Annotated in this window: 108 protein-coding genes and 1 tRNA gene (1 of these 109 cut by a window edge); 47 read left to right on the forward strand and 62 right to left on the reverse strand. The window is 69.2% G+C overall.

Annotation, left to right across the window (positions count from 1 at the left end; genetic code table 11):
* Window positions 1-43: 43 nt before the first annotated feature.
* The 7 genes from gloA2 to gstA form a co-directional block, all read right to left on the reverse strand.
* Window positions 44-805 carry an SMU1112c/YaeR family gloxylase I-like metalloprotein gene (gene gloA2, locus AC0IYU_RS03990; protein WP_472113289.1) on the reverse strand — a complete coding sequence of 254 codons (762 nt, stop codon included), beginning with the start codon at window positions 803-805 and terminating at the stop codon, window positions 44-46.
* On the reverse strand, window positions 802-1296 hold the full coding sequence (locus AC0IYU_RS03995) for a GNAT family N-acetyltransferase (RefSeq protein WP_472113291.1): 495 nt from the start codon (window positions 1294-1296) through the stop codon (window positions 802-804). The genes gloA2 and AC0IYU_RS03995 overlap by 4 nt, the downstream gene beginning before the upstream one ends.
* Entirely contained in the window at window positions 1293-1775 is a 483-nt protein-coding gene (locus AC0IYU_RS04000; RefSeq protein ID WP_472113293.1) for a RidA family protein, read from the reverse strand. The genes AC0IYU_RS03995 and AC0IYU_RS04000 overlap by 4 nt, the downstream gene beginning before the upstream one ends.
* 69 nt (window positions 1776-1844) lie before the next feature.
* A complete protein-coding gene (locus AC0IYU_RS04005; protein ID WP_435486593.1) occupies window positions 1845-2948 on the reverse strand; it encodes an alkene reductase in 1104 nt (367 codons plus the stop codon).
* A gap of 87 nt (window positions 2949-3035) precedes the next feature.
* Window positions 3036-4907, reverse strand: a complete 1872-nt coding sequence (locus AC0IYU_RS04010; RefSeq protein ID WP_472113295.1) for an acyclic terpene utilization AtuA family protein — start codon at window positions 4905-4907, stop codon at window positions 3036-3038.
* Window positions 4904-5632, reverse strand: coding sequence for an enoyl-CoA hydratase-related protein (locus AC0IYU_RS04015; protein WP_472113630.1), 729 nt, complete (start codon window positions 5630-5632; stop codon window positions 4904-4906). Before AC0IYU_RS04015 ends, AC0IYU_RS04010 begins: the two co-directional genes overlap by 4 nt.
* 170 nt (window positions 5633-5802) lie before the next feature.
* Complete coding sequence (gene gstA / locus AC0IYU_RS04020; protein ID WP_472113296.1) at window positions 5803-6411, reverse strand: glutathione transferase GstA; 609 nt, start codon at window positions 6409-6411, stop codon at window positions 5803-5805.
* Window positions 6412-6591: 180 nt separating this feature from the next.
* Here gstA and AC0IYU_RS04025 point away from each other — a divergent pair, with 180 nt between their 5' ends.
* The 9 genes from AC0IYU_RS04025 to AC0IYU_RS04065 all read left to right on the forward strand — a co-directional run bounded on the left by AC0IYU_RS04025 (window position 6592) and on the right by AC0IYU_RS04065 (window position 14771).
* On the forward strand, window positions 6592-6777 hold the full coding sequence (locus tag AC0IYU_RS04025; RefSeq protein ID WP_354353021.1) for a DUF1328 family protein: 186 nt from the start codon (window positions 6592-6594) through the stop codon (window positions 6775-6777).
* A 14-nt stretch (window positions 6778-6791) separates the two neighbouring features.
* Entirely contained in the window at window positions 6792-7679 is an 888-nt protein-coding gene (locus AC0IYU_RS04030) for a transglutaminase-like domain-containing protein (protein WP_472113299.1), read from the forward strand.
* A 174-nt stretch (window positions 7680-7853) separates the two neighbouring features.
* Window positions 7854-9827 carry a tRNA uridine-5-carboxymethylaminomethyl(34) synthesis enzyme MnmG gene (gene mnmG, locus AC0IYU_RS04035; RefSeq protein ID WP_472113301.1) on the forward strand — a complete coding sequence of 658 codons (1974 nt, stop codon included), beginning with the start codon at window positions 7854-7856 and terminating at the stop codon, window positions 9825-9827.
* Window positions 9824-10465 carry a 16S rRNA (guanine(527)-N(7))-methyltransferase RsmG gene (rsmG, locus tag AC0IYU_RS04040; RefSeq protein ID WP_472113303.1) on the forward strand — a complete coding sequence of 214 codons (642 nt, stop codon included), beginning with the start codon at window positions 9824-9826 and terminating at the stop codon, window positions 10463-10465. The genes mnmG and rsmG overlap by 4 nt, the downstream gene beginning before the upstream one ends.
* A 167-nt stretch (window positions 10466-10632) precedes the next feature.
* Complete coding sequence (locus AC0IYU_RS04045; protein WP_435439855.1) at window positions 10633-11247, forward strand: LysE family transporter; 615 nt, start codon at window positions 10633-10635, stop codon at window positions 11245-11247.
* Between the two features lie 18 nt (window positions 11248-11265).
* Window positions 11266-12180, forward strand: coding sequence for a ParA family protein (locus AC0IYU_RS04050; RefSeq protein WP_435486586.1), 915 nt, complete (start codon window positions 11266-11268; stop codon window positions 12178-12180).
* A gap of 42 nt (window positions 12181-12222) precedes the next feature.
* Window positions 12223-12768, forward strand: coding sequence for an RBBP9/YdeN family alpha/beta hydrolase (locus AC0IYU_RS04055; protein ID WP_472113306.1), 546 nt, complete (start codon window positions 12223-12225; stop codon window positions 12766-12768).
* Entirely contained in the window at window positions 12768-13724 is a 957-nt protein-coding gene (locus AC0IYU_RS04060; protein WP_472113308.1) for a ParB/RepB/Spo0J family partition protein, read from the forward strand. The genes AC0IYU_RS04055 and AC0IYU_RS04060 overlap by 1 nt, the downstream gene beginning before the upstream one ends.
* A 141-nt stretch (window positions 13725-13865) precedes the next feature.
* Entirely contained in the window at window positions 13866-14771 is a 906-nt protein-coding gene (locus AC0IYU_RS04065) for a CsgG/HfaB family protein (RefSeq protein ID WP_435486584.1), read from the forward strand.
* Window positions 14772-14875: 104 nt separating this feature from the next.
* Here the strand turns inward: AC0IYU_RS04065 and AC0IYU_RS04070 are convergent, their stop codons facing one another.
* The gene (locus AC0IYU_RS04070; protein ID WP_472113310.1) at window positions 14876-16300 is read right to left on the reverse strand and encodes an FAD-binding oxidoreductase; all 1425 of its coding nucleotides are present in this window, start codon (window positions 16298-16300) and stop codon (window positions 14876-14878) included.
* 91 nt (window positions 16301-16391) lie between these two features.
* Here AC0IYU_RS04070 and AC0IYU_RS04075 point away from each other — a divergent pair, with 91 nt between their 5' ends.
* The 4 genes from AC0IYU_RS04075 (at window position 16392) to AC0IYU_RS04090 (ending at window position 18729) form a co-directional block, all read left to right on the forward strand.
* On the forward strand, window positions 16392-16892 hold the full coding sequence (locus tag AC0IYU_RS04075) for a DinB family protein (RefSeq protein ID WP_472113313.1): 501 nt from the start codon (window positions 16392-16394) through the stop codon (window positions 16890-16892).
* An 18-nt stretch (window positions 16893-16910) separates the two neighbouring features.
* Window positions 16911-17519 (forward strand): cob(I)yrinic acid a,c-diamide adenosyltransferase, encoded by a 609-nt coding sequence (locus AC0IYU_RS04080; protein WP_472113315.1) that lies wholly within the window; start codon window positions 16911-16913, stop codon window positions 17517-17519.
* Window positions 17516-17875, forward strand: coding sequence for a hypothetical protein (locus AC0IYU_RS04085; RefSeq protein ID WP_472113317.1), 360 nt, complete (start codon window positions 17516-17518; stop codon window positions 17873-17875). Before AC0IYU_RS04080 ends, AC0IYU_RS04085 begins: the two co-directional genes overlap by 4 nt.
* Before the next feature lie 323 nt (window positions 17876-18198).
* Window positions 18199-18729 (forward strand): class IV adenylate cyclase, encoded by a 531-nt coding sequence (locus AC0IYU_RS04090; protein ID WP_472113319.1) that lies wholly within the window; start codon window positions 18199-18201, stop codon window positions 18727-18729.
* A gap of 4 nt (window positions 18730-18733) precedes the next feature.
* Here AC0IYU_RS04090 and AC0IYU_RS04095 read toward each other — a convergent pair whose 3' ends face one another.
* Window positions 18734-19372, reverse strand: a complete 639-nt coding sequence (locus tag AC0IYU_RS04095) for a GDSL-type esterase/lipase family protein (protein WP_472113322.1) — start codon at window positions 19370-19372, stop codon at window positions 18734-18736.
* A gap of 155 nt (window positions 19373-19527) precedes the next feature.
* Between AC0IYU_RS04095 and AC0IYU_RS04100 the strand changes: the two genes are divergently transcribed.
* The 7 genes from AC0IYU_RS04100 to AC0IYU_RS04130 all read left to right on the forward strand — a co-directional run bounded on the left by AC0IYU_RS04100 (window position 19528) and on the right by AC0IYU_RS04130 (window position 26480).
* Complete coding sequence (locus tag AC0IYU_RS04100) at window positions 19528-20721, forward strand: ABC transporter substrate-binding protein (protein WP_472113325.1); 1194 nt, start codon at window positions 19528-19530, stop codon at window positions 20719-20721.
* A 145-nt stretch (window positions 20722-20866) separates the two neighbouring features.
* Complete coding sequence (locus tag AC0IYU_RS04105; protein ID WP_472113328.1) at window positions 20867-22696, forward strand: ABC transporter permease; 1830 nt, start codon at window positions 20867-20869, stop codon at window positions 22694-22696.
* Between the two features lie 12 nt (window positions 22697-22708).
* The gene (locus AC0IYU_RS04110) at window positions 22709-23278 is read left to right on the forward strand and encodes an OsmC family protein (RefSeq protein WP_472113330.1); all 570 of its coding nucleotides are present in this window, start codon (window positions 22709-22711) and stop codon (window positions 23276-23278) included.
* Complete coding sequence (locus AC0IYU_RS04115) at window positions 23262-24140, forward strand: ABC transporter ATP-binding protein (RefSeq protein ID WP_472113333.1); 879 nt, start codon at window positions 23262-23264, stop codon at window positions 24138-24140. The genes AC0IYU_RS04110 and AC0IYU_RS04115 overlap by 17 nt, the downstream gene beginning before the upstream one ends.
* Window positions 24137-24982 (forward strand): ABC transporter ATP-binding protein, encoded by an 846-nt coding sequence (locus AC0IYU_RS04120; protein WP_472113335.1) that lies wholly within the window; start codon window positions 24137-24139, stop codon window positions 24980-24982. The genes AC0IYU_RS04115 and AC0IYU_RS04120 overlap by 4 nt, the downstream gene beginning before the upstream one ends.
* Window positions 24983-25009: 27 nt before the next feature.
* Entirely contained in the window at window positions 25010-25900 is an 891-nt protein-coding gene (locus tag AC0IYU_RS04125; RefSeq protein ID WP_472113338.1) for a VOC family protein, read from the forward strand.
* 154 nt (window positions 25901-26054) lie between these two features.
* Window positions 26055-26480, forward strand: a complete 426-nt coding sequence (locus tag AC0IYU_RS04130; protein ID WP_435486571.1) for an RcnB family protein — start codon at window positions 26055-26057, stop codon at window positions 26478-26480.
* 69 nt (window positions 26481-26549) lie between these two features.
* Here the strand turns inward: AC0IYU_RS04130 and AC0IYU_RS04135 are convergent, their stop codons facing one another.
* Both AC0IYU_RS04135 and AC0IYU_RS04140 read right to left on the reverse strand, forming a co-directional pair.
* Complete coding sequence (locus AC0IYU_RS04135; RefSeq protein WP_435439868.1) at window positions 26550-26813, reverse strand: hypothetical protein; 264 nt, start codon at window positions 26811-26813, stop codon at window positions 26550-26552.
* Between the two features lie 127 nt (window positions 26814-26940).
* Window positions 26941-27885, reverse strand: coding sequence for a CysB family HTH-type transcriptional regulator (locus tag AC0IYU_RS04140; protein ID WP_435439869.1), 945 nt, complete (start codon window positions 27883-27885; stop codon window positions 26941-26943).
* 250 nt (window positions 27886-28135) lie between these two features.
* On the opposite strand from AC0IYU_RS04140, the gene AC0IYU_RS04145 reads away from it, so the two are divergent.
* The gene (locus AC0IYU_RS04145) at window positions 28136-31060 is read left to right on the forward strand and encodes an SEL1-like repeat protein (protein ID WP_472113340.1); all 2925 of its coding nucleotides are present in this window, start codon (window positions 28136-28138) and stop codon (window positions 31058-31060) included.
* Here AC0IYU_RS04145 and AC0IYU_RS04150 read toward each other — a convergent pair.
* A complete protein-coding gene (locus AC0IYU_RS04150) occupies window positions 31035-31970 on the reverse strand; it encodes a fatty acid desaturase (protein ID WP_472113342.1) in 936 nt (311 codons plus the stop codon). The genes AC0IYU_RS04145 and AC0IYU_RS04150 overlap by 26 nt on opposite strands.
* A gap of 134 nt (window positions 31971-32104) precedes the next feature.
* On the opposite strand from AC0IYU_RS04150, the gene AC0IYU_RS04155 reads away from it, so the two are divergent.
* The gene (locus tag AC0IYU_RS04155; RefSeq protein WP_472113345.1) at window positions 32105-33085 is read left to right on the forward strand and encodes a Bug family tripartite tricarboxylate transporter substrate binding protein; all 981 of its coding nucleotides are present in this window, start codon (window positions 32105-32107) and stop codon (window positions 33083-33085) included.
* 43 nt (window positions 33086-33128) lie between these two features.
* Window positions 33129-34778 carry a rhodanese-like domain-containing protein gene (locus AC0IYU_RS04160; RefSeq protein WP_472113347.1) on the forward strand — a complete coding sequence of 550 codons (1650 nt, stop codon included), beginning with the start codon at window positions 33129-33131 and terminating at the stop codon, window positions 34776-34778.
* Here the strand turns inward: AC0IYU_RS04160 and minE are convergent.
* From minE to AC0IYU_RS04185, 5 genes are all read right to left on the reverse strand, one after another.
* Complete coding sequence (minE, locus tag AC0IYU_RS04165; RefSeq protein WP_472113350.1) at window positions 34756-35040, reverse strand: cell division topological specificity factor MinE; 285 nt, start codon at window positions 35038-35040, stop codon at window positions 34756-34758. The two genes, AC0IYU_RS04160 and minE, sit on opposite strands and share 23 nt — an antisense overlap.
* A gap of 3 nt (window positions 35041-35043) precedes the next feature.
* Window positions 35044-35859: a septum site-determining protein MinD gene (gene minD, locus AC0IYU_RS04170; protein WP_472113353.1), complete on the reverse strand. Its 816-nt coding sequence runs from the start codon at window positions 35857-35859 to the stop codon at window positions 35044-35046.
* 64 nt (window positions 35860-35923) lie between these two features.
* On the reverse strand, window positions 35924-36694 hold the full coding sequence (minC, locus tag AC0IYU_RS04175) for a septum site-determining protein MinC (protein WP_435486568.1): 771 nt from the start codon (window positions 36692-36694) through the stop codon (window positions 35924-35926).
* 129 nt (window positions 36695-36823) lie between these two features.
* Window positions 36824-38107: a solute carrier family 23 protein gene (locus tag AC0IYU_RS04180; protein WP_435486567.1), complete on the reverse strand. Its 1284-nt coding sequence runs from the start codon at window positions 38105-38107 to the stop codon at window positions 36824-36826.
* A 167-nt stretch (window positions 38108-38274) separates the two neighbouring features.
* Window positions 38275-38697 (reverse strand): hotdog fold thioesterase, encoded by a 423-nt coding sequence (locus AC0IYU_RS04185; RefSeq protein WP_472113356.1) that lies wholly within the window; start codon window positions 38695-38697, stop codon window positions 38275-38277.
* Between the two features lie 93 nt (window positions 38698-38790).
* Here AC0IYU_RS04185 and AC0IYU_RS04190 point away from each other — a divergent pair, with 93 nt between their 5' ends.
* Window positions 38791-40134, forward strand: a complete 1344-nt coding sequence (locus AC0IYU_RS04190; RefSeq protein WP_472113359.1) for an AsmA family protein — start codon at window positions 38791-38793, stop codon at window positions 40132-40134.
* Here AC0IYU_RS04190 and AC0IYU_RS04195 read toward each other — a convergent pair.
* The 3 genes from AC0IYU_RS04195 to AC0IYU_RS04205 form a co-directional block, all read right to left on the reverse strand.
* Window positions 40131-41519 (reverse strand): tripartite tricarboxylate transporter permease, encoded by a 1389-nt coding sequence (locus tag AC0IYU_RS04195; protein ID WP_472113362.1) that lies wholly within the window; start codon window positions 41517-41519, stop codon window positions 40131-40133. The genes AC0IYU_RS04190 and AC0IYU_RS04195 overlap by 4 nt on opposite strands.
* The gene (locus AC0IYU_RS04200) at window positions 41516-41968 is read right to left on the reverse strand and encodes a hypothetical protein (protein WP_472113365.1); all 453 of its coding nucleotides are present in this window, start codon (window positions 41966-41968) and stop codon (window positions 41516-41518) included. The genes AC0IYU_RS04195 and AC0IYU_RS04200 overlap by 4 nt, the downstream gene beginning before the upstream one ends.
* 96 nt (window positions 41969-42064) lie before the next feature.
* Window positions 42065-43393, reverse strand: a complete 1329-nt coding sequence (locus AC0IYU_RS04205; protein ID WP_472113633.1) for a hydroxymethylglutaryl-CoA reductase, degradative — start codon at window positions 43391-43393, stop codon at window positions 42065-42067.
* A gap of 95 nt (window positions 43394-43488) precedes the next feature.
* Between AC0IYU_RS04205 and AC0IYU_RS04210 the strand changes: the two genes are divergently transcribed.
* A complete protein-coding gene (locus AC0IYU_RS04210; RefSeq protein WP_472113368.1) occupies window positions 43489-44877 on the forward strand; it encodes an aminotransferase-like domain-containing protein in 1389 nt (462 codons plus the stop codon).
* On the opposite strand, the gene AC0IYU_RS04215 is transcribed toward AC0IYU_RS04210, so the two are convergent.
* The 4 genes from AC0IYU_RS04215 to AC0IYU_RS04230 form a co-directional block, all read right to left on the reverse strand.
* Entirely contained in the window at window positions 44867-45664 is a 798-nt protein-coding gene (locus AC0IYU_RS04215; RefSeq protein WP_472113371.1) for a crotonase/enoyl-CoA hydratase family protein, read from the reverse strand. The two genes, AC0IYU_RS04210 and AC0IYU_RS04215, sit on opposite strands and share 11 nt — an antisense overlap.
* Before the next feature lie 73 nt (window positions 45665-45737).
* On the reverse strand, window positions 45738-46985 hold the full coding sequence (locus AC0IYU_RS04220) for a metal-dependent hydrolase family protein (RefSeq protein WP_472113374.1): 1248 nt from the start codon (window positions 46983-46985) through the stop codon (window positions 45738-45740).
* Complete coding sequence (locus AC0IYU_RS04225; RefSeq protein ID WP_472113377.1) at window positions 46982-47491, reverse strand: GAF domain-containing protein; 510 nt, start codon at window positions 47489-47491, stop codon at window positions 46982-46984. The genes AC0IYU_RS04220 and AC0IYU_RS04225 overlap by 4 nt, the downstream gene beginning before the upstream one ends.
* A gap of 15 nt (window positions 47492-47506) precedes the next feature.
* Window positions 47507-48874, reverse strand: coding sequence for an MFS transporter (locus AC0IYU_RS04230; RefSeq protein WP_472113379.1), 1368 nt, complete (start codon window positions 48872-48874; stop codon window positions 47507-47509).
* Between the two features lie 113 nt (window positions 48875-48987).
* On the opposite strand from AC0IYU_RS04230, the gene AC0IYU_RS04235 reads away from it, so the two are divergent.
* Window positions 48988-49902 carry a LysR family transcriptional regulator gene (locus tag AC0IYU_RS04235; RefSeq protein WP_435486558.1) on the forward strand — a complete coding sequence of 305 codons (915 nt, stop codon included), beginning with the start codon at window positions 48988-48990 and terminating at the stop codon, window positions 49900-49902.
* 13 nt (window positions 49903-49915) lie between these two features.
* Here the strand turns inward: AC0IYU_RS04235 and AC0IYU_RS04240 are convergent, their stop codons facing one another.
* From AC0IYU_RS04240 to AC0IYU_RS04255, 4 genes are read right to left on the reverse strand one after another with little or no spacing between them, the layout of a single operon-like run.
* Complete coding sequence (locus tag AC0IYU_RS04240) at window positions 49916-51727, reverse strand: feruloyl-CoA synthase (protein ID WP_472113382.1); 1812 nt, start codon at window positions 51725-51727, stop codon at window positions 49916-49918.
* A gap of 1 nt (window position 51728) precedes the next feature.
* Window positions 51729-52676 carry a 3-hydroxyacyl-CoA dehydrogenase NAD-binding domain-containing protein gene (locus AC0IYU_RS04245; RefSeq protein WP_472113385.1) on the reverse strand — a complete coding sequence of 316 codons (948 nt, stop codon included), beginning with the start codon at window positions 52674-52676 and terminating at the stop codon, window positions 51729-51731.
* Window positions 52673-53896 carry an ABC transporter substrate-binding protein gene (locus AC0IYU_RS04250; RefSeq protein WP_472113388.1) on the reverse strand — a complete coding sequence of 408 codons (1224 nt, stop codon included), beginning with the start codon at window positions 53894-53896 and terminating at the stop codon, window positions 52673-52675. The genes AC0IYU_RS04245 and AC0IYU_RS04250 overlap by 4 nt, the downstream gene beginning before the upstream one ends.
* Before the next feature lie 45 nt (window positions 53897-53941).
* Window positions 53942-54862, reverse strand: a complete 921-nt coding sequence (locus tag AC0IYU_RS04255) for a beta-keto acid cleavage family enzyme (protein WP_435439888.1) — start codon at window positions 54860-54862, stop codon at window positions 53942-53944.
* Window positions 54863-54984: 122 nt separating this feature from the next.
* Between AC0IYU_RS04255 and AC0IYU_RS04260 the strand changes: the two genes are divergently transcribed.
* Entirely contained in the window at window positions 54985-55695 is a 711-nt protein-coding gene (locus tag AC0IYU_RS04260; RefSeq protein WP_472113391.1) for a Crp/Fnr family transcriptional regulator, read from the forward strand.
* Between the two features lie 6 nt (window positions 55696-55701).
* Here the strand turns inward: AC0IYU_RS04260 and AC0IYU_RS04265 are convergent, their stop codons facing one another.
* From AC0IYU_RS04265 to AC0IYU_RS04305, 9 genes are all read right to left on the reverse strand, one after another.
* Window positions 55702-56403 carry an ABC transporter ATP-binding protein gene (locus AC0IYU_RS04265; RefSeq protein ID WP_472113394.1) on the reverse strand — a complete coding sequence of 234 codons (702 nt, stop codon included), beginning with the start codon at window positions 56401-56403 and terminating at the stop codon, window positions 55702-55704.
* A 1-nt stretch (window position 56404) separates the two neighbouring features.
* Window positions 56405-57154, reverse strand: a complete 750-nt coding sequence (locus tag AC0IYU_RS04270; protein WP_472113397.1) for an ABC transporter ATP-binding protein — start codon at window positions 57152-57154, stop codon at window positions 56405-56407.
* Between the two features lie 287 nt (window positions 57155-57441).
* Window positions 57442-58401, reverse strand: coding sequence for a branched-chain amino acid ABC transporter permease (locus AC0IYU_RS04275; protein ID WP_435439894.1), 960 nt, complete (start codon window positions 58399-58401; stop codon window positions 57442-57444).
* Entirely contained in the window at window positions 58398-59270 is an 873-nt protein-coding gene (locus AC0IYU_RS04280; RefSeq protein WP_472113400.1) for a branched-chain amino acid ABC transporter permease, read from the reverse strand. The genes AC0IYU_RS04275 and AC0IYU_RS04280 overlap by 4 nt, the downstream gene beginning before the upstream one ends.
* A gap of 150 nt (window positions 59271-59420) precedes the next feature.
* A complete protein-coding gene (locus AC0IYU_RS04285; protein ID WP_472113403.1) occupies window positions 59421-60593 on the reverse strand; it encodes an ABC transporter substrate-binding protein in 1173 nt (390 codons plus the stop codon).
* Window positions 60590-61393, reverse strand: coding sequence for an alpha/beta fold hydrolase (locus tag AC0IYU_RS04290; RefSeq protein ID WP_472113405.1), 804 nt, complete (start codon window positions 61391-61393; stop codon window positions 60590-60592). Before AC0IYU_RS04290 ends, AC0IYU_RS04285 begins: the two co-directional genes overlap by 4 nt.
* 142 nt (window positions 61394-61535) lie before the next feature.
* A complete protein-coding gene (locus AC0IYU_RS04295) occupies window positions 61536-63083 on the reverse strand; it encodes a benzoate-CoA ligase family protein (protein WP_472113408.1) in 1548 nt (515 codons plus the stop codon).
* 35 nt (window positions 63084-63118) lie between these two features.
* Window positions 63119-64669 carry a 3,4-dehydroadipyl-CoA semialdehyde dehydrogenase gene (locus tag AC0IYU_RS04300; RefSeq protein ID WP_472113410.1) on the reverse strand — a complete coding sequence of 517 codons (1551 nt, stop codon included), beginning with the start codon at window positions 64667-64669 and terminating at the stop codon, window positions 63119-63121.
* Window positions 64666-65157, reverse strand: a complete 492-nt coding sequence (locus tag AC0IYU_RS04305; RefSeq protein ID WP_472113413.1) for a 4-hydroxylaminobenzoate lyase — start codon at window positions 65155-65157, stop codon at window positions 64666-64668. The genes AC0IYU_RS04300 and AC0IYU_RS04305 overlap by 4 nt, the downstream gene beginning before the upstream one ends.
* A 163-nt stretch (window positions 65158-65320) precedes the next feature.
* Here AC0IYU_RS04305 and AC0IYU_RS04310 point away from each other — a divergent pair, with 163 nt between their 5' ends.
* The 5 genes from AC0IYU_RS04310 (at window position 65321) to AC0IYU_RS04330 (ending at window position 71410) form a co-directional block, all read left to right on the forward strand.
* The gene (locus AC0IYU_RS04310) at window positions 65321-66268 is read left to right on the forward strand and encodes a helix-turn-helix transcriptional regulator (protein ID WP_472113416.1); all 948 of its coding nucleotides are present in this window, start codon (window positions 65321-65323) and stop codon (window positions 66266-66268) included.
* A gap of 135 nt (window positions 66269-66403) precedes the next feature.
* Entirely contained in the window at window positions 66404-68080 is a 1677-nt protein-coding gene (gene boxC, locus AC0IYU_RS04315; protein ID WP_435486534.1) for a 2,3-epoxybenzoyl-CoA dihydrolase, read from the forward strand.
* 34 nt (window positions 68081-68114) lie between these two features.
* Window positions 68115-69542 carry a benzoyl-CoA 2,3-epoxidase subunit BoxB gene (boxB, locus tag AC0IYU_RS04320; protein ID WP_435439903.1) on the forward strand — a complete coding sequence of 476 codons (1428 nt, stop codon included), beginning with the start codon at window positions 68115-68117 and terminating at the stop codon, window positions 69540-69542.
* A 133-nt stretch (window positions 69543-69675) separates the two neighbouring features.
* Window positions 69676-70956, forward strand: a complete 1281-nt coding sequence (gene boxA, locus AC0IYU_RS04325; protein ID WP_472113419.1) for a benzoyl-CoA 2,3-epoxidase subunit BoxA — start codon at window positions 69676-69678, stop codon at window positions 70954-70956.
* Between the two features lie 10 nt (window positions 70957-70966).
* Window positions 70967-71410, forward strand: a complete 444-nt coding sequence (locus tag AC0IYU_RS04330; protein ID WP_472113422.1) for a MaoC family dehydratase — start codon at window positions 70967-70969, stop codon at window positions 71408-71410.
* Window positions 71411-71474: 64 nt separating this feature from the next.
* On the opposite strand, the gene AC0IYU_RS04335 is transcribed toward AC0IYU_RS04330, so the two are convergent.
* Window positions 71475-71951, reverse strand: a complete 477-nt coding sequence (locus AC0IYU_RS04335) for an adhesin (protein WP_472113425.1) — start codon at window positions 71949-71951, stop codon at window positions 71475-71477.
* A gap of 247 nt (window positions 71952-72198) precedes the next feature.
* Here AC0IYU_RS04335 and AC0IYU_RS04340 point away from each other — a divergent pair, with 247 nt between their 5' ends.
* The 3 genes from AC0IYU_RS04340 (at window position 72199) to AC0IYU_RS04350 (ending at window position 73691) form a co-directional block, all read left to right on the forward strand.
* Window positions 72199-72660: an RrF2 family transcriptional regulator gene (locus AC0IYU_RS04340; RefSeq protein ID WP_472113428.1), complete on the forward strand. Its 462-nt coding sequence runs from the start codon at window positions 72199-72201 to the stop codon at window positions 72658-72660.
* Window positions 72650-73552 carry an NAD(P)/FAD-dependent oxidoreductase gene (locus tag AC0IYU_RS04345; protein WP_472113431.1) on the forward strand — a complete coding sequence of 301 codons (903 nt, stop codon included), beginning with the start codon at window positions 72650-72652 and terminating at the stop codon, window positions 73550-73552. The genes AC0IYU_RS04340 and AC0IYU_RS04345 overlap by 11 nt, the downstream gene beginning before the upstream one ends.
* A gap of 63 nt (window positions 73553-73615) precedes the next feature.
* Window positions 73616-73691: transfer RNA gene (locus AC0IYU_RS04350), tRNA-Gly, on the forward strand.
* Window positions 73692-73745: 54 nt separating this feature from the next.
* Here the strand turns inward: AC0IYU_RS04350 and fahA are convergent.
* From fahA to AC0IYU_RS04385, 7 genes are read right to left on the reverse strand one after another with little or no spacing between them, the layout of a single operon-like run.
* Window positions 73746-75068, reverse strand: coding sequence for a fumarylacetoacetase (fahA, locus tag AC0IYU_RS04355; RefSeq protein ID WP_472113434.1), 1323 nt, complete (start codon window positions 75066-75068; stop codon window positions 73746-73748).
* 10 nt (window positions 75069-75078) lie between these two features.
* Window positions 75079-75885, reverse strand: a complete 807-nt coding sequence (locus AC0IYU_RS04360; RefSeq protein WP_435486525.1) for a cyclase family protein — start codon at window positions 75883-75885, stop codon at window positions 75079-75081.
* 37 nt (window positions 75886-75922) lie between these two features.
* Window positions 75923-76717 (reverse strand): ABC transporter permease, encoded by a 795-nt coding sequence (locus tag AC0IYU_RS04365; RefSeq protein WP_472113437.1) that lies wholly within the window; start codon window positions 76715-76717, stop codon window positions 75923-75925.
* Entirely contained in the window at window positions 76714-77484 is a 771-nt protein-coding gene (locus AC0IYU_RS04370; protein WP_472113439.1) for an ABC transporter permease, read from the reverse strand. The genes AC0IYU_RS04365 and AC0IYU_RS04370 overlap by 4 nt, the downstream gene beginning before the upstream one ends.
* Window positions 77477-78334, reverse strand: a complete 858-nt coding sequence (locus tag AC0IYU_RS04375) for an ABC transporter ATP-binding protein (RefSeq protein ID WP_472113442.1) — start codon at window positions 78332-78334, stop codon at window positions 77477-77479. The genes AC0IYU_RS04370 and AC0IYU_RS04375 overlap by 8 nt, the downstream gene beginning before the upstream one ends.
* Window positions 78331-79290, reverse strand: coding sequence for an ABC transporter substrate-binding protein (locus AC0IYU_RS04380; RefSeq protein WP_472113445.1), 960 nt, complete (start codon window positions 79288-79290; stop codon window positions 78331-78333). The genes AC0IYU_RS04375 and AC0IYU_RS04380 overlap by 4 nt, the downstream gene beginning before the upstream one ends.
* Window positions 79287-80039 carry a TetR/AcrR family transcriptional regulator gene (locus AC0IYU_RS04385; RefSeq protein ID WP_472113448.1) on the reverse strand — a complete coding sequence of 251 codons (753 nt, stop codon included), beginning with the start codon at window positions 80037-80039 and terminating at the stop codon, window positions 79287-79289. The genes AC0IYU_RS04380 and AC0IYU_RS04385 overlap by 4 nt, the downstream gene beginning before the upstream one ends.
* A 100-nt stretch (window positions 80040-80139) precedes the next feature.
* Between AC0IYU_RS04385 and AC0IYU_RS04390 the strand changes: the two genes are divergently transcribed.
* Entirely contained in the window at window positions 80140-82155 is a 2016-nt protein-coding gene (locus AC0IYU_RS04390) for an acetoacetate--CoA ligase (protein WP_472113451.1), read from the forward strand.
* Here the strand turns inward: AC0IYU_RS04390 and AC0IYU_RS04395 are convergent.
* The 5 genes from AC0IYU_RS04395 to AC0IYU_RS04415 form a co-directional block, all read right to left on the reverse strand.
* On the reverse strand, window positions 82152-84095 hold the full coding sequence (locus tag AC0IYU_RS04395) for an adenylate/guanylate cyclase domain-containing protein (RefSeq protein WP_472113454.1): 1944 nt from the start codon (window positions 84093-84095) through the stop codon (window positions 82152-82154). The genes AC0IYU_RS04390 and AC0IYU_RS04395 overlap by 4 nt on opposite strands.
* A gap of 202 nt (window positions 84096-84297) precedes the next feature.
* Window positions 84298-85017, reverse strand: a complete 720-nt coding sequence (locus AC0IYU_RS04400) for a 2OG-Fe(II) oxygenase (protein ID WP_472113457.1) — start codon at window positions 85015-85017, stop codon at window positions 84298-84300.
* Window positions 85018-85093: 76 nt separating this feature from the next.
* Window positions 85094-85825, reverse strand: coding sequence for a nucleotidyl transferase AbiEii/AbiGii toxin family protein (locus tag AC0IYU_RS04405; RefSeq protein WP_472113460.1), 732 nt, complete (start codon window positions 85823-85825; stop codon window positions 85094-85096).
* Window positions 85818-86246: a helix-turn-helix domain-containing protein gene (locus tag AC0IYU_RS04410; RefSeq protein ID WP_472113636.1), complete on the reverse strand. Its 429-nt coding sequence runs from the start codon at window positions 86244-86246 to the stop codon at window positions 85818-85820. The genes AC0IYU_RS04405 and AC0IYU_RS04410 overlap by 8 nt, the downstream gene beginning before the upstream one ends.
* Before the next feature lie 75 nt (window positions 86247-86321).
* On the reverse strand, window positions 86322-87233 hold the full coding sequence (locus AC0IYU_RS04415) for a LysR substrate-binding domain-containing protein (protein WP_472113463.1): 912 nt from the start codon (window positions 87231-87233) through the stop codon (window positions 86322-86324).
* A 177-nt stretch (window positions 87234-87410) separates the two neighbouring features.
* On the opposite strand from AC0IYU_RS04415, the gene AC0IYU_RS04420 reads away from it, so the two are divergent.
* From AC0IYU_RS04420 to AC0IYU_RS04435, 4 genes are all read left to right on the forward strand, one after another.
* Window positions 87411-88610: an acyl-CoA dehydrogenase gene (locus AC0IYU_RS04420; protein WP_435445906.1), complete on the forward strand. Its 1200-nt coding sequence runs from the start codon at window positions 87411-87413 to the stop codon at window positions 88608-88610.
* Between the two features lie 8 nt (window positions 88611-88618).
* Window positions 88619-89857: a CaiB/BaiF CoA transferase family protein gene (locus tag AC0IYU_RS04425; RefSeq protein WP_472113465.1), complete on the forward strand. Its 1239-nt coding sequence runs from the start codon at window positions 88619-88621 to the stop codon at window positions 89855-89857.
* 246 nt (window positions 89858-90103) lie between these two features.
* Window positions 90104-90484 carry a helicase SNF2 gene (locus tag AC0IYU_RS04430; protein WP_472113468.1) on the forward strand — a complete coding sequence of 127 codons (381 nt, stop codon included), beginning with the start codon at window positions 90104-90106 and terminating at the stop codon, window positions 90482-90484.
* Between the two features lie 41 nt (window positions 90485-90525).
* Window positions 90526-90939, forward strand: a complete 414-nt coding sequence (locus AC0IYU_RS04435) for an organic hydroperoxide resistance protein (protein ID WP_472113471.1) — start codon at window positions 90526-90528, stop codon at window positions 90937-90939.
* A 60-nt stretch (window positions 90940-90999) separates the two neighbouring features.
* Here AC0IYU_RS04435 and AC0IYU_RS04440 read toward each other — a convergent pair whose 3' ends face one another.
* Together AC0IYU_RS04440 and AC0IYU_RS04445 are read right to left on the reverse strand one after the other, a co-directional pair.
* Window positions 91000-91458 carry a CopD family protein gene (locus AC0IYU_RS04440; RefSeq protein WP_472113474.1) on the reverse strand — a complete coding sequence of 153 codons (459 nt, stop codon included), beginning with the start codon at window positions 91456-91458 and terminating at the stop codon, window positions 91000-91002.
* A 47-nt stretch (window positions 91459-91505) separates the two neighbouring features.
* Window positions 91506-92498: a LysR family transcriptional regulator gene (locus AC0IYU_RS04445; RefSeq protein ID WP_472113478.1), complete on the reverse strand. Its 993-nt coding sequence runs from the start codon at window positions 92496-92498 to the stop codon at window positions 91506-91508.
* Between the two features lie 130 nt (window positions 92499-92628).
* Between AC0IYU_RS04445 and AC0IYU_RS04450 the strand changes: the two genes are divergently transcribed.
* From AC0IYU_RS04450 to AC0IYU_RS04470, 5 genes are read left to right on the forward strand one after another with little or no spacing between them, the layout of a single operon-like run.
* Window positions 92629-93981, forward strand: coding sequence for a DUF3100 domain-containing protein (locus tag AC0IYU_RS04450; protein WP_472113481.1), 1353 nt, complete (start codon window positions 92629-92631; stop codon window positions 93979-93981).
* A gap of 28 nt (window positions 93982-94009) precedes the next feature.
* Window positions 94010-95179, forward strand: a complete 1170-nt coding sequence (locus tag AC0IYU_RS04455; protein ID WP_472113483.1) for a M20 aminoacylase family protein — start codon at window positions 94010-94012, stop codon at window positions 95177-95179.
* A gap of 7 nt (window positions 95180-95186) precedes the next feature.
* Window positions 95187-96569: an L-serine ammonia-lyase gene (locus AC0IYU_RS04460; protein ID WP_472113638.1), complete on the forward strand. Its 1383-nt coding sequence runs from the start codon at window positions 95187-95189 to the stop codon at window positions 96567-96569.
* A 56-nt stretch (window positions 96570-96625) separates the two neighbouring features.
* Window positions 96626-97456, forward strand: coding sequence for an isocitrate lyase/PEP mutase family protein (locus AC0IYU_RS04465; RefSeq protein WP_472113486.1), 831 nt, complete (start codon window positions 96626-96628; stop codon window positions 97454-97456).
* Window positions 97457-97487: 31 nt separating this feature from the next.
* Complete coding sequence (locus AC0IYU_RS04470) at window positions 97488-98084, forward strand: uracil-DNA glycosylase family protein (protein WP_472113488.1); 597 nt, start codon at window positions 97488-97490, stop codon at window positions 98082-98084.
* Here the strand turns inward: AC0IYU_RS04470 and AC0IYU_RS04475 are convergent.
* From AC0IYU_RS04475 to AC0IYU_RS04505, 7 genes are all read right to left on the reverse strand, one after another.
* On the reverse strand, window positions 98081-99760 hold the full coding sequence (locus AC0IYU_RS04475; protein ID WP_472113490.1) for an amidohydrolase: 1680 nt from the start codon (window positions 99758-99760) through the stop codon (window positions 98081-98083). The two genes, AC0IYU_RS04470 and AC0IYU_RS04475, sit on opposite strands and share 4 nt — an antisense overlap.
* 1 nt (window position 99761) lies before the next feature.
* Complete coding sequence (locus AC0IYU_RS04480) at window positions 99762-100754, reverse strand: tripartite tricarboxylate transporter substrate binding protein (RefSeq protein WP_472113493.1); 993 nt, start codon at window positions 100752-100754, stop codon at window positions 99762-99764.
* Window positions 100755-100811: 57 nt separating this feature from the next.
* Entirely contained in the window at window positions 100812-101168 is a 357-nt protein-coding gene (locus AC0IYU_RS04485; protein ID WP_435439935.1) for a cupin domain-containing protein, read from the reverse strand.
* Window positions 101169-101192: 24 nt separating this feature from the next.
* Entirely contained in the window at window positions 101193-102209 is a 1017-nt protein-coding gene (locus AC0IYU_RS04490) for a quinone oxidoreductase family protein (protein WP_472113496.1), read from the reverse strand.
* On the reverse strand, window positions 102206-103114 hold the full coding sequence (locus AC0IYU_RS04495; protein WP_472113498.1) for a beta-keto acid cleavage family enzyme: 909 nt from the start codon (window positions 103112-103114) through the stop codon (window positions 102206-102208). Before AC0IYU_RS04495 ends, AC0IYU_RS04490 begins: the two co-directional genes overlap by 4 nt.
* On the reverse strand, window positions 103111-103875 hold the full coding sequence (locus tag AC0IYU_RS04500) for an SDR family NAD(P)-dependent oxidoreductase (protein ID WP_472113501.1): 765 nt from the start codon (window positions 103873-103875) through the stop codon (window positions 103111-103113). The genes AC0IYU_RS04495 and AC0IYU_RS04500 overlap by 4 nt, the downstream gene beginning before the upstream one ends.
* Before the next feature lie 136 nt (window positions 103876-104011).
* Entirely contained in the window at window positions 104012-104878 is an 867-nt protein-coding gene (locus tag AC0IYU_RS04505) for a dioxygenase family protein (RefSeq protein ID WP_472113504.1), read from the reverse strand.
* Window positions 104879-105008: 130 nt separating this feature from the next.
* On the opposite strand from AC0IYU_RS04505, the gene AC0IYU_RS04510 reads away from it, so the two are divergent.
* Window positions 105009-106064: a LacI family DNA-binding transcriptional regulator gene (locus AC0IYU_RS04510; RefSeq protein WP_472113507.1), complete on the forward strand. Its 1056-nt coding sequence runs from the start codon at window positions 105009-105011 to the stop codon at window positions 106062-106064.
* Between the two features lie 24 nt (window positions 106065-106088).
* Here the strand turns inward: AC0IYU_RS04510 and AC0IYU_RS04515 are convergent, their stop codons facing one another.
* The 3 genes from AC0IYU_RS04515 to AC0IYU_RS04525 are packed head-to-tail and all read right to left on the reverse strand — an operon-like array spanning window position 106089 to window position 108435.
* Window positions 106089-106493, reverse strand: a complete 405-nt coding sequence (locus tag AC0IYU_RS04515; protein ID WP_472113510.1) for a hypothetical protein — start codon at window positions 106491-106493, stop codon at window positions 106089-106091.
* Between the two features lie 16 nt (window positions 106494-106509).
* The gene (locus tag AC0IYU_RS04520) at window positions 106510-108186 is read right to left on the reverse strand and encodes a hypothetical protein (protein ID WP_472113513.1); all 1677 of its coding nucleotides are present in this window, start codon (window positions 108184-108186) and stop codon (window positions 106510-106512) included.
* Between the two features lie 54 nt (window positions 108187-108240).
* On the reverse strand, window positions 108241-108435 hold the full coding sequence (locus AC0IYU_RS04525; RefSeq protein WP_472113516.1) for a YjiS-like domain-containing protein: 195 nt from the start codon (window positions 108433-108435) through the stop codon (window positions 108241-108243).
* Between the two features lie 111 nt (window positions 108436-108546).
* Here AC0IYU_RS04525 and AC0IYU_RS04530 point away from each other — a divergent pair, with 111 nt between their 5' ends.
* A protein-coding gene (locus AC0IYU_RS04530) for a LysR family transcriptional regulator (RefSeq protein ID WP_472113520.1) crosses the window boundary here: on the forward strand, window positions 108547-109200 show its 5' portion. 246 nt of this gene lie beyond the right edge of the window; 654 of the gene's 900 nt are visible here — the first part of the coding sequence; its start codon is at window positions 108547-108549; the stop codon falls past the right edge of the window.

Genomic DNA, 109200 nt, shown 5'->3' on the forward strand with positions numbered 1-109200 from the left:
CACCCCGGCCCTCCCCCGTGAGGGGAGGGAGAAAGACAGCGCGCTACAGCGCCGTGCCCTGGTGAAACACCATCCGCCACCGGCCCTGCCTGCGCTTCCACAGCGAGCTGCGCAGCGAGTCCGCCGCAGGCCTTTCAGCGATGGCTTCGCGGTGCACGCGGTACGCGACCAGCGCCACGTCGCCCGCCATGCGCAGCACGCGAAAGTCCGACATCGTGCGCCTTGAAAACGCCTCGTCGCGCAGTGCATCGACGATGGCCGCGCGTGTCCACACGGCGCCCGACACGCCGAGTTCATGGAAGTCGTCGTCGAGCAGTTCCATGAGTTGCTCCGCACTCGCGCGCACCTCGCGCAGGTGCAATGCGCCTTCGAGTTTCAGCAGCAGGGCATCGAGTTCCTCGGCCGGCGCGGCCTCGTAGAGCTCCAGCGGAAGACCGTCGGGATCGGCGAAGAACGTGAAGCGCCGCCCGGTGAATTCGTCGATGCGCAGCGGCTCCACCGCAATGCCTTGCGCCGCGAGTTCGTCGGCGGCGGCCTGCACGTCGTGCACCTCGAAGGACAGGTGACGCAGCCCTTGCGCTTCAGGCCGCGTGGGCCGCGCGGGCGCACCGGGAAAGGAGAAGAGTTCGATCTGCGAGCCGTCGGGCAGGGCCAGGTCGAGCTTGTACGAATCGCGCGCGGCGCGGTGGTTCTCGGCGATCACGCGCAGGCCGAGCACCTCGGTGTAGAAGCGTTTCGACACCGCGTAGTCGGCGCAGATGATGGCCACGTGGTGGATGCGGGCCAGCTGCATCGCGGTGCTCACTGCAAGGGCTTTCGCAGGTAGACGCGGGTGCGGCCGTCGAGCGTTTCGCGCTTGTATTCGACATAGCCGATGCGCTGGTAGAGCGCGAGGTTCTCGGTCATCTTCTCGTTGGTGTAGAGGTAGATCGACGCATGGCCTTGCCGCACGGCCTCGCGCTCGGCGAGCTCGAGCAAGGCACGCCCGAGGCCCGTGCCCTGGTGCGCCGGAAGCACCGCGATCACGTCGATCAGGAAGCCCTCGCCGGTCACGTCGAGCAGCAGCGCGGCGACGGTCTCCTGCCGCAGCGTGGCGACCCACACCTGCGCATGGGCGATGGCCTCGGCGTAGTCGCGCGTCATCGGCCTGGGCTCGACGCCCAGGCGCGGAATGTAGACGCGGAAGGCGTCGGCGGCGCAGGCGGCAACGGCGGCCGTGTCGGCCGCGGTGGCACGCCGCAACGTCCAGGGCAAGGTGGCGGGCGAGGGGATCGTGGGGTGCGTGGGGTGCGTCACTCGAACTCCACCTCGCCCTCGATCTCCACCGGAATGTTGAACGGCAGCTCCGCCATGCCCACGGCACTGCGCGCATGCGCGCCGATGTCGGGGCCGAAGAGTTCGAGGACGAGGTCGGAGAAACCGTTGATCACGGCCGGCTGCCTGTCGAAGCCGGGTGCGCACGCGACCATGCCGAACACGCGCGTCCACGCGGTGATACGGTCGAGGTCGCCGAGCGCGCGCTGCAGGCTGCCGAGCATGGCGAGCGCGGTGAGGCGCGCGGCCACGTAGCCCTGTTCGACGGTGACTTCACGCCCCAGCTTGCCCAGCGGTTCGGCGATGGTGCCGTCGGCATTGAGCGGACCGTGGCCCGAGACGAGCGCGCGCCTGCCGATGACGCGCACGAACTGGAAGGGCAGCACGACGCCGGGCGGCGGCGTCACGGGAGGGGGCAGCACGAGGCCTGAAGCGGCCAGTCGTTGTGCAATGCGGGCCATGGCGGTTGTCTCCTGTCGGCGGACGAATGGGTCCGCCGCATCTTGCCATGGCCCCCTGCGGCAGCAGGATCAGGCCAGCGCCGGATAGTCCGTGTAGCCCTTGGCGCCGCCGCCGTACATGGTGGCCTTGTCGATCTCGTTGAGCGGTGCGTTCTCGCGCAGGCGGCGCACGAGGTCGGGGTTGGAGATGAAGGGCTTGCCGAAGGCCACGAGGTCGTCGCCTTCCTTCACGGCTTCCTCGGCCAGCGGGCGGTCGTAGCCGTTGTTCACCATCCATGCGCCCTTGCCGCCGGCTTCGCGGTAGGCGGCCTTCAGCGCTTCGTAGTCGAAGGGACGGTCGGCAATTTCGCGCGGGCCGCCGGTGGCGCCTTCGATGATGTGGATGTAGGCCAGGTTGAGCTGCGCGAGCTGCTTCACCACGTAGGTGAACAGCGGCTGCGGGTTGCTGTCGTGCGCGTCGTTGGCGGGCGTGACGGGCGACAGGCGGATGCCGGTCTTGCCGCCGCCGACCGCGTCGACCACGGCGCGCGTGGCTTCGAGCAGCAGGCGTGCGCGGTTCTCGATGGAGCCGCCGTAGTCGTCGGTGCGCTTGTTGCTGCCGTCCTTCAGGAACTGGTCGAGCAGGTAGCCGTTGGCGCCGTGCAGTTCCACGCCGTCGAAGCCGGCGGTTTCCACCGCGCTGCGAGCGGCCACCGCGAAGGCGTGCACGATGCCCGGGATTTCACCAGCGTCGAGCGCGCGCGGCTCGGAGGTGTCGACGAAGCCCGGCACGCCGTTCTTGATGAGCACGGTCTTGGTCTTGGCGGTGATGGCCGAGGGTGCCACCGGCTTGCCGCCGTCGGGCTGCAGTTCGGTGTGCGAGACGCGGCCCACGTGCCACAGCTGCACGACGATCTTGCCGCCTTCGGCATGCACGGCGTCGGTCACGCGCTTCCAGGCGTCGAGCTGTTCGCTGCCGTAGAGGCCGGGCACGTCCGAGTAGCCCTGGCCCTGGTGGCTGATGGCGGTGGCTTCGGTGATGAGCAGGCCGGCGCTGGCGCGCTGGGCGTAGTAGGTGGTGGCGATGTCGGGCGGAATCGCATTGGGCGAGCGGTTGCGCGTCAGCGGCGCCATCACGATGCGGTTGGCGAGCTGCAGGTCGCCGGCCTGGACGGGGTCGAAGAGGGTGGACATCGGAGTTGCGGGTGGGCAGAGTTGAAACAGGCGCAAGGCTAAGCGCGCGGCCTCAACCCTGCTGTCGTACGGTTGTCCTGTTTGGTGCTAGGACAAGGGCGACAGCAAGGACAACAGCGCGGGGCTCACCCGCACCGGCACGGCCAGCAGGATCTGCCCCATGCCCTTGCCCAGCGGGTCGTTGCGCAGCGACGCCATGCCGCCGCCGCCCAGCGCCTGCTCGCAGACGAAGTTGAAGGCGCCGATGCCCGGCACCTCGAAGCGCGTGACGCGGCCCTTGACGAGGTGGGCCAGCCAGCCGGCCACGCGCGCCTCGGTGAGCTGTTCGCGCAGCAGCGGCAGCAGGGCGGGGTGGCGCGCGATGACGCCGATGTTCGAGGTGTCGCCCTTGTCCCCGCTGCGGGCCCAGGCGAGTCGCACCAGGGGCACTTCGACGGTGTCCGATGCCTGGGGTGCGGGTGCGGGTGCGGGTGCGGGTGCGGTCTCCCGGGCCTTGTCGGGCTGCGCGACCGGTGCGGCGGCATCGGTCGCCACCGGTGCGTCGAGGCGCGGCAGCGCGATGGGTTCGCCGCCGATATGCAAGCCGGCCTGCACCTGCGACTTGTCGAGCAGGAAGGCGTACTGCCGGATCGACGGCGACACCGAGGCCCGCCCGCCGCCCGCGCCCGTGGTGCCCGGCGCCCACGAGGTGCCGGCCGGCGCCACCTCGCGCGCGAACAGCGCCAGCGCCTCCTTGCGCGGATGCGTCACGGCGAGCCGCAGCACCGCTTCGCGCGTCTGCAGGGCCTGCGCATTCGCATGCGGGCCGTAGCAGGACTCGGCCCCCAGCACCTCGAGCTGCGTGCCGCTGTAGGTGCCGAAGCCGTGCTGCGCGAACAGCGCCTGCGTGCGCGCCAGGATCGCCTCGCCCGTGCGCCTGGCCTTGGCCGCCGCGTCGAAGCCCACGAGGGTGAGCTGCGCCGCGGTCTTGAAGCCGTCGACGTAGGTGGCGCTCACCTTGTAGCTCGCGGTCGGTGCGCGGCCGCGCGCGCCGTGCACGCGCACGCGGTGCTCGCCGGCCTGCGCGATGTGCACCTGCGTGAAGTCGGCCGTCACGTCGGGCAGCAGGTAGGCGGCAGGGTCGCCGATTTCGTAGAGCATCTGCTCGCCCACCACGGCGGGCGTGAGCTTGCCGCCCGTGCCCGCGGGCTTGGTGACGACGAAGCTGCCGTCGGCGCCGCACTCTACGATCGGGTAGCCGATGTTGGGCCAGTCGGGCACGGTGTCCCAGTCGGTGTGCAGGCCGCCGGTGGCCTGGCAGCCGCACTCGATGATGTGGCCCGCGAGGCTGCCGGCGGCGAGCAGGTCGAAGTCGCCCGGCTGCCACCTGAATTCGTGCATGAGCACGCCCAGCGTCACGGCCGAGTCGACGCAGCGCCCGGTGATGACCACCTGCGCACCGGCGTCGAGCGCGGCCTGGATCGGGCGCGCGCCCAGGTACGCGTTGGCCGTGAGCACGCGTTCCGGCAATGCCGCACCGCTCTGCAGTTCGCGCACCGGCGGCTGCGACTGGCGCAGCTGCGGCAGCAGCGCGGACACGTCGTCGCCGCTCACCACGGCGATCTTCAGTTCGATGCCCTGCTCGGCAGCAAGGGCCGCGAGCGCGTCGGCGCAGCCCTGCGGATTGACGCCGCCCGCGTTGCTCACCACGCGAATGCCTTGTGTGACCACGTCCTTCAGCACGGCCTTCATGGCCACGGTCACGAAGTCGGTGGCATAGCCCAGCTCGGGTTTCTTCAGCCGCGCGCCCGCCAGGATCGACATGGTGAGTTCGGCCAGGTAGTCGAACACCAGGTAGTCGATCTGCCCGCTGCCCACGAGCTGCGGCGCGCCCACGCTGCTGTCGCCCCAGAAGCCCGAGGCGCCGCCGATGCGCACGACGCGGTTGGCGTGGTGCCCTTTGCTGCTGCTGCTGTTCATCGCCCACTCCATTGCGGCTTGCGTTTCTCGCGGAAGGCGAGCTGCCCTTCGGCGGCGTCCTCGGTCAATGCGAAGAGGCCGATCTGGCTTTCGGTGAAGGCCATCGATTCCTCGAAGGCCATCGCCTCGATCTTCTTCATGGTGTACAGCCCGCGGCGGATGGCGGCGGGCGACTTGTCGAGCAGGCGCGCCAGCAGCCCCTCGACGGCCTCGTCGACTTCGTCGCTCACGCGGTTGACCAGGTGGAGTTCCAACGCCTGCGCGGCGGTGATGGGCTCGCCGGTGATGCACATCTCGGCCAGCACGCGGCGCGGCAGCAGGCCGCCCAGCACGCTGAGCACCTGCGCGGGAAAGACGCCGACCTTGACCTCGGGCAGGCCGAACACGGCGTGGCGGGCGGCCACTGCCATGTCGCACATGGCCATGAGGCCCATGCCGCCCGCCATGCAGGCGCCGTTGACGCGCGCGATCAGCGGCACGGTCGACTGGCGCGCCTGGCGAAAGAGGTTGGCCATGCCCTGGTAGGGCGCGGCGTAGTCGAACTTGAAGGAGGTGCCGCTCTGCAGGTCGGCGCCCGAACAGAAGGCGCGCGTGCCGGCGCCGGTGATCACCACGGCGCGCACGGCGGTGTCGGCGTTGGCGCGTGCGAGGGCATCGCCCAGGCCGGCGATGACGGCGGCGTTGACGGCGTTGCGGCGCTCTTCGCGTTCGATGGTGAGCCACATGACGGGCCCGCGCAGCTCTTCGCGCAGTTCGGTGCAGGAGGGGGACGGAGGCAATGAGGGCGAATGGGGCATGTGCCTAGCGTCGCCCGAAAAAAAAGCCGCTTCATGCGGCTTGTGGCTGAAGCGGGCCGGGTTTTCCCTGAGGGAAATCCGGCCGCGCCGTTGCCGGCTTACTTCAGCAGGCCTTCGGCCTTCAAGGCTTCCTGCACCGCGGGGCGTGCGCCCACGCGTGCATGCCACGCCTGCAGGTTGGGGAAGCCGGAGATGTCCACGCCCGTGGGCTTGGTCCAGTTGGTCACGGTGAACAGGTAGCCGTCGGCCACGCTGAAGGTGTCGCCCATCAGGTATTGCTTGTTGGCCAGTTCGCTGTCGAGCCACTTGAAGCGCGAGGCGAGCTTGTCCTTGAAGATGGTCTTGGCTTCTTCGGGCATGTTCGGGTTGAACAGCGGGCTGAAGCCCTTGTGCACCTCGGTGCCGATGAAGGTCAGCCACTCCTGCAGGCGGTAGCGCTGCAGGGTGCCGGCGGCCGGTGCCAGGTTCTTGGTGGGCGCCAGGTCGGCGATGTATTGCAGGATGGCCGGGCCTTCGCGCAGGCGGGTGCCGTCGTCGAGCTCGAGCATCGGCACGTAGCCCAGCGGGTTGATGCCGTAGTAGTCGGTGCCGTCTTGCAGCTTGTGGCTCTTGGTGCTGGCCAGCACGGCCTCGACGGCGATGCCTGCTTCATGCAGCGCAATGTGGGGCGAGAGCGAGCATGCGCCCGGCGAGTAATACAGCTTCATTCGAATAACTCCAAAGGATGACGAGGTGATTGTTGTGGGAGACCGCGCAGGATGCTAGCGGGTTTGGCTGCGTCGCGTTTTTGTCCTACGGCGCCTTGAGGAGGGCGACTATCGGGCGCGGGGCGGGCATTTTCTAAGCTGCGTCGCACGGTGGGCAGGGCCCCGCTGAAGGAGTTTCAAATGTTGAAGTACGCGATCATTTTTGCGGTCATCTCGCTGCTGGCGGGTGTGTTGGGCTTCGGTGGCGTGGCCGCCGGTGCCGCCGGCATCGCCAAGCTGCTGTTCGGCCTGTTCCTGGTGCTGGCCGTGCTGTTCGTCGTGCTGGCCGCGCTGGGCGTGGGCGCGGTGAAGAAAGCGCTCGACTGAGCTGCGGGGAACCCATGCATCTCTCCCACATCGACGCGCACCTCGACTACGAGGTGGTTGCGCCCGCCCACATGCTGCTCAACATCGAGGCGGCCAGGTGCGGCGTGCAGGCCGTGGTCAACGAGCAGCTGACCATCGAGCCGCCGACCGAGATGCAGCTGTTTTGCGACGAGGCGAACGGCAACCGCTTCATCCGCTTCGATGCCAACCCCGGGCCGCTGAAGATCAGCTACAAGGCCAGCGTGCAACGCGCCCATGTGCTGGTGCCGCCCGACCTGCGCGAGGTGTCGGTCAGCCAGGTGCCCGACGCGGTGCTGCACTACATGATGCCCACGCGCTACTGCGAGTCGGACCTGATGTCGCGTTGCGCGCAGCAACTCTTCGGCGACCTGCCGCCGGGCATCGGCCGGGTGCAGGCCATCGTCGACTGGATCCACGACAGCATTGCCTACGAGCCGGGCAGCAGCGTCTCGACCACCACCGCCAGCGAGGTGTTCGTGGAACGGGCGGGCGTGTGCCGCGACTTTGCGCACCTGGGCATCACCTTCTGCCGCGCGCTGAACATTCCGGCGCGGCTGGTGGTGGGCTATGTGTGGTTCGACGAACCGCCGCAGGACTTTCATGCGGTGTTCGAAGCGTGGATCGGCGGGCAGTGGGTGCTGTTCGATCCGACGCGCATGGCGCCGGTCGACCGCCTCGTGCGCGTGGGCACCGGGCGCGACGCCAAGGACGTGGCCTTCTGCACGATTTTCGGCAACGTGCGCATGACGGACAAGCGCTTGTCGATTCGCGAGCTGCAGGACGAGAGCCTGCAACCCTCGAAGGCACCGCCGCCCACCGGCGCGCTGGTGGGCATCGAGAAGCCCGTGCCTGTGGTGCAAGTGGCTGAAGTGACCGGCTGACGCGGGTTGGTTGCTATTAAATATATAGCAAACTATTCAGCGGGCATGCGCGCAAAGGGCCATTTGGCAGGGCCCTCTAGCTTGTCCACACAACAGGCGCAGGCGGGCACCGGCGATTAAAATTGGCGCCCCCTTTTGCGCCGCGCACGCGTCAGTTGTGCGCCCCCCATTCAAATGCTGTACCCCGAAGAATTCGACGTGATCGTCGTCGGCGGTGGCCATGCCGGCACCGAAGCCGCGCTCGCTGCCGCGCGCATGGGCGCCAAGACGCTGCTGCTCTCCCACAACATCGAGACGCTGGGCCAGATGAGCTGCAACCCTTCAATCGGCGGCATCGGCAAGGGCCACCTGGTGAAGGAGGTCGATGCGCTGGGCGGCGCGATGGCCATTGCCACCGACGAGGCCGGCATCCAGTTCCGCATTCTCAATTCGAGCAAGGGCCCGGCGGTGCGCGCCACCCGCGCGCAGGCGGACCGCGTGCTGTACAAGGCGGCCATTCGCCACCGCCTGGAAAACCAGCCGAACCTGAGCCTGTTCCAGCAAGCCGTCGACGACCTGATGGTGGAGGGCGACCGCGTGGTCGGCGCCATCACGCAGGTGGGCATTGCCTTTCGTGCGCGCACCGTGGTGCTGACCGCGGGCACCTTCCTCGACGGCCGCATTCATGTGGGCCTGGACAACTACCAGGCCGGCCGCGCGGGCGATCCGCCGGCCATCAGCCTGTCGGCGCGGCTGAAGGAACTGAAGCTGCCCCAAGGCCGGCTGAAGACCGGCACACCGCCGCGCCTGGACGGGCGCAGCATCGACTTTTCCAAACTGGCCGAGCAGCCGGGCGACGGCATGCCGGGCGGGGCAGGGCCGATGCCGGTGTTCAGCTTCATGGGCCGTGCGGACATGCATCCGCGACAGATGGCGTGCTGGGTCACCCACACCAACGCGCGCACACACGACATCATTCGCTCCGGATTCGACCGCAGCCCGATGTTCACCGGGAAGATCGACGGTGTCGGCCCGCGTTATTGCCCGAGCGTGGAAGACAAGATCAACCGCTTCGCCGACAAGGAAAGCCATCAGATCTTCCTGGAGCCCGAAGGCCTGACGACCAATGAGTACTACCCGAACGGGATCTCGACCAGCCTGCCGTTCGACATCCAGCTGCAGCTGGTTCGCTCCATGGCGGGCCTGGAGAACGCCCACATCCTGCGCCCGGGCTACGCCATCGAGTACGACTACTTCGATCCGCGCGAACTCAAGAGCAGCTTCGAGACCCGTTCAGTGAAGGGCTTGTTCTTTGCCGGGCAGATCAACGGCACCACCGGCTACGAAGAGGCGGCGGCCCAGGGCCTGTTCGCCGGCATCAATGCCGCGCTGCAATGCCGCGATGAAGACGCCTGGCTGCCGCGCCGCGACGAGGCCTACCTGGGTGTGCTGGTCGACGACCTGATCACCAAGGGTGTGACCGAGCCTTACCGCATGTTCACCAGCCGCGCCGAGTTCCGCCTGCAACTGCGCGAGGACAACGCCGACATGCGGCTGACCGAAGCAGGGCGCAAGCTGGGTTTGGTGGACGACGCGCGCTGGGACGCTTTCAGCCGAAAGCGCGACGTTGTTTCACGTGAAACAGAGCGGCTCAAGTCGATCTGGGTGAACCCGCGCAACCTGCCGGCTGCCGAGTCGGAGCGGGTGCTGGGCAAGGCCATCGACCACGAATACAACTTGGCGGACTTGCTGCGCCGGCCCGACGTGAACTACGAAACGCTCATGTCCCTGGACGGCGGCAAGTACGCCGCCCCGGCAGCACTCAACGGCACCGAGGTCGAGCAGATCGAGATTTCGGCCAAGTACTCGGGCTACATCGAGCGTCAGCACGGCGAGGTGGAGCGTGCGTCGCACTTCGAAAGCCTGAAGCTGCCGGCCGATTTCGACTACGGACAGGTCAAGGCGCTGAGCTTCGAGGTCCGCCAGAAGCTGGACAAGCACCGTCCGGAAACGCTGGGCCTGGCCTCGCGCATCTCCGGCGTGACGCCGGCTGCCATCTCGCTGTTGATGATTCACCTGCGCAAGGGCGGCCACAAGGCCTTCGCCCGTGGGGCCGAACCGACCGAAACCGCCACGGAAGCAGCCGCCGCGCCGCAGTCCGCGGAATGACGGCGCCCATCGATACGCTGCGCGCGGGCGCAGCCGCCATGGGCGTTGCCTTGTCTGACGGGCAGGGCGAGCAACTGCTGGCCTACGGCACGTTGATGCTCAAGTGGAACAAGGTCTATAACCTGACAGCGCTGCGCGACCCCGCCAGCGTGCTGACGCACCATCTGCTCGACAGCCTGGCAGCGGTCGCGCCGTTGCAGCGCGAGTGGCCAGGGGAGGGCAAGCTGCTCGACGTGGGCTCCGGCGGCGGGCTGCCCGGCGTGGTGATCGCCATCATGCGGCCCGACCTGCATGTGAGTTGCCTCGACGCCGTGGCCAAGAAGGCTGCCTTCGTGCAGCAGGTGTCGGCCGAGCTGGAACTGCCCAACTTGCGCGGACTTCACGCACGGGTCGAGTCGCTGACCGGCAGCTACGAGGTGATCAGCTCGCGCGCCTTCGCCTCGTTGCCGGACTTCTTCAACGGCTCGATGAACCTGCTCGCCCCGGGCGGCGTGTGGCTGGCCATGAAGGGCAAGGTCCCCAGCGACGAACTCGCTGTCTTGCCCGAGGGCGTGGCAGTGTTTCACGTGGAACAACTGACGGTTCCAGGCCTCGATGCCGAGCGCTGCATCGTCTGGGCACGCAAAGAAGCCGTCTGAAAGCCGACCAAGGTTGGCCGGAATCACGTTCGATTCCGTAAAAGAAGCAGAGGCACCGGCAAAACCCGGTGCCTCGACCGCCCTCCCGGCATCGTGCTCGCTTAGACTCGTTGCCTCCCTCGCGTTTCTCTCCCGTCTGTTCCCGGCGCTCTTTTTGAGGCAATCCCATGTTCGGCATCGCTGACTACGGCGCATTCGTCGCCGCCATCGTCCTGTTTCTCCTGATTCCCGGCCCGGGCAACCTGGCGCTGATCACGTCGACCAGCAAGGGCGGGATTCGTGGCGGGTTGGCCGCGACGGCCGGGCTGATCCTCGGTGACCAGTGCCTGATGTGGGCCGCGGTGGCGGGCGTTTCGGCCGTGCTGGCGGCGTACCCTGCCGCCTTCAAGGCGGTGCAATGGCTGGGTGCCGGCTACCTGGCGTGGCTGGGCCTCAAGATGCTGCTGGCCAAGCCCGGCTCGGCGCCCATCCTCAACATCAAGCCCAGCCATTTCCTGCGCCAGGCCTTCACCATCACCTTGCTGAACCCGAAGGCGATCGTGTTCTACATGGCCTTCTTCCCGCTGTTCGTGGACCCGGCCCGCCATCAGGGGCTGATCAGCTTCGGCGCCATGGCCGTCACCATTGCGGCGCTGACCTTCCTGTACGGCCTGACCTCGACCCTGCTCACGCACTTCCTGGCCGAGCGCATCCGCGCCAATCCCCGCATTTCCACCACGCTCGAGAAGCTGGCCGGTACCTTCCTGATCGCCTTCGGCATCAAGCTCGCGATTTCCCGCTGATCGACCTCCCGCACTGACATGGCCAAGATTTTCTGCATTGCCAACCAAAAGGGCGGCGTCGGCAAGACCACCACCACCGTCAACCTCGCGGCCGGCCTGGCCAAGGCCGGCCAGCGCGTGCTGATGATCGACCTCGACCCCCAGGGCAATGCCACCATGGGTTCGGGCATCGACAAGCGCCAGCTGGAGCTGACGGTGTACGACGTGCTGCTGGAGTCGGCCTCGGTGGCCGAGGCCCGCGTCAAGGCCGACAAGCTGGTGGAGGGCGGTTGCGGCTACGACGTGCTGGGCGCCAACCGCGAGCTGGCCGGCGCCGAGGTCGAAATGGTGGCCATCGACCGCCGCGAGAAGCGCCTGCGCACCGCGCTGGCCGCGGTCGGTGCCGAATACGACTTCGTGCTGATCGACTGCCCGCCCAGCCTGAGCCTGCTCACGCTCAATGGCCTGTGCGCCGCGCACGGCGTCATCGTGCCGATGCAGTGCGAGTACTTTGCGCTCGAAGGGCTGACCGACCTGGTCAACACCATCAAGCAGGTGCACGCCAACCTCAACAAGAACCTGCAGATCATCGGCCTGCTGCGCGTGATGTTCGATCCGCGCATCACCCTGCAGCAGCAGGTGAGCGAGCAGCTCAAGTCCCACTTCGGCGACAAGGTGTTCGACACCGTGATCCCGCGCAACGTACGCCTGGCCGAGGCGCCGAGCTACGGCCTGCCGGGCGTGGTGTTCGATCCGGCGGCGCGCGGCAGCCAGGCTTTCATTGCCTTCGCGCAGGAGCTGATCGAGAAGATGCCGCCCGCGAGCGCCTTCGCCTCGGGTGCGGTGGCGCCGCCCATTGCCGCGGTCGGCCGCGCCGCGCCTGACCTGGCCATTCCAGACGACGTGCTGGCACCGGCTTCCTCGCCGAACTCCACCAGCGAAAACAATGCCTGACCCACGTCCTGCCTCCGTGTGTTGCTATCAAAGTAATAGCAAATGACGGCGCCCCGCATCCTGCTCTTGCCCGGTTGGCAGAACAGCGGCCCCGGGCATTGGCAAACCCGCTGGGAGTCGGTGTACGGCGACCAGCGCGTCGAGCAGCACGAGTGGATGCGCCCGTTGCGCGGCGACTGGTCGATCCAGCTCGAGGAGGCCGTGCTGGCCGCACCGGGCCCGGTGGTCTTCGCGGCACACAGCCTGGGCTGCATCCTGGTCGCGTCCTGGGCCGCGCATTCGCGCCACACGCACAAGGTGCGCGGCGCCTTGCTGGTCGCGCCCGGGGACCTGGAGCGCGACGACCTGCGCCAGCTGATTCCCGGCTGGGCGCCCATCGTGCGCCAGGCGCTGCCGTTTCCCGCGGTGCTGGTCGCCGCCAACGACGACCCGTACTGCGACGCCGCGCGCTCCCGGCAGCTCGCCCATGACTGGGGTGCCCGCTTCGTCGACGCCGGCCCGGGCGGCCACCTGAATGCCGAATCCGGCCTGGGCGACTGGCCCGAAGGCCGGCACCTATTGAACGAAATCTCGAAAGACACCGACTGATGGCGACCAAGAAACCCAAGGGCCTGGGCCGCGGCCTCGAAGCCTTGCTCGGCCCCACCGCCGCGCCGGCGGCCGACCACGGCAACGGCGACGGCACCCCGGGCTCGCAAGACGGTGGCGCGCAGCGTAATCCGAACACGCTGATGCTCGACCAGATGGTTGCGGGCGTCTACCAGCCGCGCACGCGCATGGACGAGGGCGCGCTGTACGAGCTGGCCGAGAGCATCAAGGTGCAGGGCATCATGCAGCCGATCCTGGTGCGCCGGCTCGACGCCGAATCGGCCGCCGCCAAGAACGCCGAGTACGAAATCATCGCGGGCGAGCGGCGCTTCCGGGCCGCCAAGCTCGCGGGCCTGGACAGCGTGCCGGTGCTGGTGCGCGACGTGCCCAACGAGGCCGCGGCGGCGATGTCGCTGATCGAGAACATCCAGCGCGAAGACCTCAACCCGCTGGAAGAGGCGCAAGGCCTGCAGCGCCTGGTGAACGAGTTCGGCCTCACGCACGAGCAGGCGGCGCAGGCCGTGGGCCGTTCGCGCAGCGCGGCCAGCAACCTGCTGCGCCTGCTGAACCTGGCCGAGCCCGCGCAGCAGATGCTGATGGCCGGCGACATCGACATGGGCCACGCGCGCGCGCTGCTGTCGCTGGACCGCGGCACGCAGATCACCGCGGCCAACCAGATCGCGGCTAAGAAGATGTCGGTGCGCGAGGCCGAGGCGCTGGTGAAGAAGCTCGCGGCCGAGTTCACGCTCACGCCTTCGCGGCGCAGCAACGACGGCGAGAAGTCGCGCGACCTGCAGCGCGTGGAAGAAGAACTCGCCGACCTGCTGACCGCCGAGGTCGAGGTGCGCATCAAGAAGCGCACCAAGCGCGGCGAAAGCGGCGAGCTGGTCATTCACTTCGGCTCCATCGATGCGCTCAACGGACTGATCGAGCGCATCCGCCGAACGGCGGCCTGAAACGGGCCGGCATCTTCCGAATGGCCTGTGGTGTGAACGCGGTGTCGTGCATTCGTTTGGTTGATCAGTGCAATCCTTTGCGCGTATCCTTCGCGACTGAATTTGTTAACTAATATCTCTGAACACAGAGGGAGTCCACCCATGCAGCTCACCAAGTTCCCGCTTGCGGCCATTGCCGCGGGCGCCTTCTTTCTCACCGGTTGTGCGGCCACCGACATGCAGATGGGCAGCCAGTCGGCCAAGACCATGGCCACCGGCAGCGCGGCCGGCGGTGCGACCTCCGGCGAAAGCAGCCAGCTCGAGCGTTGCGAATCGCCGCTCGGCACGGTCTCGCTGATCGAGAACCAGAGCGCCGGTTGGTACACCGTGCTCACCGGCGAATACAAGCTGCCGCCCACCGCCAACCTGCTGCGCCTGCTGGTGCAACAGTCGAACTGCTTCGTCGTCGTGGAACGCGGCGCGGCCGGCATGAACGCCATGACGCGCGAGCGCGCGCTGCAGCAGTCGGGCGAAATGCGCGGCGGCAGCAACTTCGGCCGCGGCCAGATGGTGGCATCCGACTACGGACTGTCGCCGGAAATCGTCTTCAGCAACAGCGATGCCGGCGGCATCGGCGGGGCGCTTGGCGGCCTGGTGGGTGGCGGCCGCGGCCGTGCGCTGGCCCAGCTCGGCGGCAGCATGCAGACCAAGGAAGCCAGCGCGCTGCTGACCCTCATCGACAACCGCTCGGGCGTGCAGGTGGCGGCCGCCGAAGGCAGCGCCTCCAAGACCGACTTCGGCGCCTTCGGTGCGCTGGCCGGCCGCGGCGGCGCTGGCGGCGTCGGCGGCTACACCAACACGGCGCAGGGCAAGGTGATTGCCGCGGCGTTCATGGACGCCTTCAACCAGATGGTCCGTTCGCTGCGCAACTACAAGGCACAGACCGTTCGCGGCCAGGGCCTCGGTGGCGGCGGGCGACTCGGTGTGGACGGCGGCGCGGCACCGTCGCAAACCTACGTGCCCGCAGAGAAGGCACCGGCGCGTCGGCGCAGCAACAGCAACCAATAAACAAAAGCAACCAGCAAGCACGGCAACTGCAAAGCAGAAAGCCCGGTGGCTCTCACGAGCCACCGGGCTTTTTTTATCGTGGCGCCTGAGCGGGCCGAGCCGGCTCAGAGCGCGAAGATCTTGCCCGGGTTCATGATGTTCTTCGGGTCCAGCGCGCGCTTGATGGTGCGCATCATGTCGATGGCGCCGGCACCGGCCTCGGTCACCAGGAAGTCCATCTTGTGCAGGCCCACGCCGTGCTCGCCGGTGCAGGTGCCTTCGAGCGCCAGCGCGCGGCTCACCAGCGCATGGTTGAGTTGCTCGGCCTTCACGCGCTCTTCGGGCACGTTCGGGTCGAGCAGGTAGCCGAAGTGGAAGTTGCCGTCGCCCACGTGGCCGACGAGGAAGTAGGGAATGCCGCTGGCATCGGCCTCGGCCACCGAGTCGAGCAGGCAGTCGGCCAGGCGCGAGATGGGCACGCAGGTGTCGGTGGAGATCACGCGGCAGCCCGGGCGCGACTGCACGGCCGCGAAGTAGCTGTTGTGCCGCGCGGTCCAAAGCCGCGTGCGTTCTTCGGGCGTGCTGGCCCATTCGAAGGCATTGCCGCCGTGGCCGCTGGCGAGCTCCTGCACCGTCTCGGCCTGTTCCTTCACGCCGGCGGGCGAGCCGTGGAATTCCATCAGCAGCATCGGCTCTTCGCGCAGGTCGAGCTTGGCGTACGCGTTCACCATGCGCACCGTGTTCACGTCGATGAGTTCCACGCGCGCGATCGGCACGCCCAGCTGGATGGTCTCGATGGTGGTGCGCACGGCGGCCTCGATGCTCGGGAACGAGCAGATGGCGGCCGACACCGCCTCGGGCAGCGGGTAGATGCGCAGCGTGATCTCGGTGACCACGCCCAGCGTGCCTTCGCTGCCCACCATGAGGCGCGTGAGGTCGTAGCCGGCGGACGACTTCTTCGCGCGCGTGCCGGTGCGGATGACCTCGCCGCTGGCGGTGACCACTTCGAGCGCCAGCACGTTCTCGCGCATCGTGCCGTAGCGCACCGCGTTCGTGCCGCTGGCGCGCGTGGCCGTCATGCCGCCGATGGAGGCGTCCGCGCCCGGGTCGATGGGGAAGAACAGGCCCGTGCTCTTGATCTCTTCGTTGAGCTGCTTGCGCGTGACGCCCGGCTGCACCGTCACCGTGAGGTCGTCGGCATTGATCGACAGCACCTTGTTCATGCGCGACACATCGATGCTGATGCCGCCTTGCACCGCCAGCAGGTGCCCTTCGAGCGACGAACCCGCGCCGTAGGGAATGACCGGCACGCTGTGCTCGCTGGCGAGCTTCACGGCATCGGCCACGTCCTGCGTGCTTTCCGCGAACACCACGGCCGAGGGCGGCGGTGCGTCGAACGACGATTCGTCGCGCCCGTGCTGCGTGCGCACCGCCATCGCCGTGGAACAGTTGGCGCCGAAGCGCGTCTTCAGGCCGTCGATGAGTGCGGCAGGAACGTCGCGCAGATGAAGCTCCGGCATCAGGTGCGAGGTTTGGGTCGGGGCGTTCATCGGGCGTCTCCTGGCAGGGTGAGAGGGTTCGGGATCAAGCGGGGAGGGGCCATTTTACGGAGCGCGCACCATAATGCGCTTCGGAAAAAACATGAACCCTACGACCCTCAGCGCTCTCGCGGCCTTCCCGTCGCAACTGGAGGCCCACTACGCGGCCATTCCCGCCGCCTACAGGCACTGGACGCCGCCCTCGTGGGAGGGCGTGCCCAGCGAGGCCTTTACCGCCATCGAGCAGCTCTGCCATGTGCGCGACATCGAGATCGAGGGCTACCACGTGCGCTTTCGCCGCACGCTGGCCGAAGCCCATCCGACACTGGCCTCCATCGACAGCGAGCCGCTGGCCGTCGAGCGCGGCTACGGCACGGCCGACGCGCAGAAGGTGCTGGCCGACTTCCGCATGGCGCGCATCCAGACGATGGAAATCGTCTCGAGCCTGAGCGACGCCCAACTGCAGCGCACGGCCGTGTTCGAGGGCTACGGCCCGCTCACGATGCGCAGCCTCATTCACTACCTTTGCAGCCACGACCAGCAGCATCTTGCAGGCCTGCAGTGGCTGGCCGGCAAGATCGACGCTTCCACCGTCGGCGCCTAACCCCTTCAGGAGCCTCCAATGGGCAACCGACTCTCACAGATCGCCACCCGCACGGGCGACGACGGCACCACCGGCCTCGGCGACAACACGCGCGTGCCCAAGGACCATCTGCGCGTGCACGCGATGGGCGACGTGGACGAGCTCAACTCCAACATCGGCGTGTTGCTGTGCGAGCCCCTGCCAGAGCCCGTGCGCGAGCTGCTGGTCGACGTGCAGCACCAGCTCTTCAACCTGGGCGGCGAGCTGTCGATGCCGGGCTTCACGCTGCTGAAGGCCGAGGCGCTGCTGCAGCTGGACAACGCGCTGGCCGAGCACAACGCCGCCTTGCCGCGCCTGGCCGAGTTCATCCTGCCGGCGGGCACGCGCGCCGCGTCGCTCGCGCATGTGTGCCGCACGGTGGCGCGCCGGGCCGAGCGTGCGGTGGTCGCGCTGGGTGCGAACGAACAGCTCAACGATGCGCTGCGGCAATACCTCAACCGGCTCAGCGACCTGCTCTTCGTGCTGGCGCGCGTGCTCAACCGCATGGACGGCGGCGACGACGTGTACTGGAAGAGCGAGCGCATGGCGCGCGCGGCCGAGGCAGAGGCAGAGGCAGAGGCAGAAGCTGACACCCAGGAGGCCCCATGAAATTCCCGAACACCTTTCACGCGTCGCTCACCGCAGCGATGGTCGCAACGCTGTGGTTGCCCGTTGGCGCGCAGGCGCAAAGTGCCGACAACCCACCCCAGGCCCAGCGGGCGCACACCCTCAACTCGCCCTCGCGCAGCGGCAAGGTCGTGGGCAGCGTGCAGCGCGGCACCAACGCCGCGGGCCGTGGCGTCAACCGTGCGGACGCCGCCGCGCGACGCGGTGTGAACAACGTGTCGGAGAAGGCGAGCCGGCCCGTGCGCAACGTGGGCGAAGCCTTCGGTCGCAAGCTGTCGCCAGGGTCCGGCGGGCGGGCGCGCCCACCGGCCGTGGGGCCGCAGGGCAACGCGCCCTGATCTCGGTGCCTCGGGGGGCAGTTCGGGGTGCGCTCACGCCGACGGGGTACCTTGCTCCGCGAATGTCCCCCGGCCTGCGGCCTCCTCCTTTATTTCGCTGCGCAAGGCACCCCATCGGCGTGAGCGTTTTCACCGCCGTGGTTGATCGGCCGTTCACCGACAGCGTGCCCAAGTGAACAGGGCGTCGGGTGCTTCCCGCAGCGAAATGAAGGAGGAGGGGCGCAGCCCCGGGGGACGTTCGCGGAGGGAAGTACCCGGCTGCCTGTTCACACGCCCTGCACAGGAGACCGCCGAACATCGGTAACTCATGAAGAGAAACAGGCATGCCAAGAAACATCGAGATCAAGGCCCGCATCGACAGCGTGGACCGCGTTGCAACCATCGCAGCAACGCTGGCCGACCAGGGCCCCATCGAGATCGCGCAGGACGACACCTTCTTCCGCTGCAACGACAGCGCCGACCGCCTCAAGCTGCGCACCTTCGCGCACGACCGCGCCGAGCTGATCTTCTACCGCCGCGCCAACAGCAGCGGGCCGAAGGAATCGTTCTACCTGATCACGCCCTGCACCACGCCCGACGTGCTGCGCGAATCGCTCACGCTCGCGTGGGGCCAGGCCGGGCGCGTGCGCAAGCAGCGACGGTTGTTCATCGCTGGCCGCACGCGTGTGCACCTCGACCGCGTCGAAGGCCTGGGCGAGTTCCTCGAGCTCGAAGTGGTGCTGGAAGAGGGCGAGTCCGCAGAGGCCGGCACGGCCGAAGCGCACGCGCTCATGGCACGGCTGGGCGTGGGCGCCGACCAGCTGGTGCAGGGCGCCTACGTCGACCTGCTGAACGCCTCGATCAGCAGCGCCTGATCAATCAGCGCCAGCCCGCGGCCTTGAGCTGGTCCGCCAGCAGCTGCGCGACCTTTTCATAGCCTCGTGCATTGGCATGGATGCGGTCGGAGCGCAGCGACGCGTCCGACAGCACGCTCGAATACACATTGGGCACCAGCAGCGCCTGCTGCGACTTGGCCACCTCTTCGTAGAACGGCGCGTCGCTGAGCGAACCGACCGCCGCGCGCATCGCATCGGGCGCCGGCGTGGCCAGCACGGCGACGTAAGGCGTGTGCGCACGTGCCTGCGTGATCAGCGCCGCGAGGTTGTCGCGCGTGGCCGTGGCCGACACGCCGCGCAGCATGTCGTTGCCGCCGATGCCGATCAGGATGGCGTCGTAGGCGCCCGCGTTCAGCAGCGCGGGCAACCGCTGCAGTGCGCCATCGGAGGTGTCGCCGTTGACGCCCTCGTTGTCGACCTGCCAGCCCGTGAGCTCGCCGAGTTTCACGGGCCACGCTGCCTCGGGCGGTGCGCCGTAGCCATGGGTCAGGCTGTCGCCGATGGCCAGCACGCGGGCATCGGACTTCAGTGCGGCGATGGTGGGCTTGCGCTTGCCGCAGGCCGACAAGAGGGCCAGGGCGGGCACGAAGGCCCCCAGGTGGAGGAGGTGTCGTCGCTTCATGTGGCGCGCAGCATAAACGCAGCCACAGGGCTCGCCGGCGCTTGCCCCTTTGCGCGGAAAGCGCATAAGCCTCCCCGTTTTTGTTCGTTCCCCGGCGCAGGGCGCAGGCGAAGAATCGCGGCCCTGCACGTTCATTCATCACGGGGTTCGACACCATGCCCACGCCTGCGACGCTTCTCAATCGCCACCGCTTCCTGCGCCACGTGGCCGCGCTTTCCACCGCCTTGCTGGTGGCACCCCTTGCCGCCTGGGCCGCACCCGCCACCGGCGAGCCCGTGTGGTTCGGCGTGAGCGGGCCGCTCACCGGGCAGAACGCGCAGTACGGCGCGCAGTGGAAGGCGGGCTTCGACCTGGCGCTGGACCACATCAACGCGCAGGGCGGCATCCTGGGCCGTCCGCTGGCCTACAACTTCGAGGACAGCCAGAGCGATCCGCGCCAGTCGGTGGCCATTGCGCAGAAACTGGTGAACGACAAGCGCGTGCTCATCGAGCTGGGCGACTTCTCCAGCCCCGCATCGATGGCCGCCTCGCCCATCTACCAGCGCGCGGGCCTGGTGCAGCTGGGCTTCACCAACTCGCACCCCGACTTCACCAAGGGCGGCGACTACATCTGGAGCCCCTCCATCAGCCAGGCCGACGCGCAGCCGCTGCTGGCCGAGCTCGCGGTGAAGACGCTGGGCTTCAAGCGCATCGCGGTGCTCTACCTCAACACCGACTGGGGCCGCACCAGCAAGGACGTGCTGGTGAAGGCCGCGCAGGAGCGCGGCGCGCAGCTCGCCATTGCCGAGGGCTACCAGCCCGACGAGAAGGACTTCCGCTCGACGCTGGTGCGCGTGCGCGACGCCAACCCCGACGGGCTGGTGCTCATCTCCTACTACCCCGACGGCGCGCTCATCGCGGGCCAGGTGCGCAGCGTGGGCCTGAAGCAGCCGATCGCTGCAGTGGGTTCGGTGTATTCGCCCAAGTTCATCGAGCTCGGCGGCGCGGCGGTCAACGGCATCCACACCAACACGGCCTTCTATCCCGAGGAGCCGCGCACCGAGGTGCAGGACTTCGTGATGAGCTTCCGCGCCAAGTACAACAAGGAGCCCGATGCGTTCAACGCCTACGCGTACGACGCGGTGGTGTACGCCGCGGCGGCGCTGCGCCAGGCCGGCCCCAAGGCCGACCGCAAGGCGGTGCGCGACGCGTTCTACAAGATCAAGGACGTGCCGAGCGTGATCTTCGGCAAGGCCAACTTCGATGCGCAGACGCGCCGCGTGGTCGGGGTGAAGAGCGTGAACCTGGTGGTGAAGGACGGCAAGTGGGCGCAGCTGGACGAGAAGGCGGCCGTGGCCTCCACGAAATGACCGGGTCTTGGCGTTGTTCCCTCTCCCTCTGGGAGAGGGCTAGGGTGAGGGCAGTCGGCCTCGCAACATCGCGCGGCGTTGATGGCCGCGTGCCCTCACCCCAACCCTCTCCCAGAGGGAGAGGGAGCAAGGCAGGCAGCACCGCATGAGCTTCACCTCCTTCTTCGACTACACCGTCAACGGCCTGATCATCGGCAACATCTACGCGCTGCTCGCGGTGGGCCTCGCGCTGATCTTCGGCGTGTCGCACCTCATCAACTTCGCGCACGGCTCGGTGTACACGGTGGGTGCGTACATCGGCTGGGCCAGCATCACCTACCTGCACACGCCGCTGCCCGTGACCATCCTGCTCGTGGTGCTGGGCTCCGGCGCGCTGGGCATGCTGATCGAGCGCGTGGGCCTGCGGCCGCTGCAGGGCGCGGCACGCATCGCGCCGCTGCTGGCCACCATCGGCATCAGCTTCGTGCTCGACATCCTGGTGCAGCTGGTGTTCAGCCCCGACCCGCGCTCGCTGCCCACGCAGCTGCCCGACTGGCGCCTGCAGATCGGCACCGGCACCATCGGCGCGCTCGACATCCTCATCGCGGGCATCGGCATCACGAGCGCGGCGGTGCTGTTCGGCTTCTTGCGTTTCACCAGGCTCGGCTGGGCCGTGCGCGCCACCGCGCAGGACCGCGACGCGGCGCAGCAGATGGGCGTGGACGTCGACCGCGTGAACCAGACCGTGTTCGCCATCGCCGCCGCGCTGGGCGGGCTCTCGGGCCTGCTGGTGGGCATGTACTACAACAACATCAGCCCGGCGATGAGCTTCCAGGCCACGCTCAAGGGCGTGGTGGCCACGGTGGTCGGCGGCGTGGGCAACGTGCCGGGCGCCATCGTCGGCAGCCTGCTGCTGGGGCTCATCGAGAGCTACGGCGTGGCGATTCTCGGCACGCCGTACCGCAACCTGTTCGCCTTCGCGCTGCTGCTGGTGATCCTGGTGTGGAAGCCCAACGGCCTGTTCGGCCGCAAGCGCGCGTTGCCGCCCGAGCCGCTCACGGGCACCTTCATCGCGCCGAGCAAGCCGTGGCACATACCGCCGCGTGTGCTGCTCGCGCTGTTCGCCGCGGCGGCGGCCTTGCCGCTGTTCGATCCGTCGCCGTACCTGCTGCAGACGCTCACCAACGCATGGCTCTACGGTGCGCTCGCGCTCAGCCTCACGCTGGTGGCCGGCACCATCGGGCAGATCTCGCTGGGCCATGCGGGGCTGCTGGCCATCGGCGCGTATGCCTCGTCGCTGCTGGTGCTCGACCTGCACCTGCCGGTCGGCACGGGCATCGTGGCGGCGGGCCTTCTCACGTCGTTGATCGGCACCGCGCTGATCTTCCCGGCCTTCCGGCTGCGCGGCCACTACGTGTCGATCGCCACGCTCGGCATCGGCGAGATCGTGGCGCTCACGATCCTGAATTGGGAAAGCCTCACGCACGGGCCCATCGGCGTGTCGGGCATTCCGCCGCTGTCGCTGTTCGGGCGCGACGCCTCGTCGAACGAGGCCATCTACTGGGCCTCGTTCGGTGCGATGGTGCTGCTGGCCCTGCTGCAGTGGCGCCTGCTGCGCTCGCACCTGGGCCGCACCTTCCGCGCGGTGCGCGAGGACGAGGTGGCCGCGCGCGCCTACGGCGTGAGCCCCGACCGCTACAAGGCGATGGCCTTCGGCTTCGGCGGCTTCGCGGCCGGCGTGAGCGGCGCCTTCACCGCGCACATGTACTCGTACATCAACCATGAGACCTTCGGCTCGCAGATCTCGATCCTCGCGCTGACCATGGTGATCCTGGGCGGCCTGGGGAACATCAGCGGCGCGCTGCTCGGCGCGGTCGCGCTCGTGAGCCTGCCGGAGCTGTTCCGCGTGACGGCCGAGTACCGCATGCTGATCTACGGCGTCGCGCTGCTCCTGTTGATTCGCTTCCGCCCGCAAGGTCTGCTGGGCACTGTCTGAAAGAACCACACCATGAGCCACCTGAACGACTACCTCGCCGAGAAACGCGCTGCCGTGCTGGCACGCCATGCCGCTGTCGAAGCGGGCACCGCCAAGCCCGCGCAATTGAAGGCCAGCGTCAAGGCCGAGGGCCGCAGCGGCGTGCGCCGCCTGCGCATCCGCGAGCACCAGGTCATCAGCGACAGCCCGCCCGATTTCGCGGGCTACAACCTCGGGCCCAGTTCCCCCGAGCTGCAGCTGGGCGTGCTGGGCACCTGCGTGACGCACATCTTCCTGATCCATGCGGCCGAGCGCCAGGTGCCGCTCGAGAGCCTGGAGGTGGAAGTGACCGGCGTCATCGATCCGCGCGGCGGCAAGCCGGGCCACGAGCAGACGCCGATCTGGCCGCACGAGATCGGCTACACGGTGCACATCGATTCGACCGCGAGCCGAGAGGAGATCGACGCGCTGTTCGAGGCGGTGGAGCGCAACTGCCCCATCCTCAACCTGCTGCGCAACCCGCAGACCATTCGCGCCGAGGTGAAGCTCGTCAACTCGAAGGCCCGCACCGTGGATCAAACCGCCGATGCCCTCGCTGCTTGAAATCCGCGGCCTCGTGCGCCGCTTCGGCGGGCTCACGGCCGTCAATGCCGTGGACCTGCACGTGCGCGAGGGCGAACTGCTCAGCGTGATCGGGCCGAACGGCGCGGGCAAGACCACGCTGTTCAACCTGGTCACAGGCCTCGACCGGCCCGACGAAGGGCAGGTGCTGTTCGACGGGCAGGACATCACCGGCCTGCCGGCGCAGCAGCTCGCGCAGCGCGGCCTGGCGCGCACCTTCCAGCATGGGCGCGTGTTCGCGAACCTCTCGGTGCTCGACAACGTGCTGGTGGGCGCGCACACGCGGCTGCGCGCCGTGAAACCGCGCGTGGGCGGCATCCCGGGCCTGGGCGCGTTGGCCGAGCTCGCGCTGGCGCTGCTGCAGCCCGGCGCCGTGCGCCGCGAGGAACAGGCCCTGCGCGAAGAAGCGCGCGAGATCATCGCGCTGTTCGGCGAGCGTCTGGCACCGCGCGTGGACCACCCGGCCTACAGCCTGTCGTACGCCAACCGACGCCGTGTGGAGATCGCACGGGCATTGGCGCTCAAGCCCCGCCTGCTGCTGCTCGACGAACCCACCGCGGGCATGAACGAGAGCGAGACGGCCGAGATGCTGGAGATCATTCGCGGCCTGAAGGCGCGCGGCCAGACCATCCTGCTGATCGAGCACAAGCTCGACCTGGTGATGCAGCTGTCCGACCGCGTGGCCGTGCTCGACGACGGCCGCAAGATCGCCGAAGGCCTGCCCGACGAAGTGCGCAACGACCCAGCGGTGATCGAAGCGTACCTGGGGCATCGCCATGTGGGCACGGCACGGACGCAGACGCAGACGCAGACGCATGCAGAGGCAGAGGCGGTCTCCGCATGATCGCCACCGTCGCCCGCTCCGGTCTTGCTCCCTCTCCCCAGCGGGGAGAGGGTTGGGGTGAGGGTCTGCCTGAACGCACCACCGCGCCCGCATCCAGCGGCTCGAAACATCCCCTGCTCCAGCTCAAGAAGATCAACAGCTTCTACGGCCCCGTGCAGGCCCACTTCGACCTCGACATCGAGGTGCGCAAGGGCCAGATCGTGAGCCTGCTCGGCGGCAACGCCAGCGGGAAGTCGACCACCATGAAGATCGTGCTCGGGCTGCTCAAGCCGCGCTCGGGCGAAGTGAACTTCAACGGTGCCTCGACGCTGGGCCTGAGCACGCCGCAGATCATCCGCCAAGGCATCGGCTCCGTGCCCGAGGCCCGCCGCCTGTTTCCCGCGATGACCGTGCGCGAGAACCTGCTGATGGGCGCCTATGCGCGCAGCGACCGCAAGGCCGTGGCCGAAGACCTCGAGCGCATGCTCGAGCTCTTTCCGCGCGTGGCCGAGCGCATCGAGTTCCAGGCCGGCACGCTGTCGGGCGGCGAGCAGCAGATGGTGGCCATGGCGCGCGCGCTCATGGGCCGCCCGCAGCTCATCTGCATGGACGAGCCGACCATGGGCCTGTCGCCGCTGTACGTCGACAAGGTGCTGGAGCTCATCGCGCGCATCAACGCGCAGGGCGTGTCGGTGTTCATGGTCGAGCAGAACGCCAGCCTGGCGCTGCAGATCGCGCACCACGGCTACGTGCTGCAGACCGGGCGCATCGTGCTGTCGGGCCCGGCGCGCGAGCTGCTGGCCGACGCGCGCATCCGCGATGCGTACCTGGGCGGCAGCGACGCCGCGCGCACCGCTTCCTGATCCAGACCACCCACGGAGAAACACACAATGTCCTTGAAGCTCGACCACATCGTCATCGCGGTCCACGACCTGGAACGCACCATCGCCGACTACGGCGCGCTCGGCTTCCACGTGGTGCGCGGCGGCGACCATCCGGGCCGCGCCACGCACAACGCGTTGGTGGTGTTCGGCGACGGCAGCTACTTCGAGCTGATCGCATGGCGCGAACCGTCGCCCACCGAACGCTGGTGGCAGCTGCTGCAGCGCCACGGCGAGGGCGTCGTCGACTTTGCGCTGCTGCCCGCCAGCACCGCGGCCACCGTGGCCGATGCGAAGGCGCGCGGCCTGCTGCTCGAAGGCCCGCTCGACGGCGGGCGCGTGCGCCCCGACGGCGAACGCCTGCGCTGGCAGACGGCGCGCTCGCCGTCGGCCGACCTGCCGTTCCTGTGCGGCGACCTCACGCCGCGCGCTCTGCGCGTGCCCGAAGGCGAGGTGCGCGTGCATGCCAACGGCGCACTCGGCGTGGCGAGCCTGGCCATTGCCGTGCGCGACCTCGATGCCACGCTGGCGCGCTACCGTGCCTTGCTTGGCACTGGACACGACAACACGGACACGCACATCGGCGAGCCCGTGGCGGTGCCGGCCAGCAATGTGCGCGTGGCGGTCATCGCGCTGGGCGGCAGCGTGCTGGTGCTGTCGTCGCCGCGCGAGAACGCGACGAATGCAGGGGAGGGCAGCGGCACGCTCGCGCAGCGCATCGCCGCGCGCGGCGAGGGCCCGTACGCGCTCGTGCTGCACACCGGCAAGCCGCAGTCGACCGGCACGCTCGACCTGGCGCGCACGCATGGCGCGTCGATCGAGCTCGACCTGCCGCCGGTGGGGCGCGAAACGAAGCCCGGCCATCACACATACACGGCCGACGGCGTCGTGGGCGGATGAGCTGAACTGCGTGGCGCCGACGGGCCGTGCAGGACAAGGCCCCGCCCCGATACCAGCGCTTACCTGATTTCACCTGACCGCGACCTGAAGTGTCCGAAGCCGACACAAGCGGGGCACACAATGGACTCGTCAACAACGCATGAAGGAGTTCCAGATGATCCGCAATTCAAAGAGCATGGCCGTTGCCGCCGCGGCGCTTGCAATGTGCATGGCCGCGGGGAGCGCCTTTGCGCAAGACCGCCGCTTCGACGGTCGCCCGGGTCCCGGCGGCGATGGCCGCTTCGAACAGCGTGGCCCCAATGGCGACCACCGTGGCGGCCCTCCGGGCTACCGCGGCAACCAGGACTTCCGCGACGGGCGCCAGTTCGATCGCCGCGGCTTCCCGCAGCCGCACGCCGAATGGCGCCGTGGTGGCCGCGTGCCGCCCGAGTACCGTGGCCGCAACTATGTGGTGCAGGACTGGCGTTCCTACCGCCTGCAGCAGCCGCCCCGTGGTTACCAGTGGGTGGGCGTGGGCGGCGACTTCGTCCTCGCGGCGATTGCCACCGGTGTGATCGCCAACATCATCGCAGGCCAGTAAACAGACGCTGTTTCGGCTTCAGCACGCAACAGACGAACGCCGCAGGCCTGAAGGCTTGCGGCGTTTTTTTCAGACCAATGCGGTGGGTGCGGACTGGGCGCAGACGTTGCGCCCGGTGATGGTCAGGCGCAAGCCGCCGCCGTGCCATTCGAGCCAGTTGAGGCCCACGTACGCGTCGATGTCGGCGTCGTCGATGCGGTCGGCCTGTCGGCTCTGCAGCAGCTCCACCGTGGCGGGCAGGGCCCGTCTCAACCGCTCGCGGCGCTCTGCTGCATCGGCCGCCTTGAGGGCGGCCCTGGTTTGCTGTTGCTGCTGCTGCGGGGTCGATGCCATTGCTGATCCGTTTCCAGGAAGCCAGGGAATTAACCCGAATGTACGCCCCCTGTGTGAAGCCGCATTCTTCTTTTTTAACCTTTCTGTCGTCCGCAGTACACACCCTGCAACTGCCGCTGGACAGGCTCTAGATTTCGTAGTGCGAGGCCTTGGCCTCGTCGCCCAGCGCCTTTTCCACGACGGCACGTGTCAGCGTCGGCGCGAACGACTCGATGAATGCGTAGACATACTTGCGCAGGTAGGTGCCCCGGCGCACCGCCAGCTTGGTGAGGTTGATGCCGAACAGGCGCCCCGCGTCGAGCGCACGCAGCTGCGTGTCGCGCTCGGCCTCGTAGGCCACGCCGGCAACGATGCCCACGCCCAGGCCCAGTTGCACGTAGGTCTTGATCACGTCGGCGTCCATCGCGGCCAGCACGATGTTGGGCTGCAGCCCGCGCTGCTCGAAGGCCTCGTCGATGCGCGAGCGGCCCGTGAAGCCGGTGTCGTAGGTGATGAGCGGGTAGCGCGTGAGCGCGTCGAGCGTGAGCGGCGCGTCCAGCAGCGGATGGCCCGGCGGCACGATCACCGAATGCGTCCAGCGGTAGCAGGGCAGGGCGACCAGCTGCGGGTAGTCGCCCAGCGCCTCGGTGGCGATGCCCACGTCGGCCTCGCCGTCGAGCAGCATCTGCGCGATCTGCTTGGGCGAACCCTGGTGCAGGTGCAGTTTCACGTTCGGGAACTGGGTGCGGAATTCCTGCACCGCCACCGGCATGGCGTAGCGCGCCTGCGAATGCGTGGCCGCCACCGAGAGCAGGCCGCTTTGCTGCGCCACGAACTCCTGGCCCGCGTGCTTGAGGTTGCTGCTCTCCATGAGCATGCGTTCGATGATCGGCAGCACGTGGCCGCCGGGCTCGGTGAGCCCGGTGAGCCGCTTGCCGGCGCGCACGAAGAGCTCGATGCCGAGCTCCTCCTCGAGTTCGCGGATCTGCCGGCTCACGCCGGGCTGCGAGGTGTGAAGGGTGTGGGCGACTTCGGTCAGGTTGAAGCCGCAACGAACGGCCTCGCGTACCGAGCGCAGTTGTTGGAAGTTCATCTGCCGCGGAGGTGAGTCAGGAAAGTCAGGGCCCCGGACGAGGCCGAGGGGCGATTCTCGGCAGAAGTGCTTATTCGGGGAACGATGCGTTTGTTGGTTCCACATGAACAAAACATCTTTAAGGCGTTTGCTGCCGATTCGAGGAGGGCGTGGGGGTTGAGTGCGCCGGCCGCTCGGCGCCTCGTGCCGCGCCCCTAAACTGCCCGCCAACCCTGGCCTTCGCCAGGCACCACACACGCACCGACCGCACATGGGTAATCGCTCCTGGCTCTATCTCGAACACCGCACCGCAGCCGATGACGAAGAGGCCGCCTCCACCGAATTCGGCGCGGCCAACAACAACTTTCCCGTGCTCTGGCAGATCCTGCTGGCCGACGGCGCGGCGGGCGCGGCCATCGACCACCAGCGCGTCTTCGGCGATGCCGGCACCCGCAACCTCGCCAGCGACGCGCACGCCGCGCTGGGCCGCGTGCGGCGCATGCAGGCCTTCGTGGGGCAGCATCCGATGCTGCACACGCTGCCGCAGGTCGCGCTGCAGTTCGAGGCGCTGGCGCTGCACCTGGCCGCGCTGATCGACGAGGCGCCCGAAGGCACCCGGGCGTGCCTGTCCGCCGACCTGGACGAGCTGTCGTGGATGGACGGCGATGCGCAGCAGGACGGCTTCATCGAGCGCAGCCGCAACGAATGCAATGCGCGGTGGGCGCGCGTGCAGCGTTGCATCGACGGCGGCAACCACCCGGGCTTCGACGCCGAACTCGGCATCAAGCGCTTCTCGGACTGGGAGGGCTGGGCCTGGCAGTTCGGCCTGGGCGGTGTGTCGCATCCGTACTTCAACGGCTACGAGCCGCCGCGCGACGAGCGCTTCGAAGACTTCATGGCGAATGAAGGCGACGAGCAAGACGGGGAAGCCGGAGAAGACCGCGACTGGGACAACCACCTGGACGGCCCGCTCTGGCGCTTCGAGGCCAACGGCCTGTGGGGCGTGCGCTTCTCGCAAGACGGCGAGCGGCGCACCGTGGCCGAGCCCGCATGGGACGACATCCGCGCCAGCGGCGCGAGCGACGCGCGCCTGCTGTGGGTGTCGCGCGGCGAGCACACCGGCCTGCTGCTTGCGCACACCGATGCGCCGCGCGTGCTGCTCGAACCGCAGCTCGACGAGGCGTGGGACTTCGAGGACGACATCGCCACCGTGCTGGTGGGCGACCACATCGGCCTGCTGCGCCCGGACGGCAGCTGGCTCATGGCGCCCTCGGTCGACGAGATCTGGAGCTTCGCCGGCGGCATGGCGCGCGCCCGCGTGGGCGAGCGCCAGGGCTATGTCGATGCGCAGGGCCGGTGGGCCGTCGCGCCGCAATTCGACGAGGCCGAGGACTTCGCGCCCTGCGGCCTCGCACCCGCGCACACCGACGCCGGCTGGGGCCTGGTGCGCACCGACGGCGCATGGGCCGTGCCGCCGGGTTTCGACACCCTCGAGTGGCACCACGACTGGGACGCCTTCGAGGCCACGCGCGGCGGCAAGACCGGGCTCATCGATGCGCAGGGCCGCGTGGCGGTCGAGCCGGTGTACGAGGTGCTGGAGCTGCTCGAGGAATATCCCGTCGAGATGCTGCAGGCCGCCGACGCGGCGCCGGGCCATGCGCCTGTGGCCCGGCCGAAGCGCTTCGCCGTGCAGCGCGAAGCCGGCCGGTGCGGGCTGATCGACGCGCAGGGCCAGGTGCTGGTGCCCTTCGACTACGGCCTGTTCGAATCGCTGGAGCCGCTGACCGGCGAGGAGCGCGCCCACGCGATGGTGCAGCGCGACCTGGTGCGCGTGGCGTCCAAGGGCGGCCGCACGGCGAAGAACGCGCCGTGGCTGCGCGGCATCTACGACATCGGCGCCGGCCGCGAGCTGGTGCCCTGCAGGCACCGCACGGTGCAGCCGCTGACGTGGGGCACGCAGGACATCGGCTGGCTGGTGGCCGACCCGCTGCCGCGCGCCGAGAAGACCGACAAGACCGCCAAGGGACAGCTGGCCGTGGGCGTGCTGCGCGCCGACGGTTCCACGCTGCATCCGCAGGCCTACCCCTGGATCGCGTCGCCGGTCTCCGTGAGCGAGGGCTGGTACGCCGTGCTGGTCCGCTCCGAACTGCGCAAGCGCTGGAGCGCCGGCGAGCCGGTGAAGGCCGCGCGCAACGACCGCGACGTGTACGTCTGGCTGCATGCCGACGGCCGCGAGCAGGAGCACGCCGCGCACATGGCCGCGCGCCATGCGGCGGGCGACCTGCGGGCGGCCTACGAGCTGGCCTGCCATCTGCGCGACGGCGAGGGCGTTCCGGCCGACGCAGCGCAGGCCCTGAAATGGATGGCGCGCGCCGCCGGCGTGCGTGCGCCCGGCGATGCGCCTGCCAGCGCGTCACCGGGCGGCTTGCCCGAAGCCATGCGCGAGTTCGCGCTGATGCTGCGCACGGACGCGGCGGGCACGGGCGCCGATCTGGCCGGCGCGCGCGCATGGCTCGTCCACGCCGTTGCGCACGGCGGCGCCGACGACGCGGAAACCCTGGCCCAGCTGGGCTACATGCTCTTTGAAGGGCAGGGCGGCGAACGCGACCCCGAGGCCGGCGTGCGGCACTACGAGGCGGCCGCCGAACGCGACAACCTCATGGCGCTGTTCAACCTGGGGCTGGCGTTGCGGGCCGGCGAGCAGGTAGCGCCCGACCTGGCGCGCGCCGCGGGCTACTTCCGCCGCAGCGACGAAGCCGGCGACCACGACGGCACGCTGCAGCTCGGCGTCACGCTGTGCAGGCAGGCCGCGGCAGCGGGCGGGAAGGATGGCGACGGTGCCGTCGATGCGGCGCAGGCGAAGGTGTTCTACGCCGAGGCGGCCTACGCGTTCCAGAAGCTGGCCGAAGACGACGACAGCCGCCTGCAGGGCTGGGGTTGCTACGAGCTGGGCATGCTGCGCCTTCACGGGCATGGCGCGCCGCCGGAGGCCGTCGAGGCCGAACGCTGGCTGCTGGCCGGCGCCGCGCTCGACGACTGCGAGCAGAACCTGGAAAGCCAGCGCGCCTGTGTCGAAGACCTGGCGCAGGTGCTCTACGGCGACCGCGAGAGCCCGCTGTTCGACGCGCGCAAGGCGGCCGAATGGGCGCAGCGCCTGCGGGCGCTGCCCGCTACCACGTCGGATGAACCGGGGTGAACACCGGCCGGAAAAGGTGCCGCCGCACGATCTCGCCGTACCCCCGGTAGTAGAAATTGCCGTTCGCCGCCAGCACCGCCGCGCGGTGCCTGCGGAAGTACACCGGAATCTCGTACCAGGGCATGGTCGGCGCGCGGTGGTGCACGTGGTGCAGGTTGTTGAACAGGTACAGCAGCCCGAACACGACGTTCGACTCGACGATGGCCACGCGCTCGTGCGGCGTGTCGGCCCAGCGGTGCTCGGTGAAGGTGCGCAGCGAGCCCAGCATCATCCCGGGGTACACGACGTACAGCAGGTACTCGCCCAGGCCCATGCCGCAGACGGCCGTCACGTAGTACAGCACCGGCGCCACGCTCAGCGCATGCCAGCCCCATGTCGGCAGGCGCGAGAAGTTGCCCGAGAGCACCTGGCCGGCTTCGAAGCGCACCAGCTTCCACAGCCGCAGGAACGGCCCCAGCACCACGCGGAAGGCGATCGTCTGGTTGGCCATGTACATCCACCGCCACACCGGCCCGTAGCCGGCCCAGGCGGGCGCGGAGTGGTAGGCGCTTTCGTTGTCGCGCTCCGGGTGCGTCAGGTGGAAGTTGACGTGGTGCGAACTGTGGCCGCGGTTGTAGAACGGGTACGGCAGCCACAGGTTGAGCGGCGGCCACACCACCGCGTGGCGCAGCCACTTCGGCAGGTGCCGCATTGCATGGATGCTCTCGTGCTGCAGCGAGAAATGCAGCTGCGCGAGAAAGCCGCCGAGCACGAACAACGCCCAGCCCGGCAGCGCCGCGTGCCACCACAGCAGCGCGGCCCATGCGGCGTAGAGCGCGCCGGCCAGCAGCAGGGTGGGCACTTCGTAGTGCCACCACCAGTGGCGGCGCGCGGACGGCTTTTCCGTGAGGGGCGTGGCAGTCGATGTCATGGTGAAGGACTGCATGCTAGGTAGCAAGCGACCGCTTGCATGCGCGCATTTCGCATAAGCATGGACGTGAAACTTCGTTCGTCGCGCCGCGGGGTGCGGCCTACGCTCGCCGGCTCCGCTGTGTTCCCTCTGCCATGAAAAACTTCCTTCTCCGCCTGGCCCTGGCGTTGCTCGCCGCACTGGCCACCGATGCGCAGATCCACGCCGCCACGGTGGACGACTACCCGAGCAGGACCCTGCGCGTGGTCGTGCCGTATCCCGCCGGCGGCATCGCCGACAAGATCGCCCGCGAGGTCGCCGAGCAGCTGGCGCAGCGCCTCAGGCAGCCCGTGGTGGTCGAGAACCGCAGCGGCGCGGCCGGCAACATCGGCTTCGACCACGTGGCGCGCCAGCCGGCCGACGGCTACACGCTGCTGCTCGCGCCCGCCTCCAACCTCACGGTGCAGCCGGCGCTCTTCAAGCAGCTGAGCTACGACCTCGCGCGCGACTTCACGCCCGTGTCGCTGCTGGTGCAGACGCCGCAGGTGCTGCTGGTCAACACCAAACTGCCGGTGAACACGCCGCGCGAGCTGATCGACTACTCGAAGAAGAACCCCGGCAAGGTCAACTACGGCATCAGCGTGGGCGCGTACTCGCACCTCGCGGGCGAGTTGCTCAAGACGCAGACCGGCGCCGACTTCACCGCCATCCCCTACCAGGGCAGCGCGCCCGCCATCAACGACCTGCTCGCGGGCCAGACGCAGTTCATCTTCAACGAGGTGGTCACCGCCATTCCCTTCGTGAAGGCCGGCACGCTCAAGCCGTTGGCCGTGGCCTACAAGACGCGCGCACCGTGGCTGCCCGACGTGCCCACCACCGCCGAGGCCGGCCTGCCCGACTTCGAGGTCACGTCCTGGTACGGCGTGGTCGTGCGCAGCGGCACGCCCGCGCCGCTGGTGCAGCGCCTGTCGCGCGAACTGCGCGACATCGTGCAGGGCGCGGACTTCCGCAAGCGCTACGACGACATCGGCGCCTTCACCGTGGGCAGCTCTCCCGAGGAATTCGGCCGCTTCATCCGCAGCGAGACGGTCAAGTGGACCGCGGTGGTGAAGCAGGCCGGCATCCAGCCCAACTGAGCGGCGGCACAGCGCAAAGTGACGCGAACCCGAGAATGAGCGCATGAGCCCCACACCCCGAAACGCCATTGCGCCCGCCGAGCTGTGGGCCCTGCTGCTGGCCGAGCCTGCGGCGGAAATCGCATTGCTCGACGTGCGCGAGACGCGCTGGTTCGTGCAGCGCCACCTCAACCTCGCGCGCAACGCGCCCTTCAGCGGGCTCGAGGTGCAGGTGGGCGCGCTGGTGCCGCGCCGTTCCACGCCGGTGGTGCTGCTCGACGACCGCGGCACGCCCGATGGCGTGGCGCAGGAAGCCGCTGCCGTGCTCGCCCGGCTGGGCTACAGCGACGTGCGCACGCTCGCGGGCGGCCTGCAGCGCTGGCTGGCCGAGGGCCTGCCCGCCATCGACGGCTACGGCACGCTGGTCAAGGCCTTCGGCGACCGGGTGCGGCTGCACTACGGCACGCCCGGCCTGCCCGTGGAGGCCCTGCGCGCGCGCCTGCGCGATGGCCGGCCGACCACGCTGGTGGATGCCCGGCCGCGCGCGGAGTTCGAATTTCTCTCGCTGCCCGGCGCGCGCAACCACGCGGGCACCGAGCTGGCGCTGCGCCGCTTCGCGCCGGGCGGGGCCGAGCACCAGCCCGATCACCTGTGGGCCATCAACTGCTTCAGCCGCACGCGCGGCATCGTCGGCGCGACCACGCTGCGGCTGCTCGGCCGCGCGAGCGACGCCGTGTTCGTCGAGGACGGCGTCATGGACTGGGGCCTGCACGGCGCACCCACGGTGCAGAACGCGGCGCCCGAGGACGAACTGCCGCCCGAATCCCCGGCGCTGCTGCGCGGCATCGCCGACGACCTGCTGCGCAGCTTCGCCTTGCCCGTGGCCGATGCGGCGCAGCTGGCCCAGTGGCGCGACGACGGTGCGCGCACCCTCTACGTCTTCGACGTGCGGCCGGAAGCCGACCCTGCGTTCGCGCACACCGGCCTGCGGCAGGTGCCCGGCGGCCAGCTGCTGATGCATTTCGAGAACCTCGTGGGCACGCGCGGCGCGCGCATCGTGCTGCTCGACGACCCGGCGCACCGGCTGCGCGCGGCCGTCACGGCCTTCTGGCTCACGCAGCTCGGCCAGGCCGAGGTGTACGTGTACGACGGCGAGTTCACGCCGAGGCAGGCCCCGCCCGACCCCTCGGCGGCCATCGACGCCGCCCCGCCGCCGCTTGCGCCCGAGGCCCTGGCCGCGCTGCAAGAGGACGGCGCGGCCACGGTGATCGACGTCGGCCCCAGCCTGGACTACGAGCTCGGCCACCTGCCCGGTGCGCTCTACCTGCTGCCGGCCTCGCTGACGCCGCTCGCCCCGCATGCCGCGGCCGGCCGCACCGTCGTCTTCACCTCGCCGGACGGCACGGCCGCCGCCCGCGTGGCGCGCGATGCGCACCGGCGCTGGCAGGGTTCAGGGGCGGTGTCCACCTGGCTCCAGGGCGGAACACAGGGCTGGAAGGCTTCGGGAAGGCCGCTGGAGGCGGCGTTCGAGCCGGCCCAGCTGCTGACCCCCTTCGACGACGACTGGGGCTCGGTGATGCGCGTGTTCGGCCCGCGCCGCGATGCGGCCTGGGCCGGCTACCTTGCGTGGGAACGCGCACTGGCAGAACGGGTCGTGAAAGACCCGTCCGTGCGCTTTCGCTTCTTCGCGCTCAGCGCGCCCCGGCCGGCGTAGGCGTGGGGTCGGGCAGCTCGATCTTGATGTCGAGCACCTCGAGGTTGTCCTGGGTCTCCAGGTGCACCTTGATGTCGTCGGGGTTGATCGACACGTACTTGGAAATCACCGCCACCAGCTCGCGCTGGAGTTCGGGCAGATAGTCGGGCCGCTTCTTGCCGCTGAGGCTGGACCGCTCGTGCGCGAGGATGATCTGCAGCCGCTCCTTCGCGACGCTCGCAGTCTTCTTCTTTTCGCCCAGCAGGAACGAGAGAAAGGACATGGCCTACTTGCCTCCGAAAATCCGCTTGAAGAAGCCCGGCTTCTCGGCGTCGACGAAGCGCATCGGCCTGTCTTCGCCCAAAAAGCGCGCCACCACGTCGGTGTAGGCCTGGGCCACGTCGGTTTCCTTGTCGTGGATGGCCGGCACGCCCTGGTTGGAGGCGTGCAGCACGCTTTCCGACTCGGGGATCACGCCGATCAGCTTGATGCGCAGGATGTCCTGGATGTCTTCCAGCGACAGCATCTGCCCGCCCGCCACCCGGTTCGGGTTGTAGCGGGTGATGAGCAGGTGCTCCTTGATGGGCTCGCCGCCGTCCTTGGCGCGCTTGGTCTTGCTGCTGAGCATGCCCAGGATGCGGTCCGAGTCGCGCACCGAGGACACCTCGGGGTTGGTCACCACCAGCGCCTCGTCGGCGAAATACATCGCCATCATGGCGCCGGTCTCGATGCCCGCGGGCGAGTCGCAGATGATGTATTCGAAGTCCATCGCGGCCAGGTCGGCGAGGATCTTCTCCACGCCCTCTTGCGTCAGCGCTTCCTTGTCGCGCGTTTGCGAGGCGGCCAGCACGAACAGGTTGTCGCACTGTTTGTCCTTGATGAGCGCCTGGCTCAGGTTGGCTTCTCCCTGGATGACGTTGATCAGGTCGTACACCACGCGGCGTTCGCAGCCCATGATCAGGTCCAGGTTGCGCAGGCCCACGTCGAAGTCGATCACGGCCGTCTTCTTGCCCGCGAGCGCCAGGCCCGAGGCGAAGCTGGCGCTCGTGGTCGTCTTGCCGACGCCGCCCTTGCCCGAAGTCACCACCACAATTTTGGCCATGGCCATTCCTTCTTGTTTCGATTCAGTTGTTGGTTGTCAGGGTCGCCGCGGTCCGTGAGGGGGCTCAGGGAATCGGGTCGATCGCTAGTTTTTTTCCGTCCAGGCGCACCTGGGCCGATTTTCCCAGCACGTTGTCGGGCAGCGGCACTTCATTGGTCCGGTAGATGCCGGCAATGGCCACCAGCTGCGCTTCCATGCAGGTCGAGAAGATCCGCGCCTCGGTGTTGCCCCGCGCGCCGGCAATGGCCTTGCCGCGCAACGGGGCGTACACGTGCACGTTGCCGTCGGCGATGACCTCGGCGCCGAAGCTCACCACGGCCGTCACCACCACGTCGCCGCCGCGTGCGTAGATCTGCTGGCCCGAACGAAGCGGCTTGTCGATCAGGAGCGTGCCGTTGGCCGGCACCGGCACCTCGCGCACGATCTGCGGGGCTTCCGACACCGGGGCTTCGGCCGGCGGCGCCGGGGCACGCGGCGCCGGGGCCGCGGGCATGGCCGCCACCGAGAGGCCGGCGGCGCGTGCCGCGGCGTTCTGCCCGGCGTTGCCGCCGCGCACCGCGATGGGCTGGGTCTGGTGGCGCGCCAGCAGGCTGCGCAGCGCGGCAAAGTCGATGTCGGCGGCGGCCTGGCCCTCGCCCTGAGCGTCCTGCAGCAGGGAAAGATCGATGACCACCGGCTCCTGCTCGAAGAAATCGGGCGAATCCGCCAGCTGTGCGTCGAGCGCCTCGGCCAGCACGTCCAGGTCGGACGTCTTCAGGATCACTGCGATCAGCGGCAGCGTGGCGCTCTTGAATTCGAAAACCGCCTTGGTGCGCGCGGCGGAGACATCGGCCATTGGAAAACGTCGGTGCGAAAAGCGTTGGAGTCTAACGGGCGCGGGCCAAACCCCGGCGACCCGTCCCCGCCTGGAGCACCCCGGACAACACTTCTTTCATGAGGTTGCACTTTTCCGGGGTGGGCCGCGTCAGTTCTTCGAGCGCCCCAAGAGGGCGTAGAGAATGATCGCGCCGAAGGTGGCGGTACCGATGCCGCCGAGCGCGAAGTCGCCGAACTTCAGCGTGAAATCGCCCGTGCCGATGATCAGCGTGATGGCCGCCACGATCAGGTTCTTGTTCTGCGAGAAGTCCACCTTGTTATCGACCCAGATCTTGGCGCCCGCGATGGCGATCAGGCCGAACACCACGATGCTCACGCCGCCCATCACCGGCAGCGGAATGGCCTGGATCAGCGCGCCGAACTTGGGGCTGAAGCCCAGCACCAGCGCAATCACGGCCGCCACCACGAACACCGCCGTCGAATAGATGCGCGTGGCGGCCATCACGCCGATGTTCTCGGCGTAGGTGGTCACGCCCGTGCCGCCCGCGGCGCCGCTCACCACCGTGGCGATGCCGTCGCCGATGAAGGCGCGGCCCATGTAGGCGTCCAGGTTGCGCCCGGTCATGGCCGTCACTGCCTTCAGGTGGCCCAGGTTTTCCGCCACCAGGATGATCGCCACCGGGGCGATCAGCAGCATGGCGTTGGCCGTGAACACCGGCGCAGTGAAGGTCGGCAGGCCGAACCAGGCCGCGTTGGCGATGCCGCTCAGGTCCACCGGCTTGCCCAGCCCCAGGCCGTTGGTCAGCACGGCATAGACCACCGTGGCCAGGATCAGCCCGATCAGGATCAGCAGGCGCTGCAGCATGCCGCGCGCGAACACCGCCACCAGGCCCACGCACAGGAAGGTCACGGCCTGCATCCACGAGTCGAAGTTGCTGGCCGCCATGTTCTTGATCGGCACGCTCGCCAGGTTGAGCCCGATCACGGCCACCACCGCGCCCGTGACCACGGGCGGCATGAAGCGCTCGATCCAGCCGGTGCCGATGGCCTGCACCAGCGCCCCGATCAGGATGTACACCACCCCGCAGGCCACGATGCCCCCCAGCGCCACCGCGATGTTGGCGTTGGGCCCCTTGCCCGCGTAGCCGCTGGCCGCGATCACCACGCCGATGAAGGCGAAGCTCGAGCCCAGGTAGCTGGGCACCTTGCCGCCGGTGACGAAGTAGAAGATGAGCGTGCCGATGCCGCTCATCAGGATGGCGATGTTGGGGCTGAAGCCCATCAGGATCGGCGCCAGCACCGTGGCGCCGAACATGGCGATGACGTGCTGCACGCCCATGGCGCCGGTCTGCAGCCAGGGCAGCCGCTCGTCGGGCCCGATGACCGCGCCGTTGGCCAGCGCGGACGCGGGTCGTTCTGTCCAGTTGAACATTGCTTATCTCCTCTTGTTGGTTGTGTGTGCCCGGTGGCCAGGACGCCCTGGCTTGCCCGGGGCGTGATTGTGGGCGAGGAAACGGGGGCTGAACATCCGGCGCGCACCCTGCACATCGGAGAAAGCGGCGTGCCGGCCCTGGCAGGCCGGCGCGTGCCGACGCCCGCTCAGCGCGGCTGCAGCACCGCCATCGTGATGCGCGACACGCAGGTCAGCTCGCCCGCCTCGTTCGTCAGGTCGATCTGCCAGACCTGCGTGCTGCGCCCGCGGTGCACCGGCCGCGCGGTGCCGATGACCCAGCCGCTGGTCACCGAGCGGATGTGGTTGGCGTTGATGTCCAGGCCCACGGCGCGGTCGCCCTCGGGGGCCGAGTAGTGCGCGCCGCAGGAGCCCAGCGTCTCGGCCAGCACCACCGACACGCCGCCGTGCAGGATGCCGTAGGGCTGGCGGGTGCGCTCGTCGACCGGGCAGCGGGCGCGGATGAAGTCGTCGCCCACCTCCAGGAATTCCATGCCCAGCGTGGAGACGGCGGTGCCGACGTGGTTGCGGGTCAGCGCCTCGACGGAGATTTCTTTTTTCCAGATACGCATTCGGTTCTTTCGTGCTTGCTGCCTGTGGGAGTGGCAAAACTATAGCGACGGCGGCTGACAGGCGCAGTCGCCTTTGCGTGTTACCTTGGCCCGATGAAGCACCCCGTCCGTCGTTGGCTCCTCGGCATTGCCGCCGTTCTGGTGCTGGGGGCAGGCACGCTGGTGCTGGTGGTGCGCTCCAGGCTGCCCACCGACGACGAGGTGGCCGCAATGATTTCCTCGGGCTTCGAAAAGCGCTTCGGCGTGGCGCTCAAGGTCGGCGCGGCCCACTGGGCGCTGCTGCCCACGCCCATGCTGGTGCTGACCGACGTGGCCACCGACCAGCCCCGCCCCATCACCCTGAAGCGCGCCAGCGTGCAGGTGCAGCTGGCGCCGCTGCTGCATCGCGTCGTTGCGCTGGACGAGATCGAGGTCGAGAGCCTGGTGCTGCCGCGTGCCTCGGTGCGGGCATTTCGCGGCAAGGGCCCCAAGCCGCAGGAAGGCGCCGGCGCCATCGCGCTGCCCGCGCCCTGGACGCTGGCCGCTGTTCCGGTGGAGCAGGTGCGCTGGCGCGACGTGGTCTGGATCGACCGGCGCGACATCGCGCTGGCCTACGACGGCGAGGTCAGCTTCGATGCGCAGTGGCGCCCGCGCGAGGCCCGCCTCGAGCGCGCGGGCCTGACGCCGCCCGTGCGCCTGCGGCTGGACCGCGAGTCTGGCCAGGACCGCTGGCGCACCCGCATCGACGCAGGCGGCGGCACGTGGAACGGCGTGACCTGGCTGGAGACGCTGCCCAGCGGCAAGTTGCGCGTGTCGGCCGAACTGGAGCCGCGCCAGATCGACATCGAAAGCCTGGTGCAGGCCTTCGACCGCCGCACCTCGCTGGCCGGCAAGGTTTCCGGCAAGACCACGCTGACGGCCGAGGCAGACACGGCGCAGGACCTGGGCGCGCTGGCGCGCAGCCTGCACACCCGCACCACCTTCACGGTGCAGCCCGCCACCCTCACCAAGCTGGACGTGGTCAAGGCCGTGAGCACCGCCGGCATCAGCCGGGGCGGGCGCACCCCGCTCGACCAGCTCACCGGCACGCTCGACACCCAGGGCACCGAAGACGGCGTGGTGATGCAGTACACCAACCTGAAGGCCCGCTCGGGCGTGCTCACGGCCAGCGGCAACCTGAAGATGTTCAACCGCAAGCTCGACGGCGAGATCGCGGTCGACCTGGTCGACGGCGTGGTCGGCGTGCCGCTGAAGATCGGCGGCACCATGAGCGACCCCGAGCTGTCGCTGACCGGCGCCGCGCTCACCGGCGCGGCCATCGGCAGCGCGGTGCTGCCGGGCGTGGGCACGGCCATCGGGGCCCGGGTGGGGCAGCAGGTGGAGAAGATGTTCGGCGGGGACAAGAAGCCGGCGTCCAGGCCCGCGGCGAAGCCCGCGCCCCGTTCCGCCAGGCCCTAGCCGAACGCCTTGATCACTGCCGGCACCGTCAGCACCGCCGTGTAGTAGCCCATGAACTGCACGCCGGTGTTGAATCCGATGGCGCGCGACAGCAAGCCGCCCAGCAGCCCCATCGTCAGGATCACCAGCAGTCCGAGCAGCTGGCCCTCCCACACGCTGATGACGACGATCAGCCCGACGAAGGTCGCGATGATCGCCTCGTGGCTCACCTTGCGCGACACGAACAGCGCCGCGCGGCGCGCGAAGTTCATGGTGAACGGGTAGGCCACCAGCGCCGCGAGCACCACCGCCAGCATGCCGTAGCCCAGGAACTCCCAGTGGCTGAGCAGGTTGTGCAGGTTGTGCGTCTGGCCCGTGGCCGCGTCGATGGTGTACACCGGCGGCGCATTGAACAGCGGCGCGGCGGGGCCGGCCGCCACCGGGCTCAGCGGCAGGCCGATGGCGATCAGCGGAATCAGCGCCTCGGCGATGTAGGTCGCCTCGGTCACGCCGTTGCGCGCGGCCAGCGTGGTGGTGAGCCGGTGGTACGCATGCTTGATGCGCGAGCCCACCAGTTCGCCCAGCACCACCGTCATCGCGACCGGGCTGAAGACGAAGGTCGCACTGGAGACGGCCGCCGTGGCGAAGGTCCACTTCACCTGCGTGCGGTCGAGCACCTTGAACGGGTTGGGAAAGTAGCCCGACCAGCCCTTGACGTCGGGCGCCAGCGAAAAGGTGCGCACCGTGTCGCGCTTCATGCGCGCACGCGCGGCCGGCGAGATCACCGAGAACAGGTCCGCCACCAGCGGCCCGATGGCAATGCCCAGGAAGTAGCTGATGCTGAGCTTCACCCCGTACTTGCCGGTGAGTGCCTGCAGCGCCACGATCACCATCACGAACGGCACCAGCGTGGCCACGGAGGCCCAGCGCCCGCTGGAGAACCAGGCAATGGCCACGGCCGCCACCACGAAGATCCACGGCGCCGCCTTGGTGATGGCCGCGCCGTAGGGCGCCAGCAGCACCGCGAACAGCACGGCCAGCGGCACCGCGAGGAAGGCCGCGATGATCGCGCCCGACACCATCTTGCGCAGCGCGATGTGCGGCACGCCCAGGTTGCGCAGCACGTTGGCGTCCTGCAGCAGCGGCGTGGCCATGGTGTCGCCTGGAATGCCCAGCAGCGCGGTGGGCACCGCATGCGTCATGTGCTTGGCGACGGCCGCCGCCAGGAAGAAGGTGAACACGCCCTCGGGCGGCACGCCGAGCAGCACCACCAGCAGCGTGAGCGGTGCGAGCGTGGTGGTTTCGTCGGTGCCCGACACGAGGCCGATGGCGGCGAACACCACGGCGCCGACGAGCCCCATGCCGGTGGCCACGAGGATCTGGTTGAGCAGTGCGGCGTCGATCACGTTGCGGCTCCTTCGACACCCTTGGCGCGGGGCTTGTACGACGCGAACAGCTCGTAGATCTCGAGCTCCTTCATCTCGCGCACCACCGAGGGCGGCAGGTCGTCCACCGAGCCCAGGTCGCCGTGTTCGCCGGCCAGTTCGGCCAGCACGTCCTCGCGCCAGCGCGGATCGGCCGCGGCGCCTTCCACCACCTCGCGCTTGGGCGTGAAGAGCTTCGCGCAGATCACGCCCGACACCACGCAGCCGCCGAGCCCCGCCAGCATGGCGTAGGCGCGCGCCAGTTCGGGCGTGCTCACCAGGCTCGCGAGCACGCGGCTGGCCACGAGGTACCCCGTGAGGCTCACCGCGACGCCGATGACGATGGCCCACGCGAGGTGGCCCAGGTCGGCGGTGTCGCCCCATATTTCCACCAGCCGCCAGCGGGCGGGCGTTGCACTGTCTGCGTTCATGTTCGTGTGTCTCCGTCTTTGGTTGTGTGACGGCGCGCCTGCGCGGCCGCCGCGGTATCGGCCGCGGTCCGTGGTGCGGGACGCTCCCGCGGTTGCTTATTTCCTGCGCAGCGCTTCGAGCAGCGCCACCGCGCGGTCGGTGCGCACGTCGTGCTCCGCGGCCATCTGCCTGGCGATGCTGTCGACCTCGTCGCCCGTGGCGCCCGCCACCAGCGCGATGTTGCGTGCGTGCAGCGCCATGTGGCCGCGCTGGATGCCTTCGGTGGCGAGCGCGCGCAAGGCGCCCAGGTTCTGCGCCAGGCCCACGGCGACCGCCACTTCGCCCAGCTCCTGCGCCGACGCCACGCCGAGGATCTTCAGCGCCAGCCGCGCGAGCGGGTGCGTCTTGGTGGCACCGCCGACCAGGCCCACCGGCATCGGCATCTCGATGGTGCCGACCAGCGCGCCCGTGCGGTCCTTCTCCCAGGTGGTGAGCGAGGTGTAGCGGCCGGTGCGGCAGGCGTAGGCATGCGCGCCGGCTTCCACCGCGCGCCAGTCGTTGCCCGTGGCGACGATCACCGGGTCGACGCCGTTCATGATGCCTTTGTTGTGCGTGGCCGCGCGGTAGGGGTCGACCGCGGCGAAGGTGTACGCATCGAGCACGCCTTCCACCACTTCCTCGCCGCTGCGCTCCTTGGTCTCGAGCGCCTCGGGCGCCAGCCGCACGCGGGCGCGCGCCAGCCTCAGGTCCGCCAGGTTCGACAGGATGCGCAGGCGCACCGTGCCGCCCGTGAGCTTCTCGACCAGGGGAGACACCGCCTCGGCCATGGTGTTGACGGTGTTCGCGCCCATCGCGTCGCGCACGTCCACGATCAGGTGCATCACCACCATCGGGCCGCGCGGCGTGCTGTCGAACACATGCACCTCGATGTCGCGGCAGCCGCCGCCCAGGCCGATCAGCACCTTGTCGCGGCTGTTCGCCACGGCCAGGATCTCTTCGCGCGCGCGCAGCAGCGCAAGCCGCGCGCCGTACGGATCGCCCAGGCCGATCACCTGCACCTGCGCGCGCATCAGCGGCCCGGTGCTCGAGGTCTCGAAGCCGCCGCCTTCGCGCGCCAGCTTGGCCATGAACGAGGCGGCCGCCACCACCGAGGGCTCTTCCACCGCCATCGGCACCAGGTACTCGCGCCCGTTCACCAGGAAGTTGCCGGCCACGCCCAGCGGCAGCTCGAAGGTGCCGATCACGTTCTCGACCATGCCGTTGGCGCGCTCCACGCCCAGCGCGCCGGGCGCGGCCAGCAGCGCCACCTCCTCGTCGGTCAGCGATGCGGCGCGCGCGATGTGTTCGAAGCGCTGCGCGGGGGTGAGTGCGCGGAAGTTGGGAATGCGGGAGTCGGCGACCATCGTTGCGTGTCTCTTCAGGGGGTGAGTTCGGGAGACGGCAATTTAGGCCGGCTGTACCGCTGGCGGAAGGCACAGTTTGGCGGGACAGTGCGGACAGTGGCTCGCCGTGCGGGCCCGCTGTGTCACAGTCGAAACCCATGACGACCATTGCAGATTCGCTCGCCGACGCCCTCGAACGCCAGATCGCGAGCGGCGCCTACAAGGCCGGCGACAAGCTCCCGTCGCTGCGCGAGCTGGCGCAGCTGCACGGCTATGCGAAGAACACCGTGGTCGCCGCCTTCGAGCTGCTGGTGTCGCGCGGGCTGGTCGAGCCGCGGCGCGGCTCCGGCTACTTCGTGCTCGCGCGGCCGACCGCCAAGCCGGTGGAGGAAGACGCCGGCAGCCTGGGCCGCGCCATGGATATCGTGTGGCTCATGCGCGAGCAGCTCAAGACGCAGCCCGACGCCGTGGCCGTGGGCGACGGCTTTCCGCCGGTCGAATGGCTGGCCGACGTGCGGCTGGACAAGTACCACCCCAAGGTGGTCCGCACGGGGCTCGGCGCGCTGTTCCGCTACGGCAGCCGCTTCGGCTATGCGCCGCTGCGCGACCACCTGGTGCGCAAGCTGGCGGACTTCGGCATCGGGGCGGAGCCCCGGCAGATCGTGCTCACGCACGGCGCCAACGAGGCGATGGACATCGTCATCCGCTACTTCGTGCCGCCCGGCGGCAAGGTGCTGGTGGACGACCCGGGCTACTACCCGCTGTTCGGCAAGCTCAAGCTCGCGGGCGCGCAGATGCTGGCCGTGCCGCGCCTGGCCGACGGGCCCGACCTGGAGGCGCTGGAGCGGCTGCTCATTGCGGAACGCCCGCGCCTGTTCTTCACGCAGTCGATCGCGCACAACCCCACGGGCTCCGACATGTCGCCGGCCAAGGCCTTCCGCGTGCTGCAGCTGGCGCAGAAGCACGACCTGCTGATCGTGGAAAACGACCCGCTGGCCGACTTCAAGCCCACGTCATTGCCGCGCCTGTCCGCGCTCGACCAGCTGGAGCGCACCATCTACATCGGCAGTTTTTCCAAGTCGTTCTCGGCCGCCTTGCGCGTGGGCTTCATCGCCTGCGGCGCCGACCTGGCAAGCGACCTCGCGGACCTGAAGGCGCTGATCCACGTGAGCAGCTCGGAGTATTGCGAGCGCACGGTCGACGTCATCCTGAGCGAGGGCCACTACCAGCGGCACCTGAACCGCCTGCAGACGCGCCTGGGCGAGGCCACGCGCAACGCGATCAAGCTGTTCGAGTCGGTCGATGCCGAGGTGTTTGCGCGCACGCCGCACTCGCTCTACGTGTGGGCCGCGCTGCCCGGCGTGGCCGATTCGCTGGCCTTCGCCAAGGCGCTGCTGCCGCGCAAGATCGTGATGGCGCCGGGCCGCATCTTCAGCGTCGACTCCACGCAGGTGTCGCGCTGGTCGCGCTTCAACGTGGGGGCCATGGCCGACCCGCGCTTTGCGAAGGCGCTGCGCACCGCGCTGCGCCGGCGTGTCAGCGATTGACGCCGGAATCGCCGAAATCGCCGTGGCGCCCGGCGCCGCCCGCAAAGCGCGCGGCGCCGCGTTCGCCTTCGGCAAAGACGATCGGCACGCCGTGCACGCCTTCGCTGCGCAGGGCCTCGGCCAGCGGCATGTCCCACTGCGCATAGGCCGATGCGCGATCGGCCCGCATGCATTGCTGCGGAAACGAGCCGATCTCGCGCGCCAGTTGCTGCGCGGCGGCCAGTGCGCCACCGCTCGGCACGGTGCGGTTGACCAGGCCCATCGCCAGCGCTTCGGGTGCGCCGACCGCACGGCCCGTGAGGATCATGTCGAGCGCGCGCGCCATGCCCACGATGCGCGGCAGCCGCACCGTGCCGCCGTCGATCAGCGGCACGCCCCAGCGGCGGCAGAACACGCCCAGCACCGCGTCGTCGTCGGCCACGCGCAGGTCGGCGAGCAGCGCGAGCTCGAGCCCGCCGGCCACCGCATAGCCGTTGATGGCCGCAATCAGCGGCTTGGACAGCGCCATGCGCGTAGGCCCCATCGGCCCGCTGCCGCCGCCTTCAGGGTCGAGCGCGTTGCGTTGCGCGGGGTCGCCCACCGCAGCCAGGTCGGCGCCGGCGCAGAAGTGGCCGCCTGCGCCGGTGAGCACCGCCACGCGCAGTGCGTCGTCGGCCTCGAAGCGCTCGAAGGCCTCGCGCAGCTCGGCGGCCATGGGGCCGTGCACGGCGTTGCGCTTGTCCGGGCGGTTCAGCGTGATCGTGCAGACGGTGTCTTCGGTGTCGTAGCTCAGGTAGTGGGAGGCCATGCACGTTCCTTTCGCGGCCAGCCTACTTGAGGCACCTCCCAGCGTCATCGTGGGAAATGCGGGGGCCGATGCATCACGCCAGTTCGTCGAACTGGATCACCCCTTGCTTCATCACCAGCGGAATGCGTTCGCCTTGTCCCAGCAGGCAGGCGACATCGCGCAGCGGATTGCCGTCGACCACCAGGATGTCGGCCAGCGCGCCGGGCACCAGGCGCCCCAGGCGCTCGGACATGCCCAGCACCTCGGCGCCGATGGTGGTGGCGCTGGCGATGGCCTCGGCCGGCGAAAGCACCTCGGCGCGCAGGCGGAACTCGTCGCTCTGCAGCCGCTGCGATTCGCCCAGCAGGTCGGAGCCGAAGCCCATCTTCACGCCCGCCGCCTTGTAGATTTCCAACGAGCGCAGGCCGGCCTCGCGCACGTTGGCCACCTTGGCCACGCTGTCCTTGGGCAGGCCGAAGCTCTCGCCCTCGTTGGCCAGCGCGTCGTAGGTGACCAGCGTGGGCACCACGTAGGCGCCCAGCTGTGCCATCAGCGCCGCCGTGGGCGCGTCCACCAGGTTGCCGTGCTCGATGGTGCGCACGCCGCAGCGCACGGCCCGCGCGATGGCTTCGGCGGTGTAGGCGTGGGCCATCACGTAGGTGCCGCGCGCGCGGGCTTCTTCGACGATGGCGCGGATCTCGTCCTCGCTGTAGCCGAAGGCTCCGACCGGATCGGTGGGCGACGCCACGCCGCCGGAGGCCATGATCTTGATCTGGTCCGCGCCCATCTGCAGCTCTTCGCGCACGGCCCGGCGCACCGCGTCCACACCGTCGACCACGCGCGCCAGCGCGCCCACCCGCACGCAGGTCGGGCAGGGCGCGTTGGGGTCGAGGAAGTCGGTGCGCGCGCGCATGTCGCCGTGCCCGCCGGTCTGGCTCAGCGCACGGCCGGCGACGAACAGGCGCGGCCCCTGCGCGAGCCCTGAATCGACCGCCTGCTTGAACGCGAAACCCGCGCCGCCCGCATCGCGCACCGTGGTGAAGCCGCGGCGCAGCATGCCGCGCAGCATGGGCACGCTGCGCAGCGTGATCAGCACGTTGGGCATGTGCACCTGCCGCGCGAGGTTGAGCTCCACCGCGATCACGTGCACGTGCAGGTCGATGAGGCCGGGCATCACCGTCTTGCCCTTCACGTCGATCACGCGTGCGGTCTTGCTGTGCAGCGGCGTGTCGGAAACTTCGCGCACCACGCCTTCTTCGACCAGGATGTCGCGGCCCTCCAGCAGCTCGTGGTGCTGCGGATCGAGCAGGTGGGCGTTCTTGAACAGTACGGTGTTCGTCATGCCACGGCCTCCTTGGCTTGCAGCGCCATCACGGCCGGCACCGCCAGTTGCGCGAACACGCGCGCGGGTTCGATGTGTTGCGTGCCGTACCAGTTTTCTTCATGCAGCAGGTTGAGCGTGCCCAGCGTTTCGCCTTGCCAGCGCAGCGGAATGTTCAGCACGCTGCGGCAGCCCAGCGAGTCGATGAGCGCGTGGTCGTAGAACACGTCGCGCAGGTCGTCGGCATTGCGCCCGATGTAGGGCAGGCCGCGCTGCATCACCTGCTGCATCCACGGCGAATCGGTGACCGGCTTGCGCCCGCCCACCGGGTAGGCCTCGCGCATGTTGGTGTAGATGCGCTCGGACTCGCGCTGCGCACGGTGATGCACCAGCACGGTGAACAGCCGGTGGCCGATGGTGGCCGCCAGCGCCGCATTGATCGCGTCGAAGGTGGCCTGCGGCTGTTGCGCATCGGCATGGGCGCGTGCCACGGCCGAGAGTGAGGTGTCGAAGGAAGTGGGTTGCATGAATGTCGGATGTCTTCAGGAAAGTTCGGCCGCGGCAATGTCCTCGAGCGAGCGGCCACGCGTGGGGATGCCCATGAACGTGACGGCCGCCGCGCCCAGCAGCAGCACCCCGGTCGTCATGCCGAACACGCCGGCGAAGCCCAGCGTCGGGTAGATCAGGCCGACCAGGATCGGCGAGGTGATGCCGCCGATGCGCCCGATGGCCGACGCCAGGCCGGAGCCGGTGGCGCGCACCTGGGTCGGGAACACCTCGGGCGTGTAGGCGTACACGCCCGCATAGGTGCCGTTCATGAAGAAGGACAGCAGCACGCCGGCCACCATGATCTGCGCGTCGCTGTGGGTGAAGGCCAGGCCCAGCGCCGAGAGACCGCCGAGCAGCATGTAGCTCACGATGGTGGCCTGGCGGCCGATGCGTTCGTTGAACCACGCGGCCGAGAAGTAGCCCGGAATCTGCGCGATGTACATCACCAGCGAATAGCCGAAGCTCTTGGTGATCGTCATGCCGTTCTGGATCAGCAGGCTCGGGATCCACGTGAAGAACGAGTAGTAGCTGAAGGTGATCGACAGCCACATCAGCCAGGTCATGGTGCTGATGCGGATGAGCTTGTGCGACAGCAGCGTGGCGTAGTTCTTCAGCAGGCTGCCCCGGCTGGTGCTGGGCGGGGGCGCGGCCACGTCTTCGGCGTTGAGCGCGGGCAGCGCGTGGCCGCGGCGCACATGGTCGGACTCCATCGCATCCATGATCGATTGCGCCTCGGCCAGGCGGCCCTGGCTTTCGAGCCAGCGCGGCGACTCCGGCAGCGCCCGGCGCCACCACAGCAGCAGCACCACGGGCGTGGCCGTGATGAAGATGACGATGCGCCAGCCCTCGGCGAACGCCGGCACGATGAAGTAGCCCAGCAAGGCCGCGGCCACGAAGCCGAAGGAGAAGAAGCCGGCCAGCGCGCCCGTGAAGGTGCCCCGGTAGCGGCGCGCCACGAACTCCGACAGGTAGGGCGCGATGATCGCGCTCTCGGCGCCGGCGCCGAAACCGGCCACGATGCGCAGCCCGAGGAAGATCGTCCACTCGTTGACCATGCCGCTGAACAGCGACGCCACGCAGTAGATCGCCAGCGCCGACATCATCACCTTGCGCCGCCCGATCAGGTCGCCGAAGGAGCCGGCGGCCAGCGCGCCGAAGAAGAAGCCGATGAAGTTCGCGCTGGCCAGCACGCCGATCTGCACGCTGCTCAGGCCCCAGGCCGTGCGCAGCACCGGCAGCACGAAGGCGATGACGGCCGCGTCCATCGCATCGAAGGTGTAGCCCAGTCCTCCCATCAGAAGCAGCCGGCGGTGGAAGCCGGAGAAGGGCAGGCGCTCGATGCGGGCCGACAGCATGGTCATGGGAATCCCTCAGCTCGGGTGATACGACGAAACGATGCAGAAGCGCCAAATCGTAGGATCGGAGGGATATAACGGCAAATTTATACGTGTGATTGTGTTTATAGAGCCCGTGAATGACCTACCGCACCGCCGACCTCAACCTGCTGAAGGTGTTCGAGGCCCTCATGACCGAGGGCAACGTCACGCGCGCCGCGCGCAAGCTGTCGCTGACCCAGCCGACGGTCAGCAATGCGCTGCGCCGGCTGCGCGAGACCTTCGACGATCCGCTGTTCGTGCGCAGCGGCGCGGGCGTCAACCCGACGCGGCGCGCCATCGACCTGTGGGAGCCGCTGTCGCAGTCGCTGCACGCCATTCGCGGCACGCTGGACGTCGAGCGCTTCGACGCCCTGCGCAGCACCGCCAGCCTGAGCATCGCCATGTCCGACTACGTGTCGAGCATCGTGGTGCCCCGGCTGGCCAGCACCCTCAGCAAGGTCGCGCCGTCGATGCAGATCCATGCCATTCCCAACACGCTGGTCGATTTCGGCAAGGTGCTGGCCGACAACAAGGCCGACTTCGCGATCAGCGTCTACAACGAGGAGGTGCAGCGGCCGGCGTTTTTAAAGTCGCGCGCGCTGTGGTCACCCGACTTCGTGTGCTTCATGCGCACCGGGCATCCGCTGGCGCGTCTCGAGAAGATTCCGCTGAAGAAATTTCTCGCGGCGCGTCATGTCGACGTGAGCCTGGTCGGCAAGACCTCGCCCACCTACGACCTGTTCCTGCGCAGCCGCGGCCTGCAGCGCAACCTGGTCTCGACCGTGAACCACTACGGCGCCGCCTACGAGGTGGTGCGCCGCTCCGACCTGATCGCGGTGCTGCCGTGGTCCGCACGTTTCGAGCCGCCGCGCCTGGCCGGCCTGCGCAAGGTGCCCGTGCCGCTGGAGGCGCCGCCGCGCATCATCGAGCTGTTCTGGCACCAGCGGCACGAGACGTCTGCCTTGCACCAGTGGCTGAAGAACACGCTGCTGGACCTGTTCGAGCAGCGGTGATGCGCCGTCAGGCTCAGCTGCGCAGGCGCACCACGTGCAGGTCGTCGCGCGCGGCGGCATGCAGCCGTGCGACCTCGGCCGCGCGCCGGTTGAGCACCGCGCGCTGGTTGATGTAGCCCTTGTCGGTGATCTCGCCCGCATCGAGGTTCGGCGGCTCTTCCAGCACCAGCGCGCAGGTGGGGCACTGCGAGGAGCCCGCGCCTTCTTCGCGCAAGGCGCGCAGCACGACGGCGATGCGCTCGCCCAGCGCCTCGGGCGACAGAGACGCCGCCTGCGGACTGGGAAACACCAGCATGCCGATTTCGTCGCGGTCGTGCCCGGTGAGCACCACGTCCTGCACATGCGGCGCCAGCAGCGACACCAGCTTCACGCGCAGCGTGCCCACCGACACCCAGGTGCCGCTGGAGAGCTTGAAGTCTTCCGCCACGCGGCCATTGAAGATCACGCCGTGCGCGGGCTCGCCCGGGTTCGCCAGGAAGCCGGCGTCGCCGATGCGGTAGTAGCCCTCTTCGTCGAAGGCCTCGGCCGTTTCGCGCGGGGCGTCGCGGTAGCCCGGGAACACCGAGACGCCCTTGACGCGCATTTCCAGCTTCTCGCCGTTGGGCACGAACTTCAGCTCCAGCCCGGGCAGCGGCGCGCCGATGCAACCGGCGCCGTCGAGCTTCCAGTGCGCGGAGGTGATGGCGGGCGAGGTTTCGGTGGCGCCCCACGAGGTGGTGAGCCACAGCGGGCGCGTAGGTCGCACGCGCTGCGCCACCGCCTCGAGCCGTTGCCAGGTCGAGGGCGCGAGCGCCGCCGCCGCATAGAACGCCAGCCGCAGGCGCGAGAACACCTCGGTGGCCAGCGCGTCGTCGGCTTCCAGAAAGGGCAGCAGCATGTCGAAGCCGCGCGGCACGTTGAACAGCAGCGTGGGCTTCACCTCGCGCAGGTTGCGCACGGTCTTCTCGATCAGGCCCGGCGCGGGCCGGCCTTCGTCGATGTAGAGCGCACCGCCTTGGCACAGCACCATGTGCAGGTTGTGGTTGGCGCCGAAGGTGTGGCTCCAGGGCAGCCAGTCGACCAGCACCGGCTTCTCGTGCGACAGAAAGCGCCAGGTCTGCGCCATCATCTGCTGGTTGGCGCACAGCATGCGGTGCGTGTTGATCACCACCTTGGGCTTGCCGGTGGAGCCGGAGGTCAGCAGGTACTTGGCGTGGGTGTCGGGCAGCACGTGCCCGAAGGCTTGCATCACCGCGGGCGTTTCCTTCGCCGCCAGCAGCCGGTCGAACGCCGTCGCACCCGGATGCGCGTCGGCGTTGCGGCTGAACACCGTCACCGCTTCCACGCCGCAGCCCGCGAGCGAGCCGCCGTAGACCTTGGCGTCGGAGGCGTAGATCAACCCCGGCTTCAGCGCCTGCAGCATGCCGTGCAGCCGCGACGGGTCCTTGGCCATGCGCGAGTAGGCGCTCGAGAGCGAGCACGCGGTGCGACCGATGTGCATGGCCGCGAGCATCAGCACCGCGTGGTCGATCGCGTTGTCCGAGAGGATCACGACCGGCCGGCCCGGTGGCAGGTCCATGTCGAGCAGCGCCTGCGCCACCGCGCCTACCGCTTCGCGCAGCGCGCGGTAGTCGAGCTTGCGCCAGCCCTCGCCGGTGTCGTCGCGCTCGGCAAACGCCAAGGCATCGGGCGTGTCACGCGCCCAGCGCTCGATCCATTCGCCGATGCAGCGCGCATAGGGCTTCAGCGCCATCGGCGAGCGCAGCGCGAAGGAGCCGTCGTCGAAGTCGATGCGCACCGTGCGGGGCGGGGCGATCAGGCTTTCGTCCAAAAGGAAGTCGGTCATGTCAGTCGAGTGTGCCGGTATCGGCCTTCGCGCGAATCAGGTTCAACAGCAGGGTGTCACGGGCGGCTTCGAGGTCGGCCGTGCGGCGCGTGCCCAGTTCCTCGGCCACGCCTTCAGCCACCTTCTGCTTCAGCTCCGCCGTCATCGACGGCGCGCCCAGGTCCTTCCACCAGTCCTCGATCGGGCCGCCCAGGTGCGCGAGCACATGTTCGATGCCGCCCGCGCCGCCCGACAGATGCAGGTTCATGAAAGGCCCCATCACCGCCCAGCGCAGGCCGGGGCCGTGCGCGATGGCGGTGTCGATGTCGGCCACGCTGGCCACGCCTTCGTTCACGAGGTGGAAGGCCTCGCGCCACAGCGCGGCCTGCAGCCGGTTCGCGATGTGGCCCTTGACCTCGCGCTTCACGTGGATCGGCCGCTTGCCGATGGCCGCGTAGAAGGCCATCGTGCGTTCGATGGCTTCGGCCGAGGTCTGCTCGCCGCCGATCACCTCCACCAGCGGAATCAGGTGCGGCGGGTTGAACGGGTGCCCCAGCACCACGCGCTGCGGATGCGCGCAGCCCGACTGCACACCGCTGATCGCCAGTCCCGACGAACTCGACGCGAGGATCGCGTCCGGCGGCGCGGCCGCGTCCATGCGGCGGAACAGGTCGATCTTGAAGTCCATGCGCTCGGGGCCGTTCTCCTGCACGAAGTCGGCCACGGACACGGCGTCTTCCAGGCTGTCGTGAAAGCGCAGGCGGTCGACCGAGGCACCCTCGGACAGTCCGAAGCGCGCGAGCGTCGGCCAGTGCTGCGCCACCGCCGCGCGCAGGCGTTCTTCCGCGCCCGGCGACGGGTCGGTCGCGTTCACGTCCAGGCCGTGCGCCAGGAAGTACGCCGCCCAGCTTGCACCGATCACGCCGGTGCCGATCACCGCCACGCGCTTCACTTCGTTGTTTTTGTTCATGGTTTCCACCGCGTGCACCGGCTCTCAGCCTTCGTCGTCCATGCGGCCTCGCCGCGAATCGGCTCGACCACCTTGTAGTAGTCCCACGGCTCCTTCGACTCGGCCGGGGTCTTCACCTGCATCAGGTGCATGTCATGCACCATCAGCCCGTCGTCGCGCAGCCAGCCGCCCTTGACGAACATGTCATTGAACTTCGTCTTGCGCAACTGCGCCATCACCTTGTCGGCGTCGTCGCTGCCCGCGGCCTTCACGGCCTGCAGGTACTGCAGCGCGGCCGAGTAGTCGCCGGCGTGGAACGAGGAGGGCATGCGCTTGTGCTTGTCGAAGAAGCGGCGCGCCCACTCGCGCGACTCGGGGCTCTGGTTCCAGTACCAGCTGTCGGTGAGGTACATGCCCTGCGAGTTCTTCAGGCCCAGCGCATGCACGTCGTTGATGGTGATGATCATGCCGGCCAGTTTCATGTTCTTGCTGATGCCGAACTCCGCCGCCGACTTGATGGCGTTCACCGTGTCGCCGCCCGCGTTGGCCAGCGCCAGCACCTGCGCCTTGGAGTTCTGCGCCTGCAGCATGAACGACGAGAAGTCGCTCGCGCCCAGCGGGTGCTTCACCGACCCGGCCACCGTGCCGCCGTTGGCCTGGATCACCTTGGCCGCGTCCGCCTGCAGCGCCGCGCCGAAGGCGTAGTCGGCCGCCACGAAGTACCAGCTCTTGCCGCCGGCCTTGACCACCGCGCTGGCGGTGCCGCGCGCCATGGCCACGGTGTCGTAGGCGTAGTGCACCGTGTAGGGCGAGCAGTATTCGTTGGTGAGGCTCGATGCGCCCGAGCCCACCACGAAGTACGGCTTCTTCTTGTCGGCCGCCACGCCCGCCATGGCAATGGCCGCGCCCGAGTTCACGCCGCCGATCAGCATGTCGACCTTCTGCACGTCGAACCACTCGCGCGCCTTGGCCGCGGCGATGTCGGGCTTGTTCTGGTGGTCGGCCGTGACCAGCTCGATCTTCTTGCCGCCGATGGCGCCGCCCATGTCGGCGATGGCCATGCGGATGGCCTCGGCGCCGGCCGGGCCGTCGTAGTCGCGGTACAGGCCCGACATATCGCTGATGAAGCCGATGCGGATGGCGTCGTCGGACACCTGGGCCGATGCGCCCGAAGCGAATGCGGCGCCGAGTGCAAGTGCGATTGCGAGTGCTCGGGCCAGGGCGGTGCGGGGAATGTTCATGTGTCTTGTCTCGGTTCGTTGTTCTTGTCGTCGGCGGTGCCTGGCTTAACCCAGCGCGAACTCGGGCCGCGGACCGCCCACGCGCGGCAGCCCCATCATCTGGCGCGCCTCGGCCGGCGTGGCCACTTCCATGTCGAGCTCGCGGATCACGCGCACGATGCGCTCGGTGAGCTGCACGTTGGTGGCCAGCTCGCCCTGGCGGAAGTACAGGTTGTCCTCCAGCCCCACGCGCGCATGGCCGCCCAGTAGCAGCGCGGCCACGTTGGCCTCGAGTTGCGACATGCCGATGCCGCTCACGCCGAAGATGGCGCCCTTGGGCAGGGTGTCGACCATCATCTGCAGGTTGCGCGGCGAGTAGGGCATCGCGTTCTGGAAGTTGCGGTGCACGTTCATCACCAGGTTGATGAAGTAGGGCTCGTCGTCGTGGCCCTCGCCGATCAGCGTGGTAGTGTCCTGCAGGATGTGGGTGGGGCTGAATACCTCCCACTCGGGCTTGATGCCGCGCGCCTTCATGCCGGCGGCCAGCTCGCGCCCGCGGGTGATGGGCGTGTCCATCAGGATCTGCCTGCCCTCGAAGCTCAGGTTGAGCGTGGTGGCGTCCAGCGTGCACATCTCGGCGCCGGCGTCCATGCCCTTGATGCGCTCTTCCCACGCAATTTCCCAGCGGTCGCCGGCCAGCGGCTTGACCATGTCGCCGTGCACGCCGCCGCCGGTGGAGTTGTTCAGCACGATGTCGCAGCCACCCGCGCGGATGCGGCTGTTGATGTCGCGGTACACGTCGGCGTTGCAGGTGGCGCCGTCGTCGGGGCGGCGTGCGTGGATGGCCACCACGCTGGCACCGGCGTTCCAGCAGCGCAGCACGTCGGCGGCGATCTCGGCGGGCTGCGTGGGCAGGTGGGGGTTCTGCGACTTGTGCGCCATGCCGCCGGTGGGGGCGATGGTCACGATCACTTTGCGCTTGGACATGTGGTTTCTCCTGTGGGAAGCGCGCTATTATTTTTGGCTGCCGTCGCCCGGGCAGTCATTGCGATGACATTTGGGATCAGGGTTTACGAGGCGCGGTCCGTCTGCGCAGGAGCTTTCATTTCATGCCCACCACGAAGCCGGCCATCAAGGCGGCATCGCTGACCATCCCGCAGCTGCTGCAAGGCTCGGCCTGGTTCCCGCTGCTCGACGTGAGCGCGGGCGAGCGTGTGCTCGATGAGATGCGCGAGGTCGAGGTGGCCGCCGGTGCCGCGCTGTGCCGGCGCGGCGACACGCCGGCGCACTGGTACGGCACGCTCGAGGGCCTGCTCAAGTGGTCGATCACCTCGAGCGACGGGCGCTCGGTGACGCTGGGCGGCCTGTCGGTGGGCAGCTGGTTCGGCGAGGGCACGCTGCTGCGCGCGCTGCCGCGCTCGGCCGACATCATCGCGCTGCGGACCAGCCGGGTGGCGCAGCTGCCGCTGGAAACCTTCGAGTGGCTGCACCGCACGCAGCGCGGCTTCGATCACTTTTTGCTGCAGCAGATCAACGAGCGGCTGCACTGGTTCATGGGCAGCTATGCGGCCCACCGCCTGCTCGACGCCGACAGCCAGGTGGCGCGCGCGCTGGCCGGGCTGTTCCACCCGTGGCTGCATCCGGGCAGCGAGCCGCACCTGCAGACCTCGCAGGAAGAAATCGCCAACCTGTCGGGCGTGTCGCGACAGCGCTGCAATGCGGCGTTGAACCGGCTGAAGGAAGCGGGCTTCCTGCGCATCGAGTACGGGGGGATCACCGTGGTCGACCTCGAAGGGCTGCGGCGCTTCATCAGCGAGTGAGCGGCCCTAGACGCCCAGCAACTCTTCCAGCGCCTGCGGCTGCGCCAGCAAGTCGGCCGAAGCCCCGTGCCGCACGATCTGCCCCTTCTCCATCACCACCGCCAGGTCGGTGTGCGCCAGCACCTTGCGGTAGTCGCGGTCGACGATCAGCGTGGCGATGCCGGTGGCGCGGATCTCGCTGATCACGCGCCAGATCTCGGCCACGATCAGCGGGGCCAGGCCTTCTGTGGCTTCGTCGAGGATCAACAGGCGCGGGTTGGTCATCAGCGCACGGCCGATGGACAGCATCTGCTGCTCGCCGCCCGACAGTTGTTGCCCGCCGTGCGACAGCCGTTCGGCCAGCCTCGGAAAGGTGGCCATCACGCGGTCGAAGGTCCAGGCGCGCTGGCCGTCGATGCCGGCGCGTTCGCTCATCACGAGGTTCTCGCGCACCGACAGGTTCGGGAAGATGCCGCGGCCTTCGGGCACGTAGCCGATACCGAGGCGCGCCATCTTCTCGGGCGGCAGGCCGGTGACGGTGCGCCCGTCGACCTGCACTTCGCCCGAGGCGGGGCGCACATAGCCCATGACGGTGCGGATCAGCGTGGTCTTGCCCATGCCGTTGCGCCCGAGCAGGCCCACCGAGGTGGCCGCCGGAATGGCGGCATGCACGCCGCGCAGGATGTGGCTGTTGCCGTAGTAGGTGTTGAGGTCGCGAACGAGCAGCATGTCAGTGTTTCTCTTCGCCGAGGTAGGCGGTGCGCACTTCGGGGTTCTCGCGGATCGCGCGCGGGTCGCCCGTGGCGATGACGGTGCCGTTCACCATCACCGTGATGCGGTCGGCAATGCGGAACACGGCGTCCATGTCGTGCTCCACCAGCAGGATGGCGTGCGTGGCCTTCAGCCGCGCGAGCAGCGTGAGCATGCGGTCGGTTTCCTCGGCGCCCATGCCGGCGAGCGGTTCGTCCAGCAGCAGCACGCGCGGGTGGGTGGCCAGGCACATCGCCACCTCGAGCTGGCGCTGCGCGCCGTGGCTCATGGTGCCGGCGATGCGCCGCGCCTCGTGCGCGAGGCCGGCCGCTTCGAGCGCGGCATCGGCCGATGCGTTGCTGGTGGCGCAGTGCTGCGACGACTGCCAGATCGCCCATGGCTTCGCGGTGGCGGCCTGCGCGGCGAGGCGGCAGTTCTCGTGCACCGTGAACTCCGGGAAGATGGTCGTGCGCTGGTAGCTGCGGCCCACGCCGTCGCGTGCGCGGCGCGACTGCGCGCGGCCGGTGATGTCCACCCCGTCAAGCGCGATGCGGCCTTCGGAGGCCTCGATCTCGCCCGAGAGCATGTTGATGAGCGTGGACTTGCCGGCGCCGTTGGTGCCGATCACCGCGTGGACCTCGCCGATGTGCAGGTCGAGCGTGACGGCGTTGACGGCGGTGAGGCCGCCGAAGCGGCGGGTCAGCTTGTCGACGGAGAGCAGGGCGTTCATGGTCTTGCTCCTTCCCCTTCCGGGGGAAGGTGGGGATGGGGGCGAGCGGCGCTGGTGGAGGCGGTGCTTTTGCAAAGGCCGCGTGCCCCCACCCCGGCCCTCCCCCAGCGGGGGGAGGGAGCAAGTCAGAACTCCGGGGCGCGTAGTGATTGGTTTTGCTCCTTCCCCCTTTGGGGGAAGGTGGGGATGGGGGCAAGCGGCGCTGGTGGAAGCAATGCCTTTGCAAAGGCCGCTTGCCCCCACCCCAGCCCTCCCCCGGGAGGGGAGGGAGCAAGTCAGAAGACGGGTCATGCGGCCTCCTTCGGCGACAGCCGCTTCACCAGCCCGATCAGCCCCTTCGGCAGCAGCGCCACGAACACGATGATCGTGAGCCCCAGCGTCAGCTGCCAGTGGTCCGCCAGCGGGCCCATCACCGCATGCGTCGAGAAGATCTCCTTCAGCAGCGTGAACGCGATGGCACCGATGACCGCGCCACGCAAATGCCCGAGCCCGCCCAGGATCACCATCAGCAGCACCTCGCCCGAGTTGTGCCACGCCATCAGCTCCGGGTTGACCACGCCGTCGCGCGAGGCCAGCAGGAAGCCCGCCAGGCCCGCAAGCGCACCGGCCAGCACGAAGGCCGCGAGCTTGTAGCCGTACACCGCGAACCCGGCCGCGCGCATGCGCTGCTCGTTCACGCGAATGCCCGCCAGCGCCGCGCCGAAGCGCGAGCGGCGGATGAGCGCCAGCAGCCCGTAGGTGAACACCAGCGACGCCAGCACCACATAGAACAGCACCGTGCGGTTCTCCAGGTCGAGCGCGCCGAGGGCCGGCCGCACGTACATGTAGATGCCGTCGCTGCCGCCGCCCACCTTGGTGTCGTGGAACACGAAGAAGGCCATCTGCGCGAAGGCCAGCGTGACCATGATGAAGTACACGCCGCGCGTGCGCAGGCTCAACGCGCCCACGAACAGCGCATAGAGCGCCGCCGCACCCATGGCCAGCGGCAGCAGCAGCGCGAAGTTGCCGCCCTCGCTGCCCGAGGCCAGCACGGTGACGTACGCGCCGATGCCGTAGAACGCCGCATGGCCCAGGCTCACCAGGCCGGTCATGCCGACCAGCAGCTCCAGGCTCAGCGCGAAGATCGACAGGATCATGATCTTCACGACGAAGTCGGACATGTAGTTGCCCATCAGCGGGCCGGCCACGCCGATGGCGACGGCGCAGGCCACGGGCACGAGGAAAGCGCTCTTCTTCATGACCGTCATGACCGCTTCCCCATCAGCCCTTCAGGCTTCCAGATGAGCACGATGGCCATCAGCAGGTAGATGCCGATGCCGCTCAGGTCCGCGAAGAACACCTTGCCGAAGGTGTCGACGAAGCCCACCAGCAGCGAAGCCACGAGCGCCCCGGTGATCGAGCCGATGCCGCCGATCACCACCAGCACGAAGCAGATGATGAGCACGCTCGCGCCCATGTTCGGGTACACCGAGGACATCGGCGCGGCGATCATGCCGGCCAGCGCCGCCAGCGCCACGCCGGCGGCGAACACGATGCGGTAGAGCCGCTTCACGTCGATGCCCAGCCCGCGCACCATGTCGCGGTTGCTCGCGCCGGCGCGGATCATCATGCCCAGGCGCGTGCGGTTCACGACCCAGTACAGCGCCACGGCCAGCACGATGCAGGCGGCCGAGGCGAACAGGCGATACCAGGGGTAGCTCATGACGTTGCCCAGCGCGAAGCTGCCGTCCAGCCAGGCGGGCACCTTCACGCCGTGCACGTCGTTGCCCACCAGGATGGAGCGCAGCTCCTCGAACACCAGGATGAGCCCGTAGGTCATCAGCACCTGCTGCAGGTGGTCGCGCTGGTAGAGGTAGCTGAAGAAGGCCCACTCGAGCAGGTAGCCGAAGACGGCCGCGAGCACCACGCCGGCCACCAGCATCAGCAGGAACTGGTCGCCGAACAGCGGCGCGAGCGCGAACGCCATGTACGCGCCGATCATGTAGAAGCTGCCGTGGGCGAGGTTGATGACGCCCATGATCCCGAAGATCAGCGTCAGCCCCGAGGCCACGAGGAACAGCAGCAGGCCGTACTGAACCGAGTTCAGGCACTGCACGAGAAAGGTTCCGAAATCCACGTTGGAGGTTCTCTCAGGGCGGAATCGTCAAGAAGGAGATGCACTGCGGGAGACACCGCGGAACCGGCTCTGCCGGGCCGCAGGTGTCGTCCCCGGCGAGGGGGGAGGCGCAGCGACACGAAGTGCGCGAAGCCTGGGGGAGCGCCTGGTTTACATCCTGCAGCCGCGGGCCGGATCGGCCAGGCCCTTGATGGCCGTGCTCACCAGCTTGTTCTCCTTGCCGTCCACCTTGCGCAGGTAGATGTCCTGCACCGGGTTGTGCGACTTGCTCACAGTGAACGTGCCGCGCGGGCTGTCGATCCTGGCCTTCTCGATGGCGCTCGTGAACTCGGCCTTCTTCGAGATGTCGCCCTTGGTGGCGTTCAGGCCCACGCCCAGCATCTGCGCCGCGTCGTAGCCCTGCACCGCGTACACGTCGGGCTGCAGCTTGAACGACTTGGCATAGGCGGTGCGAAACGCCGTGTCGCGCGGCGTGTTCAGGCCGTCTGCATAGTGCAGCGTGGTCAGCATGCCTTGCGCCGATTCGCCTTGCGCGTCGAGCGTGCCGTCGGTCAGGAAGCCGGGGCCGTACAGCGGAATGGTCTTGTTCAGGCCCGCGGCCTGGTAGTCCTTGACGAACTTCACCGCGCCGCCGCCGGCGAAGAAGGCGTACACCGCATCGGGCTTGGCCGCCGCGATCTCGGTCAGCAGCGCCTGGAATTCCACGTTGGGGAAGGGCAGCGTGAGCTGCTTGTCGACCTTGCCGCCGTTCTTCTCGAAGCCTTCCTTGAAGCCGTTGACCGACTCGTCGCCGGCCGCGTACTTCCAGGTGATGGTCATCGCCTTCTTCTTGCCCTGCTGCTTGGCTGCGACTTCGCCCATGGCGTAGGCCGGCTGCCAGTTGCTGAAGGAGCTGCGGAAGATGTTGGGCGCGCACATCGGACCCGTGACGGCGTCGGCGCCGGCGTTGGGCACGATCAGCACGGTGCCGCTTTCCTTGGCGGCCTTGGCCATGGCCATGGCCACGCCCGAGTGCACGGTGCCGACGATGACGTCGACGTTGTCGCGCTTGATGAGCTTGTTGACGTTGTCGGTGGCCTTGGCGGGGTCGGACTCGTCGTCGACCTTGAAGTACTCGATCTCGCGGCCGGCGAGCTTGCCGCCCTGCTCGTCGACGTACAGCTTGAAGCCGTTCTCGATGGCGACGCCCAAAGCGGTGTAGGTGCCGCTGTACGGCAGCATCAGGCCGACCTTGAGCTTGCCGGTGCCCTGGGCGCCGGCGGCCGAGGCCAGGGCGGCAAAGGCGATGGCGGTGAGTGCCAGCCGTGCGGTGCGAATGGTCATGGTGTCTGTCTCCTGTTTTTGGTGATGAAAGAAGTGGTCGCGACGATGACACGATCCGGCTGATCGCGATGCGGGGAATGCCCGCATTCAGGGATCTCGAGCAGCTGCGTCGTGGGCACGCGCGCAGCGATGTCGCGGATCTGCGCGAGCGTGCCGTATTCGTCGTCGATGCCCTGCACGGCGAGCACCGGGCAGCGGATGGTGTCGAGCTCGGCCTCGATGTTCCAGTCGCGAAACGGCGGGTGCAGCCAGATGCGGTTCCAGCCCCAGAAGGCGGAATCGGCGCTGTCGTGGTAGCGGCCCAGCTTCTTCGGCAGGTCGGTGCTCAGGTAGGCGGTGCTCGCGATCTCGATGTTCGCGACGGTCTTGTCTTCCACGAAGATGTGCGGCGCGAGCACCACCAGGCCTGCGACCTTGTCCGGAAAGCGCGAGGCGTACAGCAGCGAGATCGAGCCGCCGTCGCTGTGGCCGAAGAGCCAGGGCTTTTCACCGTCGAGCTTCAATGCGGCGAAGAGCGCGGGCAGCACTTCGTGGGCCTGGCGGTGCATGAAGTCGACGTCCCAGGTCTCGTCGTCGGCACGCGGTGTGGAGCGGCCGTAGCCGGGGCGCGAGAACACGAGGCCGCGCGCCTGGGCGGCGTCGCAGACCTGCGCGGGGAAGTCCTTCCACATGGCGACGGAGCCGAGGCCTTCGTGGAGGAAGACGATGAGGGGGGCGTCGGTGCGCTCGGGGGCGATCCACTGGCATTCGATGTGGACCGTGCGGCCGCGCCAGTCGATGGCGGCGAACTCGGGGCTCATGGTTTTGCTCCTTCGCCCTTTGGGGGAAGGCCGGGATGGGGGCGAGCGGCGTTGGCAGAGGCAGTGCTTGTGCAGATGCCGCTTGCCCCCACCCCAGCCCTCCCCCGGGAGGGGAGGGAGCAAGACAAAGACAGGGCTCCTGTCATGCCTGCTTTTCCCTCTCACGCAACCTGAACCGCTGAATCTTCCCCGTCGCCGTCTTCGGCAGCTCGCTCACGAACTCCAGGAAGCGCGGGTACTTGTACGGCGCGAGCCGTTCCTTCACGAAGGCCTTCAGCTCTTCCTCGGTCGCCGTGCTGCCGTCCTTCAGCACCACGAAGGCCTTGGTCTTCGTCAGCCCCTCGGCGTCTTCCTTGCCGATCACCGCGACTTCGAGCACCGAGGGGTGCTGCATCAGCGTGGCCTCGACCTCGAAGGGCGACACGTAGATGCCGCTGACCTTCAGCATGTCGTCGCTGCGGCCTGCGTAGGTGAAGTAGCCGTCGGCATCGCGCGTGTATTTGTCGCCGCTCTTGGTCCAGCCGCCCTGGAAGGTGTCGCGCGACTTCTCGCGGTTGGTCCAGTACATCAGCGCCGCGCTCGGGCCGCGGATGTAGAGGTCGCCGATCTCGCCGTCGGCCACGGGGCGGCCGTCTTCGCCGCGCAGCTCGATGTCGTAGCCCTCCACCGGCTTGCCGGTGGTGCCGTAGCGCACGTCGCCGGGGCGGTTGGAGATGAACACGTGCAGCATCTCGGTGGAGCCGATGCCGTCGATGATCTCGCAGCCGTAGTGCGCCTTGAAGCGCTGCGCGATCTCGCCGGGCAAGGCTTCTCCGGCCGACGAACACATGCGCAGCGCCACTGCTTCGCGCGCCGGAAGTCTGGGCGAAGCCAGCATGCCCGCGAAGCCCGTGGGCGCGCCGAAGAACACGGTCGGCTTGTGCTCCACCCAGCGTCGGAAGGTGGCGTCGGGCGTGGGCCGCTCGGCCATCAGCACCACGGTGGCGCCCACCGACAGCGGGAAGGTCAGCGCATTGCCCAGGCCGTAGGCGAAGTACATCTTGGCGGCCGAGAAGCACACGTCGTTCTCGGTCAGCCCGAGCACCGGCTTGCCGAACAACTCGGCCGTCCACCACAGGTTGGCGTGCGTGTGCACCGTGCCCTTGGGCTTGCCGGTGGAGCCCGACGAATAGAGCCAGAAGCCGGGGTCGTCCGACGCGGTGGTCACCGACGCGGCCAGGGGCTCGACGGCGGCGAGCGCGGTGTCGAATGCTTTCGCGTTTTCAGGCAACGCACCCGCCGGCTGCGACACGAACAGCGTCTGCACCTCGTGGCCGCCGCGCGACATCGCGTCCTGCAAGGTCGGCAGCAGCGCGCCCGACACCAGCACGGCCTGCGCGCGGCTGTGGTCGAGCATGTAGGCGTAGTCGTCGGGCGTGAGCAGCGTGTTGACGGCGACCGGCACCACGCCGGCATACAGGCAGCCGAGAAAGCTCACGGGCCAGTCGCTGCTGTCGAGCATCAGCAGCAGCACGCGTTCTTCGCGGCGAATGCCCGCGGCCTTCAATGCGGCGGCCAGGCGGCGTGCCCGGTCTTCGAGCTGGCCGTAGCTCAGCGTGCCGCGGTCGTCGATGTAGGCAATGCGTTCGGCGCGGCCGCGGTTGAGGGCGAACAGGTGCTCGGCGAAGTTGAATCGTGGGGGCAGGGTCATTTCTTTGTCTCCTTCGGCCGCTTTTTGTGTTTCTTCTAGAGGCCCAGTGCCGCGAGCACGCCGGGGCTGGCCTGCACGGCGGTGCGGCGGTGATAGAAGTCGAGCGCGCGCAGGCCGCCCAGTTCGGCGCCGCCGCCCGCGCGGCCGGGGCCGCCGTGCAGCGACATCGGCATCACGTTGCCGTGCCCGGTCTGGGCTTGCGCCACGTCCGGCGTGATGACGTGCACGCGGCCATGGCTCGGTGCGACAGACAGCGCGGCTTGCGCCAGCGCGGCGTCGTCGCTGCCGTACAGAGAGGTGACGAGCGAGCCTTGACCCCGGTGGGCGAGCGCGATGCCATGCGCGAGATCGCGATACGGCAGCAGCGTGGCAACAGGGCCGAATACTTCCACGTCGTGCACGCGCTGCGCCGCATCGGCATCGCGCGCGCCCAGCAGCACGGGGCCGATGCAGGCGGCCACCTTCGGGTCGGCATCGACCAGGGGCTTGTCGCGGCTGTCGTGCAGCACGGTGGTCTGTGCGGCCAGCGCGTCGAGGCCGTCGCGCACCGCGTTCAGCTGCGCGCGGCTCACGAGCGAGCCCATGCGCACGCCTTCGTTGCGCGGGTTGCCGACGCTGATGCCCGCGAGCTTGGCGCCGATGGCTTCGGCGGCCGCGTCGTACACCTCGGCCGGCACCAGGATGCGGCGGATGGCGGTGCACTTCTGGCCCGACTTGACGGTCATTTCGCGCACCACTTCGCGCACGAGCAGGTTGAAGGTCTCGCTGCCGGGCGCGGCGCCGGGCAGCAGCAGGGCGCTGTTGAGGCTGTCGGCCTCGATGTTCACGCGCACCGAGCGCTCGGTCACGGCGGGGTGCGAGCGGATCACCGCGGCCGTCTCGGCCGAGCCGGTGAACGAGGCCACGTCGAAGGGCTGCAGCGCGTCCATCAGGCCGGCCGAACTGCCGCACACGATCGACAACGCGCCGGCCGGCAGCACGCCGGCGTCGACCACGTCCTTCACCATGCGTTGCGTGAGCCAGGCGGTGGCCGTGGCGGGCTTCACGATCACCGGCACGCCCGACAGCAGCGCGGGCGCGGCCTTTTCCCACAGGCCCCACGACGGAAAGTTGAAGGCGTTGATGAACAGCGCCACGCCGTGCGTGGGCACCTGCAGGTGCTGCGACTGGAACACCGGCTCCTTGCCGAGCTTGACCGCGTCGCCGTCGCGCAGCGCGCGCACGTCGCCCAGCGTGTCGCCCCACTTGGCGTACTGGCCGACGGTGAAGATCGCGCCGTCGATGTCGACGGCCGAGTCGTTCTTCACCGTGCCGGAGTTCGCGGTGGCGATCTCGTAGTACGCGTCGCGGTTGGCCTGCAGCACCTTCACGATGGCGCCGAGCAGCCCGGCGCGCTGGCGGTAGGTGAGGGCGCGCAGCGCCTGGCCGCCCTGTTCACGGGCGAAGGCAAAGGCTGCGGGCAGGTCGAGCCCGGTGGCGTCGACGCGCGCGAGCTCGGTGCCCAGCACCGGGTCGAACAGGGGCGTGCCGGCGCCCGATCCGCTTTGCCAGCGGCCGGCGACGTAGTTGGGGAGGAGCTCAGTCATGGGGTGAACTTGATCTGCCCTTCGGGCAAGAGATAGAGAACGAGTGCGCGGCCACTGGCCACGGTCGGGCGGTGTGCGGTGCCCGGACCGTAGACGCACCAGCCCGCGGGCCGTCCGTCGAAGGTGGCGGGGTGGTCGTCGAGCGGCATGATCAGGTCGATCTCGCCGTTCGGGTGGGTGTGGTGCGGGCCGGCGATGTCCTGCATGTCGACCACGTCGACCGAGAAGCGGTGCAGCGCGTCTTCGGCCTTGAAGACGCGGCCGTACTTGATGCCGCCGCCTTCGCGCTCGCACAGCCAGCCTTCGGCCACGCCGCCGATGCAGGCCTGGCGCAGCTGCTCGAAGCTGGCGCTGCCCGCGCCGTGGGTGGCGTTGAGCCACCGGTCGAGCGCGCTGTCGAGCGGCTTGCCGGCGATTTCGGCAGTCAGGCCGGCAATCAGCTGGTGAAATGCTTCCTTGCCGTTGGCGTGTGTGTTGCGGTCGGACATCGTGGGGCCTCGAACTTATGAACTACCTTGCAGGATTGCTGCGTGTGCAGTATCTTGCTTGTGGCCGAACAATAAGCATCGAGACAATGAGTGTCAAGCAATATAGTGCATATATGGTGTTTACCCTGAGCGCGCACAATCCCGGCGAAGAACGAGGAATTGCATGAACGAGCATGTAGACGCGGTGCTGGCCACCGCGCCCGAAAGCGCCGCCGGCGGCAACGGCGCGGCGCCGGCTGGGGAGGCCAAGAATCCGTTGCTGGCGGCATTGGGCGACCGGGTGCGCAACCTGCGCGCGCAGCGCGGCCTCACGCGCAAGGCGGTGGCCCTGTCGGCCGACGTGTCGGAGCGCCACCTGGCCAACCTCGAATACGGCATCGGCAACGCGTCGATCCTGGTGCTGCAGCAGGTGGCGGGCGCGCTGCATTGCTCGCTGGCCGAACTGGTGGGTGACGTGACGACCAGTTCGCCCGAGTGGCTGCTGATTCGCGAGTTGCTCGAAAACCGCAGCGAGACCGACTTGCGCCGCGTGCGCGTGGCGCTCGGCGAGTTGCTGGGCACGGCCTCGGTCGACCCGGCGCGGCACCGGCGCATTGCGCTCGTGGGGCTGCGCGGCGCGGGCAAGTCGACGCTGGGACAGATGCTGGCCGAAGACCTGGAGCTGCCGTTCATCGAGCTGAGCCGCGAGATCGAGAAGCTCGCGGGCTGCAGCGTGCGCGAAATCCACGACCTGTACGGCACCAATGCCTACCGCCGCTACGAGCGCCGCGCGCTCGAGGAAGCGGTGCAGATCTACAGCGAGGTGGTGATCGCCACGCCAGGCGGCATCGTGTCCGACCCGGCCACTTTCAACGAGCTCCTGGCGCACTGCACCACGGTGTGGCTGCAGGCCGCGCCCGAGGAGCACATGGGCCGTGTGGCCGCGCAGGGCGACACCCGCCCGATGGCCGCGAGCAAGGAGGCGATGGAAGACCTGCGCCGCATCCTGAACGGCCGCGCCGCTTTCTATTCGAAGGCCGACCTGTCGGTGGACACGAGCGGCAAGACGCTGGCGCAGAGCTTCCAGACCCTGCGTGCGGCCACGCGCCAGTCGATGGGCCTGGGCGCCTGACTGAAATCTGAAAAAAAGCACAACAGGCATTGACTTGCCTGTATGCATGCAGCATGATGCATGTCATCGGCGCAAGAAAGTGCATTATCTTTCCTGTTCCCGGTTTCCGAACACAGTCCCACAGGAGACTTCTGCATGACCGACACCACCACGCTCCAGGCGCCCGCGCGCGTCGACTACCGCACCGAACCCGGCCAGTACCGCCACTGGTCGCTGAGCTTCGACGGCGCCATTGCGCGCCTCGTGCTCGACATTGCGGAAGACGGCGGCATCCGCCCCGGCTACAAGTTGAAGCTCAACAGCTACGACCTGGGCGTGGACATCGAGCTGAACGACGCGCTCAACCGCGTGCGCTTCGAGCACCCCGAGGTGCGCAGCGTCATCGTCACCAGCGGCAAGGACCGCATCTTCTGCTCGGGCGCCAACATCTTCATGCTCGGCGTTTCCAGCCACGCCTGGAAGGTGAACTTCTGCAAGTTCACCAACGAAACGCGCAACGGCATCGAAGACACCTCGAAGCATTCGGGCCTGAAGTTCATCGCGGCCGTGAACGGCGCCTGCGCCGGCGGCGGCTACGAGCTGGCCCTGGCCTGCGACGAAATCCTGCTGGTGGACGACCGCTCGTCGGCCGTGTCGCTGCCCGAAGTGCCGCTGCTCGGCGTGCTGCCCGGCACCGGTGGCCTGACCCGCGTGACCGACAAGCGCCGCGTGCGCCATGACCTCGCCGACATCTTCTGCACCAGCGTGGAAGGCGTGCGCGGCCAGCGCGCGGTCGACTGGCGCCTGGTCGACGCCGTGGCCAAGCCCGCGCAGTTTCCCGCCGCCGTGCAGGAGCGCGCGTCGCAGCTCGCCGCCGGCAGCGACCGCCCGGCCGATGGCAAGGGCGTGGCGCTGACCCGCCTGGAGCGCACCGACAGCGCCGACGGCATCGCGTATTCGCACGTCAACGTGCAGATCGACCGCAGCAAGCGCACGGCCACGATCACCATCAAGGCGCCCACCGGCGCGCAGCCGGCCGACATTGCCGCCATCGAGGCCGCGGGTGCCGCTTGGTGGCCGCTCGCGATGTGCCGCGAACTCGACGACGCCATCCTCAACCTGCGCACCAACGAGCTCGACACCGGCACCTGGCTGCTCAAGACCGAAGGCGACGCCGCCGCCGTGCTGGCGTCCGATGCCGTGATGTTCGCCCACAAGGACCACTGGCTGGTGCGCGAAACCATCGGCGCGCTGCGCCGCACGCTGGCGCGCCTCGATGTGTCGTCGCGCAGCCTGTTCGCGCTGGTCGAGGCCGGCTCCTGCTTCGCCGGCACGCTGGCCGAGCTGGCCTTCGCGGCCGACCGCACCTACATGCTCGCGCTGCCCGACGATGCCGACCGCGCGCCGAAGCTCACGCTGGGCGAGGCCAGCTTCGGCCACTTCCCGATGGTCAACGACCAGAGCCGCCTGCAACGCCGCTTCTATGAAGAGACCGCGCCGCTGGAGGCCGCACGTGCCGCCGTCGGCAAGGCACTGGACGCCGACGAGGCCGTCAAGCTGGGCCTGGTGACCGCCGCGCCCGACGACATCGACTGGAACGACGAGATCCGCATCGCCATCGAGGAGCGTGCGGCCATGTCGCCCGACGCGCTCACCGGCCTGGAAGCCAATCTGCGCTTCGCGAGCAAGGAGAACATGAACACCCGCATCTTCGGGCGGCTCACCGCCTGGCAGAACTGGATCTTCAACCGCCCCAACGCCGTTGGCGAAAAGGGCGCGCTGAAGGTCTACGGCACCGGCGAGAAGGCCGGCTTCGACCTGAACCGCGTCTGAGCACACAACCGTCCGAACAACCCAAGGAACAACGATGAGCACGATCAACTACGGCGAGAAGATCCCCAACAACGTCAACCTCGGCGAAGACCGCACGCTGCAGCGCGCGCTCGAAGGCTGGCAGCCCAACTTCATCAACTGGTGGGACGACGTGGGCCCCGAAGGCTCGACCAACCACGACGTGTACCTGCGCACGGCCGTGAGCGTCGACCCGCAAGGCTGGGCCCAGTTCGGCCACGTGAAGATGCGCGATTACCGCTGGGGCATCTTCCTGAACCCGGGCGATGCCAACCGCGAAATTCACTTCGGCGACCACAAGGGCGAGAAGGCCTGGCAGGACGTGCCCGGCGAACACCGCGCCAACCTGCGCCGCATCATCGTGACGCAGGGCGACACCGAGCCCGCGTCGGTCGAGCAGCAGCGCCACCTGGGCCTGACCGCGCCCAGCATGTACGACCTGCGCAACCTGTTCCAGATCAACGTGGAAGAAGGCCGCCACCTGTGGGCCATGGTGTACCTGCTGCAGAAGCACTTCGGCCGCGACGGCCGCGAGGAAGCCGACGCACTGCTGCAGCGCACCTCGGGCGACGCCAACAACCCGCGCATCCTGGGCGCCTTCAACGAGAAGACGCCCGACTGGCTGGCGTTCTTCATGTTCACGTACTTCACCGACCGCGACGGCAAGTTCCAGCTGGCCGCACTGGCCGAGAGCGCGTTCGACCCGCTCGCGCGCACCACGAAGTTCATGCTGACCGAGGAAGCCCACCACATGTTCGTGGGCGAGAGCGGCGTGTCGCGCGTCATCGCGCGCACCGCGCAGGTGATGAACGAGCTGAAGACCGACGACGCGCAGAAGATCCGCGCCGCAGGCTGCATCGACCTGGGCACCATCCAGCGCTACCTGAACTTCCACTACAGCGTGACCATCGACCTGTTCGGCGCCGACCAGTCGAGCAACGCCGCCATCTTCTACAGCTCGGGCCTGAAGGGCCGCTACGAAGAAGGCAAGCGCGACGACGACCACGTGCTCAAGGGCCAGACCTACAAGGTGCTCGAAGTGCGCGACGGCCAGCTCGTCGAGAAGGACGTGCCGATGCTCAACGCGCTCAACGAAGTGCTGCGCGACGACTTCATCAAGGACTCCGTGGCCGGCGTGGGCCGCTGGAACAAGGTGCTCGAGAAGGCCGGCATCCCGACGCGCCTGTCGGTGCCGCACAAGGCCTTCAACCGCCAGATCGGCGCGCTCGCCGGCATCAAGATGTCGCCCGAAGGCCGCGTGGTGAACGAGGTGGAATGGGCCGCCAAGCGCGACGAATGGCTGCCGAGTTCCGAAGACTTCGCTTTCGTGGCATCGTTGATGGGCCGCGTGGTGGAGCCGGGCAAGTTCGCCGGCTGGATTTCGCCGCCGGTGATGGGCATCAACCGCCAGCCGGTGGACTTCGAGTACGTTCGTTTCGGCTGATCGGTATTTCGGTATTGCTCCTTCCCCCGCTGGGGGAAGGCTGGGATGGGGGCAGGCAGCGTGACCACGACAAGCGCCGCTTGCCCCCACCCGACCCTCCCCCGAAACGGGAGGGCTTTCAGGAGAGAACCACATGGACATGGCCGTTGAAGCCGGAGTCATCAAGCAGCACCTGATCGACCCCGAGATCTGCATCCGCTGCAACACCTGCGAGGCCATCTGCCCCGTGAACGCGATCACGCACGACGACAACAACTACGTCGTGCGCGCGGACATCTGCAACGGCTGCATGGCCTGCATCTCGCCGTGCCCCACGGGCTCGATCGACAACTGGCGCACGATGCCGCTGGTGCGCGCGTACACCATCGAGGAACAGCTCGGCTGGGAGTCGCTGCCGGGCGAACTGTCGCCCGAAGAGCTCGAAGCCGCCGGCGTGCCTGCAGCGACAGCAGAAGCCACGGAAGTGCCCGCGCAGACGCAGGCCCAGGCCGCCGCCGAAGCGACCGAGCCGGTCTTCAATTCCGCGCAGTACGGCGCCACCGTGCCGCCCTGGTCGGCTGCGCACGCGTACACGAATCTCTTTCCGCCCAAGACCCCGACCACCGCCACGGTGGTCGGCAACTTCAATTGCACCGAGGCGGGCTTCGACAGCGAGACGCACCACATCGTGCTGGACTTCGGCGTGGTGCCGTTCCCGGTGCTCGAAGGTCAGTCGATCGGCATCGTCCCGCCCGGCGTGGACGCCATCGGCAAGCGCCACCATGCGCGCCAGTACTCGGTGGCGAGCCCGCGCAACGGCGAGCGCCCCGGCTACAACAACGTCTCGCTCACCGTGAAGCGCGTCACCGAAGACCACGAGGGCGACCCCGTGCGCGGTGTGTGCTCCAACTTCGTGTGCGACCTGAAGGTGGGCGACACGGTGCAGGTGGTGGGGCCTTTCGGTTCGTCGTTCCTGATGCCGAACCACCCGAAGTCGAACATCGTGATGATCTGCACCGGCACCGGCAGCGCGCCCATGCGCGCCATGACCGAGTGGCGCCGCCGCCTGCGCAAGAGCGGCAAGTTCGAAGGCGGCAAGCTGATGCTGTTCTTCGGCGCGCGCACGCAGCAGGAACTGCCGTATTTCGGGCCGCTGCAGTCGCTGCCGAAGGACTTCATCGACATCAACCTCGCGTTCTCGCGCACGCCGGGGCAACCCAAGCGCTACGTGCAGGACCTGATGCGCGAGCGCGCCGCCGACCTGGCCGCGCTGCTGAACGACGGCAGCAGCCACTTCTACGTGTGCGGCCTGAAGAGCATGGAAGAGGGCGTGGTGCTCGCACTGCGCGACGTGGCGAAGGACGCGGGGCTCGACTGGGACACCGTGGGCGCCGCGCTGAAGCGGGAAGGCCGCCTGCACCTCGAAACCTACTGAGCCGCGGCGGATGCAGTTCGCCGACTTCCATGCGGGCCAGGTCATCGAGGCCGGGCCCTATGTCCTCACCGAGGCCGAGCTGGTGCAGTTCGCGCGGGCCTACGACCCGCAGTGGTTCCACACCGATGCCGAAGCGGCCGCGCAGAGCCCCTTCGGCGGACTCATCGCCAGCGGCTGGCAGACCTGCGCCATCGCGATGCGGCTGGTGGTCGATGCGGTGCTGGCGGGGTCGGAGTCTTTCGCGTCCCCGGGGCTCGAACAGGTGCGCTGGCCCCACCCCGTGCGGCCCGGCGACACCCTGCGGCTGGTGGCCGAGGTCAGCGAGGTGCGACGCTCCGAGAAGCGCCCCACGCTGGGCATCCTGCGCTGGCGCTGGCGGCTGTTCAACCAGCGCGAGCAGCTGGTGCTCGAGGTCGACGTGACCAGCCTTTTCAAGCTCAAGCCGGCGCTCTGAACGCACAAAAAAACCCGCAACGCGCGAGCGCTGCGGGTTTTCCGTGTGTGACAGACTTGATTTCTTACTTGGTCAGGTCGACGGCGCTGGAGCCCTTGGCCTTGCCGTTCGCCTTCACGCCAGCGCCCGATGCGCCGGGTGCCTTCAGGCCACCGCCGGCCGAGCCCGCGGCACCGGTCGCGCCGTTGAGCGTGCCGCCCACGGTGTTCGTCAGGCCGCCCGTGGTGTTGCCGACTGCGCCCGTGGCACCGCCCACCGCACCCGTCGCGCCGCCGAGGACGCCACCTGCTGCGTTGCCCACGCCGCCTGCGGCATTGCCTGCACCGCCAGTGTTCGCCGAGGTGCCCGCCCCGGCGGCTGCGCCGGTGTTGGTGCCGGCGCTGCCCTGGGCTGGCGCCGTCTTCACGCCGGTCGAGGTGTTGACGTCGGCATTCACGCCCACGCCAACCCCCACGCCTTGCGCCTGCGCTGCACCGCTCACGGCCAGGAGGCCGGCGAGCAGGGCGCCGACGAAGATCTGCTTGTGTTGTTGTTGCTTCATGTGTGACTGTTCCTTTCGTTGAATGGTCACGAACCGGCTCTGGGCCAGTTCGGGTTGAACCTTCAACGTACCGGCACGTGTCGCCGTGTGCGCGACAGCCGTCCTTGCGTGTGGGACTTGGCTGTCAGCGGGAGCAGGGGCTCGTGCGTTCGTGCCGGCCATCTATCGCCGGCAAAGACACTACGGGACGCAGGTGCAAACCGGGCACAGGCCTGCGCCCGTCAACTCACGCAACTAATAATGTTGCATGAAACGAGACAGCAAGCTTTCAGGCGTTCTCCACGTGCTGCTGCACATGGCCGAGATGGACGGCCCCGTCACCTCCGAGTCGCTCGCGGTCGCGATGCACACCAACCCGGTCGTCGTGCGCCGCGTCATGGCGGGGCTGCGGCAGGCGGGGTTCGTGAGCTCGGCCAGGGGCCACGGCGGCGGCTGGGTGCTGTCGTGCTCGCTGGATACGGTGACGCTGGGCGACATCCACAACGCCGTGGGCGCGCCCGCGCTGCTGGCCATGGGCCACCGCACCGAAAGCCCGGGCTGCATCGTCGAGCAGGCCGTGAACGCGGCGCTCGACGGCGCCTGCCAGGAGGCCGAGGCCTTGCTGCTGCGGCGTTTCAACAGCATCACCCTGGCAGACCTGTCCAGGGACTTCCATCGCCGCATGACGGGCGGCAGTTTCACCTTGAAGGACATCGAACATGCGGCATGACGCCCTGATCGTGGGCGGCAGCTTTGCCGGCCTTTCCGCTGCGATGCAGTTGGCCCGTGCGCGCCGCAAGGTGTGCGTCGTCGACGCGGGTGCGCCGCGCAACCGCTTCGCCGCCCAGTCGCACGGTTTCTTCGGGCAGGACGGCGTGCCGCCGCTGAAGATGATTGCCGACGCGCGCGACAAGCTGCTCGCATACCCGACGGTCGAATACATCCAGGCCAGTGTCGTGGCCGCGAGCGCCGACGGCGCCGACGGATTCACCGCCACGCTGGACAACGGCGAACAGCGCTCGGCTCACAAGCTGCTGCTGGCCTTCGGCGTGCAGGACGGCCTGCCGGACATTCCCGGCGTGCGCGAGCGCTGGGGCACCAGCGTGCTGCATTGCCCCTACTGCCACGGCTACGAGTTCAGCGGCCGGCAGTTGGGCCTGCTGTTCGCCGGCGCGCTGCCGCCGGACCATGCGCTGCTGATCGCCGAGTGGGGGCCGGTCACGTTGTTCATGAACGGCAGCGACGCGCTCGACGCCGAGGTGCGCGCGAAGCTGCAGGCGCGCGGCGTGACCATCGAGCCGGGGCGCGTCGCCGGCCTCGAAGGCGCGGGAACCGACCTGGCCGGCGTGCGGCTAGGCGACGGGCGGCGGGTGCCGATCGAGGCGCTGTACGTGGTGCCGCGCACGCGGCCCGCCAGCCCGCTGGCCGGGCAGCTCGGCTGCGCTTTCGACGACGGCCCGCTAGGCCCGGTGCTGCGCGTCGACGCCATGAAGATGACGACCGTGCCCGGCGTGTACGCGGCGGGCGACCTCGCCATGGCCTTCACCAACGCCACGCTGGCCTCCGCCGACGGGCTCTCGGCCGGTGTGTCGCTGCATCGGTCGCTGGTGTTCGAGGCCTGATTTCACTTTTTTTCGCGAATTCGGCGAAAACGGCCCGAGACCACCCTATAATCTGAGGCTGTCGCGGGAATAGCTCAGTTGGTAGAGCGCAACCTTGCCAAGGTTGAGGTCGAGAGTTCGAGACTCTTTTCCCGCTCCAAATCGCGCAAAAAGGCCACCTCACAAGGGTGGCCTTTTTCATTGGCGCTCCGGTTCAGCCCCTCGCCGGCAACACCGTCCCCCGGCTCTCCCCGAACCCGATGCGCGCATGCCCGGGCTTCTCGCACCAGCCGCGCAGCAGCACCGCGTCGCCGTCTTCCAGGAAGCTGCGCTGCTCGCCGTTGGCCAGCGTGACCGGGCTTTGCCCCGCGCGCGCCAGCTCGATGATGGCGCCGGCCTCGCCCTCGCCGGGCCCCGAGATCGTGCCGCTGCCGAACAGGTCGCCCGGGTTCAGGCTGCAGCCGCCCATCGTGTGGTGCGTGACCATCTGCGCCACGCTCCAGTACTGGTGCCTGAAGCTGGTGGACGACAGGCGCGACGGCCCGGTGTTTTCCTTGCGTGCCTTCTCGCTTTCGAGCCACACCTCCAGCCGGATGTCGAGCGCGCCGCTTTCGCGGTTGGCGGCGTTCTCCAGGTACGCCAGCGGTTGCGGCTCGTTCGCGGGCCGCGTCCAGGCTTGCCGGTAGGGCGCGAGCGCCTCCATGGTCACGATCCACGGCGAGATGGTGGTGGCGAAGTTCTTCGCCAGGAAGGGCCCGAGCGGCGCCATCTCCCAGAACTGGATGTCGCGCGCCGACCAGTCGTTGAGCAGGCAGATGCCGAAGATGTGCTCCCCGGCGCGCTCGAGCGGAATCGGTTCGCCCTGCGCGTTGCCCGTGCCGATCCACACGCCCAGCTCCAGCTCGTAGTCGAGCCGTGCGCAGGCCTGGCAGGTGGGCGCCTTCGCGCCCGGTGCCATCGACTGCCCCATCGGGCGGTGAAAGCGCTGCCCGCTCACGCCGATGGTCGACACGCGCCCGTGGTACGCGGTGGGAATCCAGCGGAAGTTGGGCGTCACGTCGCCGTCGGGGTTCATCAGGCGGCTGATGTTCAGCGCATGGTCGATCGAGGTGTAGAAGTCGGTGTAGTCGCCAATGCGCGCGGGCACGGTGTATTCGACCTCGGCCTGCGGCACCAGGCACGTGCGCACCGCCAGCACGGTGGCATCGGGCGCGTCGTGCTTCAGCAGGTCGAACAGCGCGTGGCGCAACACCCGCCATGCGCCGCCGCCGAGCGCGAAGAAGTCGTTCAGCGCAGGCAACGCGGCCGCGCGCGCCGCATCGAGGGCCGCACCGTCGAGCTGCCGGGAGCCGACCAGTGCCGCCAGGTCGAGCACCCGGTCACCGATGGCCACGCCGCCGCGAAACGCCTCTGTGCTGCCCGCGCGGCGGAACACCGCATGCGGCAGGTTCTGGATCGGAAAGTCGCAGCCCGCGGCGTTGGCCGAGTCGACCCAGCTGCGTGCGTCGGCGTCGTGCGTGTGATTGAGCGCGTTCATTCGAAAGCCCTTACACCGATGCCATCAGCGCGTCGTCGAAGATCGCGACCGCGCGCGTCCACCCCGCCGATGCACCGCGGATCTTGTGCGGGAAGCAGCTGATGAAGAAGCCCGTGGGCGGCAGCACCTCCAGGTTGTGCAGCTTCTCGATGTGGCAGTAGCCGATGTCGCGCCCGGCCTTGTGGCCTTCCCAGATCAGCGAGGCGTCCTGCGTCTCGCCGTACTTCTTCGCGGTGTGCACGAAGGGCGCGTCCCAGCTCCAGGCGTCGGTGCCCGTCAGGCGCACGCCGCGCTCCAGCAGGTACATGGTGGCTTCGTAGCCCATGCCCGCGCCGGCCGACACGTAGTCGTTGTGGCCGTAGCGCGAGCCGGCGCGCGTGTTGACCACCACGATCTCCAGCGGGCTCAGCGTGTGGCCGATGCGCTGCAACTCGGCCTCGACGTCGGCGGCCGTCACTACGTAGCCGTCGGCGAAGTGGCGGAAGTCGAGCTTCACGCCCGGCTGGAAGCACCATTCGAGCGGCACGTCGTGGATGGCGATGGCGGGCTTCTTCTCGCCCAGCGCCTTGTCCATGGTCGAGTGGAAGTGATAGGGCGCATCGAGGTGCGTGCCGTTGTGCGTGGACAGCTGCACCAGCTCCACCGCCCAGCCTTCGCCGTCGGGCAGGTCCTCCTTCTTCAGGCCGGGAAAGAAGGGCTCGATCTGTTCGTAGGTCTGCTCGTGCGTGAAGTACTGGATCTTCGGCGCGAAGGCCGGCGGGTCGGACATCACGTCGTTCTCCAGAAAGATCGACAGGTCGACGAATTTGCGTGGCATGGGAAGGCTCCTTGTGTCTTCGTGTGGGAATAAGGAATCAGGGCTGCTGCCAGCGCAGCAGGCGTTGCTCGGCAAAGGCCAGCAATGCATTGCTCACGAAGCCGATGAGGCCGAGCAGCACGATGCCGGCGAACAGGTCGCTGGCGCGAAAGGCGCGCGCGGCCAGAAGAATGGCCTGGCCCAGGCCGCTTTGCGAGGCGATCATTTCGCCCACCACCGCCACGATGAGCGCGATGGTCAGCGCCAGGCGCATGCCGGCCAGGATGTCGGGCATGGCGTTGGGCAGGCCCATCTTCCAGATGTACGCCGCGCGCGACATCTGCAGGCAGCGCGCCACCTCCGCCAGGCGCGGCTCCACGGCCGCGAAGCCGTGCACCGTGGCCAGCAGCACCGGCCACATCGCGCCGAAGGCCACCACGAAGAGCACCATGCCGGGGTTGAGCCCGAAGATCGAAATGGCCAGCGGCAGCAGCGCCGAGGCGGGCAGCGGGCGAATGAACTCCAGCGTGGGCTGCACCCACGCGCGCACCGCGGGCGACACGCCGATGGCCGCGCCCAGCACCACGCCGAACAGCGACGCGAGCAGCCAGCCTTCGACCATCCGGCCGACCGTGGCCTGCGTGAACGCCAGCAGCTCGCCCTTGCCTGCGTTCGTGCTGTCGCCCGAGAGGTTCAGCCCTTCGAGCAGGCTGGCGAGGGTGGCTTGGGGCGTCGGCAGGAACACACGGCTGACCCAGCCCGCGTTGCTCGCGACCCACCACAGCGCGACCAGCGCGAGCAGCACGCCCAGCGAGCCGAGCCAGTCCAGGCCGAAGCGGTTCGAGCGGTTCATGACAGCACGCCCATGCGCCGCGCGACCACGCGCTGCAGCAGCACCATGCCCGCGTTCACCGCGAAGCCCACCACGCCGATCCACCCCAGCCACGCGAGCATCAGCGCGGGGTCGAAGCTCTGCTGCGCGATCATCATCGCGTAGCCCATGCCGTTCGGGTTGGCCGCGATCTCCACCGTCACGGCCACCACCAGCGCCACCGCCACGCCGAGCCGCAGCGCGACGAACAGGCGCGGCATGATGGCCGGCAGCACGATCTTGAAGGCCCGTTCGCGCGCCGACAGGCCCAGCACGCGGCTCACCTCCAGCAGGCGGGGCTCGATCTGCTGCACCCCCGACTGCACCAGCACCAGCAGCGGCCAGAAGGTGGCGAAGGCGACGATGGCCAGCTCCATGCGCACCCCGAAGCCGAAGCCCAGCATCGCCAGCGGAATCAGCGCCACCGAGGGCACGGGGCGCAGCACCTCGATGGACATGGACCCGAGCTGCGCCGCGCGGCGCGAGAGCCCGAGCACCAGGCCCCCTGCAATGCCGAGCACCGCCCCCAGCAGCAGACCGAGCGCAGCGGTGCCCAGCGTGAAGCCGGTGGCCTGCCACAGCGAGCCGTCCATCGCAGCGCCTGCGAAGGCCCTGGCCGCCGCGCTCGGCGGCGCGAGCGAATCGCTGCCCAGGGCGGCCGCGCGCCGCGCGTACCACTCGAATGCCGCGACCAGCAGGGCGGGAACCACCCACGGCCGCAGCCACCGAAGGACGCGGCGCTCAGTCATGGCCCTGCTCGATGAAGGCGAACAGCTCACGCCGCAACCGCAGGTACTCCGGATGCTCCTTCGTCGTGAGCTGGTCGCGCGGCCGCGGAATCTTCACGTCGATCATCCGCGCGAGACTCGGCCGCCCCGGGCCCGGGTCGGCCTGCAGCGCGATCACGCGGTCGCCGAGGTAGATGGCTTCTTCCAGGTCGTGCGTGACGAACAGCACCGTGAGCCCGTCGTCGCGCACCAGCCGCGCCAGCTCGTCCTGCAGGCTCTGGCGCGTGAGCGCGTCCAGCGCGCCGAAGGGCTCGTCCATCATCATCAACTCGGGTTGCTGCGCGAGGCAGCGCGCAATCTGCGCGCGCTGCTGCATGCCGCCCGACAGCTGCACCGGAAACTTCTGCGCATGCTTCGCAAGGCCGACCTTGCCCAGCACGTCGGCGATGCGCGGCGCGCGCTCGGCCGCCGGCACGCCGGCCGCCTCGAGCGCCAGGCTCACGTTGCCCTCCACCGTGCGCCAGGGCAGCAGCGCGCGGCCGTAGTCCTGGAACACGAAGGCGACTTCGCGCGAGGGTTCGGTCATCTTCACGCCGTTGCGTCGAACGTCGCCCGCACTGGCCGTGACGAGCCCGCTGGCCGCGCGCAGCAGCGTGGTCTTGCCGCAGCCGCTCGGGCCGACGATGCAGACGAACTCGCCGCGTGCCACGTCGAACGAGGTGGGCGACAGGATCTCGCGTCCGCCCAGGCGGATGGCAACGCCGTCGAAGCGCAGGAAGGGGGTGGCCTGCATCGCGGGGCCGGCCTGCGAAGGGAAGCCGTTCGCCGACAGCGCGGCGCGCGCGGTGACAGGTGCGGGTGCCGAGATCACTTGGCCACCAGCTTCGTCACGTCGATGTTCGTCTTGAGCATGTCCTGCTCCTTCATCAGCCCGGTCCAGTAGGCGAGCTGCTTCTCGGTCACGACCGGACCGGGCGGCGAGACCTGCACCTTGGCCAGCACCTCGGGCGGCAGCTTGATGTACTTGCCGATGGCCGCGCGCACCTTGGCGTCGTTCTTCGCCTGCTGCATGAACGCGGCGGATTCGACCAGCGCCTCGCGGAAGGCGCGCGCCGCGCCCGGGTTCTTCGCCACCCATTCGCGCTTGGCCGCATGCACGATGGTCTGGTTGTTCTCGGGCAGGAAGGTCGAGTAGTACGAGGCCACGTAGCCCGCGCCGCTTTCGGTGATGCGGCTCATGAACGGGTCGGCCGACACCACCGCGTCGACCGAGCCGCCGCGCAGCAGGTCGGCATGCTGAGGGAACGCGGCCTCCACGAAGTTGACCTTGCGGTAGTCCACGCCGCTGTCCTTCAGCCAGGCGCGGAAGGTCACGTGCAGGAAGGCGCCCAGGCCCGGCACGCCGATCTTCTTGCCCACGCAGTCCTGCGGGCCCTTGATGCCGGAGCCCGCGCGCGCCACCAGGCCGAAGCCGGTGATGGTCTTCGACGTGAGCCCGCCGCCGGCCACCAGCACCAGGTCGAGGCCGCCGTCCACCGCCTGCAGGAACACCGAGGGCGTGGGCCCGCCGATCTGCAGCGAGTCGGACTGCAGCGCCGCGGGAATGGTCGAGTTCAGCGGAATGAACTTGAGCTCCACCTCGAGGTTGCGCTTCTTGAAGTACCCCTCCTCGGCCGCCACGAACACCGAGGCGAAGTCGGTCACGGCGGTGTAGCCGAACACGATCTTCGTGTTGGCCTGCGCGAAGGCGGGCAGCGCGGCGGCGGCCGATGCCGCGGCCAGCGCCGACAGCAGGGTGCGCCGTTTCATCGTGGGGGTCTTCGTCATGTCTTCTGTCTCCTGGGAGTGGTCTTCGTGCGTGGGGTCTTGACGGTCTTCGGGCGCGGCAGCGCGGCGCGCAGCCCGCCGACGATGAAGCTCACCAGCATCGGCGCCACGGCCGGGTCGGCGCGCTTGTTCTCGCCGCGCGACAGCCGCTCGATGCGGGTGTCGTTCAGGTGATGCAGCAGCGAGCCCAGCGCGAACTGGTAGCCCCAGGCGGCCTGGCTGCGCGTGGCGTGCGGCAGCGCGGTGTGCAGCGCGTCGATGTAGGCCTCGGCCAGCGGGTCGAAGTAGGCGCGCAGCACGCGGTCGGCCTCCTCGGTGGCGTGGTACAGCTCGCGCGCCACCAGCAGCGCGTAGTACTCGCCCTCGGCGCTCGCGCGCAGTGCCAGCACGGGCGCGGTGAAGGCATCGATGATGCGCGGCAGCGTGCGCGCGTCGTCGGGGGCGATGTCCACCGCGGCCAGGCCGGCGAGCCGCGCCTCGATGGAGTGGCCCCAGTGCTCGAAGATGGCGTGAAACAGCTCGTGCTTCTGGCCGTAGTAGTAGCCCACCAGCGCCAGCGGCACGCCGGCCTCCTCGGCGATCTGGCGGATCGTCACCACGTGGTAGCCGTGCCGTGCAAAAAGCTTCTCGGCCGCCAGCAGGATCGCCTGCTTGCGGTCGGGCCGCGCAGTCTCGGCGGCGACTGCGGCGGAACTCTGCGTCGGAGTGCGCGAGGCGCTGCGCCTTGCGGCAGGTGTGCGGATGCTCATGAAGGCATATTGAACGCTTGTACAAAAACATTGAACACGCGTACAAACCCTGAGGTCAACCCTCATTGAGCACGGTCGTTCGCGGCGCTACGCTCGTGCCATGGCCGTTCCCAACATTCCCCAGATCCGTCTCTATCAAAACTGGCTGCGCGACGTGCGCGGCCTCTCGTTCGACAGCTACGACGCGCTGTGGCGCTGGTCGGTCACCGACCTCGACGCCTTCTGGCAGAGCCTGTGGGACTACGCCCGCATCGAGTCGCCCACGCCGCACACGGCGGTGCTCGCCGAGTCGCGCATGCCCGGCGCGCGCTGGTTCCCCGGCGCCCAGGTCAACTACGCGCGCGAGGTGCTGCGCCATGTCGACGCGGCACATGCGGCCGGCATGCCCGCCATCGTGAGCGACAACGAGCGCGGCGAGGTGCGCGAGATGTCATGGCCCGAAATGCGCCGCCAGGTCGCTTCGGCCGCGCTCACGCTCAAGTCGCTGGGCGTGCAGCGCGGCGACCGCGTGGCCGCCTACATGCCCAACGTGCCCGAGACCATGGTGGCCTTCCTGGCGTGCTCCAGCATCGGCGCCGTGTGGAGCGTGTGCGCGCCCGACATGGGCACCGCCGCCGTGGCCGACCGCTTCCGCCAGATCGAGCCCAAGGTGCTGATCGCGGTGGACGGCGTGCACTACGGCGGCAAGGCGCTCGACCGCAGCACCGTGCTGCAGGAACTGCGCGCGCAGCTGCCGAGCGTGAAGAAGCTGGTGCTGGTGAAGACGCCCTACGCCGCGCAGACGGTGCCGCACGACGTCGAATGGCTGCACGCCACCGACCGCTACGACGACAGGGTCGCCGCCTTCGAGCCCGAGTGGCTGCCCTTCGACCACCCGATCTGGATCGTCTATTCGAGCGGCACCACCGGCCTGCCCAAGCCCATCGTGCACGGGCAGGGCGGCATCATCCTCACCATGCATGCCTGCGGCCTGCACAACGACGTGGGCGCGAGCTACGGCGCCAACAACTTCGGCGAGCGCTACCACTGGTACAGCTCCACCGGCTGGGTCATGTGGAACTCGCAGCTCTCGGGCATGGCCTTCGGCGCCACCATCTGCATCTACGACGGCAACCCGGCCGGCAGCAAGGACAAGCCCGACTGGGGTGTGCTGTGGCGCTTCGTGGCGCGCCACAAGGTCACCTTCTTCGGCGCGGGCGCGGCCTATTTCACCAACTGCATGAAGGCCGGCCTGGTCGCCAAAGACTGCGGCGACCTGTCGCGCGTGCGTGCGCTCGGCAGCACCGGCTCGCCGCTGCCCGAAGAGGTGCAGCGCTGGGGCTCGCAGCAGGTGCTCGACGCGGGCTCCGCGGATGTGTGGTGGTGCAACATCTCGGGCGGCACCGACTTCTGCGGCGCCTTCGTCGGCGGCAACCGCGAACTGCCCGAAGTGCCGGGCCAGATGCAGTGCCGCGAACTCGGCCACGCGGTCGAGGCCTGGAACGAGAGCGGGCAGAGCGTCGTCGGCGAGGTGGGCGAGCTGGTGTGCACCCAGCCCATTCCGTCGATGCCGCTCTACCTGTGGGGCGACGAAGGCAACGCGCGCTACCTGTCGAGCTACTTCGACACCTACCCGGGCGTGTGGCGCCACGGCGACTGGATCAAGATCGGCGAAGACGGCGGCTGCATCATCTACGGCCGCAGCGACGCCACCATCAACCGCCAGGGCCTGCGCATGGGCACCAGCGAGATCTACAGCGCGGTCGAGGGACTGCCGGAGGTGCTCGACTCGATGGTGGTCGACCTGGAGTACCTGGGCCGCGACAGCTACATGCCGCTGTTCGTGGTGCTGCGCCCCGGCGTGGCGCTGGACGACGCGATGCGCACGCGGCTGAACAACGCCATCAAGACCTCGCTGTCGCCGCGCTTCGTGCCCAACGACATCTTCCAGGTGGCCGAGATTCCGCGCACGCTGTCGGGCAAGAAGCAGGAGCTGCCGATCAAGAAGCTGCTGCTGGGCCAGCCGATCGAGAAGGTGGTCAACCGCGAGGCCATGGCCAACCCGGCAAGCCTCGACTGGTACGTGGCCTTTGCCGCGCAGCGCGCCGCCGCTGCCTCGCAAGCCGCGGCAGCCTAGGACGTCAGCAGCTCGTAGAGCACCATGCGCGTCTGCCGGCCGCGCAGCTCCACCAGCTCCTCGATGCGCCGCGTGTGCAGGCGGCCCTGCAGCCCGGCGAAGGTCACCTCCGACATCAGCATCTGCGTGCCCAGCTGCTTGTTGATGCCTTCGATGCGGCTCGCCACGTTGATGACGTCGCCGAAGGCGGTGTAAGACAGCCGGTCGTTCGAGCCCAGCACCCCGGCGATCACCGTGCCGGTATGGATGCCGATGCGCGTGCGGAATTCGGGCAGCCCCTGTGCCAGCCACTTGCGGTTGAGCTCGCTCATTTCCACATGCAGCTCGAGCGCCGCGAGGCAGGCCTTGTGTTCCGCGTCGGGCAGGTCGGCCGGCGCGCCCCACAGCACCATGATGCCGTCGCCGATGAACTTGTCGACCACGCCGCCGTGCCGCGCGAACACGCCGGTGGCCAGGTTGAAGTACTCGGTCAGCATGCCCACCAGCACGTCGGTGTCCAGCGATTCCGAGATCGATGTGAAGCCTTCCACGTCGGTGAACATCACCGTGATGCGTCGCGGCGAGCCATTGGGCGCGAGTGCGTGCCCTTCGGCCACCAGCTGGTTGATCACGTCCACCGGCACGAACTTGCTGAACGCCTTCAGGCTGCGCGCCGAGTCGTCCAGGGCCTGGTCCAGATGCTGGATCTCCAGCACGCGGCTCGGCTCGCGCGGCAGGTTGTCCAGCTCCAGCAGGCCGATGCGCCGCGCGATGTGCGAGAGGTTCTCCACCGGCGAGGTCACCAGCTTGGACAGTTTCAGCGACATGAGCAGCGCCATCGCCAGGAAGACCAGCGCCAGCAGCAGCCCCCACAGCACCGCGCGGTGCAGGTCGCCCAGCAGCATTTCTTCGGGCACCCAGCTCACCAGCTGCCAGCCGGTGGCGGGAATGCGCGAGGTCTGCACCAGGTAGCGGCGCCCTTCGTGGGTGAACGAAAACGCCGTGTCGGTGCCGCTGCCGGCGGTGCCGTCGGCCACCATGTGCGCGTGCAGTGCGCCGAGCACACCGGTCGGCGCGTCCAGCTGGTGCAGCACGCCCGGCATGTCGCTGCGCGCGAGCACGCGGGCGTCCGAGCTCAGCAGCGCGCTGTCGCCGTAGCCGCCGCTGCTGAACTGCCGCACGAAGTCAGAGAGCCGCCCCAGTGACACGTCGCCCGCCACCACCAGCGCCTGCGCGCTGCTGTCCGCATAGCGGCGCTTGCTGGGCAGCGCGTAGGTCACGCCCAGCTCCTGCGCGGCCGCGAACACGTAGGGCTGCGTCCAGACCGGGCCCTGCGTCTTGCTGGCCTGCAGGTACCAGCTGCGCTGCGTCGGGTCGTAGCTGCTGCGGTAGGACGCGATGCGCTGCGTGGCGTAGCGCTGCTGCACGTCGGCCTCTGCGTCCAGCGGCAGCTTGTACTGCCAGGTTTCCGTGGTGAAGCCCTGGCCGAGCTCGATGTGGCGCATGGCAGGCACCGGGTAGCGCAGGGCCATCAGCATCTGGCCGCGCTCGTTGCTCACGTAGATGCTGTCGAGCTCGGGCGACTGCTGCAGCAGCGTCCACAGCAGCTCGGACGTGTGTTCCACCTGGTCGCCCGCGGGCCGCAGGCTGGGTGCGGTGCCCACCGCGTTGATGACCGACTCGGCCTTCTGCAGGAAGGCCCGCACCTTGTCCTCGGTGCGGTCGTGGTTGGACTTGTGCGCGGACACGCCGATGCGCGACACCAGCCGCTGCGAGCCCCAGTAGCCCAGCGACACCAGCAGCAGCGACTGGGCCAGGGCCACGGCACTGACGATGGAGCCCACGTCGACCCTGAAGCGCCGCGAACGCCCGGGCGGTGGGGCCGTTGTCGAGGCGGCGGCAGTGGGTTCTATCGACGGCTTTCCAGCCGCGGCCGGATGTCCGGACGAGTTCTTGTGCATACAGCTCCCTGGCAACCATCGGACACACCCGTGGCGCGAAGGCCGCGGGTCGGCCCGCGGGGAGCCCACGGCCCCGATCGTGTGTGTCAGGGATCCTGGTGAGTGCCGCAGGCGGGCTGGATTTTCGCTCGTCTTCGCGGATGGGGTGTCTCAGGCCTGTCTAGACCGCAGCGGCCGCGGGGCGGGCCGTGCGCGATGCCGCTCAGCGTGCGTCGTGGAAGATCAGGCCCAGCGTGTGCCGCCGGCCCGCGCGCAGCCGGCTCACGCCGTGGCGCATCGTCACGCGGTAGCTGCCGCGCGTGCCCGCCACCGGCCGCTGGTTGACCGCGAAGATCACCGCCTCGCCCTGGGCGAGCGACACCACCTCGGCGCGCGACTGCATGCGCGGGCGCTGCTCGGTCAGCACGAACTCGCCGCCGCTGAAGTCCTGCCCCGGCACGCTCAGCAGCACCGTGAGCTGCAGCGGAAACTGCAGGTCGCCGTACAGGTCCTGGTGCAGGCAGTTGTAGTCGCCTTCGTCGTAGCGCAGCAGCAGCGGCGTGGGGCGCAGCTGGCCCGCCGCGTGGCAGCGCGCCAGGTAGGCCGCGTGGTCGGGCGGGTAGTCGGCTGGCTGACCCATGGCGGCGGCCCACGCATTGGCCAGCGGTGCCAGCCGTTCGTACAGCGCGCCGCGCCATGCCGCGAGCTTCTTCGGCAGCGGGTACGCGAAGTACTGGTACTCGCCCTGGCCGAAGCCGTGGCGCTGCATCACGACGCGGCTGCGAAAGCGCTCGCCCTCGTCGTACATCGCAATGAGCGCGGCACATTCCTCGGGCGTGAAGATCGGGCCGGCGACGGCGCAGCCGCGGGCGGCGAGGTCGGTTTCGATGCGGGGCCAGTCGAGGGCGGCGATGGTGTGCACAGGGGGGGCGGAGGTTTGCATGGGGCCAGTGTCCGGGCGGCGGGCGCGCGATGCTGGCCGTTTTCGGACGCGATGCCAGCGGCGAGCGGGCATTCGTTCAAGGGCTGTCGCTGTGCGTCGCGCGGGATGCCCTTGGAAGCAAGGCCTTGATATGTTTGCGCAGCAGTGCCGGAGGGACCGAAGGCGCCATCTGCAGCATTTCCATGCACCTTTCCATGCGGCCGGGCCGCTGCAGCAAGGCATCGGCCGCTTTTGCAAGGTCGGTGTCGATGCTGTCGCCGTAGGCCTGCCGGGCCTTGTCTGTTGCGCGCTGGCGCAGCGTCTTGCCGGGCCGCATCATGGCCAGGTCGATCAGGTCCCGGCTGAACACGCTGTCGTCGGCCCAGCGGTCGGAATTGGCGAGCAGCTTGCTTGCCGCCATGTCCAGGGGCGTGAGCGTGGCGATGCCGCCGATGCGGTCGGCGGCACCCGGCGCTTCGAGCGCGATGCGTGCCTCGAGCACGATTTCGAACTTGCTCTCCGTGCCGTCCACGCGAACGAGGGTTCGGATGCCGTATTGGTCGGCGCGGACTTCGCGTGCCTGCTGCAACCGGCTGCCTTCGCGGGCGAGTGCGCGCAGGCCTTCGCTGCCGGTGACAAGCTGCCGCAGGCAGCGATAGCCCGCCACGTCCGACACGAGAAAGTTGATGTCCACCGATTCGCGGTACTCGCCATGCCGAAGCGCGATGGCGGTGCCCCCGCCGAACAGGCAATGGTTGTCTGCGAGCAGCTCGGCATTCAGCGCGGCGAGCACCTCGGCCACGCGGCGATGGTGTGCGCGTTCAAACATCCAGGGGCTTGCGACCGAGCGTGCGGGCCAGCTCGGCGAGCAACTGGCGTTCCTTGTCTTCGAGTGCCGATGGATCGGCGTGGCGCCAGTTGCGTTCGTAGGTGCCCCAGGCTTCTTCGGGGGTGAGCTCTGCGTCCGCCGGCAGTTGCCAGGCGAGACGGCGCAATTGCGGGAAATCGGCGACCCGCACGGTTGTCTTCGACGCGCGCGCGGAAGCAGGCGTTGCAATCTCGCTGGCGCGGCCTTCGAACGGCGCAACCACCTCGACATCCAGCCCCAATGCCGCCAGCGCGTTCATGTAGGCCCCCATCGTGACGGACGGCTCCCCGCGTTCGATGCGATGCAGCGTCATGCGCGACATGCCCGCCGCCTCGGCGGCCGTGACGGCGCTGACCTTGAGTGCCTTTCGCCGGGCATGAATGTGCCGGCCAAAGGCTTCAAGGCGTTGGCCGGCTCCTTGGGAGGTGGTGGGCGCAGTGGATGATTGAGTGACTTTTCAGTTTGGCCGACCTTGCCGCGCCTGCACTAGCAGCCAGTCGCTGAAGAACTTCAGCAACGGCCGCTGGTCGGCGCGCTCCGGGGTGACCAGGTAGTAGTTCCGCTCGCCCGACAGCGGCCGCGCGCACGCCACCACCAGCTCGCCGCGCGCCAGCTCGTCGGCCACCAGCATCGTCGGCATCAGCGCCACGCCCAGCCCGTGCGACGCGGCTGCCGCGAGGATGGAGAACAGTTCGTAGCGCGGCCCGCCGCGCGCGTTGGGCGCGTCGATCTGCTGCGCGTCGAACCACTGGCGCCAGCCGTCGGGCCGCGTGCTCTGCTGCAGCAGCGGCATCTTCGCGACGGCGGCCGGCGCCACGGCCTTGCCGCGGGGCAGCAGCGAGGGGCTGCACACCGGCACCACGTCCTCGTGCATCAGCAGCAGCGCATGCGTGCCGGCCCAGTTCTCCACCTGCGCGGGCGTGCCGGCGTACAGCGCGGCGTCGAACTCGGCGTCGGCGAACAGGAAGGGGCGGGTGCGCGTCTCGATGTGCACCACCACGTCGGGCTGCAGCGTCGCGAAGCCCTTCAGGCGCGGCATCAGCCAGCGCGTGGCGAAGGTGGGCACGGCGGCCAGCGACAGCGAGCCGCCTTCGCCCTGGTGCGCCATGGCGTCGAGCGCGTCGCGTTCCATCGCCTGCAGCCGCAGGGCCGTTTGCCGCGCGTAGGCCGCGCCGCTGGCGGTGAGCGCCACGCCGTGGCGCGTGCGGCGGAACAGCGCCACGCCCAGGAAGGCTTCGAGCGTGCCGATCTGCCGCGACACCGCGCTCTGCGTGAGGGCGAGCTCCTGCGCGGCGCGGGTGTAGCTCTCGTGGCGCGCGGCGGCGTCGAAGCACACCAGGGTCTGCAGGGGCGGGATCTTGCGTCGCATGTATGACTGGAATGTATGAATGGGAACGGGGGCTCGCCAATGAAGATGCCGCTCCAACATCTTGCAAGACATTCTACGAATGCATATCTGGGTGCGGAATCCTCGTTTGCCTCGGGGGCCCCGGGTGGCTAGGATCGGGCCATTCCCCTCATTCTTTCCTCTTCCGGAGACAGCCACATGGCCGCCAAAGCGCAATTCCACTGGGACGACCCCCTTCTTCTCGACCAGCAACTGACCGACGAAGAACGCATGATCCGCGACGCGGCCAATGCCTACTGCCAGGAGCGCCTGGCGCCCCGCGTCATCGAGGGCTTCCGCAGCGGTGAAACCGATCCGGCCATCTTTCGCGAAATGGGCGCGCTCGGCCTGCTGGGCCCGACGATTCCCGAACAGTACGGCGGCCCCGGCCTCAACTACGTGGCCTACGGCCTGATCGCGCGCGAAGTCGAACGCGTCGACTCGGGCTACCGCTCGATGGCCAGCGTGCAGAGCTCGCTGGTGATGGTGCCCATCTTCGAATTCGGCACCGAAGGCCAGAAGCAGAAGTTCCTGCCCAAGCTCGCCACCGGCGAATGGATCGGCTGCTTCGGCCTGACCGAGCCCGACCACGGCTCCGACCCCGGCAGCATGGCCACGCGCGCCAAGAAGGTGCCGGGCGGGTACTCGCTCAGCGGCTCGAAGATGTGGATCAGCAACTCGCCCATCGCCGACGTGTTCGTGGTGTGGGCCAAGGAAGTCAGCGAGAGCGGCACGGTCGGCCCCATCCGCGGCTTCGTGCTCGAAAAGGGCATGAAGGGCCTGAGCGCCCCCGCCATCCACGGCAAGGTCGGCCTGCGCGCCAGCATCACCGGCGAGATCGTGATGGACGGCGTGTTCTGCCCCGAGGAAAACGCCTTCCCCGAAGTGCAAGGCCTGAAGGGCCCCTTCACCTGCCTGAACAGCGCGCGCTACGGCATCTCGTGGGGCGCCCTGGGTGCCGCCGAAGACTGCTGGCACCGCGCCCGCCAGTACACGCTGGACCGCAAGCAGTTCGGCCGCCCGCTCGCGGCCAACCAGCTCATTCAAAAGAAGCTGGCCGACATGCAGACCGAGATCACGCTGGGCCTGCAAGGCAGCCTGCGCCTGGGCCGCATGAAGGACGAAGGCACGGCCGCGGTGGAGATCACCTCGATCATGAAGCGCAACAACTGCGGCAAGTCGCTGGACATCGCCCGCATGGCGCGCGACATGATGGGCGGCAACGGCATCAGCGACGAGTTCGGCGTGGCACGCCACCTGGTGAACCTGGAAGTGGTCAACACCTACGAAGGCACGCACGACATCCACGCGCTCATCCTGGGCCGCGCCATCACCGGCATCGCAGCTTTCGCCAACTGATCGAAGGCATGAGCAACAAGCCCGCAGCACTCGACGGCATCAAGGTCCTCGATCTGTCCCGCGTGCTCGCGGGCCCGTGGTGCACGCAGATCCTGGCGGACCTGGGCGCCGACGTCGTCAAGATCGAGCGCCCCGGCGTGGGCGACGACACGCGCACCTGGGGCCCGCCCTTCATCAAGGACGCGAACGGCAACGACACCGACCAGGCCAGCTACTTCACCGCCTGCAACCGCAACAAGCGCTCGGTCACCATCGACATGGCCACGCCCGAGGGGCAGGCGCTGCTGAAGCAGATGGCGGCGCAGGCCGACATCGTGGTGGAGAACTTCAAGACCGGCGGCCTTGCGCAATACGGCCTCGACCAGGAAAGCCTGCGCGCGGCCAACCCGCGCCTCATCTACTGCAGCGTGACCGGCTTCGGCCACGACGGCCCCTACGCCGAGCGCGCGGGCTACGACCTGATGATCCAGGCCATGACCGGCATGATGAGCATCACCGGCCGTCCCGACGACGTGCCCGGCGGCGGCCCGCTGCGCGTGGGCGTGGCGCTGACCGACCTGTTCACCGGCGTGTACGCCAGCACCGCCATCCTGGCGGCGCTGCAGGTGCGCGACCGCACCGGCGAAGGCCAGCACATCGACATGGCGCTGCTCGACGTGGGCATGGCCATCCTCGCCAACCAGGCCAGTGCCTTCCTCAACACCGGCGAAGCGCCGCAGCGCCAGGGCAACACGCACCCGAGCCTGGCGCCCTACCAGGACTTTGCGACGCAGGACGGCGCGATGCTGCTGGCCGTGGGCAACAATGGCCAGTTCGCGCGCTTCTGCGAAGCGGCCGGCCACCCCGAATGGGCGGCCGACGCGCGCTTTGCGACCAACACGCTGCGCGTGAAGCACCGCGGGGTGCTGATTCCGATGATGGAAGAACTCACGCGCACCCGCACCACGGCCGCGTGGGTCACGCTGCTCGAGGACAAGGCCGTGCCTTGCGGCCCGATCAACGACATCGCGCAGGCCTTCGACGACGCGCAGGTGCAGGCGCGCGGCCTCAAGGTGACGCTGCCGCGCGATGCGGGCGACGGCATCACGAGCATCACCGGCGTAGCGAGCCCGCTGCGCCTGTCGGCCACGCCGCCCGTGCTGCGCCACGCGCCGCCGGCGCTGGGGCAGCACACGCAGGAGGTGCTGGCGGAAATGGGCATCGGCGGCGAGCGCTTCGACGCCTTGCGCGCGGCCGGCGTGGTCTGACGCGGCGCCACGCTCGAGCGCACCGATGCGGCGGCCTGATGGCCGCCGTTTTCTTTTCTGATTTGTACGCCACTGTGTCCGGGTGGCGCGGCGTACACACGCGCATGCAAACAGGCGGGGGGCTCGACACATCGGAGATACAGCCGGTCGATGTAATTCATTCATCGCCACCGACGGACACCCCACAGAGGAGGCGATGGTGCTCCAACCCGCTTCATCTTCACCTCATCTCCGAAAGACACTGTCATGCAAACCACCAAGCTCCTGCTCGTTGCCGCCGCGCTTTGCGCATTCGCCGCCGGCGCCTCCGCCGAGGACTACCAGGGCGTCCTCCAGTTCCAGTCGAGCGCAAGCCGCTCAGCCGTGCAGGCTGGCGGTGTCGCCGCCGCGCACAGCGCCGACCCGTATGCGGAAGGCGCATCGGCCGGTGTGCCCACCGTCGTGGCCGGCCTGGGCGACCGTGCCCGGGCGCGCGCCGACGCCATCGCCGCGGCCCATGCCGGAAACATCTACGGCGACGGTGCGGGCGCCGGCCCGGCCGAGCGTTTCGCGAGCACGCTGGACCGCGCCACGGTGCGCGCGCAGGCCGTCGCCGCCGCCCACGGCATCGATCGCCTCGCGCTCTGAGCTTCTCTCTCGCCCATCCTCATCTCATCCAGGAATTTCCCATGACCGACAAGCAAGTCCTCTACACCGGCAAGACCCACACCACGGGCGGGCGCCTCGGCGCCTCGCGCAGCAGCGATGGCCACCTCGACATCCAGCTGTCGCCGCCCGGCGGCAACGGCACCGGCACCAACCCCGAGCAGTTGTTCGCCGCGGGCTGGTCGGCCTGCTTCATCGGCGCGATGGGCAAGGCCGCCGGCGCGATGAAGATCAAGCTGCCGGTCGACCTGGCCGTCGATGCCGAGGTCGATCTCGTCAACGAGGAAGGGCAGTACTTCCTGCAGGCGCGCCTGAACGTGAGCCTGCCGGGGCTCGACCGCGACACCGCGCGCGACGTGGTCCACACCGCGCACCAGACCTGCCCGTACTCCAAGCTCACGCGCGGCAACATCGAGGTCGAACTCAACCTGGTCTGAACCTCGGCGGCTGCCGGGCTTCGGGGAGCGACCGGACGTCGCCGGGCGGGGGGCTGACCCCTAACCCGCGCGCCCGACGATCGCCACCGCGAACACCACCACGCCCAGCACCAGGTTCACTCCCACCAGCTGGCGCACCGTGTTCAGCAGCGAAGCCGCCTTCGGCCACTCGCTGTCGGCCACCGCGCGCCGCAGCGTCTTGAACACCGCGGCGCGGATGTACACGTAGATCGCGGCCATCACGATGGCGAGGCCCATCATGGCCTGCACGCGCCAGTGCACGGAACGAAAGCCGCCGGTCGCCAGGATCATCGCCACGCCGGTCACGAACAGCAGCGCGACCGACGCGTCCACGCCCACGAAGAAGCGCCGCAGCGTCGCGGACATCATGCGCAGGCGCAGCGGCGGCTCCAGCGTGGCGACGGCGGCGGGGCGCACCGCGAAATGCATGGTCGCCATGCCGCCGACCCAGAAGGCGGCGCACAGCAGGTGGATGAAAAGCGGGATGACATAGGACATGGGGCCCGATCAGAACACCGATGGGCCGCATCGCGCAACGTGGCCCGTCATGCGGCCACGCCACGCCGGCGCGTGGCTGGCCGCGTGGCCGGCCGCGTAGCCGGGCGCTTCTCGGGCCCCGTCGGGGCCTCGGCATAGCGCCGCATGTCCGTCACGATGCACCGCAGCAGCTCCGCTGCGGCGGGCGACAGCATGCGCCCGTGCCGTGACACGATGTGGGAGCGGCCCTGCGACAGCAACGGGTTCTTCATCGGCAGCTCGACCACTTCCGGGTGGGTGGCATTGGGCGTGAGCGAGATGCGCGTGCCCAGCGCGTACCCCAGCCCTGCCGACACGAAATGCCCGAGCGCGCTGAACGAGGTGGTGGTCAGCACCGAGGGCAGCCGCACGCCCTCGCTGACCTCGGCCGCCTCGATGTGCTGGCGCACGCCGAAGTTGCGGTGCAGCGTGGCGCCGGGGTAGGGCACCAGGTCGGCCAGCTTCAGTGGCCGGCCCAGCCGTGCGAGCGGGTGCGAAGCCAGCACCAGCGCCTGGATCGGCTGCGGGTGCGACTGGTGCGACGTGAGCCGCTCGTCCTTGGGCGGCTGGAACAGCATGCCGATGTGGGCGCGTTCTTCCACCACGCGCTGCACGATCTCGTCGGTGCTGGCCACGTCCAGGTCGATGGTGATCTTCGGGTGCGTGGTCATGAAGTCGCGCAGGCTGTGGCGCATGAGCCAGTCGACGTAGCCCTCGCCGGCCACCACGTCGATGTGGCCGCGCTCGATCTTGCGGATGCTGTCCATCTGCGCCATGAGGTGCTGCTTCTGGCTGTTCTGCCGGCGCACGTAGCCGGCCAGCATCTGCCCCGCGTCGGTGGGCGCCACGCCGCGGCCGTGGCGCTCCAGCAGGGGCACGCCGCATTCCTGCTCGAGCAGGCCGATGGCGCGGCTCACGGCCGAGGGGTCCATGTCGAGCACGTCGGCGGCACCGCGCACCGAGCCGCTGTCGAGCACCTGCATGAAGTAGCGCACGCGGCGCGTGTCGAGCTTGTCGTCCATGGCCCGGTCTCCTGAAGTTCGTGGCGAGTGTTGCATTTGGTGCATCGAATATCCCGATTTACTGTCATTGATGCAAGAGGCCCGCAGGCAGAAACTCGCCCGGATTGCCACAGACCGAGCCCCCCGCGCCATGAACCCTGCCGCCTCCGCCCACCCGGCCCTCGCCGCCGCCGCGCCCTCCGCCGGCGCCTCCGGAAAACTCAAGCTCGCGCTCGTCACGCTGGCCATCGTGGCCGCGGCCGAGCTCATCGGCCCGGCGCAGTTCAGCGTCGGCCCCGGCAAGGTGGCGCTGCTGCCGATGCTGTGGGCGCTGCTGATCGCGGCCGTGTGGGGCATCGCGCACCGCCGCATGCCGGGCGTGGTGCGCGTGGCGACCGCCGAGCAGTCGTTCGCCGGCGGCCTGCTCAACGCGGGCCTGCTGCTCTTCATCGTGAAGCTGGGCCTGACCGTGGGCGCCGCGCTGCCGCAGATCAAGCAGGCCGGCTGGGCGCTGCTGTTCCAGGAGTTCGGCCATGCGCTGGGCACCCTGGCGCTCGGCCTGCCGCTGGCGCTGCTGCTGGGCATCAAGCGCGAGGCGGTGGGCGCCACCTTCTCGGTGGGCCGCGAGGGCAACCTCGTGATCATCGGAGAGAAGTACGGCATGGCCTCGCCCGAAGGCCGCGGCGTGCTGGCCGAGTACATCACCGGCACGGTGCTGGGCGCGCTCTTCATCGCGGTGCTGGCGGGCTTCATTGCGAGCCTGCACATCTTCGACCCGCGCTCGCTGGCCATGGGCGCCGGCGTGGGCTCGGGCAGCCTGATGGCCGCGGCGCTGGGCGCCATTGCCGCGCAGAACCCGCCCGAGATGCTGCCGCAGCTCACCGCGATTGCCGCCGCATCGAACCTGCTGACCACGGTGGCGGGTTTCTACTTCACGCTGTTCCTGTCGCTGCCGCTGTGTTCGTGGCTGTACGGCAAGCTGGAGCCGGTGCTGGGCCGCCTGTCCAGGCGCGGCGCGCAGGACGCCGCGGGCACGGGTGCCGTGTCGCAGGTGAGCGTGGCGCACGGCGGCGCGCTGCCGTTTCGCGACACGCTCATCGCCTGGGCCGTGGTGGGCGGCGGCGTGCTCATCGGCAATTCGCTGACCTACAAGGTGCCGCTGCAGGTGTCGCTCGAAGGCGTGGCCGCGGTGGTGCTGATTGCGCTGGTGGTCGAAGGCATCAAGCGCCTCGCGCCGCGCCTGCCGATGGTGCTGGTGCTGTCGGTGGTGGCCACCGTGGTGGGCATTCCGGGGCTGTTCCCGTTCTCCGACGCGCTGATCGGCATCACGTCCAAGCTCAACTTCCTGGCCTTCACCACGCCGGTGCTGGCGCTGGCCGGCTTCTCGGTGGCGAAAGACCTGCCGGTGTTCCGCCAGCTGGGCTGGCGCATCGTGGTGGTGTCGCTCACCGCCACCGCCGGCACCTTCCTGGGCGCCACGCTCATCGCCGAATTCTTCCACTGACACGACAACCCCACGAGAGACCCACGCCATGTACCGCGACCCCGAAATCGCCGAAGACACCCGCGCCCGCATGCTCAGCTGGCGCCGCGACATCCACGCCAACCCCGAGACCGCCTTCGAGGAACACCGCACCGCCAACGTCGTCGCCAATGCGCTGATGCTGATGGGCCTGCCGGTGCACCGCGGCCTGGCCGGCACCGGCGTGGTCGGCACGCTGAAGAACGGCGAGGGCCCGAGCATCGCGTTGCGCGCCGACCTCGACGCGCTCAACATGCAGGAACTGGGCACGCAGGCGCATGCGTCCAGGTGCGTCGGCAAGATGCACGCCTGCGGCCACGACGGCCACACCGCCATGCTGCTGGGCGCGGCCGAGCACCTGTCGCGCCACAAGCCCTTCAAGGGCACGGTGCAGTTCGTGTTCCAGCCCGCCGAGGAGAACGAAGGCGGCGGCCGCGTGATGGTGGAAGAGGGGCTGTTCGACCAGTTCCCGGCCGATGCCGTTTACGGCATGCACAACTTCCCGGGCCTGGCGCGCGGCAAGTTCGCCATCCGCAAGGGCACCATGACGGCCTTTCTGGACACCTTCGAGATCGTCGTCACCGGCAAGGGCAGTCATGGCGCCATGCCCGAGACCGGCATCGACTCGGTGGTGGTCTCGGCCCAGCTCATCAACGCGCTGCAGACCATCGTGAGCCGCCGCACCGGCGCCACCGACTCGGCCGTGGTGAGCGTCACGCAGATACACGGCGGCGACACCTGGAACGTGATTCCCGAGACGGTGGTGCTGCGCGGCACCGTGCGCACGCTGGACGCGGCCATCCAGGACAAGACCCAGGCCGCGATGCAGCAGATCTGCGACGGCGTGGCCGCCACGCACGGCGCCCGGGTGGCGCTGGACTACCGCCGCGGCTACCCCGGCGTGGTCAACACGCCCGCCGAGACCGACGCGGCCATTGCCGCGGCCGCCAGCCTGGTCGAGCGCGCGCAGGTGCACACCGACATTCCGCCGGCCATGGGCTCGGAAGACTTCGCCTTCATGCTGCAGAAGCGCCCGGGCGCCTACATCGGCATCGGCGCGGGCGAGGGCCCGAACTACCCGAACGTGCACAACCCGTACTACGACTTCAACGACAACATCCTGCCGCTGGGCGCGGCGTACTGGGTGGCGCTGGTCAAGCAGCAGTTGCCGCTTGCCTGACGCGCCGATGCTGTCCGCCTTCGACATCTTCAAGATCGGCATCGGCCCGTCGAGCTCGCACACCGTGGGCCCGATGCGCGCGGCGCTGATGTTCGCGCGCTCGCTCGAAAGCCGCGGCGTGCTGGCGCAGGTGGCGCGGCTGCAGGTGGACCTGTTCGGCTCGCTCGGCGCCACGGGCCACGGGCACGCCACCGACCAGGGCGTGATCCTGGGCCTGCTCGGCGACGCGCCCGACACGGTGCGGCCCGAGAGCGTGCAGCCGCGGCTCGACGCGCTGCGCCGCACCGGGCAGCTGAGCCTGCTCGGCACCATGCCGATGGCCTTCGACCGTGTGCGCGACATCGCGTTTCGCGGCGAGGAATCGCTGCCCGAGCATCCCAACGCGATGCGCTTCACCGCTTTCGCGGCCGAGGGCCGCACGCTGGCCGAGGGCACCTACTTCTCGGTCGGCGGCGGCTTCGTCGTCGAGGGCGGCCAGGCCGTGGCCGCGACGGTGGCCGCGGCCGCCGCCGTGCCGCATCCCTTCACCACCGGCGACGAACTCATGGCGCAATGCGAGGCCACCGGCCTCTCGGTGGCCGCATTGGTCATGCGCAACGAATGCGTATGGCGCCCCGAAGCGGATGTGCGCGGCGGCCTGCTGCGCATCTGGCAGGTGATGCAGCAGTGCGTGCAGCGCGGCTTCGGCATCGACAACCCATTGGCCGCGCAAGCGCTGCCCGGCCCGTTGCGCATGCGCCGCCGCGCACCGGAGCTGAACCGCGAACTGCTGGCCCAGGCCGGCGCGGCCGACCCGCTGGCGGTGATGGACTGGGTCAATGCCTTCGCCATGGCGGTGAACGAGGAGAACGCGGCGGGCGGGCGCGTCGTCACCGCGCCCACCAACGGCGCGGCGGGCGTGGTGCCCGCGGTGATGCACTACTACCAGCGCTTCGTGCCGCAAGCGAGCGACGAAGGCATCGTCGACTTCCTGCTCACCGCCGCGGCCATCGGCATGCTCTACAAGACCAACGCCTCCATCTCGGGCGCCGAGGTCGGCTGCCAGGGCGAGGTGGGCGTGGCCTGCTCCATGGCGGCCGGCGCGCTGGCCGCGGTGCTCGGCGCCACGCCGGCGCAGGTCGAGAACGCGGCCGAGATCGGCATGGAGCACAACCTCGGCCTCACCTGCGACCCGGTCGGCGGCATGGTGCAGATCCCGTGCGTGGAGCGCAACGCGATGGGCGCGGTGAAGGCCATCAACGCGGCGCGCATGGCGCTGCGCGGCGACGGCAGCCACTACGTGTCGCTCGACGCCGTGATCCGCACCATGAAGCAGACCGGCGAGGACATGAAGTCGACCTACAAGGAGACTTCGCTGGGCGGCCTCGCGGTGAACGTGGTGGAGTGCTGAGCGGGCTGCGCGCAGAATGCGGGCTCCTTGCCACGCACGCAGAAAGCCGAGGCTCCATGACCCGCTCCGTCGACCAGAAACGCGCCGACTTCCGCGCGCTCCACACCAGGGACTGCTTCGTCATCCCGAACCCCTGGGACACGGGCAGCGCGCGCTACCTCGAAGGCCTGGGCTTCAAGGCGCTGGCCACCACCAGCTCCGGCTTCGCGTGGTCGCACGGCCACGCCGACGGCGCGATGTCGCGCGACGCCATCCTGGCCCACCTGCGCGAACTGGTGGCGGCCACCGACCTGCCGGTGAACGCCGACTTCGAGAACGGCTTTGCCGCCGATGCGCAGGGCGTGGCCGAAAGCGTGCGCCTGGCCGTCGAGACCGGCGTGGCGGGCCTGTCCATCGAGGACTCGACCGGCAATGCGGCCGACCCGCTCTTTGCCATCGACGTGGCGGTCGAGCGCCTGCGCGCAGCGCGCAAGGCCATCGACGCGTCGGGCGCCGACGTGATGCTCATCGGCCGTGCCGAGAACTTCTTCGCCGGCCGGCCCGACCTCGACGACACGCTCGCGCGGCTCAAGGCCTATGCGAATGCGGGCGCCGACTGCCTCTATGCGCCCGGCATCAAGACCCGCGAGCAGATCGCCGCCGTGGTTGCCGCCGCCGGGCCCAGGCCCGTCAACCTGCTGGTGGGCGGCGCGAGCGAGCTGACCATGGTGGACATCGCCGAACTGGGCGTGCGCCGCGTCAGCGTGGGCGGCGGCATGGCGCGCGCCGCGTGGGGCGGCTTCCTGCAAGCGGCGCGCACGCTGGCGGACCAGGGCCGCTTCGACGGCTTCGCCGACGCCGCGCCGGGCGCCGAACTCAACGCCTTCTTCCGGCCGTTCGCCGGCTGAGGGCCGGCGCGCAAGCCTGGCCGTGGACAGCATGGAGCCGCTGCTCGCCGAGATCCGCAATTGCACCGTCTGTGCGGCGCACCTGCCGCTGGGCCCGCGGCCCGTGGTGCAGGCCAGCGCCAGCGCCCGCCTGCTGATCGTCGGCCAGGCGCCCAGCATGACCGTGCACCAGACGGGCGTGCCGTGGGACGACAAGAGCGGCGACCAGCTGCGCCGCTGGCTCGGCGTGGAGCGCGACACCTTCTACGACGCCGCGCGCATCGCGCTCGTGCCGATGGGCTACTGCTACCCGGACCGCGGCACCAGCGGTGACCTGCCGCCGCGCAAGGAGTGCGCCCCGCTGTGGCAAGACCGCCTGCTGGCGCAGATGCCGCATATCGAACTGACACTGCTCGTGGGCCAGTACGCGCAGCGGCACCTGCTGGGAAGCAGGGCGCGCGGCGGCGTCACAGAGACGGTGCAGGCCTTCGCCGACTACGCACCGCGCTTCATTCCGCTGCCGCATCCTTCGCCGCGCAACACGGGCTGGTTCAAGCACCATCCGTGGTTCGAGAGCGAGGTGCTGCCGGTGCTGCGCGAGCGGGTGCGGCGCGCGCTTGCCACCGACCGCACCGCGGCCTGCAGCTAGGGCGCCGAGGCGACGGACGGGGTCGCCGCGGCGAAGGGCCGCGCCGCGTACACCACGCGCCCGCCCACCACCGTCATGAGCGAGGTCGTCTTGCCAATGCGCTCCACCGGCACGCTGAAGAAGTCCTGGTCGAGCACCGCGAAGTCCGCGAGCTTGCCGACCTCCAGCGTGCCGCGCTTGCCCTCGTCGAAGCTGAACCACGCGCTGCCCGCCGTGTACAGCCGCAGCGCCTGTTCGCGCGTGGGCGTTTCGTCGGGGCCGCGCATGGCCTTGCCGCTCACGGTCTTGCCGTCGAGCATCCACTGCAATGCGACGAAGGGGTTGTACGAGGCCACGCGGTGTGCATCGGTGCCTGCGCCCACGTTCACGCCGGCGCGCAGCGCGGTGGCGATGGGCGGCATGCGCCGCGCCGCGTCGCCGCGCACGCTCAGCATGCGGTCGCCCTGGAAGTACATCGCGTCCTGCATCGTCCAGCCGATGCCCAGCGCCTTCATGCGCGCGAGCGTCTCGGGGGAGGCATCGTCCAGGTGGGCAATGGACCAGCGCAGGTTCTTGATCGGCACCTCGGCGTCGAGCTTCTCGTACAGCCCGAGCAGGTGGTCGACCGAGCCGTTCTCCTGCCAGTGGATGGTGACGGCGAGCTGGCGCATCGCCGCCCACTTGATGAGCTCGTAGAACTTCGCCTTCACCGCCTCGTCGGGGAAATTGTTGTTGTACATCGCGAGCGTCACGCGTTCGCCCAGGCCGTTGAACTTGAGCATGTCGTCGCCGAAGCCCATCGGCAGCATCTGCGTGAGCTCGCGAAACTCCTGCAGTTCCGCACCGGGCTTCTGCGCGAACACGCTGTAGGCCACGCGCAGCGTCAGCGCCTTTTCGCGCCACAGCGCGAACAGCGCGGCGTACTGCGAAGGCGCGATGCTGAAGCCGCCCGGGTCCACCAGGCCGGTGATGCCCAGGCGGTTCAACTCGGTGAAGAAGGCGCGCGTGCCGGCCACGTTGTCGTCGTAGGTGGGCTTGGGCAGCTTGTCGAACAGGGCCGAGATGCCGACGATGTCGCCGGTCATCCAGCCCGGCGCGCCGTCGGGCGAGGGCTTCATGCCGGCGGGCAGCGTGCCGGCGGGAACGCCCAGCGCCTCGAGCGCCTTGGGCGTCATGACCACCGCTTCATAGAAGAGCTGCACGTACACCGGGTTGTTCGGCGCGGCCTCCTGCAGCTCCGCGAGCGTGGGGCGGCGGCGTTCGGCGAACTGCTGCTCGGTCCAGCCGCCGGCCACGATCAGCCAGCCGCCGGGACGTGCCTGCGACGCGGCGCCGCGGATGCGCGCCATGGCTTCGGCGATGGTGCCCGCGCCGATCCAGTTGACCTCGGTCGAGTAGCTCAGCGCCGCGCGCACCGCGTGCATGTGCGAGTCGATGAGGCCGGGAACGACGGTGCGCCCGCCCGCGTCGACCGTGCGGGTCGTGGGGCCGGCGAGCGTGCGCACCTGCGCGGCGTTGCCGACGGCCACGATGTGCCCGTCGCGCACGGCCAGCGCCTGCGCGGTGCTGGCGGCGGCATCGAGCGTGGCGATCTTCGCGTTGGTGACGATGAGGTCCGCCGGTTGCGCTTGCGCGGCGACGGTCAGCAGCAGGCTGGCGGCGAGGGCCACCGCCGTGATGAGTGTGCGTGGTGTCATGTCAGTCGACCTTGATGCTGGCGGCCTTGACGACCTGCTGCGCCTTCGCCGTCTCGTCCACGATGAACTTGTTGAACTGCGCGGACGGCATCGTGAAGGGCTCGGCACCCAGCTTCTCCAACCGCTCCTTCAGCTCCGGCGACACCATGATCTTCGCCACCTCGGCCTGCAGCCGGTCGATCACCGGCTGCGGTGTTTTCGCGGGTGCGAACAGGCCGACCCAGAACAGGTACTCCGAGCCCGGCACGCCGGCCTCCACGGTGGTCGGCGCGTTGGGCAGCGCCGACGAGCGCTTGCCCGTGCCCACGGCGAGTGCCTGCAGCTTGCCGCTCTGGATCAGCGGCAGGGCCGACACCATCGGCGCGAAGAACCAGTCGACCCGCCCGGCCATCACCTCGGTCATGGCCTCGGGCGTGCCGCGAAAGGGCACATGCTGCGCATCGATGCCGGCCGCGAGGCGGAACACCTCCGCATTCATGTGCGTGGCCGAGCCGTTGCCCGCGGAGCCGTAGTTGAAGCTGCCGGGCTTGGCCTTGACCTTCGCCACCAGGTCCTTCACGTCGGCGAAGTGCGCGGGCGCGGTGACCAGCACGTTGGGCAGGCTGGCCATGGGCGTGACGCCCGCGAAGTCCTTGATCGTGTCGTACGACAGGCCCTTGTAGATCCACGGGTTCACCAGGTGGCCGGCCGAGTGCACCAGCAGCGTGTAGCCGTCGGCCGGTGCCTTGGCCGTGATGGCCGCGCCCAGCGTGCCGCCGGCACCGGGCTTGTTGTCGACGATGACGCTGGTGCCCAGCGCGGGCCCCAGCTTCTCGGCCACGAGGCGCGCGACGATGTCGGTGCCGCTGCCCGCCGTGAAGGGCACCACCAGCTTGATGGGCTGCGTGCCCGGCCACGCGCTCTGCGCGTGGGCACCGGTGAGTGCGCAGGCTGCCGCGAATGCGGCGGCCGTCGCCAGCGCGTGCCGGCGGCCCTGTTGGAATGTCTTCTTCATGCGTCTTGTCTCCGTTGATTTGATTCGATGAGCGATGAATGACTGAAAGAGAGAGCGCTAAGGCGGCGGCGCGTGGGGCATCACCAGCGCTACCAGCACCGGCCGGTTGCTGCGGTTTTCCAGCTGGCGCTTTTCACCGGGCGCGAAGCGGCAGCTGTCGTAGGGCCCGAGCACTTCTTCCTGGTGCGCGCCGTCGATCTCGCCCACCACGTGCAGCTGGCCTTCGAGCACGAGGTAGAGCTTTTCCATCGGCGAGCCGTCCAGGCCGGTGTGGCCGCCGGGCAATATCTGGCTCATGCCCATCCACATCTGCGTGGACGGGCCGGCTTCCTTGCCCTGCAGGCGCAGGCAGCGCATGTCGAAGTGGTTGGGCGCCTCGTAGTGCGGCGCCTCGCTGAAACGGGTCACGTGCATGGAATGTGCTCCAGGAGGGCTTCTTCAGGGCCGCAGCACCACGCGGTCGGTGCTGCCGGAGAGCACCAGCCGGTAGGCGTCCATCGCTTCGTCGAGCGTGAAGCTGCGCGCCACCGGAAAGGGCTTCAGCGTGCCGCGCTCGAAGCCTTCGCGCATGGCGTCGAGCTGCGCGGTGCTGGCCACGCAGTCCATGGCCAGCGAGTCGATGCCCACGAAGGTGTGCATGCCGCGGTAGAACGCGAAGATGTCGAAGGGCACCGCGCGTTCGTGCGTGGCGATGAAGATCTGCGTCGCGCCCTTGGCCATGGCCTTGTTGGCGGCCTCGAAGTAGGCGCTGCCCACGGTGTTGTAGACGATGTGCGCGCCGCGCCCGTCGGTGAGCTCGCGCACCCGCGCGCCCAGGTCGGCGGCCTCCGGGTGTTGCCGCGCGTCGATCACGTCGACCGGCCCGCTCGCAAAGCCTTCGAACGGCCCGGCGCGCCGCTGCACCGCGATCACGCGCGCACCGGCCTGCGATGCCAGCTGCACCGCCGCCTGCCCGACCTTGCCGTTGGCACCCAGCACCAGCACGGTCTGCCCGGCCTGCGGCATGCCGCTGCGGCGAAAGCCTTCGTACGCGGTGACGAAGGGCACGCCCACCGCGCCGGCTTCGTCCATCGAGATGCCCTGGGGCTTGGCGCGCAGCGCCTGTTCGGGCAGCACGAGGTAGCGTGCATGCGAGCCGTCGCGCGTGATGCCGATGTCGCCGCCCGAGCCGTAGACCTCGCGGCCGATCCATTCGGCGGGGCCGCTCACCACGGTGCCCGCAAAGTCGCGCCCCGGGGTGCGCGGCCACACGGCCTGCGGCATGATGCCCAGCGTCGCTTTCACGTCGCTCGGGTTCACGGCCGCGGCGGCGATGCGCACCACGGCGTGACCCGGGGGCGGGGTGGGTTCGGCCTGCGGTGCGGCGTGCAGTTGCAGCGCGTCGAGGTTGGCCGCCTTCTCGTTCACGCGCAGCGCGCGGGCCGAATGGGGGGAGTGCATGGCTGCGACGCTCATCGCGCGGCTCCCTGCACGGCGCGGGTGTCCGCCAGCCCCAGCATGGCGCGCGCCTCGCGCGGGTTGGCCACCTCGCCGCCCAGGCTCACCAGGATGTCGCGGGCCTTCGCCACCAGCTGGGCGTTGCTCTCGGCGAGCACGCCCTTTTCGAGGTAGATGTTGTCTTCCATGCCCACGCGCACATGGCCGCCCAGCAGCCAGGCCTGCGCGACGATGGGGAACTCCATGCGGCCGATGCCGAAGGCGCTCCAGAAGGCGCCGCGCGGCAGCATGTTGCGGGCGTACAGCAGCGTCTCGGGCGTGGGCGCAAAGCCGTACTTCACACCGAGCACGAAGGTCCACATGGCCGGGCCGTCGAGCGTGCCGTCGGCGATCAGGTCGAGCGCGAGGTTGATGTCGCCCGAATCGAAGATCTCCAGCTCGGGCTTCACGCCCGCCTCGCGCATGACCTTCGCCATGCGGCGCACGTTCCTCGGCGTGTTGATGACCACGTCGGGCCCGGAGTTCATGGTGTTCAGGTCGAGCGAGCACACGTCGGGCCTGATGAGCGCGATGTGTTCCACGCGCTTTTCCGGCGGCAGCAGCGTGGTGCCGGGTGCCGCGACCTTCGGGTCGTCCTCGCTTGGAACGAAACGCCCGCCCGGGCCGGTCGTGAGGTTGACGATCAGCTCGCGGTTGCCGCGGCGGATGCGCTCCACCACCTCGCGGTACAGCTCGACCTCCATCGAAGGCTTGCCGGTTTCGGGGTGGCGCACATGAATGTGCACCTGGCTCGCGCCGGCTTCGGCCGCGGCCAGGCATTCGTCGGCGATCTGCACCGGCGTGATCGGCAGGTGCGGCGTCTGCTCCGGCTTCACGAGGTTGCCCGTGACGGCGCAGGTGATGAGCGTCTTGGCGGTGCTCACAGGTGGCGCCCTCCGTCGACCACGATGCGCGTGCCGGTCACGAAGCGCAGCGTGGTGGCCAGCGCCTCGACCGTGGCGGCCACGTCGTCGGGCTTGCCGATGCGCCCCAGCGGGGTGGTGCTGGCCATCTTGCCGGCGAACTCCGCGCCGCGCCCGGGCACGAAGCCCGACTCCACCGCGCCCGGCGACACCGACACCACGCGCACCGCCGGCGCCAGCGCCTTGGCCAGCGCGTCGCCCACCACGTCGAGCCCCGCCTTGGCCGCGACGTACGCCAGGTTGCTGCCCACGCCGGTGAAGCCCGCGATGGACGAGATGTTGACCACCAGCGCGTCGCCGCTGGCCTTCAGCATCGGCGCGAAGGCGCGGATGGTGGCGAACACGCCGCGGAAGTTGGCGCGCACGATGTCGTCGATGAGTTCGTCGGTCAGCGCGTCGAGGTCGGCGGCCGGCACGGGCTGCGTGTGGCCCGCGCTGTTGACGAGGATGTCGCAGCGCCCGTGCGTGGCTTGCACTTCGGCTGCGGCGGCGGCAAGGCTTGCCGAATCGACGATGTCGGCGCGGATCGCCGCATGGCGCTGGTTGGTGGCCGAGGGCAGGGCGGCGGCGCGCGCGGCGGCATCGCCGCCCTTGCGGTGCAGCAGCACGCAGGTGGCGCCGAGCGCGGCCAGCCGCGTGGCCGTGGCGTAGCCGATGGCGCCGAGGCCGCCGGTGATGACGGCGACCTTGCCGTCGAGTCGGGATACAGGATCGAAGCTCATGGATGTGAGAAGAATGGGTTGATCGGGGTGATGCCTTTTCGCGGAACACCGCGGAGCCGGCTTTGCGGGGCCGCAGGTGTTGCCCCCTCGAAGGGGGTTGGCGAAGCGACGCGAAGTGCGCGAAGCCTGGGGGTGGTCAAGGTATGGGAGGCCGGGGGAACTTCATTTCTCCCGGTTCGAGTTCGAAGTCGTGGTGCATCGATGCGGTCTTGCCGTCGGGCGCCAGCGCGAAGCGCCCGATCAGCCGGCGCGTCACGCCGAAGGTCGGGTCGCTCTCGAGGTTCTCGTCGTCATCGGCGAACACCTGCGTGATCAGCACCTTGTGCCCCGGCTTGCTCACCATGAAGTGCAGGTGCGCGGGCCGGTTCGGGTGGCGCAGCTGCGCGCGCAGCAGCACGCCGCACGGCCCGTCGGTCGGCACCGGGTAGCCGGCCGGGCGCACGCTGCGGAAATGAAAGCGCCCCTCGGCGTCGGTGCGGAAGCGCCCACGCAGGTTCATGTCTTCCTGCGCGGGGTCCTGGTTCTCGTACAGGCCGACGGGCGAGGCCTGCCACACGTCGACCGTGGCGTCGGCCACCGGCCGGCCCGCGGCGTCGCGCACCGTGCCCGTCACCTCCAGCGGAATGCCCGGCGTGCCCGAGCGCGCGATGTTGTCGCCCAGCGCGCAGGCCGGCGCGTTCGCGCGCCAGAAGGGCCCGAGCAGCGCGGCCGGCGACTCGCCGTGCGGGTCCTGGTTGTTCTGCAGCGCCACCACGGTCGACACGCCCAGGATGTCCGCCGCCAGCACCACCTCGTTCTTGGTCTCGCCCGTGGCGTGGCCGATGGCGACGATGAATTCGAGCGCCTGCTCGAACTCCTCCTCGGTGAGCTTCACCTCCTGCACGAAGGCATGCAGGTGGCGCGTGAGTGCGTCCATCACGGTGTGCAGCCGCAGGTCGGGCGTGCGTTTCATGGCGTCGAGGGTGAAGCCCAGCACCGAGTCGGGGGAGGTGGCGATGTTCATGGCAGGTCTTTGCAATCGTTTGCACGATGGTAGACCAAATTGCCGAAAAGTAAAATACGGTGATTCCGCAAGCCATGAGTGATGGAAAGGCGGTCGAAGCCACCCGTTCGCACGACAATCGTTTGCACCAATGAGCACCCAACCGCCCGCCTCGCCGTCGTCTTCCCCTGTCACCATCCGCGACGTCGCCCGCGCCGCCGGCGTGCACGTGTCGACCGTCTCGCGCGCGCTCAGCCCCGGGAAGCGTTCATTGATCAGCGACGAGGTGCTGCGCGTGGTCGAGGAGGCCGCCCAGCGCCTGGGCTACCGGCCCAACCGCGCGGCCTCGGCGCTGCGCACGGGCCGCACCCACACCATCGGCGTGCTGGTGCCCGACATCACCAACGCGGTGTTCCCGCCCATCCTGCAGGGCATCGAGGCCAGCGCGGCGGCGCGCGGCTACTTCGTGTTCGTCGCCAACGTGGTGGATCCGGCGCTCGCCCGGCCGGTGCTCGAACGCATGCTGGCGCAGCGCGTGGACGGCGTGGTCATGGCCACCGCCACGCGCGACGACCCGCTGGTCGACTTCGTCACCCGGGCCGGCATGACGGCCGTGCTGGTCAACCGCGCCGACGAAACCGGGCGGCTGCCCGCCGTGGTCAGCGACGACCGCCTGGCGATGAAGCTCGCGGTCGATCACCTCGTAGGCCTGGGCCACAAGCGCATCGCGCACCTGGCCGGCCCGCAGAACATTCCCACCGGCGTGGGCCGCAGGCTGGGCGTGGAGCAGGCCTTGCGCGACCACCGCCTGAAGCCATTCCGCGTGGTCGAGTGCGCCAGCTACAGCCGCGAGGCCGGCGCCGCCGCAATGCGCCAGATGCTGGACGCCGGCGCCGCGCCGCAGGCGGTGGTGTGCTGCAACGACCTGGTGGCGCTGGGCGCCTACGACGCGCTGCGCGCGGCGGGGCTGCGCGTGCCGCAGGACATCTCGGTCACCGGCCACAACGACATGCCGCTGGTCGACATGGTCGACCCGCCGCTCACCACCATCCGCCTGCCGCACCGCGAGCTGGGCTGGCGCGCCGCGGAGATGCTGTTCGAGGAGATCGACGGGCGCTCGATGTCGGCCTCGACCGTGGTGCTGCGGCCCGAGCTGGTGGTGCGCAAGTCGACCGGCGCGCCGGGTGCGCCGGCGGGGGCGCGCTGAACGGCGCCACGCGGCTGCATCCGCTCACCACCAGCGCGCGATGTCGTCGCTCAGCCCCGCCAGCAGCAGCGCCACGGCGACCAGCGCGACGATGAGCTTGTTGCGCCGCGACAGCCCCTCCTTCGGCGCGAAGGCTTCGGCGCGGCCGCTGAAATGCACGCCGCAGTGGGGACAGCGCAGCGCGTAGCCGAACACGGGCTGCTTGCAACGCACGCAGGGCACTTCGCCCGGGCCCATGCCCGGCTGCGCCAGGGCGTCGGTGGCGGTGTTGGCGTCGGCGTCGGCGTCTCGCGATGCCTGCGCCGCGGCGCGTTCCTGCTGCAGCTTCTTCAGCCGCGCGCGGCGTTCGCGGTGCGCGGCCAGGTCGATCGGCTCGCCGGAGCCGTTGCGGCTGTCATGGCCGTCGTGGCCGTTCGGGTCGTTGGGCATGTGATGAACCAGGTCTCTAGCGCGCGCGGGGCGCGGTCTTCTTTCGTGCGGCCGGCCGGCGCGGCGGTTTCGCTTCGAGCACCAGCTCGGCCGGCAGCGTGTCGTTCCACGATTCGGTGAAGTAGGCGCGGTCGCTGGCCACCAGCGCGGGCAGGGCTTCGCGTAACAGCACGAGCGACGCCTCGGCCGCCTTCAGGTCGCCCGCATGCGCCGCGTACCAGGCGTGCTCGAACAGCAGGCTGCAGTGCTGCAGGCCCGGGTAGCGGCGCCGGCCGGCCTGGTGGTCGGCCAGCCGCGCCTGCGCCACCTGCACCCAGCGCGCGGGCCAGTTCGTCGCGTCGAAGGCATCGGCCAGCGGACCCGCGAGCCTGGAGACAGCCGCCGGGTCCAGCGGCTTCTGCGCGCGGAACTGCGCGAGCGTGGGTTGCCCGCCGGATTCATCGGGCTTGCAGTGGCCGCGCGCGATGCGCATCAGGTAGATCGCGTTCCATGCCGAGCGGCCCTGGCCGTCGGTGTGGCCGCAGAGCCATTCGCTGAAGGCGATCCATTGCACCGCGCGGCGCGTGGTGTCGGCCTTGCCGTCGTGCGCCAGCGCCGGCAGGTCGGACAGGCCCACGCGGTCGAACAGCCATGCCGCCATGCCCATGTTGGCGGCCACGTGCTGGGCCGCGTCGAAGGAGTGCGACTCGAACGCCGCCGCCAGCGCCTCGCCGAAGCGGCGCAGCGACTCTTCGGCCAGCGCTGCCGCCGCCGGCTTGTCGTGCGCGGCCAGCCCCAGCGCGCGCGAGCGGCACACCAGCGCCCACAGGTTGCACCACTCGAAGCGCACGTCGGGGTGGTGCCGCAGCACCAGCCCGCGTGCCGCGTCCTCGGCCATGCCGGCCAGCAGCGACTGCGCCAGCGGCAGGTCGCGCGCGGTGTAGGCGCACCACGCCGAGACGATGCACTCCATCGCGCCCAGGTAGTCGTTGCCCGCCACGTGGTGCGCGAGCCGCTGCTTCTTGAGCGCCTGCAGCCGGCGCCGCGCCTGCTCGTTGTCGCCGAGCCGGCGCCACAGCATGGCCTCGTTCAGCGTGACCAGCGCGCGCTGGAAGTCGCTGGCGGCCAGGGTGCCCGCGAGGCGGATCGATTCGAGGGCGCTGCCCTGGTTGCCGCCGCCCGCCACCGGCGCCATCAGCCTGCCTTGCCTGGCGGCCTGCTGCGAGGCGACCAGCTGCTTCCAGAACGCCGCGTCCTGCAGGTGCACGGCATCGGGCGGCGGCGCGCCGGCGGCCTGGGCCTTGCGCGAACGCAGCCCGAGGAACGAGGCCACCTCGGCGGGCGTGGCCGCGCGGCCTTCGACCAGCACGCGCAGCCGCCTGGCTTCACCGGCGGGCAGCCAGAACGGGCCCTGGCTGCGCCGCTCGGCGTTCAGGAACCGCGGCTCGCGCTGCGTGTCCTCGCCCCAGCCGACCTCGAGCTGCCAGGCCTTGAAGTCGCGAAACGCCCGGCTCACCACCATGCGCAGCGTGCTGGCGTCGGACACCTCGCCGCGCAGGTCGGCCAGCCGCACCACACCGGCGGCGGTGTGGTGCGCGTGCTGCATGCGCACCAGCAGCCAGAGCGACTGAAAGGCCGCGCGCCGGCCGTTGACCGACTGCGGCGAAGTGAGTTCGATGGAAAGAACGGCGGGGTTGGGAGCAGGCTTGGGCACGCCCTGAATTGAACCTCAAAACGGGCGCGATGCCCGAACGAGGAAGCGCGCTGCTCAGTACCGGTGGCGGTCCAGCAACCCGGGCACCTCGCTGCGCCCGATGCCCAGGTCGCGCAGCTCGTGCTCGCTCATGCCGCGCAGGTGCCGCCAGTCGGCGCGTGCACGGCGGCGGTTCACCACGCGGCCACGCCAGCCCCGCAGGGCATGCATCAGGCGTTGGTGAAAAGACGGTGGCTTCGGCGCGGTCACGATGGGCTCCTTGGTTGGGAGCGCTCATCTTCTTGCGCAGGCTGCTATTGTGGAAGTTGAGAATACTGACACCACCGATCAGGCTTCCTGATACTCAACCCAAGCAACGCCATGCGACAACTCAACCTCGACCAGCTGCGCACCCTCATCGCCATTGCCGACCTCGGCACCTTCTCGGCCGCGGCCAAGGCGCTGCACCTGGCGCAGCCCACGGTGAGCCTGCACATCAGCGAGCTGGAGGCGCGCCTGGGCACGCCGCTGGTGCTGCGCGGCGGCCGCAGCGTCACGCCCACGGCGGCCGGCGTGGCGCTGGTGGAGCGCGGGCGCAAGCTGCTGCGCGACACCGACGACGCCATCGAGGCCGTCAAGCGCCAGACCGAAGGACGGGTGGGCCGCGTGCGGCTGGGCACCTCGACCGGCGTGCTGGTCGACCTGCTGCCGCAGGTGCTCGAAGCGCTGGGCGAGGCGCACGCGGGCATCGACGTCGAAGTGAGCATCCGCGGCTCCTACGAGGCCATGGAGCGGCTGGCGGCGGGCACGCTCGACATCGGCCTGGTGGCCGTGCCGCAGCCGCCGGTGCGCGGCATCGTCGTCACGCCCTGGTGCGAGCAGCCCATGATGGCTTTCGTGCCCCAGCGCTGGAAGGCGCCCAAGCGCGTCACCCCGGCCTGGCTGGCGGCGCAGCCGCTGATCTTCAACGAGGCGACCACGCACATGTACCGGCTCACCATGGAGTGGTTCGCCGCGGCGGGCTTCGCGCCGCGC

This window comes from Variovorax sp. AC103 (assembly GCF_979254005.1).

Coding starts and splice junctions, on each gene's coding strand:
- AC0IYU_RS04000 (WP_472113293.1), bottom strand. CDS start 1,775: ATGGCCCGCATTGCACAACGACTGGCCGCTTCAGGCCTCGTGCTGCCC.
- AC0IYU_RS04005 (WP_435486593.1), bottom strand. CDS start 2,948: ATGTCCACCCTCTTCGACCCCGTCCAGGCCGGCGACCTGCAGCTCGCC.
- AC0IYU_RS04010 (WP_472113295.1), bottom strand. CDS start 4,907: ATGAACAGCAGCAGCAGCAAAGGGCACCACGCCAACCGCGTCGTGCGC.
- AC0IYU_RS04015 (WP_472113630.1), bottom strand. CDS start 5,632: ATGTGGCTCACCATCGAACGCGAAGAGCGCCGCAACGCCGTCAACGCC.
- gstA (WP_472113296.1), bottom strand. CDS start 6,411: ATGAAGCTGTATTACTCGCCGGGCGCATGCTCGCTCTCGCCCCACATT.
- AC0IYU_RS04025 (WP_354353021.1), top strand. CDS start 6,592: ATGTTGAAGTACGCGATCATTTTTGCGGTCATCTCGCTGCTGGCGGGT.
- AC0IYU_RS04030 (WP_472113299.1), top strand. CDS start 6,792: ATGCATCTCTCCCACATCGACGCGCACCTCGACTACGAGGTGGTTGCG.
- mnmG (WP_472113301.1), top strand. CDS start 7,854: ATGCTGTACCCCGAAGAATTCGACGTGATCGTCGTCGGCGGTGGCCAT.
- rsmG (WP_472113303.1), top strand. CDS start 9,824: ATGACGGCGCCCATCGATACGCTGCGCGCGGGCGCAGCCGCCATGGGC.
- AC0IYU_RS04045 (WP_435439855.1), top strand. CDS start 10,633: ATGTTCGGCATCGCTGACTACGGCGCATTCGTCGCCGCCATCGTCCTG.
- AC0IYU_RS04050 (WP_435486586.1), top strand. CDS start 11,266: ATGGCCAAGATTTTCTGCATTGCCAACCAAAAGGGCGGCGTCGGCAAG.
- AC0IYU_RS04055 (WP_472113306.1), top strand. CDS start 12,223: ATGACGGCGCCCCGCATCCTGCTCTTGCCCGGTTGGCAGAACAGCGGC.
- AC0IYU_RS04060 (WP_472113308.1), top strand. CDS start 12,768: ATGGCGACCAAGAAACCCAAGGGCCTGGGCCGCGGCCTCGAAGCCTTG.
- AC0IYU_RS04065 (WP_435486584.1), top strand. CDS start 13,866: ATGCAGCTCACCAAGTTCCCGCTTGCGGCCATTGCCGCGGGCGCCTTC.
- AC0IYU_RS04070 (WP_472113310.1), bottom strand. CDS start 16,300: ATGAACGCCCCGACCCAAACCTCGCACCTGATGCCGGAGCTTCATCTG.
- AC0IYU_RS04075 (WP_472113313.1), top strand. CDS start 16,392: ATGAACCCTACGACCCTCAGCGCTCTCGCGGCCTTCCCGTCGCAACTG.
- AC0IYU_RS04080 (WP_472113315.1), top strand. CDS start 16,911: ATGGGCAACCGACTCTCACAGATCGCCACCCGCACGGGCGACGACGGC.
- AC0IYU_RS04085 (WP_472113317.1), top strand. CDS start 17,516: ATGAAATTCCCGAACACCTTTCACGCGTCGCTCACCGCAGCGATGGTC.
- AC0IYU_RS04090 (WP_472113319.1), top strand. CDS start 18,199: ATGCCAAGAAACATCGAGATCAAGGCCCGCATCGACAGCGTGGACCGC.
- AC0IYU_RS04095 (WP_472113322.1), bottom strand. CDS start 19,372: ATGAAGCGACGACACCTCCTCCACCTGGGGGCCTTCGTGCCCGCCCTG.
- AC0IYU_RS04100 (WP_472113325.1), top strand. CDS start 19,528: ATGCCCACGCCTGCGACGCTTCTCAATCGCCACCGCTTCCTGCGCCAC.
- AC0IYU_RS04105 (WP_472113328.1), top strand. CDS start 20,867: ATGAGCTTCACCTCCTTCTTCGACTACACCGTCAACGGCCTGATCATC.
- AC0IYU_RS04110 (WP_472113330.1), top strand. CDS start 22,709: ATGAGCCACCTGAACGACTACCTCGCCGAGAAACGCGCTGCCGTGCTG.
- AC0IYU_RS04115 (WP_472113333.1), top strand. CDS start 23,262: ATGCCCTCGCTGCTTGAAATCCGCGGCCTCGTGCGCCGCTTCGGCGGG.
- AC0IYU_RS04120 (WP_472113335.1), top strand. CDS start 24,137: ATGATCGCCACCGTCGCCCGCTCCGGTCTTGCTCCCTCTCCCCAGCGG.
- AC0IYU_RS04125 (WP_472113338.1), top strand. CDS start 25,010: ATGTCCTTGAAGCTCGACCACATCGTCATCGCGGTCCACGACCTGGAA.
- AC0IYU_RS04130 (WP_435486571.1), top strand. CDS start 26,055: ATGATCCGCAATTCAAAGAGCATGGCCGTTGCCGCCGCGGCGCTTGCA.
- AC0IYU_RS04135 (WP_435439868.1), bottom strand. CDS start 26,813: ATGGCATCGACCCCGCAGCAGCAGCAACAGCAAACCAGGGCCGCCCTC.
- AC0IYU_RS04140 (WP_435439869.1), bottom strand. CDS start 27,885: ATGAACTTCCAACAACTGCGCTCGGTACGCGAGGCCGTTCGTTGCGGC.
- AC0IYU_RS04145 (WP_472113340.1), top strand. CDS start 28,136: ATGGGTAATCGCTCCTGGCTCTATCTCGAACACCGCACCGCAGCCGAT.
- AC0IYU_RS04150 (WP_472113342.1), bottom strand. CDS start 31,970: ATGACATCGACTGCCACGCCCCTCACGGAAAAGCCGTCCGCGCGCCGC.
- AC0IYU_RS04155 (WP_472113345.1), top strand. CDS start 32,105: ATGAAAAACTTCCTTCTCCGCCTGGCCCTGGCGTTGCTCGCCGCACTG.
- AC0IYU_RS04160 (WP_472113347.1), top strand. CDS start 33,129: ATGAGCCCCACACCCCGAAACGCCATTGCGCCCGCCGAGCTGTGGGCC.
- minE (WP_472113350.1), bottom strand. CDS start 35,040: ATGTCCTTTCTCTCGTTCCTGCTGGGCGAAAAGAAGAAGACTGCGAGC.
- minD (WP_472113353.1), bottom strand. CDS start 35,859: ATGGCCAAAATTGTGGTGGTGACTTCGGGCAAGGGCGGCGTCGGCAAG.
- minC (WP_435486568.1), bottom strand. CDS start 36,694: ATGGCCGATGTCTCCGCCGCGCGCACCAAGGCGGTTTTCGAATTCAAG.
- AC0IYU_RS04180 (WP_435486567.1), bottom strand. CDS start 38,107: ATGTTCAACTGGACAGAACGACCCGCGTCCGCGCTGGCCAACGGCGCG.
- AC0IYU_RS04185 (WP_472113356.1), bottom strand. CDS start 38,697: ATGCGTATCTGGAAAAAAGAAATCTCCGTCGAGGCGCTGACCCGCAAC.
- AC0IYU_RS04190 (WP_472113359.1), top strand. CDS start 38,791: ATGAAGCACCCCGTCCGTCGTTGGCTCCTCGGCATTGCCGCCGTTCTG.
- AC0IYU_RS04200 (WP_472113365.1), bottom strand. CDS start 41,968: ATGAACGCAGACAGTGCAACGCCCGCCCGCTGGCGGCTGGTGGAAATA.
- AC0IYU_RS04210 (WP_472113368.1), top strand. CDS start 43,489: ATGACGACCATTGCAGATTCGCTCGCCGACGCCCTCGAACGCCAGATC.
- AC0IYU_RS04215 (WP_472113371.1), bottom strand. CDS start 45,664: ATGGCCTCCCACTACCTGAGCTACGACACCGAAGACACCGTCTGCACG.
- AC0IYU_RS04220 (WP_472113374.1), bottom strand. CDS start 46,985: ATGACGAACACCGTACTGTTCAAGAACGCCCACCTGCTCGATCCGCAG.
- AC0IYU_RS04225 (WP_472113377.1), bottom strand. CDS start 47,491: ATGCAACCCACTTCCTTCGACACCTCACTCTCGGCCGTGGCACGCGCC.
- AC0IYU_RS04230 (WP_472113379.1), bottom strand. CDS start 48,874: ATGACCATGCTGTCGGCCCGCATCGAGCGCCTGCCCTTCTCCGGCTTC.
- AC0IYU_RS04235 (WP_435486558.1), top strand. CDS start 48,988: ATGACCTACCGCACCGCCGACCTCAACCTGCTGAAGGTGTTCGAGGCC.
- AC0IYU_RS04240 (WP_472113382.1), bottom strand. CDS start 51,727: ATGACCGACTTCCTTTTGGACGAAAGCCTGATCGCCCCGCCCCGCACG.
- AC0IYU_RS04245 (WP_472113385.1), bottom strand. CDS start 52,676: ATGAACAAAAACAACGAAGTGAAGCGCGTGGCGGTGATCGGCACCGGC.
- AC0IYU_RS04250 (WP_472113388.1), bottom strand. CDS start 53,896: ATGAACATTCCCCGCACCGCCCTGGCCCGAGCACTCGCAATCGCACTT.
- AC0IYU_RS04255 (WP_435439888.1), bottom strand. CDS start 54,862: ATGTCCAAGCGCAAAGTGATCGTGACCATCGCCCCCACCGGCGGCATG.
- AC0IYU_RS04260 (WP_472113391.1), top strand. CDS start 54,985: ATGCCCACCACGAAGCCGGCCATCAAGGCGGCATCGCTGACCATCCCG.
- AC0IYU_RS04265 (WP_472113394.1), bottom strand. CDS start 56,403: ATGCTGCTCGTTCGCGACCTCAACACCTACTACGGCAACAGCCACATC.
- AC0IYU_RS04270 (WP_472113397.1), bottom strand. CDS start 57,154: ATGAACGCCCTGCTCTCCGTCGACAAGCTGACCCGCCGCTTCGGCGGC.
- AC0IYU_RS04275 (WP_435439894.1), bottom strand. CDS start 58,401: ATGACGGTCATGAAGAAGAGCGCTTTCCTCGTGCCCGTGGCCTGCGCC.
- AC0IYU_RS04285 (WP_472113403.1), bottom strand. CDS start 60,593: ATGACCATTCGCACCGCACGGCTGGCACTCACCGCCATCGCCTTTGCC.
- AC0IYU_RS04290 (WP_472113405.1), bottom strand. CDS start 61,393: ATGAGCCCCGAGTTCGCCGCCATCGACTGGCGCGGCCGCACGGTCCAC.
- AC0IYU_RS04295 (WP_472113408.1), bottom strand. CDS start 63,083: ATGACCCTGCCCCCACGATTCAACTTCGCCGAGCACCTGTTCGCCCTC.
- AC0IYU_RS04300 (WP_472113410.1), bottom strand. CDS start 64,669: ATGACTGAGCTCCTCCCCAACTACGTCGCCGGCCGCTGGCAAAGCGGA.
- AC0IYU_RS04305 (WP_472113413.1), bottom strand. CDS start 65,157: ATGTCCGACCGCAACACACACGCCAACGGCAAGGAAGCATTTCACCAG.
- AC0IYU_RS04310 (WP_472113416.1), top strand. CDS start 65,321: ATGAACGAGCATGTAGACGCGGTGCTGGCCACCGCGCCCGAAAGCGCC.
- boxC (WP_435486534.1), top strand. CDS start 66,404: ATGACCGACACCACCACGCTCCAGGCGCCCGCGCGCGTCGACTACCGC.
- boxB (WP_435439903.1), top strand. CDS start 68,115: ATGAGCACGATCAACTACGGCGAGAAGATCCCCAACAACGTCAACCTC.
- boxA (WP_472113419.1), top strand. CDS start 69,676: ATGGACATGGCCGTTGAAGCCGGAGTCATCAAGCAGCACCTGATCGAC.
- AC0IYU_RS04330 (WP_472113422.1), top strand. CDS start 70,967: ATGCAGTTCGCCGACTTCCATGCGGGCCAGGTCATCGAGGCCGGGCCC.
- AC0IYU_RS04335 (WP_472113425.1), bottom strand. CDS start 71,951: ATGAAGCAACAACAACACAAGCAGATCTTCGTCGGCGCCCTGCTCGCC.
- AC0IYU_RS04340 (WP_472113428.1), top strand. CDS start 72,199: ATGAAACGAGACAGCAAGCTTTCAGGCGTTCTCCACGTGCTGCTGCAC.
- AC0IYU_RS04345 (WP_472113431.1), top strand. CDS start 72,650: ATGCGGCATGACGCCCTGATCGTGGGCGGCAGCTTTGCCGGCCTTTCC.
- fahA (WP_472113434.1), bottom strand. CDS start 75,068: ATGAACGCGCTCAATCACACGCACGACGCCGACGCACGCAGCTGGGTC.
- AC0IYU_RS04360 (WP_435486525.1), bottom strand. CDS start 75,885: ATGCCACGCAAATTCGTCGACCTGTCGATCTTTCTGGAGAACGACGTG.
- AC0IYU_RS04365 (WP_472113437.1), bottom strand. CDS start 76,717: ATGAACCGCTCGAACCGCTTCGGCCTGGACTGGCTCGGCTCGCTGGGC.
- AC0IYU_RS04370 (WP_472113439.1), bottom strand. CDS start 77,484: ATGACTGAGCGCCGCGTCCTTCGGTGGCTGCGGCCGTGGGTGGTTCCC.
- AC0IYU_RS04380 (WP_472113445.1), bottom strand. CDS start 79,290: ATGACGAAGACCCCCACGATGAAACGGCGCACCCTGCTGTCGGCGCTG.
- AC0IYU_RS04385 (WP_472113448.1), bottom strand. CDS start 80,039: ATGAGCATCCGCACACCTGCCGCAAGGCGCAGCGCCTCGCGCACTCCG.
- AC0IYU_RS04390 (WP_472113451.1), top strand. CDS start 80,140: ATGGCCGTTCCCAACATTCCCCAGATCCGTCTCTATCAAAACTGGCTG.
- AC0IYU_RS04395 (WP_472113454.1), bottom strand. CDS start 84,095: ATGCACAAGAACTCGTCCGGACATCCGGCCGCGGCTGGAAAGCCGTCG.
- AC0IYU_RS04400 (WP_472113457.1), bottom strand. CDS start 85,017: ATGCAAACCTCCGCCCCCCCTGTGCACACCATCGCCGCCCTCGACTGG.
- AC0IYU_RS04405 (WP_472113460.1), bottom strand. CDS start 85,825: ATGTTTGAACGCGCACACCATCGCCGCGTGGCCGAGGTGCTCGCCGCG.
- AC0IYU_RS04415 (WP_472113463.1), bottom strand. CDS start 87,233: ATGCGACGCAAGATCCCGCCCCTGCAGACCCTGGTGTGCTTCGACGCC.
- AC0IYU_RS04420 (WP_435445906.1), top strand. CDS start 87,411: ATGGCCGCCAAAGCGCAATTCCACTGGGACGACCCCCTTCTTCTCGAC.
- AC0IYU_RS04425 (WP_472113465.1), top strand. CDS start 88,619: ATGAGCAACAAGCCCGCAGCACTCGACGGCATCAAGGTCCTCGATCTG.
- AC0IYU_RS04430 (WP_472113468.1), top strand. CDS start 90,104: ATGCAAACCACCAAGCTCCTGCTCGTTGCCGCCGCGCTTTGCGCATTC.
- AC0IYU_RS04435 (WP_472113471.1), top strand. CDS start 90,526: ATGACCGACAAGCAAGTCCTCTACACCGGCAAGACCCACACCACGGGC.
- AC0IYU_RS04440 (WP_472113474.1), bottom strand. CDS start 91,458: ATGTCCTATGTCATCCCGCTTTTCATCCACCTGCTGTGCGCCGCCTTC.
- AC0IYU_RS04445 (WP_472113478.1), bottom strand. CDS start 92,498: ATGGACGACAAGCTCGACACGCGCCGCGTGCGCTACTTCATGCAGGTG.
- AC0IYU_RS04450 (WP_472113481.1), top strand. CDS start 92,629: ATGAACCCTGCCGCCTCCGCCCACCCGGCCCTCGCCGCCGCCGCGCCC.
- AC0IYU_RS04455 (WP_472113483.1), top strand. CDS start 94,010: ATGTACCGCGACCCCGAAATCGCCGAAGACACCCGCGCCCGCATGCTC.
- AC0IYU_RS04460 (WP_472113638.1), top strand. CDS start 95,187: ATGCTGTCCGCCTTCGACATCTTCAAGATCGGCATCGGCCCGTCGAGC.
- AC0IYU_RS04465 (WP_472113486.1), top strand. CDS start 96,626: ATGACCCGCTCCGTCGACCAGAAACGCGCCGACTTCCGCGCGCTCCAC.
- AC0IYU_RS04470 (WP_472113488.1), top strand. CDS start 97,488: ATGGAGCCGCTGCTCGCCGAGATCCGCAATTGCACCGTCTGTGCGGCG.
- AC0IYU_RS04475 (WP_472113490.1), bottom strand. CDS start 99,760: ATGACACCACGCACACTCATCACGGCGGTGGCCCTCGCCGCCAGCCTG.
- AC0IYU_RS04480 (WP_472113493.1), bottom strand. CDS start 100,754: ATGAAGAAGACATTCCAACAGGGCCGCCGGCACGCGCTGGCGACGGCC.
- AC0IYU_RS04485 (WP_435439935.1), bottom strand. CDS start 101,168: ATGCACGTGACCCGTTTCAGCGAGGCGCCGCACTACGAGGCGCCCAAC.
- AC0IYU_RS04490 (WP_472113496.1), bottom strand. CDS start 102,209: ATGAGCGTCGCAGCCATGCACTCCCCCCATTCGGCCCGCGCGCTGCGC.
- AC0IYU_RS04500 (WP_472113501.1), bottom strand. CDS start 103,875: ATGAGCTTCGATCCTGTATCCCGACTCGACGGCAAGGTCGCCGTCATC.
- AC0IYU_RS04505 (WP_472113504.1), bottom strand. CDS start 104,878: ATGAACATCGCCACCTCCCCCGACTCGGTGCTGGGCTTCACCCTCGAC.
- AC0IYU_RS04510 (WP_472113507.1), top strand. CDS start 105,009: ATGAGCACCCAACCGCCCGCCTCGCCGTCGTCTTCCCCTGTCACCATC.
- AC0IYU_RS04515 (WP_472113510.1), bottom strand. CDS start 106,493: ATGCCCAACGACCCGAACGGCCACGACGGCCATGACAGCCGCAACGGC.